97 protein-coding genes, 4 tRNA genes and 2 pseudogenes (1 of these 103 running past the window's edge) are annotated in these 115,343 nt (G+C 48.9%); 44 read left to right on the plus strand and 59 right to left on the minus strand.

What is annotated here, in order from left to right:
• Window positions 1-96: pseudogene (locus tag H6F88_RS23155) on the plus strand (IS5/IS1182 family transposase); the annotation flags it as partial.
• Window positions 97-253: 157 nt separating this feature from the next.
• Window positions 254-1,432 (plus strand): IscS subfamily cysteine desulfurase, encoded by a 1,179-nt coding sequence (locus tag H6F88_RS23160; RefSeq protein ID WP_190645278.1) that lies wholly within the window; start codon window positions 254-256, stop codon window positions 1,430-1,432.
• Window positions 1,433-1,491: 59 nt separating this feature from the next.
• On the opposite strand, the gene H6F88_RS23165 is transcribed toward H6F88_RS23160, so the two are convergent.
• Both H6F88_RS23165 and H6F88_RS23170 read right to left on the minus strand, forming a co-directional pair.
• Window positions 1,492-3,171, minus strand: coding sequence for an ABC transporter permease (locus H6F88_RS23165; protein WP_190645102.1), 1,680 nt, complete (start codon window positions 3,169-3,171; stop codon window positions 1,492-1,494).
• Window positions 3,172-3,275: 104 nt separating this feature from the next.
• On the minus strand, window positions 3,276-4,226 hold the full coding sequence (locus tag H6F88_RS23170) for an ABC transporter ATP-binding protein (RefSeq protein ID WP_190645103.1): 951 nt from the start codon (window positions 4,224-4,226) through the stop codon (window positions 3,276-3,278).
• Window positions 4,227-4,568: 342 nt separating this feature from the next.
• On the opposite strand from H6F88_RS23170, the gene gatB reads away from it, so the two are divergent.
• Together gatB and H6F88_RS23180 are read left to right on the plus strand one after the other, a co-directional pair.
• Entirely contained in the window at window positions 4,569-6,053 is a 1,485-nt protein-coding gene (gatB, locus tag H6F88_RS23175) for an Asp-tRNA(Asn)/Glu-tRNA(Gln) amidotransferase subunit GatB (protein WP_190645104.1), read from the plus strand.
• Between the two features lie 430 nt (window positions 6,054-6,483).
• Window positions 6,484-6,565, plus strand: a tRNA-Leu gene (locus H6F88_RS23180).
• 10 nt (window positions 6,566-6,575) lie between these two features.
• On the opposite strand, the pseudogene lipB reads toward H6F88_RS23180, so the two are convergent.
• Window positions 6,576-7,247 (minus strand): annotated as a pseudogene (lipB, locus tag H6F88_RS23185) (lipoyl(octanoyl) transferase LipB); the annotation flags it as partial.
• Window positions 7,248-7,406: 159 nt separating this feature from the next.
• On the opposite strand from lipB, the gene raiA reads away from it, so the two are divergent.
• Window positions 7,407-8,054: a ribosome-associated translation inhibitor RaiA gene (raiA, locus tag H6F88_RS23190; RefSeq protein ID WP_190645105.1), complete on the plus strand. Its 648-nt coding sequence runs from the start codon at window positions 7,407-7,409 to the stop codon at window positions 8,052-8,054.
• A gap of 235 nt (window positions 8,055-8,289) precedes the next feature.
• Here raiA and H6F88_RS23195 read toward each other — a convergent pair whose 3' ends face one another.
• Window positions 8,290-9,216, minus strand: coding sequence for a 2-hydroxyacid dehydrogenase (locus tag H6F88_RS23195; protein WP_190645106.1), 927 nt, complete (start codon window positions 9,214-9,216; stop codon window positions 8,290-8,292).
• A complete protein-coding gene (locus H6F88_RS23200) occupies window positions 9,217-11,073 on the minus strand; it encodes a M48 family metallopeptidase (protein ID WP_190645107.1) in 1,857 nt (618 codons plus the stop codon).
• A 239-nt stretch (window positions 11,074-11,312) separates the two neighbouring features.
• On the opposite strand from H6F88_RS23200, the gene H6F88_RS23205 reads away from it, so the two are divergent.
• Window positions 11,313-11,804, plus strand: a complete 492-nt coding sequence (locus H6F88_RS23205) for an NINE protein (RefSeq protein ID WP_190645108.1) — start codon at window positions 11,313-11,315, stop codon at window positions 11,802-11,804.
• A gap of 97 nt (window positions 11,805-11,901) precedes the next feature.
• Here H6F88_RS23205 and H6F88_RS23210 read toward each other — a convergent pair whose 3' ends face one another.
• On the minus strand, window positions 11,902-12,738 hold the full coding sequence (locus tag H6F88_RS23210) for a DUF2996 domain-containing protein (protein ID WP_190645109.1): 837 nt from the start codon (window positions 12,736-12,738) through the stop codon (window positions 11,902-11,904).
• A 235-nt stretch (window positions 12,739-12,973) separates the two neighbouring features.
• Between H6F88_RS23210 and H6F88_RS23215 the strand changes: the two genes are divergently transcribed.
• A tRNA-Ser gene (locus tag H6F88_RS23215) sits at window positions 12,974-13,058 on the plus strand.
• Between the two features lie 230 nt (window positions 13,059-13,288).
• On the plus strand, window positions 13,289-14,161 hold the full coding sequence (locus H6F88_RS23220; RefSeq protein ID WP_190645110.1) for a phosphatidate cytidylyltransferase: 873 nt from the start codon (window positions 13,289-13,291) through the stop codon (window positions 14,159-14,161).
• Between the two features lie 26 nt (window positions 14,162-14,187).
• Here the strand turns inward: H6F88_RS23220 and H6F88_RS23225 are convergent, their stop codons facing one another.
• Window positions 14,188-14,898: a DUF2993 domain-containing protein gene (locus H6F88_RS23225; protein WP_199333764.1), complete on the minus strand. Its 711-nt coding sequence runs from the start codon at window positions 14,896-14,898 to the stop codon at window positions 14,188-14,190.
• A gap of 501 nt (window positions 14,899-15,399) precedes the next feature.
• On the opposite strand from H6F88_RS23225, the gene H6F88_RS23230 reads away from it, so the two are divergent.
• The 3 genes from H6F88_RS23230 to H6F88_RS23240 all read left to right on the plus strand — a co-directional run bounded on the left by H6F88_RS23230 (window position 15,400) and on the right by H6F88_RS23240 (window position 18,169).
• Entirely contained in the window at window positions 15,400-16,647 is a 1,248-nt protein-coding gene (locus H6F88_RS23230; RefSeq protein WP_190645112.1) for a DUF4912 domain-containing protein, read from the plus strand.
• 255 nt (window positions 16,648-16,902) lie between these two features.
• Entirely contained in the window at window positions 16,903-17,466 is a 564-nt protein-coding gene (locus H6F88_RS23235; protein ID WP_190645113.1) for a hypothetical protein, read from the plus strand.
• Between the two features lie 295 nt (window positions 17,467-17,761).
• The gene (locus H6F88_RS23240) at window positions 17,762-18,169 is read left to right on the plus strand and encodes a response regulator (protein WP_190645114.1); all 408 of its coding nucleotides are present in this window, start codon (window positions 17,762-17,764) and stop codon (window positions 18,167-18,169) included.
• A gap of 435 nt (window positions 18,170-18,604) precedes the next feature.
• Here H6F88_RS23240 and H6F88_RS23245 read toward each other — a convergent pair whose 3' ends face one another.
• Window positions 18,605-19,420 carry a TlyA family RNA methyltransferase gene (locus H6F88_RS23245; RefSeq protein WP_190645115.1) on the minus strand — a complete coding sequence of 272 codons (816 nt, stop codon included), beginning with the start codon at window positions 19,418-19,420 and terminating at the stop codon, window positions 18,605-18,607.
• A gap of 60 nt (window positions 19,421-19,480) precedes the next feature.
• Window positions 19,481-19,554 (minus strand) — tRNA-Arg (locus H6F88_RS23250).
• Between the two features lie 201 nt (window positions 19,555-19,755).
• Here H6F88_RS23250 and H6F88_RS34155 point away from each other — a divergent pair.
• From H6F88_RS34155 to H6F88_RS23275, 6 genes are all read left to right on the plus strand, one after another.
• Window positions 19,756-19,878, plus strand: coding sequence for a hypothetical protein (locus H6F88_RS34155; protein ID WP_277881968.1), 123 nt, complete (start codon window positions 19,756-19,758; stop codon window positions 19,876-19,878).
• 53 nt (window positions 19,879-19,931) lie between these two features.
• Window positions 19,932-20,600: an Npun_F0813 family protein gene (locus H6F88_RS23255; RefSeq protein WP_190645116.1), complete on the plus strand. Its 669-nt coding sequence runs from the start codon at window positions 19,932-19,934 to the stop codon at window positions 20,598-20,600.
• A 134-nt stretch (window positions 20,601-20,734) separates the two neighbouring features.
• Window positions 20,735-21,232 (plus strand): DUF393 domain-containing protein, encoded by a 498-nt coding sequence (locus tag H6F88_RS23260; protein ID WP_190645117.1) that lies wholly within the window; start codon window positions 20,735-20,737, stop codon window positions 21,230-21,232.
• Between the two features lie 152 nt (window positions 21,233-21,384).
• Window positions 21,385-22,761: a glycoside hydrolase 100 family protein gene (locus H6F88_RS23265; RefSeq protein WP_190645118.1), complete on the plus strand. Its 1,377-nt coding sequence runs from the start codon at window positions 21,385-21,387 to the stop codon at window positions 22,759-22,761.
• A 32-nt stretch (window positions 22,762-22,793) separates the two neighbouring features.
• Window positions 22,794-22,982, plus strand: coding sequence for a CPXCG motif-containing cysteine-rich protein (locus H6F88_RS23270; protein ID WP_190645119.1), 189 nt, complete (start codon window positions 22,794-22,796; stop codon window positions 22,980-22,982).
• A gap of 347 nt (window positions 22,983-23,329) precedes the next feature.
• On the plus strand, window positions 23,330-26,467 hold the full coding sequence (locus H6F88_RS23275) for a response regulator (RefSeq protein WP_190645120.1): 3,138 nt from the start codon (window positions 23,330-23,332) through the stop codon (window positions 26,465-26,467).
• A gap of 22 nt (window positions 26,468-26,489) precedes the next feature.
• Here the strand turns inward: H6F88_RS23275 and H6F88_RS23280 are convergent, their stop codons facing one another.
• Window positions 26,490-26,921: an anti-sigma regulatory factor gene (locus H6F88_RS23280; RefSeq protein ID WP_190645121.1), complete on the minus strand. Its 432-nt coding sequence runs from the start codon at window positions 26,919-26,921 to the stop codon at window positions 26,490-26,492.
• A gap of 210 nt (window positions 26,922-27,131) precedes the next feature.
• Here H6F88_RS23280 and H6F88_RS23285 point away from each other — a divergent pair, with 210 nt between their 5' ends.
• Window positions 27,132-28,262, plus strand: coding sequence for a SpoIIE family protein phosphatase (locus tag H6F88_RS23285; protein ID WP_190645122.1), 1,131 nt, complete (start codon window positions 27,132-27,134; stop codon window positions 28,260-28,262).
• A gap of 5 nt (window positions 28,263-28,267) precedes the next feature.
• On the opposite strand, the gene H6F88_RS23290 is transcribed toward H6F88_RS23285, so the two are convergent.
• Complete coding sequence (locus tag H6F88_RS23290; RefSeq protein ID WP_190645123.1) at window positions 28,268-28,603, minus strand: STAS domain-containing protein; 336 nt, start codon at window positions 28,601-28,603, stop codon at window positions 28,268-28,270.
• Window positions 28,604-29,097: 494 nt separating this feature from the next.
• Here H6F88_RS23290 and mrdA point away from each other — a divergent pair, with 494 nt between their 5' ends.
• The 3 genes from mrdA (at window position 29,098) to H6F88_RS23305 (ending at window position 32,504) form a co-directional block, all read left to right on the plus strand.
• Window positions 29,098-30,873 carry a penicillin-binding protein 2 gene (gene mrdA / locus H6F88_RS23295; RefSeq protein ID WP_190645124.1) on the plus strand — a complete coding sequence of 592 codons (1,776 nt, stop codon included), beginning with the start codon at window positions 29,098-29,100 and terminating at the stop codon, window positions 30,871-30,873.
• A 148-nt stretch (window positions 30,874-31,021) separates the two neighbouring features.
• Window positions 31,022-31,447 carry a hypothetical protein gene (locus H6F88_RS23300; protein WP_190645125.1) on the plus strand — a complete coding sequence of 142 codons (426 nt, stop codon included), beginning with the start codon at window positions 31,022-31,024 and terminating at the stop codon, window positions 31,445-31,447.
• A 289-nt stretch (window positions 31,448-31,736) separates the two neighbouring features.
• Entirely contained in the window at window positions 31,737-32,504 is a 768-nt protein-coding gene (locus H6F88_RS23305; RefSeq protein ID WP_190645126.1) for a MinD/ParA family protein, read from the plus strand.
• 69 nt (window positions 32,505-32,573) lie between these two features.
• Here the strand turns inward: H6F88_RS23305 and H6F88_RS23310 are convergent, their stop codons facing one another.
• Window positions 32,574-34,127 (minus strand): adenylate/guanylate cyclase domain-containing protein, encoded by a 1,554-nt coding sequence (locus H6F88_RS23310; RefSeq protein ID WP_190645127.1) that lies wholly within the window; start codon window positions 34,125-34,127, stop codon window positions 32,574-32,576.
• Window positions 34,128-34,406: 279 nt separating this feature from the next.
• Complete coding sequence (locus H6F88_RS23315; protein WP_190645128.1) at window positions 34,407-34,745, minus strand: P-II family nitrogen regulator; 339 nt, start codon at window positions 34,743-34,745, stop codon at window positions 34,407-34,409.
• 253 nt (window positions 34,746-34,998) lie between these two features.
• On the opposite strand from H6F88_RS23315, the gene H6F88_RS23320 reads away from it, so the two are divergent.
• Complete coding sequence (locus H6F88_RS23320) at window positions 34,999-35,637, plus strand: hypothetical protein (RefSeq protein ID WP_190645129.1); 639 nt, start codon at window positions 34,999-35,001, stop codon at window positions 35,635-35,637.
• A gap of 128 nt (window positions 35,638-35,765) precedes the next feature.
• On the opposite strand, the gene H6F88_RS23325 is transcribed toward H6F88_RS23320, so the two are convergent.
• Complete coding sequence (locus H6F88_RS23325) at window positions 35,766-36,896, minus strand: geranylgeranyl reductase family protein (RefSeq protein WP_190645130.1); 1,131 nt, start codon at window positions 36,894-36,896, stop codon at window positions 35,766-35,768.
• Between the two features lie 505 nt (window positions 36,897-37,401).
• Between H6F88_RS23325 and H6F88_RS23330 the strand changes: the two genes are divergently transcribed.
• Complete coding sequence (locus H6F88_RS23330) at window positions 37,402-37,566, plus strand: family 2 glycosyl transferase (RefSeq protein WP_190645131.1); 165 nt, start codon at window positions 37,402-37,404, stop codon at window positions 37,564-37,566.
• Window positions 37,567-37,578: 12 nt separating this feature from the next.
• Here H6F88_RS23330 and frr read toward each other — a convergent pair whose 3' ends face one another.
• The 5 genes from frr to H6F88_RS23355 form a co-directional block, all read right to left on the minus strand.
• Entirely contained in the window at window positions 37,579-38,127 is a 549-nt protein-coding gene (frr, locus tag H6F88_RS23335; RefSeq protein WP_190645132.1) for a ribosome recycling factor, read from the minus strand.
• On the minus strand, window positions 38,114-38,842 hold the full coding sequence (gene pyrH, locus H6F88_RS23340) for a UMP kinase (protein WP_190645133.1): 729 nt from the start codon (window positions 38,840-38,842) through the stop codon (window positions 38,114-38,116). Before pyrH ends, frr begins: the two co-directional genes overlap by 14 nt.
• 80 nt (window positions 38,843-38,922) lie before the next feature.
• Window positions 38,923-39,468, minus strand: coding sequence for a thioredoxin family protein (locus H6F88_RS23345; protein ID WP_190645134.1), 546 nt, complete (start codon window positions 39,466-39,468; stop codon window positions 38,923-38,925).
• Window positions 39,469-39,651: 183 nt separating this feature from the next.
• Window positions 39,652-42,315 carry a response regulator gene (locus H6F88_RS23350; protein WP_190645135.1) on the minus strand — a complete coding sequence of 888 codons (2,664 nt, stop codon included), beginning with the start codon at window positions 42,313-42,315 and terminating at the stop codon, window positions 39,652-39,654.
• A 23-nt stretch (window positions 42,316-42,338) separates the two neighbouring features.
• Window positions 42,339-42,707: a response regulator gene (locus H6F88_RS23355; protein WP_190645136.1), complete on the minus strand. Its 369-nt coding sequence runs from the start codon at window positions 42,705-42,707 to the stop codon at window positions 42,339-42,341.
• Between the two features lie 545 nt (window positions 42,708-43,252).
• On the opposite strand from H6F88_RS23355, the gene selD reads away from it, so the two are divergent.
• Entirely contained in the window at window positions 43,253-45,547 is a 2,295-nt protein-coding gene (gene selD, locus H6F88_RS23360) for a selenide, water dikinase SelD (protein ID WP_347277736.1), read from the plus strand.
• A gap of 97 nt (window positions 45,548-45,644) precedes the next feature.
• Window positions 45,645-46,676 carry a tRNA 2-selenouridine(34) synthase MnmH gene (mnmH, locus tag H6F88_RS23365; protein WP_190645137.1) on the plus strand — a complete coding sequence of 344 codons (1,032 nt, stop codon included), beginning with the start codon at window positions 45,645-45,647 and terminating at the stop codon, window positions 46,674-46,676.
• Here mnmH and H6F88_RS23370 read toward each other — a convergent pair.
• The 6 genes from H6F88_RS23370 to H6F88_RS23395 all read right to left on the minus strand — a co-directional run bounded on the left by H6F88_RS23370 (window position 46,673) and on the right by H6F88_RS23395 (window position 52,586).
• Window positions 46,673-47,422, minus strand: coding sequence for a hypothetical protein (locus H6F88_RS23370; protein ID WP_190645138.1), 750 nt, complete (start codon window positions 47,420-47,422; stop codon window positions 46,673-46,675). The genes mnmH and H6F88_RS23370 overlap by 4 nt on opposite strands.
• A 3-nt stretch (window positions 47,423-47,425) precedes the next feature.
• Complete coding sequence (locus tag H6F88_RS23375; RefSeq protein WP_190645139.1) at window positions 47,426-48,898, minus strand: DUF697 domain-containing protein; 1,473 nt, start codon at window positions 48,896-48,898, stop codon at window positions 47,426-47,428.
• A gap of 152 nt (window positions 48,899-49,050) precedes the next feature.
• A tRNA-Met gene (locus H6F88_RS23380) sits at window positions 49,051-49,127 on the minus strand.
• Window positions 49,128-49,191: 64 nt separating this feature from the next.
• Window positions 49,192-50,145 (minus strand): asparaginase, encoded by a 954-nt coding sequence (locus H6F88_RS23385; protein WP_190645140.1) that lies wholly within the window; start codon window positions 50,143-50,145, stop codon window positions 49,192-49,194.
• Window positions 50,146-50,289: 144 nt separating this feature from the next.
• Window positions 50,290-52,080: an ATP-binding protein gene (locus tag H6F88_RS23390; RefSeq protein ID WP_199314053.1), complete on the minus strand. Its 1,791-nt coding sequence runs from the start codon at window positions 52,078-52,080 to the stop codon at window positions 50,290-50,292.
• A 275-nt stretch (window positions 52,081-52,355) separates the two neighbouring features.
• Entirely contained in the window at window positions 52,356-52,586 is a 231-nt protein-coding gene (locus H6F88_RS23395) for a hypothetical protein (RefSeq protein ID WP_190645142.1), read from the minus strand.
• A gap of 434 nt (window positions 52,587-53,020) precedes the next feature.
• Between H6F88_RS23395 and lepA the strand changes: the two genes are divergently transcribed.
• From lepA to nfi, 4 genes are all read left to right on the plus strand, one after another.
• The gene (gene lepA / locus H6F88_RS23400; protein ID WP_190645143.1) at window positions 53,021-54,823 is read left to right on the plus strand and encodes a translation elongation factor 4; all 1,803 of its coding nucleotides are present in this window, start codon (window positions 53,021-53,023) and stop codon (window positions 54,821-54,823) included.
• A gap of 412 nt (window positions 54,824-55,235) precedes the next feature.
• Window positions 55,236-56,189: a UDP-glucuronic acid decarboxylase family protein gene (locus tag H6F88_RS23405; protein WP_190645144.1), complete on the plus strand. Its 954-nt coding sequence runs from the start codon at window positions 55,236-55,238 to the stop codon at window positions 56,187-56,189.
• Between the two features lie 139 nt (window positions 56,190-56,328).
• On the plus strand, window positions 56,329-57,720 hold the full coding sequence (locus H6F88_RS23410) for a UDP-glucose/GDP-mannose dehydrogenase family protein (protein WP_190645145.1): 1,392 nt from the start codon (window positions 56,329-56,331) through the stop codon (window positions 57,718-57,720).
• 187 nt (window positions 57,721-57,907) lie between these two features.
• Window positions 57,908-58,567: a deoxyribonuclease V gene (nfi, locus tag H6F88_RS23415; protein WP_190645146.1), complete on the plus strand. Its 660-nt coding sequence runs from the start codon at window positions 57,908-57,910 to the stop codon at window positions 58,565-58,567.
• On the opposite strand, the gene H6F88_RS23420 is transcribed toward nfi, so the two are convergent.
• Window positions 58,564-59,685: an iron-containing redox enzyme family protein gene (locus H6F88_RS23420; protein ID WP_190645147.1), complete on the minus strand. Its 1,122-nt coding sequence runs from the start codon at window positions 59,683-59,685 to the stop codon at window positions 58,564-58,566. The genes nfi and H6F88_RS23420 overlap by 4 nt on opposite strands.
• A gap of 330 nt (window positions 59,686-60,015) precedes the next feature.
• On the opposite strand from H6F88_RS23420, the gene H6F88_RS23425 reads away from it, so the two are divergent.
• Window positions 60,016-61,731 (plus strand): BamA/TamA family outer membrane protein, encoded by a 1,716-nt coding sequence (locus H6F88_RS23425; RefSeq protein WP_242050682.1) that lies wholly within the window; start codon window positions 60,016-60,018, stop codon window positions 61,729-61,731.
• Window positions 61,732-61,926: 195 nt separating this feature from the next.
• Here the strand turns inward: H6F88_RS23425 and H6F88_RS23430 are convergent, their stop codons facing one another.
• The 3 genes from H6F88_RS23430 to H6F88_RS23440 form a co-directional block, all read right to left on the minus strand.
• Window positions 61,927-63,816, minus strand: coding sequence for a tetratricopeptide repeat protein (locus H6F88_RS23430; protein ID WP_190645148.1), 1,890 nt, complete (start codon window positions 63,814-63,816; stop codon window positions 61,927-61,929).
• Window positions 63,817-64,024: 208 nt separating this feature from the next.
• Window positions 64,025-64,267, minus strand: a complete 243-nt coding sequence (locus H6F88_RS23435; protein ID WP_190645149.1) for a hypothetical protein — start codon at window positions 64,265-64,267, stop codon at window positions 64,025-64,027.
• Window positions 64,268-64,278: 11 nt separating this feature from the next.
• Window positions 64,279-67,410: an S-layer homology domain-containing protein gene (locus H6F88_RS23440; protein ID WP_190645150.1), complete on the minus strand. Its 3,132-nt coding sequence runs from the start codon at window positions 67,408-67,410 to the stop codon at window positions 64,279-64,281.
• 231 nt (window positions 67,411-67,641) lie between these two features.
• On the opposite strand from H6F88_RS23440, the gene H6F88_RS23445 reads away from it, so the two are divergent.
• From H6F88_RS23445 to H6F88_RS23470, 6 genes are all read left to right on the plus strand, one after another.
• Window positions 67,642-68,394: a methyltransferase domain-containing protein gene (locus H6F88_RS23445; RefSeq protein WP_190645151.1), complete on the plus strand. Its 753-nt coding sequence runs from the start codon at window positions 67,642-67,644 to the stop codon at window positions 68,392-68,394.
• Window positions 68,395-68,396: 2 nt separating this feature from the next.
• On the plus strand, window positions 68,397-68,729 hold the full coding sequence (locus H6F88_RS23450; RefSeq protein WP_190645152.1) for a hypothetical protein: 333 nt from the start codon (window positions 68,397-68,399) through the stop codon (window positions 68,727-68,729).
• Between the two features lie 151 nt (window positions 68,730-68,880).
• Window positions 68,881-69,240: a YtxH domain-containing protein gene (locus H6F88_RS23455; protein WP_190645153.1), complete on the plus strand. Its 360-nt coding sequence runs from the start codon at window positions 68,881-68,883 to the stop codon at window positions 69,238-69,240.
• A gap of 10 nt (window positions 69,241-69,250) precedes the next feature.
• Window positions 69,251-69,856 (plus strand): DUF948 domain-containing protein, encoded by a 606-nt coding sequence (locus tag H6F88_RS33575; RefSeq protein ID WP_347277357.1) that lies wholly within the window; start codon window positions 69,251-69,253, stop codon window positions 69,854-69,856.
• 282 nt (window positions 69,857-70,138) lie between these two features.
• On the plus strand, window positions 70,139-70,954 hold the full coding sequence (locus tag H6F88_RS23465; protein WP_190645154.1) for a TPM domain-containing protein: 816 nt from the start codon (window positions 70,139-70,141) through the stop codon (window positions 70,952-70,954).
• Between the two features lie 76 nt (window positions 70,955-71,030).
• Window positions 71,031-71,660: a precorrin-8X methylmutase gene (locus H6F88_RS23470; protein WP_190645155.1), complete on the plus strand. Its 630-nt coding sequence runs from the start codon at window positions 71,031-71,033 to the stop codon at window positions 71,658-71,660.
• A 210-nt stretch (window positions 71,661-71,870) separates the two neighbouring features.
• On the opposite strand, the gene H6F88_RS23475 is transcribed toward H6F88_RS23470, so the two are convergent.
• Entirely contained in the window at window positions 71,871-72,608 is a 738-nt protein-coding gene (locus H6F88_RS23475) for a phosphate ABC transporter permease (RefSeq protein WP_242050683.1), read from the minus strand.
• 311 nt (window positions 72,609-72,919) lie between these two features.
• Window positions 72,920-73,744 (minus strand): 4-hydroxy-tetrahydrodipicolinate reductase, encoded by an 825-nt coding sequence (gene dapB, locus H6F88_RS23480; protein WP_190645156.1) that lies wholly within the window; start codon window positions 73,742-73,744, stop codon window positions 72,920-72,922.
• 331 nt (window positions 73,745-74,075) lie between these two features.
• On the opposite strand from dapB, the gene H6F88_RS23485 reads away from it, so the two are divergent.
• The 3 genes from H6F88_RS23485 (at window position 74,076) to H6F88_RS23495 (ending at window position 76,458) form a co-directional block, all read left to right on the plus strand.
• A complete protein-coding gene (locus tag H6F88_RS23485) occupies window positions 74,076-74,606 on the plus strand; it encodes a hypothetical protein (RefSeq protein WP_190645157.1) in 531 nt (176 codons plus the stop codon).
• A gap of 459 nt (window positions 74,607-75,065) precedes the next feature.
• Window positions 75,066-75,311 (plus strand): hypothetical protein, encoded by a 246-nt coding sequence (locus H6F88_RS23490; RefSeq protein WP_190645158.1) that lies wholly within the window; start codon window positions 75,066-75,068, stop codon window positions 75,309-75,311.
• A 256-nt stretch (window positions 75,312-75,567) separates the two neighbouring features.
• The gene (locus H6F88_RS23495) at window positions 75,568-76,458 is read left to right on the plus strand and encodes a S1 RNA-binding domain-containing protein (protein ID WP_199314052.1); all 891 of its coding nucleotides are present in this window, start codon (window positions 75,568-75,570) and stop codon (window positions 76,456-76,458) included.
• On the opposite strand, the gene H6F88_RS23500 is transcribed toward H6F88_RS23495, so the two are convergent.
• The 5 genes from H6F88_RS23500 to glnA form a co-directional block, all read right to left on the minus strand.
• Entirely contained in the window at window positions 76,455-78,086 is a 1,632-nt protein-coding gene (locus H6F88_RS23500) for an ATP-binding protein (RefSeq protein ID WP_190645159.1), read from the minus strand. The two genes, H6F88_RS23495 and H6F88_RS23500, sit on opposite strands and share 4 nt — an antisense overlap.
• On the minus strand, window positions 78,083-81,487 hold the full coding sequence (locus tag H6F88_RS23505; RefSeq protein ID WP_199333765.1) for a response regulator: 3,405 nt from the start codon (window positions 81,485-81,487) through the stop codon (window positions 78,083-78,085). Before H6F88_RS23505 ends, H6F88_RS23500 begins: the two co-directional genes overlap by 4 nt.
• Window positions 81,472-82,272 (minus strand): alpha/beta hydrolase, encoded by an 801-nt coding sequence (locus H6F88_RS23510; protein ID WP_190645160.1) that lies wholly within the window; start codon window positions 82,270-82,272, stop codon window positions 81,472-81,474. Before H6F88_RS23510 ends, H6F88_RS23505 begins: the two co-directional genes overlap by 16 nt.
• 2 nt (window positions 82,273-82,274) lie before the next feature.
• Window positions 82,275-82,448 carry a hypothetical protein gene (locus tag H6F88_RS23515; RefSeq protein WP_190645161.1) on the minus strand — a complete coding sequence of 58 codons (174 nt, stop codon included), beginning with the start codon at window positions 82,446-82,448 and terminating at the stop codon, window positions 82,275-82,277.
• Window positions 82,449-82,645: 197 nt separating this feature from the next.
• Window positions 82,646-84,067, minus strand: a complete 1,422-nt coding sequence (gene glnA / locus H6F88_RS23520) for a type I glutamate--ammonia ligase (RefSeq protein ID WP_190645162.1) — start codon at window positions 84,065-84,067, stop codon at window positions 82,646-82,648.
• Window positions 84,068-84,717: 650 nt separating this feature from the next.
• On the opposite strand from glnA, the gene apcB reads away from it, so the two are divergent.
• Window positions 84,718-85,227, plus strand: coding sequence for an allophycocyanin subunit beta (gene apcB, locus H6F88_RS23525; protein ID WP_190645163.1), 510 nt, complete (start codon window positions 84,718-84,720; stop codon window positions 85,225-85,227).
• A 116-nt stretch (window positions 85,228-85,343) separates the two neighbouring features.
• Here the strand turns inward: apcB and H6F88_RS32790 are convergent, their stop codons facing one another.
• The 11 genes from H6F88_RS32790 to H6F88_RS23580 all read right to left on the minus strand — a co-directional run bounded on the left by H6F88_RS32790 (window position 85,344) and on the right by H6F88_RS23580 (window position 98,460).
• A complete protein-coding gene (locus tag H6F88_RS32790) occupies window positions 85,344-85,850 on the minus strand; it encodes a hypothetical protein (RefSeq protein WP_199333766.1) in 507 nt (168 codons plus the stop codon).
• Between the two features lie 384 nt (window positions 85,851-86,234).
• Window positions 86,235-88,424, minus strand: a complete 2,190-nt coding sequence (locus tag H6F88_RS23535) for a tyrosine-protein kinase domain-containing protein (protein WP_190645164.1) — start codon at window positions 88,422-88,424, stop codon at window positions 86,235-86,237.
• A 75-nt stretch (window positions 88,425-88,499) separates the two neighbouring features.
• Entirely contained in the window at window positions 88,500-89,768 is a 1,269-nt protein-coding gene (locus H6F88_RS23540) for a polysaccharide biosynthesis/export family protein (protein WP_190645165.1), read from the minus strand.
• Between the two features lie 138 nt (window positions 89,769-89,906).
• Window positions 89,907-90,662, minus strand: coding sequence for a cyanoexosortase B system-associated protein (locus H6F88_RS23545; protein WP_190645166.1), 756 nt, complete (start codon window positions 90,660-90,662; stop codon window positions 89,907-89,909).
• A 57-nt stretch (window positions 90,663-90,719) separates the two neighbouring features.
• Window positions 90,720-91,613 carry a cyanoexosortase B gene (crtB, locus tag H6F88_RS23550; protein ID WP_190645167.1) on the minus strand — a complete coding sequence of 298 codons (894 nt, stop codon included), beginning with the start codon at window positions 91,611-91,613 and terminating at the stop codon, window positions 90,720-90,722.
• A gap of 3 nt (window positions 91,614-91,616) precedes the next feature.
• Window positions 91,617-92,816 carry a DegT/DnrJ/EryC1/StrS family aminotransferase gene (locus H6F88_RS23555; RefSeq protein ID WP_190645284.1) on the minus strand — a complete coding sequence of 400 codons (1,200 nt, stop codon included), beginning with the start codon at window positions 92,814-92,816 and terminating at the stop codon, window positions 91,617-91,619.
• A 487-nt stretch (window positions 92,817-93,303) separates the two neighbouring features.
• Complete coding sequence (locus H6F88_RS23560) at window positions 93,304-94,353, minus strand: hypothetical protein (RefSeq protein WP_190645168.1); 1,050 nt, start codon at window positions 94,351-94,353, stop codon at window positions 93,304-93,306.
• Between the two features lie 129 nt (window positions 94,354-94,482).
• Complete coding sequence (locus H6F88_RS23565; RefSeq protein WP_190645169.1) at window positions 94,483-95,520, minus strand: alcohol dehydrogenase catalytic domain-containing protein; 1,038 nt, start codon at window positions 95,518-95,520, stop codon at window positions 94,483-94,485.
• Window positions 95,521-95,953: 433 nt separating this feature from the next.
• Window positions 95,954-97,126 (minus strand): molybdopterin-synthase adenylyltransferase MoeB, encoded by a 1,173-nt coding sequence (moeB, locus tag H6F88_RS23570; protein ID WP_190645170.1) that lies wholly within the window; start codon window positions 97,124-97,126, stop codon window positions 95,954-95,956.
• Window positions 97,127-97,200: 74 nt separating this feature from the next.
• A complete protein-coding gene (locus H6F88_RS23575) occupies window positions 97,201-97,719 on the minus strand; it encodes a M67 family metallopeptidase (RefSeq protein WP_190645171.1) in 519 nt (172 codons plus the stop codon).
• 9 nt (window positions 97,720-97,728) lie between these two features.
• Window positions 97,729-98,460, minus strand: a complete 732-nt coding sequence (locus H6F88_RS23580; protein ID WP_190645172.1) for an ABC transporter ATP-binding protein — start codon at window positions 98,458-98,460, stop codon at window positions 97,729-97,731.
• A 169-nt stretch (window positions 98,461-98,629) separates the two neighbouring features.
• Here H6F88_RS23580 and H6F88_RS23585 point away from each other — a divergent pair, with 169 nt between their 5' ends.
• Both H6F88_RS23585 and H6F88_RS23590 read left to right on the plus strand, forming a co-directional pair.
• On the plus strand, window positions 98,630-100,138 hold the full coding sequence (locus H6F88_RS23585) for a UbiD family decarboxylase (protein ID WP_190645285.1): 1,509 nt from the start codon (window positions 98,630-98,632) through the stop codon (window positions 100,136-100,138).
• 83 nt (window positions 100,139-100,221) lie between these two features.
• Window positions 100,222-100,857, plus strand: a complete 636-nt coding sequence (locus H6F88_RS23590) for a CHRD domain-containing protein (RefSeq protein WP_190645173.1) — start codon at window positions 100,222-100,224, stop codon at window positions 100,855-100,857.
• Window positions 100,858-100,967: 110 nt separating this feature from the next.
• Here H6F88_RS23590 and H6F88_RS23595 read toward each other — a convergent pair whose 3' ends face one another.
• The 10 genes from H6F88_RS23595 to H6F88_RS23640 form a co-directional block, all read right to left on the minus strand.
• Window positions 100,968-101,948: a glycosyltransferase gene (locus tag H6F88_RS23595; RefSeq protein ID WP_190645174.1), complete on the minus strand. Its 981-nt coding sequence runs from the start codon at window positions 101,946-101,948 to the stop codon at window positions 100,968-100,970.
• 33 nt (window positions 101,949-101,981) lie between these two features.
• Window positions 101,982-102,974, minus strand: a complete 993-nt coding sequence (locus H6F88_RS23600) for a glycosyltransferase (protein ID WP_190645175.1) — start codon at window positions 102,972-102,974, stop codon at window positions 101,982-101,984.
• Window positions 102,975-102,983: 9 nt separating this feature from the next.
• Entirely contained in the window at window positions 102,984-103,931 is a 948-nt protein-coding gene (gene hpsE, locus H6F88_RS23605; protein WP_190645176.1) for a hormogonium polysaccharide biosynthesis glycosyltransferase HpsE, read from the minus strand.
• Window positions 103,932-104,007: 76 nt separating this feature from the next.
• Window positions 104,008-104,961 carry a hormogonium polysaccharide biosynthesis glycosyltransferase HpsE gene (gene hpsE, locus H6F88_RS23610; RefSeq protein ID WP_190645177.1) on the minus strand — a complete coding sequence of 318 codons (954 nt, stop codon included), beginning with the start codon at window positions 104,959-104,961 and terminating at the stop codon, window positions 104,008-104,010.
• Between the two features lie 74 nt (window positions 104,962-105,035).
• Window positions 105,036-107,033 (minus strand): excinuclease ABC subunit UvrB, encoded by a 1,998-nt coding sequence (gene uvrB, locus H6F88_RS23615; protein ID WP_190645178.1) that lies wholly within the window; start codon window positions 107,031-107,033, stop codon window positions 105,036-105,038.
• Between the two features lie 186 nt (window positions 107,034-107,219).
• Window positions 107,220-107,648, minus strand: a complete 429-nt coding sequence (locus H6F88_RS23620; protein WP_190645179.1) for a DUF3887 domain-containing protein — start codon at window positions 107,646-107,648, stop codon at window positions 107,220-107,222.
• 370 nt (window positions 107,649-108,018) lie between these two features.
• Window positions 108,019-109,443 carry a DUF3747 domain-containing protein gene (locus H6F88_RS23625; protein WP_190645180.1) on the minus strand — a complete coding sequence of 475 codons (1,425 nt, stop codon included), beginning with the start codon at window positions 109,441-109,443 and terminating at the stop codon, window positions 108,019-108,021.
• Between the two features lie 425 nt (window positions 109,444-109,868).
• Complete coding sequence (locus tag H6F88_RS23630) at window positions 109,869-110,465, minus strand: DUF924 family protein (protein ID WP_190645181.1); 597 nt, start codon at window positions 110,463-110,465, stop codon at window positions 109,869-109,871.
• 65 nt (window positions 110,466-110,530) lie between these two features.
• Window positions 110,531-110,908: a hypothetical protein gene (locus tag H6F88_RS23635; RefSeq protein WP_190645182.1), complete on the minus strand. Its 378-nt coding sequence runs from the start codon at window positions 110,906-110,908 to the stop codon at window positions 110,531-110,533.
• Window positions 110,909-111,036: 128 nt separating this feature from the next.
• A complete protein-coding gene (locus H6F88_RS23640; protein WP_190645183.1) occupies window positions 111,037-111,942 on the minus strand; it encodes an ABC transporter permease in 906 nt (301 codons plus the stop codon).
• Window positions 111,943-112,170: 228 nt separating this feature from the next.
• Between H6F88_RS23640 and H6F88_RS23645 the strand changes: the two genes are divergently transcribed.
• Both H6F88_RS23645 and H6F88_RS23650 read left to right on the plus strand, forming a co-directional pair.
• The gene (locus H6F88_RS23645) at window positions 112,171-113,163 is read left to right on the plus strand and encodes a metallophosphoesterase (RefSeq protein ID WP_190645184.1); all 993 of its coding nucleotides are present in this window, start codon (window positions 112,171-112,173) and stop codon (window positions 113,161-113,163) included.
• Between the two features lie 292 nt (window positions 113,164-113,455).
• A complete protein-coding gene (locus H6F88_RS23650) occupies window positions 113,456-114,211 on the plus strand; it encodes a hypothetical protein (protein ID WP_190645185.1) in 756 nt (251 codons plus the stop codon).
• A 16-nt stretch (window positions 114,212-114,227) separates the two neighbouring features.
• On the opposite strand, the gene H6F88_RS23655 is transcribed toward H6F88_RS23650, so the two are convergent.
• A complete protein-coding gene (locus tag H6F88_RS23655; RefSeq protein WP_190645186.1) occupies window positions 114,228-114,419 on the minus strand; it encodes a hypothetical protein in 192 nt (63 codons plus the stop codon).
• A 37-nt stretch (window positions 114,420-114,456) separates the two neighbouring features.
• On the minus strand, window positions 114,457-115,343 hold the 3' portion of the coding sequence (locus tag H6F88_RS23660; RefSeq protein WP_190645187.1) for a pentapeptide repeat-containing protein. Its footprint extends 49 nt past the window's final position; the window shows 887 of its 936 coding nt (coding positions 50-936); its start codon lies beyond the right edge, outside the window; its stop codon occupies window positions 114,457-114,459.

The raw sequence follows: 115,343 nt of genomic DNA on the forward strand, positions 1-115,343 counted from the left end.
TTTGCAGGACGTTATCGCAACCGCAGAAAACGGTTTGGCTTGCGCTTGAACCTGATTGCTGGCTTACTCAACTATGAATTGGCACATGCCTCTTGATTCATGCAGGAAGTCTATTAGGCAACTGGTGTTTGTCATATCGAATTGCGATCCGGACAAATCGTCGATCGGACGTTTCGTGAAATACCCTGCTTGTCATCAATTGCCCTGAAATTTGTTTAGATCGGTATTAGATGACAAACCGATCGCAGGAATTATTGTGCAACGCCCCATCTACTTAGACTGTCACGCTACCACGCCGGTTGATCCACGAGTGCTAGAGGCAATGTTGCCTTACTTTACAGAGCATTTTGGTAACCCTGGTAGCACCACTCATCTGTATGGCTGGGCAGCAGAGGCAGCGGTTAAGCAGTCACGAGAAATTTTGGCTGAGGCGATCGCCACTACCCCCGAAGAAATCATCTTCACCAGCGGTGCAACAGAAGCCAACAACTTGGCAATCAAGGGCGTAGCAGAAGCTTACTTTTCGCAGGGACGGCACCTCATTACCGTACAGACTGAACACAGCGCGGTTCTAGACCCCTGTCGCTATTTGCAGTCACTTGGCTTTGAGGTGACGTTTCTACCTGTTCAGCCGGATGGTTTGGTTGACCTGAAAGAACTGGAGCAAGCTTTTCGACCGGACACCATTTTAGTGTCAGTAATGGCAGCAAATAACGAAATTGGAGTGTTGCAGCCTTTGGCAGAAATTGGGGCGATGTGCCGGAGTCGAGGCGTATTGTTTCATACGGATGCAGCTCAGGCGATCGCCAAAATTCCCCTCGACGTAGAGACAATGCAGATTGACCTGATGTCTCTGACTGCACACAAAGTCTACGGACCGAAGGGAATTGGGGCGCTATATGTGCGTCGCCGTCAACCGAGAGTGCAACTGGCAGCACAGCTGCACGGCGGTGGGCAAGAGCGAGGAATGCGATCGGGAACGCTGTACCCACCACAAATTGTCGGTTTTGCCAAAGCAGTAGAGTTGGCATTAGCAGAATTGGAGACAGAATCCCAACGGCAAATTCAACTGCGCGATCGCCTCTGGCAGCGCCTGAGTGAGCTTCCGGGCATTTACCTCAACGGACATCCCACCCAACGTTTACCCGGAAACCTAAATATCAGCGTCGCGGGTGTAGATGGACAAGCGCTGCTGTTGGGTTTGCAGTCCACCATTGCCGTCTCTTCAGGGTCTGCTTGCTCTGCCGTCAAGCTCGAACCTTCTCATGTGCTATCCGCGTTAGGACGCTCCGAGGAATTAGCCTTTGCCTCGATTCGATTTGGCATTGGTAGATTCAATACAGAAGCGGAAATTGAGCGAGCGGCAGAGGTGGCGATCGCCACCATCCAATCCCTACGCCAAACCTCAGCAAAAATATTGATTGAGCCATAAAAACTTGGGGGTCAGAGTGCAAGCCTCTAACCCCCAATCCAGTAGTTTTAGAATGTGGACTACTTGACTCCAGCCAGCAGCGGTTTGGACTCTGACGCACCTACCCGCTTCAGATTCTTGGCAAGCTGAGCATTGAGCAAGACGATCGCCCCCCACTGCCCCACAATCGCCAGTAGCGGCATAAAGGCAGGCGCACCTTGAGCCAGGCAAACCCAGTGCATAGGTGAGAACAACAGTAGGGCAGTTGCCGTACCTGAACCGAACTCGGCGTAGAGGATCACACCTGCAAGGAGGGGTAGTCCGATCGCCAGTGCAACTGCACTCATTGCATACCAACCACGCCGTTGATTTTTCATCATCAGGGTCAGTTGGGCGATCGATGCATAGATAGCAATCAGGTTCAGGCTGATGACCAACCCAAGCACAACCGTCCATTTCTCCACGCCCTCTGGGTGGAAGATGATCCAGGGCAGCAGAATTGCCGCCGTGATCAGCATGTTGATGGCGATCGCCACCACAGCCGGACTCTTTTCACCCCAGACCAGGTCTTGCCACATCGACGAACGTTGCCGAGTGGAACCTGTCGTGGTTTGTGCTGACCCGATTTGCAGGCTGCTTCGCTCAAAGTGACGATAACGTGCCCAATCTAGCAATGTTTGACGGTGAGCTGACAGCATGGCAATCAACACCAAAAACAGCACCAGATTGGCACTAGAAACTACGGCAACCTGAGCAATGAAAAACCCAGAATCATCGTAAGCATATTGCCCCCAATCGCGTACAAAGAATCCCAGCATCAACACCTGAAAGCTGATCATCAGCCCATAGCTTTGTCGCTTGCTCAGCAAGGTTGCCCCAGGGCTATGAAAACAGCGGTCTAGCGCTTGCCAAATCCAGTAACTTCCAATGCCCAGGGCAAACAGAGTAAACCCGTGCGAAAGGATCAAACTCTGCTCCAGCGGAATGTAAAACCACTGCACTGAGCTTGTTCCCGTGCTGCCAATAACATATTGAGAAAAGCCACTCCAGACGGTTAACACATTCCAGAGAAGGTAGTTTGGGATGAATAAAAAGGCGGTCAGAAATACGCCCAGAAAAGCCGTTCCAGTCGTAATCTGAATTCCACCAATTCCGCCTTGCAGTTTACCCATAAAGCCACCCAGCAGGGCAGCGCTATACAGGAAATAACAACCTGCAAACAGCATCAGGTAATAGCTCGCCGTAAAAACGGTCGGTACATCCGCTTGCATTCCCACAAATAGATGCAGTGGCACAATTGCGCCGACTGCCAGGTAAAGCAACACCGGAACTCCTAACAGTTTGCCTGTCAGCAGGCTACGGCTCCGCTGCGGACTGAGACGAATAAAATTCAGCGTTCCGCGCCGTTCTTCCTGGTCGAGGTCATTGATTAGCAGATAGACCCCAGCCAGCATTAACACCAGGATGATGCCCCAGTTTAAGGCGATGAAGATGTCTCTCCACCACATCATCCAATCAATTAAATAGTCCCCGCCTTGTTTGAGACATCCATAGCTGGCGGGGTCATACTCAGTGCAGTATTTGCTGTAAGTCCTACTGAGATTAGGAAGCTGATTGTTGAAAAAGTTGAGTAAAAGAAACTGAGCCATCAGCGACAGCCCGATCGCAATCAAAACATTGCGAGACTTGAGCCGACCCTTAAGTTCTCGAAATAGCTGAGGATTCCAGTCGCCGATTTGGTCTAGCAGATTAAGACGCATAGGTTAAGGATGAGAGATGAAGGATAAGGGATAGACACTTGAGCTGGTTGTTAAATCGTCGTTAAGTCATGGGTGAATGCAGAAAATTCTCGTCGCTTATGATGTCACGATGCTTGTTGATGCCCCAGCTTGAGGAAGATAGTTTCTAAATCTTCGCGAACACAGTGAAAGTCATTGATTGGAATGCCTGCGCCGACGAGCAATCGCAGCAACAGCGCAGATTCCTTTGGCTCTCCCGAAAATTGCACTCTGACGGTTTGGGTTCCAGGCAAAACTTCTACGTTCTCCACCTGGGGATGGCTTCTCAAGTTTTGCCGGAGTGCATCCAGCTTGCCGAGCGTTGAAATGAGAATTTGCTGACGGCTCAAGCGACGGTAGAGTTCTTGCAGGGGCGCACTTTCTACCAGATAGCCTAACTCCATAATCCCGATCGAGGTACAAAGTTCTGCCAGGTCGCTCAGCACGTGGGACGAAATCAAGATTGTCATCCCCGCCTCTTGCAGCACTTTGATGATTTCGCGAAACTGCATCCGGGCGATCGGGTCAAGCCCCGAAACTGGCTCATCCAGCAAGAGCAAAATCGGTTCGTGGATAATTGTGCGGGCCAGGCTAAGGCGCTGTTTCATGCCTCGTGACAGGGTTGCAATCAGGCTATTTCGCTTTGGTGCAAGCTGCACCAGGTTTAGCACTTCATGCAAACGACGATTGCGGTGGGGCTGCCGCAGCTTATACATTCGCGCAAAATAGTCTAGATAATCCCAAACGGTCAGGTCATCATAAAGCGGGAAGTCATCTGGCAGGTAACCAATCCGTTGCTTGATGTGAGCGTTGGTTTTATCGCGCAGGAGGCGATCGCCATTAATCAAAATCTCTCCTGTCGTTGGCTCCTCTGCCGTTGCCAACATCCGAATCAGAGTCGTTTTCCCTGCGCCATTCGGTCCGATTAGTCCATAAACTTCTCCAGCCTCAATTTCTAAATCGATGTCATTTACGGCAACCTGACGGTCAAACTGTTTGGTCAGCCCACGGGTACGAATTGCCAGTTCTTTCGCCATAAGATCACGGAATGTAAAGGGCAGGACAAGCGGTTAATCGATAGCCTAACTGTCCCTACAAGATCTGTCGGTAAATTTTCAGAAATTGAAACTAAGTTAGGGACTAGGGGCTAGGGTTGTGGGATGGACATCTTGCCCGTTCAAATCCAAGCAGGCAAGATGCCTGCTCCACAAGAAACTAGAGCTTCCAGGAATTTAGTTGCACATCGCATCATTTCTCCTTCCTTTTCAGTCACTTGCCTTCTCTTTCCCTAGCCCCTAGCCCCCAGTCCCTCTTTAGCCCCTCCCTCTTCCCCTTACGGGCTAAAATAGACCCAATCACTGCCTAGCTAAAAAGTAATCATGACAACTGCTGCTCCGGTTAAGACCCAATATGAAGCAGTTATTGGGTTAGAAACCCACTGTCAACTCAAAACTGACACGAAAATTTTCTGCAACTGTTCTACCGAATTTGGCACGCCTCCTAACACCAATGTTTGTCCGATTTGTATGGGAATGCCTGGGGTGCTGCCTGTGCTCAATCAAAGGGTGTTGGAATATGCCGTCAAAGCGGGTTTGGCGTTGAACTGCCAGATCGCGCCCTACAGCAAATTTGACCGAAAGCAGTACTTCTACCCTGATCTGCCCAAAAACTACCAAATTTCGCAGTATGACCTGCCGATTGCCGAACATGGTTGGTTAGAGGTTGATGTTGAAGATAAAGATGGCACTCTAGTTCGCAAGCGCATCGGCATCACGCGCCTGCACATGGAAGAAGACGCAGGCAAACTGGTGCATGGCGGCAGCGATCGCCTCTCTGGTTCTACCCATTCCCTCGTAGACTACAACCGCACGGGCGTACCGCTAGTCGAAATCGTCTCCGAGCCGGATATGCGCTCTGGGCAAGAGGCGGCTGAGTATGCTCAAGAACTGCGGCGAATTTTGCGCTACCTAGGTGTGAGCGATGGCAACATGCAGGAGGGCTCGTTGCGTTGCGACGTGAATATTTCTGTGCGTCCCGTGGGGCAGGAAGAATTTGGCACCAAGGTCGAAATCAAGAACATGAACTCGTTCAACGCGATTGAACGGGCGATCAACTACGAGATCGAGCGGCAAATCGAGGCGATCGAATCTGGCGAACGGATTTTGCAAGAAACGCGGCTGTGGGAAGAAGGCTCCCAACGCACGATCAGCATGAGGATTAAGGAAGGATCAAGCGACTACCGCTATTTCCCTGAGCCAGATTTAGGGCCGATTGAGGTGACCGCTGAGCAGTTGGAAGAATGGCGATCGCAACTTCCTGAATTGCCTGCCAAAAAACGGGAGCGCTATCAGAGCGAGTTAGGATTATCTGCCTATGATGCGCGAGTGCTGACGGATGATCGGGCGATCGCCGAATACTTTGAAGCTGCCACTGCTGCCAAAGCTAATCCCAAGCTCGCTGCTAATTGGATCATGGGCGACATCAGCGCCTACCTGAATGAAAAGCGGCTCAGCATTAGCGAAATTCCCCTCCAGCCCGAAACCTTGGCAGAACTGGTTGAACTGATCGAAAGCAACACAATCAGCAACAAAATTGGCAAAGACATTCTGCCTGAACTGTTGGTGAATGGCGGCTCCGCTAAGAAGCTGGTAGAAAGCAAAGGGCTAACCCAAATCTCTGACACAGGTGCCCTTGAAGCAGCCATTGATGCTGTGATCGCTGCCAATCCTGACGAACTGGCTAAATATCGGGGCGGTAAGACTAAGCTGCTGGGCTTCTTTGTCGGTCAGGTGATGAAACAAACGGGTGGAAGAGCTGATCCAAAGCTGACCAACCAGCTTCTCACCCAGAAATTAAACGGTTAGATTGTTCAAACTCAAGTAAACTCAAGATTTAGTGAAATTCCAGGGAAACTACCACCATCCCTGGAATTTTTTCGGCAAAATCTAAAATGAGGGGTCAAACCCCTCACCCCATGCAGGGGTTTTTCTGATCTTTACAAAACTTTTCCTGAAAAACTCGTTTTAGGGGGTGACACCCCCCACCCCTTTAGTGCCATAATACGCTAAGTAGATGCACCCTGATGGTAGGGAGAGTCGTTTTAACGGCTCTCCCTTTTTTAGTAGCTTTCCAAAGAAAGTAATTCTGCCCTCCCTGTCTTCCTAATCTAGATACTGCCCAGAATTCCAATCTGAGCATGGAAGTAAAGAAGTAAAACTGTTGCCATACCCAAATTCACCTTTTAGGTTCAGCAACGTTGGCTTTCTTTTGCTAAGATATCTAAGCTAGATTCATGCGGATGTGGCGGAATTGGTAGACGCGCTAGATTTAGGTTCTAGTTTCGCAAGAAGTGAAGGTTCAAGTCCTTTCATCCGCATTTCCTGAAACTGAACGTTGAATACCTCTGCAAAGGAGGTAGCAACCTGCTGGTGAACCTGATCGAGGTCAACAGTAGGAAGAAACTGTGCCAAGCTGCCAACGGGTTTATCGGCAATACCGCAGGGGACAATTTGATTAAACCCTTGCAAGTTTGGACACACATTCAGCGCAAAGCCGTGCATTGTAATCCAACGGCTTACTTTAATGCCGATCGCCCCAACCTTACATCCTTCCAACCATACTCCGGTCAACCCTGGCACTCGTTCACCCTGTAGACCATAAGCTGCCAGTACCCGAATCAACACTTCCTCTAGCTGGCGTAGATACCAGTGCAAGTCTTGCTGGTAGTAGCGCAGGTTCAAAACTGGATAGCCAACGATTTGACCGGGGCAATGGTAAGTCACTTCACCACCACGCTCGACCCGACAAACTTCTATATCTGATGTGTCTGGGTCAAACTTCAAAAAATCTAGAGTAGCGCCTTGACCCAGCGTGTAGACAGGCGGATGTTCTAGCAGTAGCAGTACGTCATCTAGGTCAGGTTGGTTACGTCGCTCTGCTACAAGCGATCGCTGCCATGACAAAGCCGTTGAGTAGGGTACAAGTCCCGGTTTGTAGAGCAAACACCGACGGGAACGAGTATCAGTTAATGAAGCGATCGCAAGTGTACCCAAGTCCATTTTTGAAATCAAGGGTGAATTGACACAAATTCAACTAAAAATGACGCTGATTCAATCAAGAATTATCAACGGATGCAAAACATTTTAAACGACACTGTTCTCCAGAATACAAAGTGCTAGGGTGAAAACATAACCTAAACACTTAGGGGAGGCGACTCCATGAAGCTTGTTATCCAGGGCAAAAACATCGAAATCACCGATTCGATTCATGAGTATGTACATCAGAAGATTGAAAAGGCAGTCAATCATTTTCAAAGTTTAACCACTGAAGTTGATGTGCATTTATCGGTAGCCCGCAACCCTCGGATAAACCCCAAACAAACCGCTGAAGTCACGATTTACGCAAACGGTACAGTCGTTCGAGCCGAAGAAAGCAGCGAAAACCTTTACGCCAGCATTGATCTGGTTGCAAACAAAATTGCTCGGCAACTGCGGAAATATAAGGAGAAACGGCAAGCAAAAGTTCACGCTCCCGTGAAGACAGCAGACGTAGTGAGCGAGCAACCTGTTGAAGCCGATTTAATCAAAGATCGCACTCCTGAGCTTCCGGGTGAAGTGGTTCGCACCAAATACTTTGCAATGCCTCCAATGACGCTTGATGAAGCGTTGGAGCAATTAGAACTGGTAGACCACGATTTTTACATGTTCCGCAACTTAGAAACAGGCGAGATTAATGTGATCTATGAGCGGAATCATGGAGGATATGGAGTAATTCAGCCGCGAAATAACAACGGTCATGTAAATGGCAAGTTTGCTCAAATCGCTCACGAAAAAAGGATTGAAACAGCAAATCACGCCCAGTCGTAGAGTATTGAAGTAAGGTTAGGACGTGTAATATCTCGTAGGGGCGTGGCATTCGGCAGCTATATTTGTGGTTTTCAACCCAATCTTTGCTCGAATGCTACGCCCTCTCAGAATTGCATCATCTTCGTCATTGCGTAGGTTGGGTGGAGCGAATGCGGAACCCAACACAATTTAGGCAAGCACAGTTGTTGGGTTCCGCTATGCTTCACCCAACCTACAAATTTAGAGTTAGGCGATATTAATTCACCACATTAATCGGCTTGCCTTCGATGCAAGCCTGAATATTTGCAATTAATTCTGCTCCCAATCTTGCTGCCATTTCTTCACTGTTGTAAGCAATGTGAGGCGTGGCAACAACATTACCGAGTCTGATGAGCTCTAGCATTTCTCTAGTTGGCAGTCCTGAAACTGGCTCATCTTCAAACACGTCGAGGGCAGCTCCAGCGATGCGCTTTTGATTCAAGATTTTAATTAATGCTTGCTGATCGACGATCGCCCCTCTAGCGGTGTTGATCAAATAGGCTGATGGCTTCAATAAATTGAGCCGCCTTTCGTCAATCAAATGTTTGGACTGTTCCGTTAACGGCAGATGCAGGCTGAGAATGTCAGAGGTTGCAATTAGCTGGTCGAGATCGCCTGAAGAAGTTTTGGAGGTGGCGTGCTCAACTTCCATGCCAAGGGCGATCGCCAGCTTTTCCACTTCTCGACCGCTGTTTCCATAGCCGATCAGCCCTAGTTTTTTGCCCCGCAACTCTACCCCACGAAATCGCTGCTGACTCCAGCTTCCTTCTCGCAAAAATAAATTTGCTTCCAGGATTCTACGCGTCACAGTAAAGATTAGCCCAATCGTATATTCTGCGACTGCTAGAGCATTGTGAGTTGGACAGTTGATGACTTTAATATTTGCTGCGCTCGCGGCTTGAAGATCAATCTGGTCATAGCCAACTGCTAAAACCACGATGTACTTTAAGTTGGGATTGCTCTTGATGATATTTTCGGTGATGTCAATCCAGCTCAGGGCAATCAATTCTGCACCGTCGATTCTTTGAATCACCTCTTCTTCGGTTGCAGGCATCTCTTCGTAGAAGGTGACTTCTCCTAAGCTTTTCAGTTTAGTTTTGTCGGTTTCTAATAAATCTGAAGGGTCGGGCAAGACAAATTTCATTTATTTAGCCTCATCGGGTGCTAGGAGCAGTTGTTCAACCCGTCGCTGCATTGCCTGATGCCGCTCCACGCCCTCATAGGTGTAGCGGTTGTAGCCGTTGAGTTCAATCTGCGTTTCGATATTTTCAATTCGTTCGTCGGCATCAGGGTGAGAAGAGAGCCAGACAAACGGCAGGCTTGCTTCTTCTGCTTCTTCCAGTGTGATCATCAGGTTGCGTAATCCGTCAGCCGCATAGCCCGAAGTCGCCAGGATGCGAGTGCCAAGGGCATCGGCTTGACGCTCCATGTCGCGGCTGTAGCTCAGTACTGCCAAGTTTGCGGCATAGCCGCCATAGGGAATGAATTGCAGCAGATTGGCGGTCAGGTTACCGCTGGTGACAAGCTGAAAGCCGTGTGAAAGAACGGCGTGAGACAGTTCATGAGCCAGCAAACCAGCTAGTTCTGCTTCAGAATTGGCTTCTAAAATGGCTCCAGCATTGACGAAAACTTTGCCACCAGGAAGCGCAAAAGCGTTTAGCGTTTCGTCTCGAACGACGTAAAATTCATACTCAAAGTCATCTCGACCGCTGACCTCTGCTAGCCGTTGTCCCAGTTCATTTACGTAAGCAACGATGGCTTCGTCTTCGACTAGCTCTAGCTGACGTGTGGCTTGATTAGCGATGCTTTCACCTACCGCAGACTCGCCGCGCAGCATCAAAACGGTTGTTTCAATTGCCGATAGAGGTCCAAATAGATTGCCGGTGAGAACGAAGCTGGCTGCCCCCGTGACGAAGTTGGCGATCGCATTTCCCCTCAACCGACTCCGTGTCCGATCCTGAAACTCTTCTAAATGCTGATTGGCTAATGTTTGAAACTCAGCTACGTCTGGACGATCGGGATTTAGCAGCGCAAATTGTCGGGCGGCGATCGACGCTTCCAGCCAACGCTCGTTTTCTGCCAGCGCTTCAACTCGTGCTTGAATCAACGCTGGCTCATTTGGATAAAGCGTTGTTGCTCGTTCCAGGACTGCCAGAGACTCTTCGGGCTTGTCTTGATCAGCTAAGACTTCGGCGTGGAGCAGATGACCGGGAATAAACTCGGGGTATTCCTCCACCAAAAGCTCTAGGGGAACCATCAATCGGGTGTATAGCTCTGCTTCTCGTCCGGCGTTAGCTTCTCGCCAATAGACCTGACCCGCAGGAGACAACAGCGCCGGATCGGAAATTGCAGCGGGGCGATCGCGCGCTGCCTCGGCGATAAACGGCTCTTTTGCTTTGCGATAAAGAAATTCTGCCTGTTCGTACTGCCCTTGCAGATAGAGTCGATCGGCTTCGATCAAAAGCTGTTGCCGATCTTCGTTAGCTAGAGTAGTTGCAGGTTCTGCCTCGGTGGGTGAATTCGGAGCATCAGTAGAGGAATCAGGGGCGATCGCATCCTCGTCTTCACCTGTAGGTGAAGGAGCTTCACCATTCTCTAAATCGGGCTTTGGCTCAGCCTCAACAGATTCAACTTCCTCTAGCTCTGGCTCCTCTAATTCAGGAACTTCTGCCTCTGAGTCGGTTGCTACGGCATCTTCGTTAGTTGGAATCTCAGGATTGCTTGCTGGGGATGGGCGATCGCTTATTCCCGACTCGCGCTCACTGATTACAGGTTGTTTTACAGGTTGTTCAACCGGATGAACTTCTACGACTTGAGCCTCAGTTGAAGGTAGCGCAGATTCGGCGATCGGTTCTAGCTCAATGGGATCGATGAGTTGCGTGACGGTCGCGCCGGCAGATTGGTGCTCAACCAGAAGCTTCTCAGGAAGGGCTGCCTGCACTGTAGGGCACAGCAGGGCTGCGCCACTACAGGCAATTAGAAAACTCCAGATTGGTTTCATCGCTCTCCAGCCCAGGTAGAATTTCCAGTAATTTCGCAAAGAATTTAGGACAGCTATAGCAATTCTAAATGAGTGGTGAGCACACCTCGGAGGGGTGTGCTCACCACCTGCTCGTCTTACAACTGATTTAGGACCGCTATATTCAGTTTGTAACTCTAAAGCAAGGAATTAGGCACAAAATATTGGGTTGTTTCTATCATTAAAACTGAAGGAACTGATAACCTATCTGGGCTGAAAGCATGAATGACAAGGGCACCAGTTATATGCTGTGGCTGATCTGGCTATTTGGACTAGCAGGAATCCATCGGCTCTATAACAAAAAGATCTTCACAGGCGTTCTGTGGATGTGTACGTGGGGTTTATTTGGCGTGGGGCAACTCGTGGATCTTTTTCTGATTCCCAATATGGTTGACGAGCACAACACCAAAGCCAGAATCAAGTTGGGTTTGTCGCCAATGGGGGTGCCTTACCAGCCAACAATTGAAACGTTGGTTCAATCGGCACCTGATTCCAAACCTTTGCTGTTGACCCAAGATCAGCTAATGCTCAAATTGCTGAAAGCGGCTGAGGCAAGAGGGGGCAAACTGTCGGTGACCCAAGCTGTACTAGATACCGAATGCAACTTTGCCGACGTGGAGAACACGCTGCGGGCAATGGCGAAAACTGGCTATGTGGCGATCGAAAACGACCCTACTACGGGAGTTGTGCTTTACGACTTTGTTGAACTTTAGATGGGTACGTGGGGCGATCGCCACTCCGATAAATACAGACCCCAACTTTCAATGGAGCTGGGGTCTTTACTTAATCCACCGGATCTAGTCCTAAGATTTAATTTCCGACTAGCCACTTCTGAGCGTTGAGTCGCTGCACTGTATACAGCACCAACAAGTCCAAATTAACTCTTCGCTCGTCAATCATAAAGGATTCTAGCGTACTGGCCTTGCCGCCATTATCGGAATAGGTAAATACCTTAGAACCCTGAATATCTTCCTTCAAAAAGCCAACATTGAACTGGCGCTTGCCACTCTGTAAGCGTCCAATTACCTGCCAGCACTCAGGATTTTCATCTAGCCCAGGAACGGGTATCTTCTGTTTCTCAAACTTCAGGTCTAGGTCTTGAACCCCTTGCTTGGTCAGATTCTCTTTTAGGGTCGGCAAAAAGTGCTGATTAATAAACTCAGCAAAAGGTTTGTCTTCTAAGGCAGGCGGCTTTTCTTTCTTTGCCTTAGCAGGTTTTGCGTCCCCATCTCCGTCTGCGGCTTTTTCTTTAGCTGCCTTTGCTGCTGCTGCTTTGGCTTTTCTCTCTTCAGGTGAGGGTTTATCCCCAGCCGCTTTAGCAGCAGGTTCACCGGCAGGTGTCTCTTTCGCATCCTCTGGGGTCGGCTTGCGCTCTGGACCAGTTGGGTCGTCGTCGGGCTTGTTTGCAGAAGGAAGCGAAGTTGCCTCTGGCTCATCTGAGCTGGGTGCGTTGTCTTCTGCCACTTCAGGAGTGTGAGCATTGCCCGCAGCAGGGTTTGCAACTTCTTCTCGCTGAGCCGTTTCAGACACCGCTGGCTTTTCGGCTGCGTCGGTCAAAGCTGCTTCAGACTTCCCATCGGCGGGAAGTTCAGTGGTTTTTGCTTCGGAATTGTTTTCTCCAGCGTTTGATTTAGCTTCTTCTGCCATTGTGAAGTGAGTCCTTACGTGAATCTCGACGGCTTAGCTTCTGAATGCCCTTATGCTGTCATCCGTTCTCATCTTAATGAATAGTGGCTTTGATGCTCAACTTGCTGCAGATGGAAATTCTGATAACAGCTATAGCGATCGCCATACTTGCCAAAACTACAGAATCGATTGTGACGAGAATACGATAGACCGGATAATATAGTTAAGGCTTGGACAACAAAATAACCATGCACCTGGAGAGGTGGCAGAGCGGTTGAATGCGGCAGACTCGAAATCTGTTTAAGGGAAACCTTACGGGGGTTCGAATCCCCCCCTCTCCGTTTAAGAGTTAGAAGTGAGAAATCGGTTAAGGATTGCCAAAAGCAGTTTAATCTAGGCTTAATAAGAAGGAATAATTTGCCTTGTAGAACTTGGATTCAGATGTGAGTTACAACACAAATCCGAGTTTTCTCAGGCTTAACTTGAATCTGTTTTGAATTTCTCTTCATCATGGTTGTTAGGTTAAGTCTTATCAGGCTAGACCTTAAACTGTCTTAATTAGAAAACCCTTATGCCGCTGTCTCGTGTCCTCAGTGCTATTGTTGCGATCGCCCTCGCTCTGGGGATGATTGTTTTGGGGGGATGGTACTTTACCCTCGGTTTTGGCATCATCATCTACCTGGGGCAGCTGGAATATTTTCAACTCGTCCGGGCTAAGGGGATCGCTCCAGCCGCAAAGACGACTTTGGCAGTCAGTCAGGCACTCTTGATTATTTCGACGTTCTATCCCACAACGCTGGCTGATGCGGTTTTGCCCGTTGCTGGAACTTTCATTTGTTTCTATCTACTGTTTCAGCCCAAGTTTGCCACGATCGCCGATATCTCTGCTTCAATTTTGGGATTGTTCTATGGCGGCTATTTGCCTAGCTACTGGGTTAGGTTGCGATCGCTAGGTAACGCTGAAGTCAGCAATTTACCTCTAGGTGGCTACTTTCCCACCTCACTCGAAAGCCTAAACGATCTTCCCATTGGGCTAACCACGACCCTGTTGGCCTTTGGCTGCATCTGGGCAGCAGACATCGGAGCCTATGTCTTTGGCAAGCTGTTTGGAAAAACTCGGCTTTCCGACATCAGCCCTAAAAAGACAGTTGAAGGAGCCGTGTTTGGGGTGGCGGGCAGTGTTGGTGTCGCGGTTGTAGGAGCATGGTATTTGGGTTGGACGGGATGGCCGCTCTCGGGCATGGCGCTCGGCTTACTGATTGGTATTGCCAGTTTGTTGGGCGACTTAACCGAATCGATGATGAAGCGAGATGCCGGTGTGAAGGACTCAGGTCAGTTGATCCCCGGTCATGGTGGCATTCTTGACCGAGCAGACAGCTATGTTTTTACGGCTCCACTGGTCTACTATTTCGTGACTTTGCTGCTGCCTCTGCTGCCCAATTGAGAATGAACTGTGGGGTAGATGTCTCGCTAAGGAATAACGTTGATTTTGCCCTGACAAAAAATTTGTCCCGACTCTAAAGTTAGCGTTTCAATATCCACTTCTGATCCCAGGTCAATTAGGAAGCCATGCAAATCGTTTAAGGGCAATCCTCGCTTTGCTTGCAAGTGAGGTAGCCATTGAGGATGAGTAAGCTGTAACTCGTGTCCGCTGACTTGCTCCAATCCGGTACGAATTACCAGAAGCGTTGTTTCACCGCTAACAGAAATTAAGTCTGCGCTTAACGTTAGCTGGTTTGCGCCAATTAAAATACTGAGATTTTGCAGATTCAGAGATTGCTCTTCGCCGCCCTCCGCTAAACCGGCCGCATCACTGGATCGCAGCAAATTCACCAAAAATTCGGTTACTGCATTTGCTAGGAGTGGAGCTTTCAAGGAGGCATTTAGCTCTGCTTCTCGCATCAACAGTTCCCCCCAAACGGGCACAACTTCCAGAAGCCGTAGCGGTTTTCCTTTGATGACTTGACCCAAATTGACTCGGATGCCTGTTCCCGTCAAATCAATGCAGCTAAGGTGCAACCCTTGATAAATTACGCCTTGAGCCGAAATTGAGACTTGAGGAATGTGCCCGGTGAGCAGTTGGCGATCGCCCCCCTCAATTTCAACCTCTAGCTGGTCTACCTGCTCGACTTGCGATCGCAACCACAAGCGCACCGCCGGGGACAAAACGCTACTAATCATGCGATGCCTAGGTGGAGCCGAGTTCTTACCTTGCTGTGCCTTCTCACTCAAAGATTCAGATGTTGATTGATGTGCTTTAGAGCAGCTTACAGCAGGGAATGGTTCTCTGCACAACTTCTGCATCAGCAGTGATCCCCTTGCTATTGGAGGAGCTTTACAGCAAAAGTCAATTTCTTATGACATTTTTTGATCCCGTCTACGAGCCCCCGTTTGAGTAAATGTTATGAAATTCTGACATTTTGATCCCGTGCAGGCTGATAAAACCGTGGATCAAGCCAGAATCAGGCGATCGCCCCCCCTTGATCTCCTGATTATTTTTCTGCAAGATAAACCTAACGGCTGATCCCCTGATCCCGAAGAAAATCCTGTCTTATCCTATTGAGACTTAAAGTCCTGACATCCGGTTGTCTATGAATTCATAAGGCTACGAGGTGGTTCACCGCCAGAACGGATAACTCAGGGTCAAATCAACCCGATATAGAAACTACCGGAGATCGAATCATGGCAAATGAACGCCTACCACTAGAGGAAATGACGCTAAGGCAACTTCGCAAGATTGCTAGCGAATATGGCATATCTCGCTACAGTCGAATGCGTAAAGAGCAGTTGTTGACCTCAATTCAAGAAGCGCAAAAAGCTAAATATCCCCCAAGTTCACCCCGCATTTTGGAGGCACAAGAAGAAGTGGAAGCAGCAAAGTTTGACGTAGGGCAGACCGATCGCACAGGTGGTTCGCTGGCAGTCGTAGATGAAGGACTTGCTGATCTTCCAGAGGGTTATGGCGAAAGCCGGATTGTGCTGATGCCTCGTGATCCCCAGTGGGCTTACACCTATTGGGATGTGCCCAGTAGCCACAAAGAGGAGCTACGTCGGCAGGGTGGATATCGGTTGGCATTACGCTTTTATGACGTAACCGATGTCAACCTGGACTACCAGAGACCCCACAGCCTGCAGCAGTACGAGTGTGATGAACTGGCACGGGAGTGGTATTTGCCCATCCCTGTAAGCGATCGCGACTACGTTGCTGAGATTGGCTACATTGCAGGTGACGGCCGTTGGCTCATTCTGGCTCGTTCTGCACCCGTGCGAATTCCTCCCGTTTATCCCTCCGACTGGATTGACGACCAGTTCATCAGCGTATCCTGGGAAGAGGAACTGCGCGGCAAACAATTCGTCGAGCTTGCTCCTCCCAGCAAGCAGGCAGCAACAGCAGCAGCAGCAGCAGCAGGGATAATGACTAATGGCAACGCAATTTACGATGAGATTTTTGGCATGGCTGAGTCTGCCGAAGCTCAACGAGTTGCCGGATCGCTATTTGGCTCAATGCAGCAGGTGCCTGAGCAGGCGATTAGCTCTTACGTCTTCCCGTCGGGTGTTGGCATGTGGGCTGTTCCGACTACATCAGGGTTGAATATGTCTGGCGTGGGTATGTCCGGTGTAGGCTTCTCTGCTTCGGCTCCTCCAATTCGCCCACGCCAGTTCTGGTTGGTTGCTGATGCGGAGCTTATCGTCTACGGTGCAACGGAGCCTGATGCAACCGTTACCATTGGTGGTCGCCCCATGAAGCTCAACCCCGATGGCACTTTCCGTTTCCAAATGTCTTTCCAGGATGGGCTGATTGACTACCCAATTATGGCAGTCGCTGCTGACGGTGAGCAGACCCGCTCAGTTCACATGAAGTTTACTCGTGAGACTCCAGAGCGCAACACGAACACCAAAGCGGAAGCCGTTCAGGAATGGCTGGTATAGGTTTATTTAGCCATATATGACAACAGAGGGTGGGAGGGATTACCTCTCACCCTTTGCTTTTTGTTTGGGCTCCTGCATTCATGCTCCTGCATGAATGCAGTTTTGGAACTGTGCAACGATTCACGCAGCAGACCATTTTGACCACTATGGTTGAGGCTAATCCAGGGGAGCAGGGATCAAGTCCTCCTTCTGGCGGTTTAACCCGTCTACCCGTGCTCTTTATAAGATGAAAGTGCAGGATAAAAATTAAGATAAATGACTTCTCAAGAAATCACCGATACTCTAAAAGCGCTATTTGGTCATGCAGTTGAAATCTCTGAACCTGAATCTTGGCAGGTACAGTTAGACAATGTCCGCCTGCTGGTTTTACTGTCCGAGGATCAATCCTGGCTGCGATCGCTTGTCTCGATTGCCCCGGCTCAAGAAGCGCTTCCCTACCTGGAGCAATTGCTCGAAGCCAACTTTGACGAAACTCAGGAGACGCGTTACGCCCTTCACCAGAACGTACTTTGGGGAGTATTTCAACACAGTCGAGCGAGCTTAACGTCAGAAGATTTTAAGGCTGCGATCGCCCGCTTGTTGACACTGCAACAACAAGGACTATCAGCCAGTTTTAATCGACTTGCCGAAACGCAAATTCGTCAGATTGTTCAAGCAGCCAAACTTCAAGGGCAATCCTTGGAGACGACCTTGCAAACGCTAGATCGGTTTTATCAGGAAGGCGTAATGGGAGAAATTGACCAAAGTGCAACCCAACGAGAACAAATATTAGCAGCCTGGCAATATCAATTAGAGCGACTTTGGAACGAAGAGATTTAGAAAACCAGAGCTATTAATACCGTTTCTACATGAAGATGCATATCTTGGAACGTATCCTGCATACGCGGGGCACGTTTCAAGATATGCGTCCTCAAAGAATTGGTATAAGTTCATTACGATCAGATTTGATCGCTTTAGTTTGATAAATTAAGAATGTGTTTCTCTTTTGATCGTCGGAATTGTTTAAAGTATTCGGCAATACATCAGCCTGATCACTTAATTACATCAGTCAACTTGCCCATTTATTTGTTTCACCTGTAAATTAGGGTGAAGGCATAGCACTTGAGATCGGGTTATGGAGAAACGCATTCTTTTTATTGAAGATAACGATGATCATCGTTTCTTGACTCAAGATATGCTTGAGCATTACGGATACACCGTATTTAGCTCTCCTAATGGGGCAAACTTTCTACAATCAATTGCAAGTTTTAGACCCCACGTTATTTTGCTCGATCTCAAGCTGCCTGACAAAGATGGATTTGCGTTACTGGAAGAGTTGCTCCATTCGGGATGGAACAACGTTCCAGTAATTGTGGTTTCTGCATTCACGTTCCGCAGAGAAAAGCTGAGAGCCTTGCACTTAGGCGCACGCCGATATTTGACTAAACCAATCAATCTAAACACGTTGACCCAAGCAATTGATGCTGAAATTGCTAGCTCTAAGCCTGACCTCCATCTTGTTGCTGGCTCTCTTGGCGACTAATAAATTCATCAACTACTTCGTTCATCCTTGAGTAGTCTGCGGAAATAAGCGAAATTAATTCTTCAAACTGCGAGGTTAAATCTGTGAGAGTTTGGAGATGATTGCCCAGATCGTTTTGCGATTCTAAATAGGCTTCTCTGAATTCTTGTGGAGTCATTGCTGAATGTCTGAGTAATCCGTTACATCTATAATTCTCTGTACAATTGTTCTAAAACTAATCGGCTGAATCGCTTAACTCCCACTAACAAAATTGTGTAGAGCATGAATTGGGTTCTCTACATTTTAAAAAGTTCGTGTAAAGTTGCGATCGCCTCCTAGTCTAGCGCTACGTTTGCCCTTTTAAGAAAATACAGCATTCTGAATTTTGTGATTGCTTCTTTATTACTTGCTATTGCCACATAAGATCATTCGCCACTTCTTAAGTATCTTCTCGCCCTACTTTCTCAACTCTTGCTGAGCGATTTTAGTGACCTGCTCAATTTCTGCTAGCGTAGGTGCTACTGCTGAACTTTCCATGTGCAACCACAACAGATATTCAATATTGCCGGCTGGTCCTAACAGCGGTGACCAGGTTAACCCACGATACTGCCAACCCAAATCTTGAGCTGAATCTAGGACTTGGGCGATCGCCCCTGCCTGATCCTGCAAGTCTCGCACAACGCCTTTTTTCCCAACCTTTTCTCGCCCAACCTCAAATTGAGGTTTGACCAGCAGCACCACTTCTCGTGGAGTCTGAAGCAGGTGCCACAGTGCAGGCAAAATTTTAGTTAAAGAAATAAACGAAACATCTGCAACGCCCAGATCAGGATAGGGCTGCTCGGCAATATAAAGCTCTTCGGGTTTCAGGTTTCGCAGATTTGTCCGCTCTCGCAGCACCACACGTTGATCCTGACGCAGGCTCCAAGCGACTTGTCCATAGCCGACGTCTACACCATATACCTGCTTTGCCCCAGCTTGGAGCAGACAATCTGTAAAGCCTCCTGTAGAAATTCCTGCATCCAGGCAAATTCGCTCTGCAATTGGAATCTGGAAAACCTGGAGTGCCCTTGCGAGTTTTTCACCGCCTCTAGAGACAAAAGGCGATCGCTGCTTCACCTGAATCTGAGCCGCAACCTCCACTTCAGTTCCGGGTTTGTCAACAAGTTGCTGATTTACCATCACCTCCCCTGCCCGAATCAGCCGCTGGGCCTGCTGGCGGGAGTCTGCGAGATTCAGTTCCACTAAAAGAGTATCGAGTCGCTGTTTAGCCAAATTTGGGAATGAGGTAAGGAAAATTGGGGTAAAGGAATTACCCTTCACGCCCAAATCTAACGCCCCAGGCTGGACTCGAACCAGCGACCAACTGCTTAGAAGGCAGTTGCTCTATCCACCTGAGCTACTGGAGCATGTATTGAAGCGAATCAGGCTAAGAAGGCTCACTGGTGCCAAGGTGCTGCAATGGCTGCCCTGAACACATTGGGAAACCAAACTTCTCTGTACTAACCTTTTCGCGAACCAATATATAGTATCAAAACAAACGTTATATTGGTTCAGCTAATATCTCAGCTTCTAACACAGGAGTTAGTTGCAGAATAGTTCAACAACAGATGTACACTGAAAACCAACTCAAATCAGTTTTAGATGGGATAGTAAAGTTAACTGAGGCGATCGCTGTTCACGATCAGCTCAATTTAGACGGCACTTTCCATCTGGAGGGCTTGCCTGAATGAGTTTTGCGTCTACCCCGTATCCCTAGTCTTGACAGGAGTAAATTGGCAGCGTCATGTTTATCCTAAAGAGGCAGGATGTTGAAATCTCAAGCGTTCAGCATCCAAAAAGGGATCAGCAAATTCCAATTCTGCAATATCAGGGGCAAACTTTTCGTCTGATTAGCGTCTTTAACGCTTCCCAGGAAGAGGAAGCCAAAGCTTTTTGGCGAGATCTAACCGACAATCGGGGCAAAGCCTGCGTCCTATTAGAAGAACCTGAACGCTATAGCGTGTGGGGCAAAGTGCGTCTGGAGCAGCTTGGGGTTGATCCTGATGCTCAATCCGATGATGAAACTACACCGCATTTCATCCAGGCGTGTTTGTTATTGTTGCAGGCGATGTACATCGACATCGAAGATTTGCTGGGAGCCAGACAAGTCGGCTTATTTCAGAAAGAGATCACAGCAGTCTTTCAACAGGGGCGCTTCCCTCAAACTGAATCGCCTGCCGCAATTAACCAGCTATTGACAATTGACCCACTAGCATCGCTACAAATTCCCTCCTGGCAAGAACACCATCTGAACACGCTGCTGCGAGAACTGCACCGAATCGGGAAAGAGCATTTTGGTAATGCAACCTTCACAGAACGAGTCATGGATGCCTTGCAAGACATGTCAGCAAAAGATCGAACGCAATTCTTAGGTTGGTTGAAGCAGTCTCCATACGGTAAGGAGTGGTTGTAAGTTCGCGATCGCAAATTCGCGAACGATCGCTGTTATGAACAGCACTGCTTAGAGCTAAATGTTAAGTTTTGTGAGGTTAGACTATAGAAAGATACTTATCTTCCTGATTGAAACAGTTAGCTCCAAGTTTGCTTATGTCTCCGTCAAACTCTCGAAAATCAACAGTGACCACAGCAACTCCTGCATCCTCTGGTCCGACGTGGCAGATTAAGCTGCTGTATGACGGTGAGTGTCCGCTGTGCTTACGAGAAGTGAACTTTTTACAAAAGCGAGATGCGGGTCGCGGTCGAGTCGCGTTTGTTGACATTGCTGCTGATGATTATGCTCCTGAAGCCAATGGCGGTGTTGACTTTGAAACCGCAATGGGACGTATTCACGCTGTGCTGCCCGACGGCACGGTGATCAAAAACGTTGAGGTGTTTCGTCGAGTCTACGAAGTTCTGGGGATCGGATGGATTTATGCGGTCACCAAGTTGCCTATTGTTGGTCATTTGGTTGACTGGCTGTATGAAATCTGGGCAGATAAACGGTTGACTTTGACTGGACGAGCGGACTTAGCTACCCTTGTTGCCGATCGCCAAAAGCGGCTTGAATGCAATACTCAAGAGCGCTGTCGCCTGCCTGACAAATAGCAGGTTTGGTTTGTAGCAATTTAAACCGGGTCTGTAACGATTTGAGTGGGCGATCGCCTTACCATAAACCTATGAGCTTCTTAGTTTGTCGTATATCTGTAGAGTAGGCATTGCCTGCACTTTTTGGTGTGTAGCTTAGAGAGGACTAACGCTTGAGCGATCGTTTAATCGTAGAACAAGCCTGGGACGCGCTTGAACATTCAATTATTTATTACCAGGGTCGTCCTGTTGGCACGATCGCCGCTTGCGATCCAGACATCTCAGCATTGAACTACGACCAGTGCTTTATTCGAGATTTTGTTTCCTCGGCGCTAGTCTTTCTAATCAAAGGAAGAACCGACATCGTTCGCAATTTCTTAGAAGAAACTCTGAAATTGCAGCCCAAAACAGGACAGCTGGACTGCTCAAAGCCCAGTCGCGGGCTAATGCCAGCCAGCTTCAAAATTGCTTCCCAAGGCGGCAAAGAATACGTAAAAGCAGACTTTGGTAACCATGCGATCGGTCGAGTTGCACCGGCAGATTCTTGTCTGTGGTGGATTGTCCTGCTCCGAGCCTATGTCATTGCTAGTCAAGACACCGACCTAGCCCATCAAGCCGATTTTCAAGAAGGAATTCGCCTCAGCCTAGAGCTTTGCCTTGTCACTCGGTTTGATATGTATCCGATGGTGCTAGTACCCGATGGTGCAGGCATGATCGATCGCCGTATGGGGCTTTACGGACATCCTCTAGATATTCAAGCGCTGTTTTATGCAGCCTTGCAAGCCAGCCTAGAGCTTTTGGTTCCTAGCCCGGAAAACCAATTTATGATTCAGGCGATCCAAAGTCGTCTGGTACCTTTGCTCAGACAAATTCGAGAAAATTATTGGCTCGACTCCGATCGCCTCAACGTTATCTACCGCTTTCAGGTAGAGGAATATGGCGAAGAAGCACTCAACCAGTTCAACATTTACTCCGACTCCATTCCGTTTTATCGGCTGGCAAACTGGCTACCGGAAGCAGGTGGCTATCTGGCAGGTAACCTGGGTCCGTCTCAACTCGACTGCCGCTTTTTCTCGTTGGGAAATCTACTAGCCGTGATCACTTCGTTAGTGGATGAACAGCAATCTCACAGAATTTTGAATTTGATTGAGTTGCGCTGGAGTGATTTGGTCAGCCACATGCCGATGAAGCTCTGCTACCCAGCGTTAGAAGACACAGATTGGAAAATAGTTACGGGTGCTGATCCTAAAAATCGCCCCTGGTCCTACCACAATGGCGGAAGTTGGCCCGTGCTGCTCTGGATGCTGACGGCGGCAGCTAAAAAGATGGACAGAGGTGAGTTGGCTCACCATGCGATCGCCATTGCAGAACGTCGACTCGTGTTAGACCAATGGCCCGAATACTACGACGGACCAGATGGACGGCTAATCGGCAAAGAGGCACGAAAATATCAAACCTGGACGATTGCTGGTTACCTACTTGCCAAAGAACTAATTGCGAACCCTGATCATCTGAAACTAGTTACTTTTGATCCCGTTCTTCCCGGGTAATTGATTCTTCTGGGTAAATCAAATCATTCCTTATGCAGAATACAGCAGAGTATGGATGCGCCTACTGTGGTGAGACTAACCTCACTTTCATTGATTTAAGTGCAGGTAGCCAACAGTCCTATGTCGAAGACTGTCAGGTGTGTTGTCGCCCCAATATTCTTTATGTTCGGATCGATGAAGACACCCTAGAGATTGAAATTGACACTGAATACGAAGGCTAAACCTGTATGTCTCTAATCATGCTCGCTTTTAGCTTGTTCTTGGGATTACTGATATTAGATGTAATAGCTTATTTACCACTAAATTTGCTAACTTTGTTTCAGCCTCCTAGGTGGCTCATTTGGAGTGTTGTCTTTGTTGTTGCTGCATGGTGCATGGGTGAATCAGAGTAGTGATTTAAAGGTGAAGTTTTGGTTTGGATAGACCCGTTATATTGCAATTCATCTGTATCTAAATCTCCTAATCACTGATGTAAGCAGCAGCAAAACCACGCTCGTACCCGTTCGAAAAAAGCTTATCGGTATAGAAGGGTTGCTTTTGCCTACTTTGCTAATTGTTTGCTAATCGCATGACGCAGCACCAACAGGCAGAACTAGAAATGAGGCGATGGAGTCAACTGCTTCAGGGCGTTGCGCGAGCCACTAACCAGCTTCTAACCAGCACAAACTATAGCCTGGCGCTCGACGAAGCCTTGCAGATTCTTGGACAAGCTGCTGAGGTTGACCGGATTTGCATTTTTGAAAACCACCTGGTACCGGGTAAATCATCGCTACATACCAGCCTTCGCCATGAATGGACGCAAGATCCTAGCTTGGCTCAGTTAGGCAACCCGGCTCTACAAAATTTGCCCTACAAAGAGTCCTGCTATTGGTACAACACACTGCACCGAGGCGAGACGATCGCCACTCTGGTTAGAGATTTACCATTCCCTGAACAGTCCCTACTGAAAGCACAGGGCGTTTTGTCTATTCTAGTGGTGCCCATTCTAGTCAACGGCAATTTCAATGGGTTTATTGGCTTAGACGATTGCCATTCTGAGCGTCAATGGTCTGAAGCCGAAGAATCTACTCTGCTAGCGTTGGCAGGAGGAATTGGCGGCGTTTTAGAGCGACGACGAGCAGAAGCAGAACTGCAGCGTCAGAATCAGCGATCGCAGCTCCTCGCAGACATCGCCCTCCGTATTCGTCAATCGCTTAACCTGGAAAAGATTTTGACCACTACTGTAGCCGAGGTCAGACGCTTCCTTCGGGCTGACCGGGTACTGATGTATCGCTTTGAGCCTGATTGGATGGGCAGGGTCGTGGTTGAATCAGTAGAACCGCCGTGGACAGCTGCGCTAGGCGAATTGATTGAAGATACCTGCTTTAAAGAGGGGCAGGGCGAGCAATACCATCAAGGGCGAATTTGGGCTGCTGACGACATCCAGCAGGCAAACCTGACCCCTTGCCACTTCGCCTTGCTAGACCGCTTTCAGGTACGGGCAAACCTAGTGGTGCCAATTCTTGCTAGTCATCAGCTTTGGGGCTTGCTGATTGCTCATCAGTGTGGACAACCTCGCCAATGGCAGAGCTTTGAAGTGGAATTTTTAGGACAGCTTGCTAACCATGTAGGCATCGCAATTGTTCAGGCACGGTTGCTGGCTCAAGAGGTGCAGCAGCGGCAGCAGCTTGCACAACAAAACCTGGCGCTAGAGCAAGCTCGCAAAGAAGCAGAGCAAGCCTCTCAAATGAAAAGTGCGTTTCTGGCGATCGTCAGTCATGAAATTCGTACACCCATGAATGCTGTTCTAGGCATGACCGGTTTGTTGCTAGATTCTCAGCTCAACCCTGAACAGCAAGATTTCGTAGAAACGATTCAAATGAGCGGTGACAGTCTGCTGATGTTAATTAATCAAATTCTAGATTTCTCCAAATTAGAAGCTGGAGAAATGGAGTTAGAAGTTTTAGATTTTGATTTAAAGAACTGTGTTGAAGAAGTTGCTGAACTTTTGGCAACCAAGGCACACGAAAAAGGAGTTGAAGTTGCAACTTTAATTTATCGCAATGTGCCAACTTATCTACGCGGTGATGCCAACCGCCTGCGGCAGATTTTGACCAATTTGGTTAACAATGCAATCAAATTTACAGATGTTGGAGAGGTCGTTATTCAAGCGGCATTAGTAACAGAAACACCGTCTTCGGCAACTGTCATGTTTTCCGTCTTTGATAGTGGCATTGGCATTGCGCCAGAATCTCAGGCAAGGCTGTTTCAGCCCTTTTCTCAAGTCGATGCTTCAACGACTCGCAAATATGGAGGAACGGGGCTGGGATTAGCAATCTCCAGACAGCTTGTGGAATTGATGGGTGGACAAATTGGGCTGGAAAGTACCTTAGGGCAAGGGTCAAAGTTTTGGGTTTCACTTACGTTTGATAAGCAGATTATTCCCCCTGTTCCGCCTGTCGCTAAAGAAACGATTCAAGTGTTGAGTGGGTTAAGGCTGCTGATTGTTGATGACAATGCAACCTATCGCAAAATTTTGCGCTATCAAGCAATGGTTTGGGGAATGCAAGTGACTGAGGCTGAGAGTGCGGCGATCGCTCTGCAACAGTTGCGTCAAGGTGCTCTGTCTGATGCTCCCTACAATCTGGCGCTCTTAGACATTCAGATGCCAGAAATAGATGCAAAATCACTAGCGCAACAAATTAAAGCTGACGCTACTTTGGCAGATACCCACTTGGTTATGATGATGACCTCCGTTGATTTGGCATCCGGTGTTCATCGGGCATTAGAACTCGATTTTTCTGCCTATCTAGTAAAACCCGTGAGACAATCACGGCTTTTGGAATGTTTTCTATCTCTTGCCTCTGACAGTCTTGCCAGCACCGAAAATCCACAGGAAGTTACCCAGGAGGTCCCGCCAGAGCGTCCAGCCGCCGTATTGCCTGCTGAATCTAACCTCAAAATTTTGTTAGTCGAAGACAATGTTGTTAATCAGAAGGTAACGTTAAAACAACTCAACAGTTTGGGATTTAAGGCAGATTTAGCTGCTAATGGTCAAACAGCTATAGAGGCGATCGCTCAGATCGATTACGATATCGTTTTGATGGATTGCCAAATGCCCATACTGGATGGATACGAAGCAACTCGCCTGATTCGTAAAATGGAGCAGGAAAGGCTAACTCAACGTCAAACTGTGATTATTGCAGTTACTGCTAATGCGCTTCAAGAAGACCAGGAGAGAGCGATCGCCGCTGGGATGGACGATTACTTGAGCAAACCTGTACGTAAGGATGTATTAGCCGCCATGTTAGATCGTTGGGGAAAAGCCATTCTGACAGATTCAGCTGCCCTGCAAGATCAGTCAACGACGCCCGATGCGGCGCGTGATGCCCTTAACACTCAACTCAACTGGAAGCATCTGCATCAAATCTCTGACGGCAACCGCGAATTTGAACTGGAGCTACTACAAATTTTTGTTGAAGACAGCCAAATTCACCTTGAAACATTGAAAGGGGCGATCGCTAATCAAGACCTGTGGCAAGCTGAACAGGCTGCCCATCACATTAAGGGAGCCAGTGCTAACGTGGGTGCCAAAATCATGCAGGCTGCTGCGGAGCATCTAGAGCAGCAGGCTCGCCAAAAACAGCTTCAAACCCCTGAGCGTTTTCTAGCAGAAATTGAACTGTCTCTTGACAAAATTCGAGCCTTCGTCGAAGCCAAAATCTGAACTGGAGTTGGGTTCTTAACCCTTAAGCAGAGGCGCTAAAATTCTTCGCAATAAGCAAACAGTTTCGGCGATCGCCAGTTTGGGTATAGGTAAGTGAATCTGATAGTTGTTGCATCAACTTTAAGCCTCGTCCTCCTTCTGCATCAGAATCGACTTCTAGCGGCATCTGGTTTAATTGTTGGTTTAAATCAAACCCTGATCCAACATCCCAGATGCGAATCTCCAGTAGCTGGTCAAACAAGGTAATTTCTATATCGATCGGTGTCTCTTGAGGAGAGTTTTTATGGGCATGGCGCACTGCATTTGTAAAACCTTCTGCTAGAGCTAACTGGCACTGTAGCCAGATCGAGGGTGGAATAATAGCGCTGTTAAACTGATCAAACCAAGACAGAATATGAGTCAGCGCACCAAGATCTGTATTAACTTGAAGATGTGCTTGTTTAACGACTTCCAACTGAAAACATCCTGATATAAAAAAATGTCTAATGCTGACAACGTGGCATTTCGTAATGTGTATAGTCTTGCAAAATCAAACCTTAAACATCGACTCGGAGCGCTATACGTTAATGATCTATAGCAATCCTAAATGGATTGTGAGAGGCACACCTCTGAGAAACGCGCTTCTCACAAATCACTTATCTCACACTTGATTTAGGACTGCTATATGGCACAAATATTAGTCATTGATGACGATCCTATTATTAGATTAATTTTAAGAAAATCACTCCAAGGTCAAGGGCATACTGTTATAACAGTGGACAATGGTGAAGCTGGGTTAGAGCAGGCACAAAACCTTCACCCAGCATTAATTATTTGTGACTGGATGATGCCCGGAATTGATGGACTGGAAGTTTGTCGGCAGGTCAAGTCCAACTTAGAGCTTTCCACAACATTTTTTATCCTACTAACCGCCCGCGGTGCAACAGCTGACCGTGTTCAAGGTTTGGATACAGGTGCGGATGATTTTCTCGCTAAACCAATTGAGCTGACCGAGCTACAGGCAAGAGTGCGGGCTGGACTGCGATTACATCAGCTTACCCGTGACCTGCAAACCCAAAAACAGCTTCTAGAGGCAGAATTAGCAGAGGCAGCCGAATACGTGCGATCGCTGCTCCCTGCTCCCTTGGTCGGCAAGATTTCTATCGATGCCCGGTTCATCCCCTCTCGCCAGCTGGGGGGAGATTGTTTTGACTATTTTTGGCTCGACCCAGACTATCTAGTCATTTATCTACTCGATGTTTCAGGACATGGATTAGGAGCAGCTTTACCGTCAATCGCAGTATTAAATTTGTTGCGATCGCAGTCCTTACCCGATGTCAACTTCTACCAACCCCATGATGTTCTTCGAGGGTTAAACGAAACCTTTCAAATGAATAGCCAGAACGAGAAATATTTCACGATTTGGTACGGCGTTTATAATCAGGCTAAACGTCAGATGACCTACGCGAGTGCTGGACATCCACCCGCAGTTTTGGCATCTAACACTGAAAATGGAGCGTTAGAAGTTCAGTTGCTCAAAACTCCAGCGCTACCGGTCGGCATGTTAACGGACGTTTCCTTTACAAGTAGCCGTTGCGAGATTCCAGTAGGCGGTAATCTATATGTGTTTAGTGACGGCGTTTATGAAATACGTCAAACCAATGAAGAAATTTGGGGACTAGAGCCGTTCATTGATTTACTAACCAAGCAGGGAAATACTTCTAACCTGGATGAACTGTTAGAAACAGTTCATTTGCTCAGCAACGAAGCAGCCTTTAATGACGATTTATCCCTACTTAGAGTTCGTTTTGATTAATCTGCCTAAATTGAATTAGTACAAGTCGTTAAGACTTGCTGGTTAAACTCTGCTCGATCTGTAAATACCTCAAACACTCGATCCATACTGGTGAGTTCAAATAGCATTTTCACCTGATCATTGATTGAGCAGATGTAGAGCTTGCCGCCTGCTGCTCGAACTGTTTTGAGTGCGACAACTAGCGCGCCTAAGCCTGAACTATCAACAAACGTCACGTCTTTCAAGTCGATCAATACAATTCCTGCGTTTTGTTCCACTACATCAGCAACCTCGCGTCGAATTTCGGTTGCTTTTGTGCTGTCTAGGATGCCAGCAGGTTGTATCACTTTGATAGTTTTCATGGCTTATGTCCAAGTGCGGCGTTGGATGAGGGCTACTACCTCTTCATACTGCCCACATTGCCTCTAGCTCTAACGTGTGAGAACGCGATAGCCATGCATGAAAAACTGAAACAGAAACTGCAAAACAGGTGACGTTGGGGTAAAACACCTGCTATGAATTGGGAAACAACAGTAGTCCTGTCACCTTGAAGTTAGTGCTTTCCTATCCTAAAAATTGCTGGGTGCTGTTTTTATTGGTGCAAGCTCAGCTCAAGCTGACAAAGATAAAAGTTTTAGCGAAGTTTTAATCTTCGTCTTGTACTCTACTTGCAACCCCCATCAGTGTCTTAACCGCTAAAAATCCGGATTTGGATCACTCATTGAGGGATGGTAACAAAGCAAGGGGCTTAAAAATTTCTATATAAGTGCCCGAGGGAACTGCAAATTTAACCGCAAACCGAGAAATTTGTGAAATCCCAAGACACCGTACACTAAATTTTGCGGACGCAGTGCAGATGGCTAGTGGAATTTCTTATGCATCCGATAGACGCTCTGCCAAAACTTCCCTGCTGCGATCAGCCAGCCGGGACAAGTTGGTATGGCGTGGAGTATTTTTAATGCTTTTTACGACTGCAATCATGAGCGCATTTGTGGTGCGTCTCACTCATTTGCAGTTGGTTCAGGGCGAGTTTAACCAGCGCCTTGCAGAACAAAATCGGGTTCGACTGATCCCGATTCCTTCTGATCGAGGCAATATTACTGATCGCGACGGGAAACTGTTTGCAGCCAACCGGTTGGCTCGTTCTGTATATCTTTGGCCGCGTCAACAGTCACCCGAACAGTGGCAGGTGACGGCTTCTCGCCTCAGCCCGTTATTAAATACGCCAGCCGCAGAAATCATTGAGCAACTGGAGAAGGCGGGCTACAACTCACCGATGCCTGTCCGAATTACTCAGCAACTCAATCAAAGTGCGTTTGTCGCTTTGGCTGAGCAGTCGGCTCAGTTTCCTGGTGTAGAAACGATCGCCGAGTCGAGTCGCTATTATCCTCATGGCGATTTGGCAGCTCACGTGCTGGGCTACATTGGCGAGGCGACTGAGGAAGACTTGAAGGAGAACCCGGATTATCCATATGGCATGATCGTGGGGCAAATGGGGATCGAGCGGTTAGCCAACGCTGAGCTAGACGGTCGCTGGGGCAGCCGTAAGGTTGAGGTGAATGCACGAGGGCAAGAATTACGCTGGATGGGTACGGACCCTGCTGTGGCAGGTAATCAGGTGCGGTTAACACTGGATTTGGATTTACAGCAGACGGCTGAGCGAGCGCTTGCTCAACGCCGAGGGGCAGTGGTGGTAATGGATGTAAAAACGGGGGCAGTGCTGGCGATCGCCAGCGGTCCTAGCTTTGATCCCAACATCTTTACCCGTCGCGTTACAGAGTCAGAGTGGCAACAACTCAACGGAGACACCCAGCCGTTCCTAAATCGGGCTTTGCAGGGCTATCCTCCTGGCAGCACATTCAAAATTATCACAGCCGTAGCGGGCTTGCAGTCGGGTAAGTTTTCTCCCAGCTCTATCGTGAATACCTACGCTTCGATTAATGTTGGTGGCACAGTTTTCAATGAGCATAGCGGTGGCTACGGTCCGATTGGGTTTCGCAAGGCGATGGCGGTCAGCAGCAATACCTTTTTCTATCAAGTTGGCATTGCCGTTGGGCCAGAGCAAATCGCGCATTGGTCAGAAGCACTGGGCATTGGGATCACTGATTTGGGGTTAGATGGAGGCAGCCGGGGATCTGTGCCTACCCCAGCTCAAAAAGAAGAACTGTATGGCGAACCCTGGTATACGGGTGACACGGTGAGTATGTCAATTGGGCAGGGTTTGGTTCAGGTTACACCATTGGAGATGGCTGTTTTGACAGCGGCGATCGCTAATGGTGGCTGGCGCGTCAAACCCCACTTGCTCACAAGTCAAACTGAAACCCTGTCCGCAGAAAGAGTCGCAACTGGCATAACTCCAGAAAACCTTGAAGCCGTTAAGTCTGGATTGGTTGCAGCTGTGCAGGAAGGAACTGCTCGTCGGCTAAATGATGGTTCTATTCCTTTGACGGCTGGCAAAACGGGTACTGCAGAAGTACCGGGTCAAAAAGATAACGCGGTATTCGTGGGTTATGGACCGGTGGATGATCCTCAGATTGCGATTGCAGTAGTTGTTGAAGGTGGCGGGTTCGGCGGAGTAACTGCTGTCCCAATTGCCCATGAAATCTACAAAACCTACTTTGGACAGCGCTGATCGGCAGCTTGGTTAGGGAGGAATTTTAGAGGTAGAAGGATTGTTTTACCTCTAAAATTCCTCCCTAAAGCAAGGGCTCTAAGGTTTAGGGTGTAGATGTAAGTCGTTGGCTTACATTTTGTACCTTAGCTAAAGGGAAAGGTTTCCCATGCGCCAGATTATTTTTGTCTGCTTAACGCTCGTGCTGTTGATACTGGTAAGTGCTTGTAGTCCAGCACTGAATTCGGACGCGGTTAACCTGGAGACAGCCCCATTGGAAGCAGATAGCCCATCTCCAACGGCAACAACCACATCTCCTAACCCAGTAACGGTTTTGCCTGCTGCATTAACAGAGCGCCTAAAATCATTTTTGGTAGCGGAGACGGCGATCACCAGTGAGGCGATCGCCCTACAACAGTTTGAACCAGTAGATTGGAATAACGCTTGCATAGGAGTTCCCAGTCCAGAAGAGTTCTGTGCTGAGATGATCACACCCGGATACCGCATCGTGTTCAACACTCCTAATGGAGCTTATGTTGTGCACACAGATCACTCAGGGCAAACAATTCGCCTGGCTGAAAGTCCTTCTGATTAACGTCCTTAAAGGTAGAAAAGGGCAGGGGTAACGTCTACCAATTTGCATTACATTGGCGTTATGATGCTACACGCAACCAAGGTAGAGACTTGCAGAAAAATTTTCTGAATTGGGAATACCTACTCTCAAAATGATTTTCTGGGAATCAAACCAGATTAGGCTGAATCAGGGTGAACTGACTTGAATGTTGAGGTTGAGCTAGCAGCAGATCCAAATTGAAGATAGGTTGTTTTAGCCACAGTAAGATGCATTCGGTTGTCTCCAACTTCCTTCGGCTAGAGGTAAACCCATGTCTATGATCGTTTCGATCCATTCCTACCGTGGCGGAACAGGTAAGTCCAATTCAACCGCTAATCTGGCTGCAACGATTGCCCGTCATGGCTATCGGGTTGGTGTGGTCGATACTGATATTCAATCTCCTGGAATTCATGTTCTCTTTGGTTTTGATGAAGACCAGATTGACCGCTCGCTCAATGACTATCTTTGGGGTCGCCGTACTATCCAGGAGGTTGCCTATGATGTCACCTCAGTTTTAGAGGGAAAAGGCACTGAACGCAGCAAGCTCTTCTTAGTACCTTCTAGTGCCAAAGCTGGAGAAATTGCCAAGGTGCTGCGAGAAGGCTATGACGTAGGATTGCTCAATGATGGCTTTCAAGACCTGGTTAAAGCGTTGAGGTTGGACTACCTGCTAATTGATACGCATCCGGGACTCAATGAGGAAACGTTGCTGTCGATCACCATTTCTGATGTGCTGGTGCTAATTTTGAGACCCGATCAGCAGGACTATCAAGGAACGGCCGTTACGGTGGATGTGGCTCGTAAGCTAGAAGTTCCTAAGCTGTTAATGGTGGTTAACAAAGCGCCCACCGTCTTTGATTTTGATTTACTCAAGCAAAAGGTTGAGGAGGCTTATAGTGCTGTAGTCGCTGGAGTTTTGCCTCACTCTGATGAAATGATGGTGCTGGCTAGCGCAGGCATATTTTCGGTGAAATATCCTCAGCATCCCTTGAGTCGAATTGTGGAAGCGATCGCTCAGCAAATTATGAGCAAACGCTGATCCTCGACTGTCACTCTAGACGTGATTTTAGAGCAGAAGGCGCACTCCTTCTCGTCTTTTTCGGTACTTCTATAGCTGGCTTTGCAAGGCAAAGATAGCGGTTGGTAAAACTTTGCCCTTAAGGGCGATCTTCCCTAATGGCCCACCGCTGAACTGGGGGGCGATCGCTCCATAAACCTGCTCCGTCACCAAAATCTGATTGGGGGTTGCCTGCATGGCCAATCGCGCTGCCGTATTCACGGGATCACCGAGAATATTAAATTCTCGCCTGCCTCTGGGTTCACCAATCTCGGCAGCAAATACAAAGCCAGACGCAATTCCAATCCGGCAGGTGACTTCTGCAGGTTGACCTTCAACCATCAGCGTAGACAGTTTCATCACGATTTCCTGTATTGCTGTAGCTGCTCTAGCTGCCCGCACAGCGTCATCCGTGTGAGCATCCAAAACGCCAAAATAGATTAAAACGTCTGACCCAACCAGATGATAGGTGACTTTTTGTAGAATGCCGCCATGCGATCGCACTGCCGCATGAACTAAGGCAAACGTGCGCGAAAAGCTGCCGACTACATCCTTAACCTCATCTGAGGTCGCTTTATCTATCGACTCCGGAAAGCCAACCAAATTAACAAAAACGACGGTAGCTTCTGGAAAATTTGGTGAAATTTGGCGTTTTGCAGCACTTTCAACTAACAAATTGAGGATTGGCGTGGACAAATAGCTGGCAAGCGGCTCAATTCGCTTTACTGCTTCTTGAATTTCAGCAATCAATCCTTGTGGGCTGCGATCGAGTAAGAGGGAGCTGGAAAGGCGGCGACGACTGGGTGTGATGTCATATTCCCCTAGCTGCTCCAGCATGAGGTCATCCTTGACCAAGACATGATCTGCATTGAGATCTGCATTCAGAGACTCAAGCCGAAATTTGCTCCGAAGGCGATCGCCCACCTTATCCGTCAGACAAACTCTGCCTACCTCACCTGCCCCCTCCGCATATTTTGCTTGCTGTACCGTACTACCCAATAGCACATGCGCCATTCTCATCGGTGTGCCGATGTCTGCTGTAAGAAAGCGTCCGGTATGAATCCCCACCCGCATTTCAAGACAAAATTTGCCTTGAGGCGTTTCTATATCCTTAAAATGAGCCATTGCCCGCTGCATTCGCAAGCCTGCTCGCACTGCCTGAGCAGCATCACTCTCATATGAGTCAGCTAGAAACTGTACCAGTATTGCATCCCCTGTGAACTCAAGCAGATCGCCACCTGATTTGCTTACGATCTCGACCATCTCGGAGAAATAGCGATTGAGTATGTCCAGCAGCAGCAGCGCGCCTTGCTGACCGTGGGCTGCGTTTGCCTCCATTAGAGGGGTAAAACCTGCTAGGTCAGTGAATAACAGCGTGCCCTCTTGCCAGGAATAACGCACCTCACCTGGACAGGGCGGCAATTCTAGAACCTGCCGGGGCATATAGCCGTGTAAAACATGTTGAAGCGTTCGCAAATGCTCAAACACCCGCATTAAGCTATTGGGCAACGGCTCAACCCAAATTTCTGCATATAAGCTAGCAGGCAAAAGCTGCCGCAATCGTAACTCAATTGCTGCCAAATCAGGAGCAGAGTCAAACAGCATCAAGTTCTACCAATGGAATATGAACTGAACTATAGCAATTCTCCATTTGTAGAAATTGTTTTAAAGGCTAATCGCCTTGCCTGTTCAAGTTCAGTTGGTAGGGCAGAACCTTCAAGTCAAATTTCGATTCGGGTACACAAAATTTCTGCCTGAAAGCCTCGCTCCAAAAAATCAGGCACAACTTTCCCTCTTGTCGAGATGTGATAACTCGCTGTCTCGGCAAGAGGGAATAGAGTATGCCCTGGAAGGGCAGTGTGTTGTTTAAAGGGCTTTTAGTGTTTAGATGGCTTCTAAGTTTTTCTCGCCTGTACGAATGCGGATGATTTCGTCCACGGGCGTGATGAAAATTTTGCCATCGCCAATTTCGCCAGTGCGGGCAGCGACGATAATTTTTTCGACGACCATGTCAACCTGATCATTCTCTACAACGATCTCGACTTTCAGTTTTTGTAAAAATTCAACTGTATACTCTGAACCGCGATAGCGCTCGGTCTGTCCTTTTTGCCGTCCAAATCCTCGAACTTCAGAAACGGTCATGCCGACAATGCCTGCATTTACCAGTGCAATCTTGACTTCATCTAGCTTAAAAGGGCGAATAATTGCTTCAACCTTTTTCATGTATCCCTTCACTCCTTACTCGGTTCACTAATGCGCTTACTAGCATGAATGTTTCTACCACCGCTAGGAAGTGATATTTTGTAACATTCAATACATTTTACGGTAGAGCTATCAATCCTCATCTTGCCACTACCGTCTTTCAAAATCGGGTTTTGTTTAACTTGCAATCTTTAAGGAATACGAAGTAGACAAATTCCAGATTGAGCGGATTGGGCACTACTTAGCATAATGGCAGTAGGGAGGTTGGGGAATTATGGAGCAGGGCATTAATTTGGTGACAAAGGTCAAAAGTCAGGTCACAGATCGGCTGACAGCAATGTTTGGAGAAGCTCAGAACGCTGCTGCTAGTTTTTCTGAGCAGGCAACCCAGACGATTGCCCAGCCTATTCATCAAACTAAAGCAACCCTAACTGAAACGGCAGCAAGTGCTAGGACCTCCCTGGATGGAATGATTGGTGGAACAATGCAGCGCGGTGGACGTATGGGAAATGCTTTTGGAGAAGGAATGCAGAACGTTGTCTTAGGTTCCTTTCAAGACTGGCTGACAACTCACCCGATGTTGGCGTGGCTGATTACGCACCCGCTCTATGCTTTGGTGATCGGGCTGTTGCTGTTGGTGCTGCTGTGGGGACTGATTGGGGCGATCGCTAACCTGGTGCAGCAAGCCTGGGTTGCTTTACTTCACGCCCCGCTGAGGCTGATTCACTGGGTCTGGTGCAGCATCATTAGTTTGTTTACGGTTGCTACCTTGCCTAAGTCCGCTCCTGAACCAGACAAAAACCAGCGGCTAGCCGACCTGCTGAACCAACTAGAAGCAATTCGCCTGCAACAAGATCAACTGCTTGAAGAAGTGAAAGCGATTCTGGCACTAGAAGCCTCTAAGCAACCTTGAAAGGTTTGAAATTTAAGCTTCGCTTGGGGGCGTAGCATTCGGGCAGAAATCCTCGGTCTGGTTCAGAGTTTATCTGCTGAATGCTACGCCCTTAAGGACTGCGGTAGTGGAAGGGTAACTGTAGCAACCTATCCCATACCCGGGATCAGCCCCGCACCTAGCCGCTTCATCGCTCGATTAGCAACGTCTGCATAACGCAGCTCGCCACACAAGATTTTGACCATCCGCTCAGTTGCGGAAGGGCGCTTGACTCCTACCCGGTAGCCAATGCCAGGTGCCCGGTAAAAGATCCCAGCGAGGCGTTGGGCCCAGACCATGTCAGCGCCCCATTCATCGCTAATGACTTGGGTATAACGTTCCAGGGCATTTTTGTCCCCAGCGATCGCCCCATCAATTGCCTCTGCTGCTTTTACTCCAGTAAAGATGGAAGGACGAATCCCTTCAGCAGTAAACGGATCAACAACACAGGCAGCTTCACCCGCTAGCAGCGCGTTTTGCGTATGCAGCTTTTGGTTGCCATCCCACAAGCAAAGCGGATGTCCATATTGCTGCGTGGTCTTTAAGTCAATGCCAAACAAGGTAGCGTATTCGGTCAAGATTGCTTTGAAATCTTGCTGCTCACCGCCCCGGAAGGTGCCTACGCCAATCGAGTAGCCATCTGCCTTAGGAAAGTTCCAGATATAGCCGTTCTTGACCATACCAAACTCAAAATGAGCAGATTCGGGGTCTTTCACATTTGCTGCTGCTTCGGCTTCTAGCGCTCCCGCAAAACGGCGTTTGCGGTCTTTGAAACCAAGCCATTTTGCCATTGACCCTTTAGCTCCATCCGCTGCAATCACGTAGCGTCCGGTGACGGGCCCATTTGCAGTATTAACTTGCCAGTGGTCACTCTTAAACTCAATTCCTGTAACTTCGGTATTGTCACGGAGTTCTGCGCCTTGCTTCTGCGCCTGCTGCACGAGGAAATGGTCAAATACATCCCGCCGCACCATCCAAATGGGTTCTGAGTCCTTTAGCTTTGCTTCGACTGGATCGCCCATTTTCCAGGTATAGCGAATCGCATTGACCTTGATTGAAATCGCAGGGCTAAAGTCGAAGTCAAACCACTCAGCTACTTGTGGCGATACGCCACCGCCACAAGGCTTATAGCGGGGCAGGGAAGCTTTTTCTAGCACTAAAACTGAGCGTCCGCGCTTTGCCAGATGATATGCCGCAGTGCCACCGGCTGGCCCTGCGCCCACAATAATGCAATCAAACATAAGCTTTGAATCTAGCTCCTAGTACACCAAATTGATCTGGTAGTTACACTGGGCATTCTGCTACTCAACCCCAAAACTACGTAGTTCACAGTCTAGAATCCAGGCTGGCTGTGATCACGTTTTTAGCGAAAAGTTTTCTGAAACTTCCATGAAGGAGAGTTGAAGAATCAGCTTTGATGCTTCAACTCTGAGGAAGTTGATGCAGTTCTTTATCTTCAATGCGTTTTGTTTACCCAAAAATCCGGACAGTGCTAAGCAATGCCGGACAGTGAATCCTTGTATGTGACGGAACAGGCATTGTGCTTGTGATTTAGATCAAATTGGACATTTGCACGGAGTACAAAGTCCTGATGAAGCTCATAGGATTGTGTATGAAAGATTGATGAAGTCACCTTGAGTCAAAAGGGTACTTCCAGGATTAGACCTTCTTCATGCTGTGGGCTGTGGCGAAACCATCGCCCACAGCATTTATTCCAAGCTTGTTGTGATTCACGAGGATAGGACTATGATTTGGCAACTTTGCATTCAATACGCCAACGGCAGAGAGCGGGTTCTGCGCTCCTACAAAAATCGTGACGCTGCGCTCAAATGCGTAGATGCAATTTATGCACATGGCTATCCTCTGCATGTCGCTTACGTGGTGCGTCATGCACAGGTGCAAGTTGCATAAAGATTTGAGTCGTTAAACCTTCAGGATATCGGCTTCTTTTTCAGCCAGAAGGGTGTCTACTTTGGCAACGTACTTATCGGTCAGTTTCTGGATATTGTCCTGGATATCACGAGCCTCGTCTTCCGAAATTTCGCTACTTTTTTCTTGCTTGCGAACTGCGTCGATCGCATCTCGGCGAATGTTCCGGATCGCGACTTTGCCTTCTTCTGCAAACTTAGCAGCAACTTTGACTAATTCTTTACGGCGATCGCTAGTCAATGGTGGAATGTTTAACCGAATGGTGGAGCCATCATTATTCGGCGTTAATCCAATATCTGACAGCGAAATGGCCTTCTCAATCAGATTCAAAGCACCCCGGTCGTAAGGTTGAATCGTAATCGTGCTAGCGTCAGGGGTGTTGATGCCAGCCAGAGATTTGAGCGGCGTGGGGCTGCCGTAATATTCCACCATCACCCGATCTAAAATCGCTGCGTTTGCTCGCCCAGTACGAATCGTGTTGAAGGAGCGCTGAGTCGCTTCAATCGATTTCTGCATCTGGCTTTCAATTTCAGCTAATTTCACAAGAACCTCTCACAATTGTTCCAATCGGCTCTCCCATCACGGCTCGGCGAATATTCCCCGAAACGGAAAGGTCGAACACGATGATAGGTATATCGTTATCTTTGCACAGAGCGATCGCCGTGCCATCCATCACGCGGAGGTCTTGGGTTAACACATGCCCGTAGGTCAGGGTTTGAAAGCGGCGAGCATTTGGATTTTTTCTCGGATCAGAATCATAGACTCCATCGACCTTAGTTGCCTTAAAGACAACCTCGGCGTTGATCTCAGCCGCTCTCAGTGCCGCTGTCGTATCTGTGGTGAAGAATGGGTTGCCCGACCCTGCTCCAAAGATTACGACCCTGCCCTTTTCCAAGTGGCGAATTGCCCGACGGCGAATGTAGGGTTCAGCTACTTCCTGCATCTCAATCGCCGTTTGGACGCGTGTCGGAACGCCAATTTGCTCTAGTGCATCTTGTAGCGTCATTGCGTTCATCACCGTGGCAATCATGCCGATATAGTCAGCCGTTGCCCGATCCATTCCGGCTGCCGCGCCCTTGACTCCACGAAAGATGTTGCCGCCACCGACGACGATTGCGACTTGCACTCCGTTTGCGACGACGGCTGCGACCTCTTGAGCGATGTCTTGCACAACTTTTGGGTCGATCCCATAGGAAAGGTCGCCCATCAGTGCTTCACCGCTCAGCTTCAACAAAACCCGCTGGTAAGTTATCCCCATGCAGTGACAATTTTTAACTCAGGTTGCTCCACCTAAGATAACAGCACAGGTGTAATTCCGTGAAATTTAGGTAGCCACTTTTACTGCCGCCATTTCACAGAGCAGCCGACCGAATTGGTGGAAGGTACTGTGACTGAGCCGTGAGCCAAGAGTTGGGCAATCGCATCCCGTAAATAACTCACCCGAACTGCATCTGGATCTTGAGGGCTGTCATCAATCAGCCCACTGTAGCGGAGAATACCTGAGCGATCGATCAAAAAGGCTTCTGGTGTTTTCTCTGCTCCAAAAGTTTTGGCAACATCCTGAGTGATGTCACGTAAGTAAGGAAAATTAAGCTGCTGTGCTGCTGCAAACTGTTTCATATTCTCGAAACTGTCATCGGGATAGCGCTTATCGTCATTGGCATTGATCCCAATCAACGTAAATCCCTGGCTCTGAAAATCGGTCTGAATCTGCTTTAAACGGCTCAGATATAGCTGCACATAGGGGCAGTGGTTACACATAAAAATCACGCCCACTGCTGGAGCTTTCTCCAGGTAGCGAGCTAGATGATGCACCATGCCGTCGATTCCCGGCAGTTCAAAATCAGGAGCGTAGCTGCCGATGGGGGTTCCTGTTTTTTCCATGAGAGCTTGCGTTGCCTGACTAAAGGGGTCATTGGTTATTCGTCATTGGTCATCGGTCCTTGGTCCTTGGCAGACGCAAACAAGCGACGAGCGACAAATGACAAACCAGCTAGAATTCCTGTTGCTCAAACAAGATATCCATAATCTATAGACTAATTGACTAGCTGTAAACTCAGTTGACCCTCACCCGCGCGCTCTCCCCACAACGCTTAGTGTTTGCTCAACAATTTGAATCAAGGCTTCTGTGCCGACCGCCTGTTTGCTAACCAGGGTTGCCAACCCTTGTTTGAGGTAGGCTTTTTCGGCTGAAGTCAGGTCAGCCCCAGTCATAACTAACACTGGAAGCGTGAGTGTATTTCGGTCTGAACGCAGGAACTGCAACACTTCAAACCCGTTGATCTGTGGCATCAGCAAATCGAGAATCAGCAGGTCAGGTAACTGCTGCTGAATGTACTCAAGCGCCTGTTTGCCGTTTTCAGCTTCGATAAAGTGTACGTCTGCCGTCTCATCGAGAGAATCGATCACCTGCTGGCGGAAGTTTGGATCATCATCCACAACTAACAGAACTTTGCTGGAGGACTGCGGTAAGTAATGTTCGACTGCCTGCTGCAACAGTTCAGGAGCAGCCGTTTTAGGCAAATATTCAGCACCCTTAAAGACAAGTCCTTTAGTGTTTGGTTCTGTCATGGTAATCACCATGACGGGTAGTGATGCAAGTTGGCGATCGCCCTTAATGGCAACGAGAAAGTCCCATCCGTCCATTTCTCCAGCCAACAAAATGTCGAGAAATATCAGACGGGGTAAATGTTGCTGAATCAGTTCTAAAGCTTGTTCTGCAAATGCGGTGGAAACGATGTGTAAACCTGTGTGGCTAAATTCTTCTCGCAAAAGTTCGGTAAAGGCGGTATCGTCTTCGACTAGCAAAATGTCGATCGCCCCCGAGGAATGGTTTCCATTTGTAATGGCTTTGGCTCCCTGAATGGCTTGGGGCAAGGTGAAGAAGAAGGTGCTGCCTTGTCCCAGTTCGCTCTCTACCCAGACTTGTCCGTCATGAGCTTCGATAATCTCTTTGACCAGCGCTAACCCCAATCCCGTTCCACCAATCTTGCGGGTGTTGGCGTTGTCTACTCGGTAGAATTTGGTGAAAAGGCGTGCCATTGCTTCGGGTGCCATGCCCATTCCCCGGTCGGTGATGCTGATTTGGACGAGGGCATCTTGTTGAACCGCAGAAATTACGACTTCTCCGCCATCTGGTGAATATTTAATGGCGTTTGAGACTAAGTTGGAAAGTACCTGACGGATGCGATCGCTATCTGCTTTTACGTCTGGCAAACTATCTGGAGCTTCAACTCGAATTACGTGTAGTTTATCTGTTCCAGCAAATAGGTCTACTGTCTCATGTAGCAGAGGTACCACGTCAATTGGGGCAAAGTCGTAGTTTTGTTTGCCTGATTCAATCCGCTGAAGGTCGAGAAAGTCATTAATCAGATTGGTCAAACGCTTGCTTTCGTTTTGGATGATGGTGAGATACTGCCGCTGCTTTTCAGGAGAGCAAGCCTTACGCAACAGGATTTCACTAAAGCCGCGCAAACTGGTCAGCGGAGTCCGCAGCTCATGGCTGACTGTAGAGACAAATTCATTTTTCAGTCGCTCGACTTCTTTACGCTCTGTGTTGTTGCGAGCGACGCAAAATAGCAGTTGTTCAGTGGTAGACCAGCTGGCAGACCAAACAATGTCTATCCAAGAGCCGTCTTTGCGAACGTAGCGATTTTCAAAACCTGAGATGGATTTACCTGCAAGAGCTTCGGTGGCGATCGCCCGCGTTTTTTCCAGATCGTCAGGCACCACAAACTCTTCGTAAAACCGACCAATTAGCTCATGGGGGAGATAGCCCCAAGTCTTAAGAGAAGCTGGACTGACTTCTACAAAGCGGCCTTCCCCATCGATTGAACAAATCACATCTAGCGAATTATCGAGCAATGCTTTTTCTTTTCGAGCTGCTTCAGCAATTTGACGGTTGGCAGCTTGCAGCCGATCCTGTTTCTGGGAAATTTGATCGGCTGTAGCATAAAGTGCCTGATCCAACTGGCTAATTTCGTCCTCTCCTGGGATCGGTTCAGCTAAAGCCTCTCCGGCTGCGACCGCAAGGGCATTGTGCTGGAGTCGGTGAATTCGGCGAACAACACTAACGGTATAGAGATAATTGGCTCCCAAGCCCCCCACGATGCCAATGATTCCAGCTAGCCAAAGTGCTGCTCTGCTCAGTTCTCTTTCTTGTTCTAAAATCTGTTGTCGTTCTGCTAGCCGGTTTTCTTCGACAGCAATAAATTCCCCTAGCTTCTTACGCAGCATGTCCATTGCAGACTTTCCTCGAATCAACGTCTGCAAGCGTTCTCCCTCGGCTGCCAGCACGGCAGTACCCCTAGAGGGACTGAGCAGCGCTATATTACGCTGAAGCGAGACGAGCCTTTGATCAACGAGTTTAGAGATTACCTCTACTCGGTTCAACTGGTTGGGGTTTTGTTGGCTGAGCGACTCTAGTTGTTCAACAGCATCTAGCAGCTTGTCTTGAGCATTGGAGTAAGGTTCGAGAAACTCTGAGTTTCCAGTTAGCAAATAGCCCCGCACCCCTGTTTCTGCGTCTACCAGGAGCCGCAGGATTTGTTCGGAGTGTAGCTGCACTTCTTGAGTGTGCTTAACTTCCTGTTCGGCTAGTTCTACTCGTCGGCTGAGCAAGCTGGAGATTACTATGGCGATCGCTAGGCACAGGATGGGGAGAGCAATTACGACTGTGCCTTTGCTACGGATTGACAGCCTAGACCAGAACCTAAAAAGTTGCTCAATCATGGGCATTAATTGGGTATCGCTTATCAAGCAAGAATTTCTTCGATCAATGTCAGAAGCTCCAGTGGGCTGAAGGGTTTAGTGAAATAGTGACTGACTCCCGCAGCTTTACCGATGGCAATGTCTTGCTGCTGTGATTTGGCAGTCAGCATGATGATTGGGCGATCTCGAAAGGTTGGGTTTTCGCGAAGCGCTTTACACACCGAAATCCCATCCAACACGGGCATCATGTTGTCCAGCAGAAATAGGTCGGGGCTAATCTGAGCTGCAATTTCCAAGGCTTGTTGTCCATCTTCAGCTTCATAGATGTCGTAATCTTCGTCCTCAAGTGTTGTTCGTACCAAGAGCCTCAGTTGAGGTTCATCATCTGCGATCAAAATGATTTTTTTGTCCATCAGAACCTAATTGTAAGAAATGTCCAAAATGGATCTTTGGGCGCAGTTATCGATTATGTTGACCGTTCGACCTAGTAAATTGAGCCGAGTAGTCCAGATATTTTAAAACTGTAGAGTAAGTATCAATTCCCATAGCTATGTAATGGCCTCTTTTCGATAAAAAATCTGTCCTAAATACTACTCCTAAACTCGTATAAGAGCTTGAAAGCTCTGCCTTTTATGAATCGTGTGATCACTTCGAGTTAGTTTGGCATGTCTTTGTTGAGTTTATTGCATCTAGCTATAAATTGTTCAAACGATGACATGAGTTTTGATTATACCTAATAACAAATACTAAGAAAGTTTTATCTTTCAAAAAATATTTTCATTGTTTTGCTGCCGATTAAAATTCATTTCTACTCACAAAAACTCGTACTTATACGGAAGAAAAGTACTAAGATTAAAGCTATTTGAAGAAAATTTATGAAAACGACGCGTGAAACTACTGAAACCTTGAAAAGGTTTTATTACTCAGTAACTTTTTAACTCCAATGAGGTAGTGTTTGGTGGAAGCAGGAAAGCAGCGATCGCAGCCAATCGTTCGAGATTTAGTATTGGTTGGAGGCGGGCACAGTCATGCGATCGCCCTCAAAAAATTTGGCATGAAGCCGCTGCTCGGTGTGCGGTTGACGCTGATCACCGATGTTGCCCACACACCCTATTCAGGAATGTTGCCTGGCTATGTAGCAGGGCTTTACAGTTTTGATGATTGCCATATTGATCTGCGCCCTCTGAGCCAATTTGCTCAGGCGCAAATGGTCATTGATCGAGCGATCGGTTTAGATCTAGAGCAAAATCGAGTGCTGTGTGCCAACCGTCCGCCGATCGCCTTTGACCTGCTCTCCATCGATATTGGCAGCACGCCAACTGCATCACCCGTTCCAGGAGCCTTGGAACATGCCACCCCAGTTAAACCCATTTCCCAATTTCTGCATTACTGGGAACAACTGGTAGAAGCGGTCACCCAAACTCCCCATCAACCTCTCAGGCTAGGCATCGTCGGAGGGGGAGCAGGCGGGGTAGAACTGGCACTGTCAGTGCAGGCGCATCTACAGCGGATTTATCAGGCTGCTGGACAGCCTTTGACCAACTTGGAATTGCACCTGTTTCATCGGGGTAGTCGCCTGTTGCCCGATCGCAATCCCTGGGTGGGTCAACAGCTAGGCAAGATTTTGAGCGATCGCGGTCTAGAGCTGCACCTGCAAGAGAGCGTTTCTGAGGTTAAGCCAGGGTTGGTCAGGTGCGAATCAGGGCTAAACGTAGAGTGCGATCGCGTTTTCTGGGTGACACAAGCTGCCGCCGCTCCCTGGCTGAGTAAGTCAGGCTTAGCAACCAATGCCCAAGGATTCATTCAGGTCAACGACGCGCTGCAATCTGTCTCTCATTCTCAGGTTTTTGCCGCTGGAGATGTCGCCACAATGGTAAGCCACCCACGCCCCAAGGCAGGTGTGTTTGCTGTCCGTCAGGGCAAACCGCTATTTCAAAATCTCCGCAATGCGCTGCTCAACAAACCGCTCAAGCCATTTATTCCGCAAAAGAAGTACTTGATTTTAGTAGGAACGGGCGATCGCGCCGCTCTCGCTTCCCGTGATCCCTTCGCTGTTGGGCCCTCTCCCCTTCTCTGGCGCTGGAAAGACCGTATCGATCGCAAATTCATGCGCCAGTTCACTCACCTCAAGCCAATGGGAGAGCCAGCCCCTAACCCTCAACTCCCAATCTCTAATCCCTACTCCCCAATCTCCAACCCCCCGTCCTCCATGCCCTGTGCAGGCTGTGGTTCCAAAGTTGGCAGTTCAACCTTAGAGAAGTCTCTAAAGCGCGTTCAGCAAGAGCAAGCCTGGATAAGTCGAAAAGATGTGTTGATTGGACTAGATGCTGCTGAGGATGCCGCTGTTCTACAGGTGCCAGCAGGACAGGCAATGGTGCAAACGGTGGACTATTTTCGCGCCCTGATCGACGATCCTTTCCTATTTGGGCAGATCAGCACCAATCATTGCTTGAGTGACCTTTTTGCAATGGGGGCTGAGCCACAGAGTGCGCTGGCGATCGCCACCCTTCCCTACGCCACCCCAGCCAAACTCGAAGAAACTTTATATCAACTGCTTTCAGGTGCAGTAAAAACACTCAATCAAGCTCAGGCTGTCCTGGTTGGTGGACACACCAGCGAAGGCCCAGATTTAGCATTCGGACTGTCATGTAATGGGCTGGCTCACCCCGATCGCCTGTTGAGAAAGAGCGGTATGAAGCCTGGACATGTCCTGATTCTGACCAAAGCGCTGGGCACTGGGACGCTGTTTGCCGCTGATATGCAACTGAAGGCGAAAGGACGCTGGATCGAAGCTGCAATTCAGTCTATGTTGCTTTCTAATCAAGCCGCGTCAGCCTGTTTACGGGAATGTGGGGCGATCGCCTGCACTGATATCACTGGTTTTGGGCTCATAGGACACCTGGCAGAAATGCTCCGCTCCTCTCAAGCTTCTGTCGAATTAAACCTGGAAGCGATCCCAGTTATGGATGGTGCAGAAAATACGCTCCAGCAAGGTATTGTCAGTTCTCTCTATGCTCAAAACCTTCAAGCCTCCCGTCAAATTCAGAATCTTGACCAGGTAAGTAGTCATCCCCTATTTCCTCTGCTGTTTGATCCCCAAACATCGGGTGGGTTGCTGGCTGCCGTTCCTGGTGATCGCGCTAGCGACTGTCTCGCCTGCCTGCAATCTGCGGGATACCCTCATAGCCACATTATCGGGAATGTCCTTCCCTCCGCTCAGAGCAAACTCCCCATTACGATAGTCAATAGATAGGGTAATTTCTGAAGTTCTCCTAACGTAGAACTAGCGAGCGGGCAAGATGCCGTTCTACAGAATCCCTAGCTCCTAGTCCCCAGTCCCTAGCCCCTCCATGCCCCACTCCCTCCCTATCTCCGATTTCCTGAACGCACAGGGCATCATCCTGGACGTGCGAAGTCCTAGCGAGTATGCTCAGGGGCACATTCCCATGGCTGAAAGCTTTCCCCTGTTTACGGATGAAGAACGGGCGCAGGTGGGGACTTGCTATAAGCAGCAGGGAAGGGAGCAGGCAGTGGAGTTGGGGTTTGCGATCGCGGGTCCAAAATTCGTTAACTTCATCACCCAGGCAAAAGCCTTGGCACCCGACAAACAGGTTCGGATTCACTGCTGGCGTGGCGGAATGCGGAGCGGAGCCGTCGCTTGGGTGCTGGAGATGGCTGGATTCCAAGTTTCTACGCTAAAAGGTGGCTATAAAACTTTTCGCAATTGGGCGCTGAACGCCTGCCAAACGCCTAAGCCAATCATTACCTTGGGCGGCATGACGGGAACTGGCAAAACTAACATTCTCACCGCCTTGGCAGCTCAGGGTGCACAAACCCTGGATTTGGAGCAACTAGCAAGTCATCGAGGCAGCAGTTTTGGTAGTTTGGGTCTGCCGCCGCAGCCTTCGAATGAGCATTTTGAGAATCGAGTGGCGATCGCTTGGTCTAACTTTGACCCAGCCCAACCCGTTTGGATTGAAGCCGAAAGCTGTCGAATCGGCATGTGCCGTGTGCCTGATCCGCTATTCCAGCAGATGCTGCAAGCTCCGATTATTCAGGTGGTTCGCCCGCGTGCTGAGCGATTAGCGCTGTTAGTGGAGGTGTACGGCTCAGCAGATACCGAGGAGTTGATTAGTGCAACGGAACGAATTCGCAAGCGTTTAGGTGGATTGCGGACTCAGCAGGCGATCGCCCTACTCAGACAGCGTCAGCTTACTGAAGCATTTGACCTGATTTTGGAGTACTACGACAAAACCTATCAATACGATTTAGAAAAGCGGAAAGTGCCGATTTATAGTGTTGATGTCACGGGTTTGTCAGACGCAGAAAGTGCAGCACTTTTGCTGGAAAAAGCAAGGTTTTACTGTCAAGAACTCTATTAAACGACTTTCCCCAGTTCTAGGCGCTTTCCAACAAACTGAAGACAAGCGTAAAGGATCAAATTCTCGCCAATCAATTCTGATAATTCTTCGTAGGCAATTCTCAAGTTTTCGACTGGTAATCCCCAAAATGTTTCGTGTTCAATGCTCTGATAAGAGCCAGCATCAAGCAGAAAATCTTTAAGAATTTCAGACCCATATCCACCCAGGACAAAAATCGCAATGCCCAGCAGGACCAGGTAAGTTTCTCTTTGAGAGTGCCGCCAAAGTTGAATGAAACTCCGACAGTGCCATACCATGATGCCTGCAAACAGACCGAGATAAAGCCATTTCCAGTTCTGACCTGCTAGCAGTCGATGAAGCTGCAAATGAATTTTGAAAACTTCATCAATTGCGGCATAAAAAACTAATACTGCAAAGGTAATGAGGAAAGCTAGAGAAGGAATTTGAGCAGGCGATTTTTGGGAGCGGCTAAATAGTTTCCCTGGAGCAAAACCGTTTGATCTTTGAAGAGAAACTCGGTGAAAATATCGCTGTCCTAATATCCATAGGATGATTAGAGCGATCGCCAAAAAATGCAGCGCTTGCAGCAAAGATGGCACCGTAGCCTGACCATTAAAATCAAATGGCGGATAAGCCGTGCCCGTCGCCCGAATGCTGCTTAGATAAACCAGCAAAATTAGCGCTTCAACGAGCAGCAGGCTAATCAACAATCGCTGACTAGCCTGCCGTACTTTATGAAATGCCATCAGTTACTTAGCTGCACTGCCAGGAAGCACTGGCGTTGGCGCTGGGGCAAGACGGCTAATTCCCTGCTGCACCAAAGCCTGGAGGAAAGCTGTTCGTTGGTTGTCCTGAAATACGGCTTTCAGTTTTTGAGTCAAACGATCAACCTGGAAAGGGGCTGCATTGGGGTCAAGGACGTAGCTTTGCTCCTGGAAATACTCAATCAAGCTAAGCCCTGCTAAGCGAGTCAGATAGGCAGCGCTCAGTCCCTCCATCAAACCACCCGCTACAAAGGTGACGGCATGGCTCTTGAGCAAAGGACTGATCGCTTGAGCAGATAGCTCGACCAAGCCCAGCTTAACCATCAGGTCAGCTAGCGTACCTGTAGCTGTTTTTGCCTGCTGCAAGGAGAACTTTTGCTGATAAATCTCGCCCAAGTCAACAATCAGTTGAGTATTGACTGCAGCAGTCGCCAGCAAATCTAAACTTGGGACAGGGTTGGCAAAGGCAGCAGCAGCAGCAATCCACTGAGACTGCTCAATTAGAGGTAGGGCGCGATCGCGTCTCACCTGATTCAACGCATTCTGAACATCGAGTTTGAGCAAATTGACCTGACGCAGCACGGTAGATAAGACCAATCGCTGACCTTCTTCTGCCAAAACTTGAGTCAGGCGATCGCTCAACCCAGCTACATCAGCGGCAGGCTGCTCCAGTCGCTCTTGAACGCTTCCAGACTGGTATTGCCGCACTTTAACCGGTGCAGGAGCAGTGGCGATCGCCATCACGTCTTCTGCAGCCAGTTGTCCTTGTACCCGTGCCCGAATCTGTTGCAGCACCAACGGACGCTCATCAGGCAAATACTGATCCTGTTTATTGAACAGCAGCAAAACTCGCTGCTGTCGCGTTAGCAACTGCTGGATCGTCTGATACTCTGGGCTGGTCAAATCGCTAGCCGTGATGAACAGCACTAAATCGGCTGAATCAACTTCTGGTGCGAGCGTTTCCCCAGCTTCTCCAGGTTCAGCAAAAAGTCCAACGGTGTCACTGATAGAAATCTTTTGGAGTTGAGGTACCCAGTTCTCAGTCAAATATTGAGTTAGAGCTGTCTTACCAACAGATTGACCGCCTGCGATCGCCAAACGAACTTCATTGCGTTCTAGTTCGGCGGTTAGTTGGGTCAGTTTTTCCTGAAAGCTGGTGAGAGCGGCAGTCTGAGTTCCTGTGTTAGTTTCTGCTGCCAGTTGTTTCACTAAGGTTTCAACTGCGGACAGTGCTTTTTCTACAGCAGTCCGATCAACAGGTATCGCTGGAACCGTCAGATCGAGCGGTTTGATCGATCGCTTACGCAGCCACCAAAAGCCAGAACTGAGGGCAAATGCCCCCCAAATGGCCGTGCCGCTAAAGTCAGTGATTCCTGGGTGAATACCATGCAATAACCAAACTCCAGCCGTCAACCCCAATCCCCCCACCAAGATGGGTTTCCGCAGCTTAAAATCCATTTAACCTTTGCCTCTCAATCCTGCGTTTGCCTTCGCTAGTACTTTCATTCTACTGAGTCCTAGCCCTGCTTCTGGAGGAATGGTCAAAATCGCTAATGATTTCTCATACACAAAAGCCCTGCAACTTCTTAGGCACAGGGCTTTCGTTTATTTGGTGGCGGGGAGCGGATTTGAACCACTGACCTTCGGGTTATGAGCCCGACGAGCTACCAGGCTGCTCTACCCCGCATCGCCTTTCTAAATATAGCAGGTTATTTGCAAATGTGGTGTTCTTTTTTTGTTTTTTTTGCAGGTCAGAGCAAAGAAAGCTCGCCAACGACATCTAACCGCTTAAAGTTACCCTGGGTCATGTAGGTTTCTGATAGGGTTTCAGCGATCGTCGGACTGATCCAGCCCATCTGTTTCAAAATGTGAATTGCTACTGCGTATTTGGCTCGCTTTGCCCCGTCCAGCACCTTGATCGCCAGCCCCAACCCTTCGCCCAATCTGGCAATACACTGAATTCCTTCAGAACCGGACTTGCTTACCAGTTCCCCTTCTGACAAACGCATCAACTCCGTGTCAAATTCGCCATCCCCTGCCACCATCGTTGGGTGATGGGTCATTGCTCGGACAATGCGTTCCATATCCAGGTTGTCTCTTGAAGCCAGCAGAGCATACAAAGTTGCCATTTGCCCTAGCTGCATAAAGTAGGTGGGTGCGCCACAGTCATCGTGAGCACTGATAAATTCCTCTGCAGGCATTCGCAGCAACTCAGCAACTTTGCCCAGAATCAATCGCTGAACTGGGTGGTTGCGCTGAAGATAACTATTAAACGACCAACTGCGTTGCTGACAAACTGCTAACATCCCAGCGTGTTTTCCAGAGCAGTTGTATTGCAAAGGGCTATGCTTTCCTTCAGGAATCGGGCATTGCAGCATTGACGGATCGATGTCAGCACGCCAAAGAATGTTAAAAACCTGCCTGACCTGCTCAATCGTGCCCTTATGAGAGCTACAGATAATTGCTAAGTCGCGATCGCTCAGGTTATAGCGCTCCATCGTGCCCGTCGTCGTCACCGCCAGGGCTTGAAAAGGCTTCAACGCCGAACGAACAAAAGCAGCCGTCTCCGAGTTCCCTGCCACTGACAAAACCCGCCCCCGGTCATCACACACAACCGCATGAACGTGATGCCTTGATTCAATAATTCCTTCTCGCAACAGACGGACTTCTAGCTCTGCCGCTTGTGTTCGCTTTCCCATAGTCATGGCTAAAACTCTGACACACTCTGAACTTCCGTGCAATCCCTCACTATAGCGCTTTGGCTGAGTGGATAACCTAAACCAAAGATAAATCTGAGCGCGAAGGTATTGCTCCAGCCCTCAAATCCACACCCAAAATTCAATAATTTACTAGAGCAATAAATCAGCTGCATTGCCAATCTGGGCAGAGGTCATCACAGGATCTTGATAGAGCGGCACCGTAAACGTGACCGTAGAACCCAACCCTTCGCCCATGCTGTAGAAGTTCACCACCCCGCTCATCGCTTCTACAAGTTTCTGCGAAATGGCTAACCCTAAACCTGTGCCGCCATATTGGCGTGTGCGAGAGCCGTCTAGTTGGCTAAAAGATTGAAACAGTTTGTCCTGCTTTTCCAGAGAAACGCCAATGCCTGTATCGGCAACGCTAATCTTGACCATGCCAGGTTTCTCCTGGTTTTGGACAACAACTTTTTTGTGGATTACTTCAGCGCTAATCGTTACACCGCCTTGATGAGTAAACTTGATAGCATTGCCAACCAGGTTAAGCATCACTTGCAACAACCGCTGATAGTTGCCCATCAAAATCACTTCATCGCGGGTTGCCGGAGTGCGAATCTCAAAGCTCAAGTTTTTCTGTTGAGCTTGGGTTCGAGTAAAGTTCTCTACGTCACTGAGCAGATCGTCTAGCTTGACCGGATTCAGGTCTAGCTCCATCTTGCCTGCTTCAATCTTGGCGATATCAAGAATGTCGTTGATGATGCTGAGCAAGTGAACGGCTGAATGGTAAGCCTCCTGAATAAATTCGCTTTGCTCGGCTGGGTCGTCTGCCATGCCGTCCATAATCAGCTTCAAAAAGCCGATCATGCCGTTCAGGGGAGTTCGCAGTTCATGAGAGGTGTTGGCCAAGAACTCGCTTTTCAGCCGAGAGGCTTCTTCTGCCTGATGGCGGGCTTCTTCCAGTTCTCGATGCTTTTGCAACAGTCTGGCATTTGCCTCTTGCAACTCAACGGCAAGCGTTTGGCTTTCTGCAAACAGGGTCGCGTGGGCAATATCTGTGCCAACCTGATCGGCAAGCTCCTGCACCAGCCTGATTTCTACTTCGCTTAAAGCCTGGTTTTGGTCAAACTGGTGCAGAATGATTAACCCGTTAGGCTGGTCTTTGTAGCAGGTTGCAACTGTTAAGACTGAGTAGTTTTGATTGATTGACTGATCGGTACAGGTCAAAAAAACTGGCTTTAGCGTTGCCAAGGCTTGACCGAGATGAAGTTCTTCGGTTAGCTGTAGCCTTGCACCTAGCATTGACTCAACGTCGGATTGGCAATATTCAGCAACGACTTCTACTTCGGTATCGAGCGGTTGATAGGAGCAGACCAGACAGCGGCTCACGGCAAGGGCTTCACCCAGACCGCTTACAGTCTGCTGCCAGATGAGTTGTAGGTCGAGGGTGCGGCGAACGTTCCAGGCAACTTGGGTCAGCAGTTTTTGATATCGTTCCGGGTTCGCAATAGCAACGGGATGAACTAAAGAATCAATTAGCTCTAGTGCCTGATTTTCTGGGCAAGTGTAGAGTAAACGCCCAGTCACGATGATACTAGTTGCTGTGCCGTGAGGCATCAAAATTGGGCTGATGGTCAGGTCAAACACCAGATGTTGATCAGCGCAGCGGAAGGGATAGTTAAATTTTTCAGGGGTCAGGTGTTCTAGGACGTGCCGCACTCGATTGAGATAAGGTGCGATCGCCACTGGGCTAAACGCTTCTCCAATTCGGTGCCCAACTACTTGGCTTAAATCCAAATGGTAGTGAGATGCGTCTCGCCAATAAAACGACAAATATTGACCTGTAACATCCTGAGTAAAAACCAGGTCAATGCCAGGAGTATTTAAGCAGCCGTCATGCTTTTTGCCAGCTATCAAGTCTGTAGACTCAGTCAGGGGAAGCATAGAATCACTGTGCGGAGTCATCAGCGCAGAACTGGAAACTACAAGATGTAAGGATTAAGCATTTGCCTAAATTAGCTGAAGATAGATGCAACCAGCAGATACCTGTACCCAAATCAAGACTTTGAAACGGGATTTAGATTTTTACCCTCACCCAATTTACCCGCATTTGGAGAAGTGTCACCCACTTTGTTAACCAAGTTCTAGTCACTTCTAGTCACTAATCTAGCTAACTTTCCTACAAACACAGGTTGGTTTGAGTTGAGTTTACATAGCTTTTAGTCATTCCACTCACCCCGTGGCGGAACAGGTGGATTACGCTGTAGTGTCCGAGTCAGGTCGTCATCTCGCCGCGCCCCACCACGCAACCATTGCCTGACAGCGACCTCAATCACCTTACTGGGGTCGTTAGTCAGATGGCTGATCTGGTCAAGGAGTTCAGCATCCATTTGGATTGAGAGCTTTACTTTGTCCGATAACTGCTCAGAATTGGCAGCAGGTTCATTCATAAAATAAAGAAGTCCTCTTTTTGACGCGGGACACTTCAAGTTCCACTAATTTCGTTATTCTACGCTGCACTCTTCGGCAAGACTACAAATTAGGATGGAATCACGGGTTCTAATTAAGCTGCCTTAGTCGGCCCTGATCACAATCTTACCCTTGTTAGAGAGAAGTATTTAGATGAGAAGCTTACTCTGCATGTTCTCCCTTAGCTAAAAATCTTGATAAAAAGCTAAAACATGCTTGATTGATAGGGAAGCATTACAATACTTTAAGTAACTTTGGTATTTAGGCGAGGTCAGTACAGGCTTTGCAGGCAGATATTAGGGGCAAGCTACCTCATCTGTGTTGCAAGATTAAAAGGCAGACACTTGTCCCAAAGTTTTTAAGTGGCAGCCTGCTTTATCTACTACTCTTATTTTTTGCTCGTTTGCTGAGGTCTATGACTGACGTACCCGTCTCTCGTATCCGTAATTTTTCTATCATTGCCCACATTGATCACGGCAAGTCTACTCTGGCAGATCGTTTGCTCCAGGTAACTGGTACTGTGAGCGATCGCGAGATGAAGCAGCAGTTTCTCGACAACATGGAGTTGGAGCGAGAACGGGGCATCACCATCAAGTTGCAAGCTGCTCGGATGAACTACACCGCCAGAGATGGGCAGCAATACGTTCTAAATCTGATTGATACCCCTGGTCACGTTGACTTTTCCTATGAGGTGTCGCGATCGCTTGCCGCTTGCGAAGGGGCCTTGCTCGTGGTTGATGCATCCCAAGGGGTAGAAGCGCAAACCTTGGCAAACGTCTACCTGGCGCTAGAACATAATCTGGAAATTATTCCAGTTTTAAACAAAATCGACTTGCCTGGTGCTGACCCCGAGCGAGTCAAATCAGAAATTGAAGAGATTATTGGACTTGATTGCAGCGGCGCAATTCTCGCCTCCGCCAAAGAAGGAATCGGAATTAACGAAATTCTGGAGTCAATTGTCTACCTGGTGCCGCCACCCCAAGATACGGTAGAGGAACCGCTCCGTGCCTTGATTTTTGACAGCTATTACGACAGCTATCGGGGTGTGATTGTCTATTTCCGGGTAATGGATGGAACGGTGAGGAAAGGCGATCGCATCCGGCTCATGGCATCCAAGAAAGAGTACGAAATTGACGAATTGGGCGTGCTTTCCCCAACCCAAATTCAGGTCGAAGAGCTGCACGCTGGCGAAGTGGGCTACATTGCCGCTGCCATCAAATCGGTTGAAGATGCCCGTGTCGGTGATACTATCACCCAGGCAAAAAATCCTGCCTCGGCTATGCTGCCCGGCTATACCGAAGCAAAGCCAATGGTATTTTGTGGGCTGTTTCCCACTGATGCAGACCAGTTTGAAGATCTACGCGAAGCTCTCGAAAAGCTGCGTCTCAGCGATGCCGCTTTGCAGTATGAGCCGGAAACCTCCAGCGCAATGGGCTTTGGCTTTCGCTGTGGCTTCCTGGGTCTGCTACACATGGAAATCGTCCAGGAACGCTTGGAGCGCGAATATGGGCTGGATCTGATCACAACAGCGCCATCTGTGATCTATCAGGTCACTAAACTTGATGGTGAAGTTGTCATGATCGACAACCCCAGTCTTCTGCCTGATCCTCAACAGCGTGAAAAAATTGAGGAACCCTACGTCAAAGTCGATATGATCACGCCGGAGGAGTTCGTTGGAGCTCTGATGGAGCTTAGCCAGAATCGGCGCGGCGACTTTAAAGACATGAAATATCTGGCTCAGGGACGTACTACCCTAACCTACGAATTGCCTCTGGCAGAAGTCGTGACTGACTTTTTTGACCAGATGAAGTCGCGATCGCGAGGCTACGCCAGCATGGAATATCATCTGATTGGCTACCGAGAAAACCCCTTAGCCAAGCTGGACATTCTAATCAATGGTGATCCAGTTGATCCCTTAGCGACCATCGTTCACCGCGACAAGGCTTATTACGTCGGCAAAGCATTGGTCGAGAAGCTCAAAGAACTGATCCCGCGTCATCAGTTTAAAATTCCGATTCAAGCCTCTATCGGCAGTCGAGTTATTGCCAGTGAAAGCATTCCGGCTTTACGTAAAGATGTACTAGCCAAATGTTATGGCGGTGATATCAGTCGTAAGAAAAAACTATTGCAAAAGCAGGCGAAGGGTAAGAAACGCTTGAAATCAATTGGGACAGTAGACGTACCTCAAGAAGCATTTATGGCAGTGCTAAAACTCTAGTGGTTTATTCCCTTCCTGCTTTAGATGCCTTGAGATATGTAGCTATAGCTACGAAGGTTAATGAAAAAAATGGAGGATAGTCTTGCCTATCCTCCATTTTTGTTTTCGATTTCAAAATCAGCCTTTCGACACTTGCATATTTGTAACGGACATGGGGAACTTGAGTTTGTAAAATTCTTCAACAACGATTAATAGAGCGTTGAAGATTTGGTGAACCATACACCCTATGTCCTCATCAGACCTTAAATCTCTGTTAAGTTGCTTACAAAGCGCTAACAACATTGTCAGGACTGGACGATACTTTGATTCCAGGTTAGCTTGAAGCTTAAATCCTGGCTGGCGAGGGTGCAGGTCTAGCGACCATTTTGAACAATTCAGCCCTCCTACTTCAAATAACTGTAGCTGCAAAATTATGCGAATCCTAGTCACGGGTGGTGCGGGTTTTATTGGCTCCCACCTCATCGATCGCCTGCTCGAAGATGAGCATGAAGTAATCTGTTTAGACAATTTCTACACAGGTCACAAGCGGAACTTGCTCCGCTGGTTGAATCATCCCTACTTCGAGTTGATTCGTCACGACATCACTGAGCCGATTCGGTTAGAAGCGGATCAGATTTATCATCTGGCTTGCCCAGCTTCTCCGGTACATTATCAGTACAACCCAGTTAAAACCATCAAAACGAATGTGATGGGAACGCTGAATATGCTGGGACTAGCAAAACGAGTCAAGGCTAGATTTTTATTAGCGTCCACTTCTGAAGTCTATGGTGATCCAGAGGTTCATCCGCAGACAGAAGAGTATCGTGGCAACGTTAATCCCATCGGTATTCGCAGTTGCTACGACGAGGGCAAGCGAGTTGCGGAAACCTTGGCATTCGACTACCACCGCCAGAATGACGTAGAAATTCGCGTTGCTCGAATTTTCAACACCTATGGACCCAGAATGCTAGAAAACGATGGTCGTGTCGTTAGCAATTTTGTGGTGCAAGCATTAAGAAATCAACCTTTGACGGTCTATGGAGAAGGTTCGCAAACCCGCAGCTTCTGCTACGTCTCCGACTTGGTGGAAGGGTTGATGCGGTTGATGAATGGTGACCATACGGGTCCAGTTAACTTGGGCAACCCGGATGAGTACACGATTTTACAGTTGGCTCAAGCAGTGCAGCAAATGGTCAATCCTGATGTAGAGATTAAATTTGAAACTCTGCCACAGGATGATCCCCGTCGCCGCAAGCCAGACATTACCAGAGCCAAAACCTGGTTAGGCTGGCAGCCTACAGTTCCCTTGAAGGAGGGTTTGCAATTAACTGTAGAAGACTTTAGGACTCGAATTGGCGATCGCAGTCCTCAGCCAATTTCAAAGTAATCCCTTTGAGGAATTGTCAGTAAACCTGACAATTCCTTACCTTCAGACATAACAATTTCTATCTTTAGGTAGGGATTAGTTACCGCTCTTTCCACACTCATTGTTTCACTAATCTGCTCTTTCGCGAGGATGCACCCCTATGCGTGTTTGTGTCATTGGTACAGGATATGTTGGCTTGGTCACCGGAGTTTGTTTAGCGCACATCGGGCACGAGGTAATTTGCGTTGACAACAATGAAGAGAAAGTCAAACTGATGCAGTCAGGGCAATCCCCTATTTTTGAACCTGGCTTATCAGAACTGATGCAGAGTGCAATTCAGGATCAGCGCATTTTGTTTACTAGCGATTTGGCTGCTGGTGTATCTCATGGCGAGGTTTTATTTATTGCAGTTGGCACCCCTCCTTTGCCTACTGGAGAGAGCGACACCCGTTATGTAGAGGCGGTTGCCCGTGGAATTGGCTCTAACCTGAATGGCGGCTATAAAGTAATTGTAAACAAGTCAACTGTACCCATTGGTTCTGGTGACTGGGTGCGAATGATTGTACTAGATGGCATTGCTGAGCGGCAAAAGTCTCTGGTTCCTGCTGGCGGGATTGTAGAAGAATTGCCTCCATCTGAGGTTGAAGCTGACTTTGATGTGGTGAGCAACCCAGAATTTCTGCGGGAAGGTTCAGCGGTATTCGATACCTTCAACCCTGACCGGATTGTTTTGGGCAGCAACAGTCAGAAGGCGGTCGCCATGATGAAAGAGCTGTATGCTCCGATTGTGTCTCGTCAGTTCGCCGCAGACCAATCTCTTCCAACGGTACCTGTAGTTGTCACCGACATCAGCTCAGCTGAAATGGTGAAGTATGCCTCAAATGCTTTCCTGGCGACCAAGATTAGCTTCATCAACGAAGTCGCAAATATTTGCGATCGCGTAGGTGCGGATGTCACTCAAGTTGCTAAAGGCATCGGTTTGGATTCCCGCATTGGCAGCAAGTTTTTGCAAGCAGGCATTGGCTGGGGTGGATCTTGTTTCCCCAAAGATGTCTCAGCGCTAATTCATACGGCAGATGACTACGGCTACGAGGCACAGCTGCTTAAGGCGGCTGTCAGTGTCAACCAGCGCCAACGACTGATCACGATTGAGAAGCTTCAGCAAGTCCTGAAAATTCTCAAAGGCAAGACCGTAGGACTGTTAGGCTTGACCTTTAAGCCTGATACTGACGACATGCGAGACGCTCCCGCACTTGACCTGATTGAAAACTTGTCCCGTTTGGGCACCAAAGTTAAAGCTTTTGACCCGCTAGTTTCACAAACAGGAATGCGTCACGGGCTGTCGAACGTGATTGTGGAAACTGATCCAGAGCGTTTGGCTGATGGTTGTGATGCACTAGTTCTCGTAACGGACTGGGCACAATTCCGTACGCTTGACTACGCCAAAATGTCTAAGCTGATGAACAACCCGGTGATGATTGACGGTCGTAACTTCCTGGATCAAGAAACACTGGAAGCGGTTGGTTTCCGCTATGTAGGGGTCGGTCGCTAAGCCAATACGGAGGTTGTCTGTCGCGAAACAAGAGGCTTAAGCCCCTTATCGTCCGCTGCTTACTCAATATTGCTTTTGGCCGAGTTCTGACAAATTAGGATAACGTTTGGTAGGGGTTAAGTGCAGTCGCTTGCCCCTATTTTTTATGTGCCTGAATGAGGGCAAGGCTACGAGAAGGGTGGTCGCCATGAAGATTAACCAAGAATATGATTGGGCAGAAACGGCTGAGGAGGCGATCGCCCTTCAACAATCCCTGAAAGAGCAGGTGATCACTACCGACTGTCTCGGTATTGTGGACTTTGTCGCAGGAGTTGATGTGGGGTTTGAGGATAATGGAGACACTACTCGTGCTGCGGTAGCAGTTTTGAGTTTTCCTGAATTGGAGTTGAAAGAGCAGGCAATTGCCCGCCGTCCCACTTCGTTTCCCTATATTCCTGGGTTGTTGTCTTTCCGAGAAGTGCCTGCCGTTTTGGATGCCTTGGAGCAGCTCACAATCACACCAGACTTGCTGCTCTGTGACGGACAGGGAATTGCCCATCCGCGTCGATTGGGCATTGCCTCTCACATAGGGCTGTTGGTAGACTTGCCTACTGTCGGAGTGGCAAAGTCCCGGCTGTTTGGTAAACATGGCGAGGTGCCAGATCAAAAAGGAAGTTGGGTAGCCCTGCTACACAAAGGCGAAACAATTGGAGCGGTCTTGCGGACGCGTCCCAACACAAAACCGCTTTACATTTCGCCCGGACACCGAATTAGTCTGGAAACATCGATTGAATATGTGCTTGCCTGTACTCCAAAATATCGGCTGCCTGAAACAACTCGCTTTGCTCACAAGCTGGCTTCAGGTTAGGTGAACCGTTTAGAAGCATTTTGGTCAGCTTCACGGCAGAGTGCGGCAACTGCTGCTCCAGCGCGATCGCCCATTAGCTTTTGCTGGTCATAGCCAAACACCAGTTCCCAAGCATCATTGGGGTACTGGTTAATTAGTGGCAAAGCAACCTCGTCGAGCATCCAGCGTCCATGCAATTTATCGACTTTGATGTGCAAATCCCAGTAGCCCGTAGCGTTTTCTGAGAGCCCCAACCGCTGGGCGGCGTTGCTATAAACGCTGAAGGCAGCAGGGACCGAGATTTCTGTGTGTAGCAATCCACCTACGTAGCGCAAAAAGTACCGCTTGCGCTCAGATAGCAAGAAACTGTGGTTAATTGTTGCCAAAACTTCCCAGGGTACCAGACCAAAGTAGGCTTCTGGCTCGGTTTCCATGTCCAATTCCTCTAGCATTCGGGTGAAGTAGGAGGAATGTTTGCGGTTAAGCCGACCTGCTCCGTATTCTTCTACCAGTAAGCGAGTTAGAACAGATTGAATCTCGTTGCTAACGCCGCCCAAGGTGCGGGATAGTTGACTGGCTTCTACCAAGCCGTCAAGAGAGGCGATCGCCAGCAACCGACGATACCCTGCTTCTTGCATTTCCTCTTGAAAATATCTGCCATTTTCTGATAGCTCTGGCTCCAGATCCTCAGCGGCTCGGTCGGTTAGTGCTTGGGTAACATCCAGATTTTGCAACGTTTCCAGCGATAGCTGTGAGGCTTCCCACTGCTGCCAGGACAGTTCAATCTGATCCCGCACGTCTTGTAGATAAACGGAGCGTTCGTTGCAGTAATTTCGCAGATCATCAAACCAAAACAGCTTTAGGCGATTGATCCGATACAAAATTCGCTGTGTAAATAGACGGGCCAAGTTAGAGCAGTTTGCTGACTGGTAGGCTGCGGAAATCGCTAAATCTAAGACTTGCTCAAAAGCATTAACGCGCTCGACATGGCGGTCTAGATTTTGATCCAAATCTTCTACTTCTAATAAATGAGTAAAGTGTTGCTCCGCCTGAGCGTAATCCGCTTTAGTTAGCTGGGCGGTTGTTCTCCAGCTTGCCTCTAGGTCAGGGTTTGGAAGTGTAACCTGATTACCGTGCATGGAATTTATCTATGTAATATTCACTACCATCTTCCGAAACCCCTTGGCTAGATCCATCTGTATTCAGTCGTAGATATATTCCATGAAATATTGAACCTTGTACCTATTTCAATAGACATCAGACTTTTATCCCTCTAAGGTATGAGGCGTGGAGCAAGGATTGTAAAGTTTAGAGGAGAGTTCAACACTTTGCCCAGTTTTGCAGCAGGCAGGAGATTTATTACATCTGCGTATCGGTGCAAGTGATGGCGCTTAATGTCTAACTTGCCAGGTTTCGTAATTTGATGGGTTCGTTGGTTCGCAGTCGTTGTGTGAGTCGATGAGGAGTTTATGGAAAGAAACAGAGTGCAGTGCTGCCGGTTATTGGATCTAAAGTTTCTTGGGCTTGTGGCGGGAGGAGTCGTATTTGCGAATCTATTGTTTATTGAAATGAGTCAGGCACAAACGGTTGGTGAGCTGGAAGGTGAATCAAGTCAACCACTTCTGCAACCCGCTGCTGCTGGAGCAGAGGATTTGTTGATGCGGCGATTGCCCATTCCCCCTTCTCCCTCAACCTTACTAACTCAATCAATCGATACTCTTCCTCCAGAAGAACCACTGTCGCCGCAAACAGAACCAGAGCCAGCCGAAGAATTGCCACCTGAAGGTGAAACAGTTGCGCCACCGGTTGAAGGAGCCACCATTGCGGATATTCAAGTGCAATTTGTAGATGAGGACGGACAGCCAACTGAAGGAACGACGCGACCTTTCATCATCACGCGAGAGTTTAACTTGCAGCCAGGAGACGCTTACAGCCAAGACTTAGCGCAACAAGGGCTGGAGCGGGTCACCGGGCTGAGTATTGTGCGACAGGCAACGCTGGAGTTAGAACCTGCCGAAGATGGACAGGTGATCATGGTTGTGAATGTGCTGGAAAGCGATCGCTTCTTTGTCGTGCCGGGGTTAACGCTGGCAGCGCCGACTGCGCTTCAGGGCCCTGCCCGTCCTGTCACCGTTTTGCCTTTGTCGAATCGGGCAGGTGGGACGGCAGGTGGCGTGCGGTTTGGGTTGCGAAACATTGGGGGTAATAATCAGACGCTGTCGCTAGGGGTTGAAGCGGGTGAAAACACCTTGGGGTTTGACTTGGACTTTAGAGATCCCTGGATTGCGGGCAGTTCATCCCGCACGGGTTATGCCATAAATCTGTTTAATCAGCGGGGAATCGAACCGGAATTTGATGAGGGCGATCGCGAGGTTGATTTGCCCAATGGCGAAGATCCGTGGGTGCATCGGCTGGGCGGCGGAGTTGAATTTTTCCGTCCGCTTGCGCCAGATTTTGTGGCGGCGCTAGGAGTGTCTTACCAGCGGATTTCGGTGCGGGATGAGGCGTTCAGCTCTGACATTGCTCCTGAAGATGAGTTGGGCAATCGGCTTACCTTTAACGAAGATGGACAGGATGATTTGCTAACGCTTAACTTTTCGGCGGTGCGCGACCGCCGGGACGATCGCCTCTATCCTACTCAGGGCGACCGATTACGGGTTGGCGTTGACCAATCGATTCCGATTGGCGAGGGCAATATCTTATTCAACCGTCTGGCTGCTAGCTACACCCGATTCATTCCCTTGTCGCTGTTTGGCTTCACCGAAGGTCCGCGCACATTAGTGCTGAACGTACAGGGAGGTACATTTATCGGCGACTTGCCGCCCTATGAAGCATTTAGTCTGGGCGGGGCTGGCTCGGTGCGGGGTTATGGTGGCGGTGAAATTGGCACGGGTCGCAGTTTCCTTCAGGGAACGGCTGAATATCGTTTTCCGATCTTTGGATTCACTGCCTTTGACGAAGATATTGATGTCGGTGGCACGCTGTTTGTGGACTACGCAACTGATTTAGGGACGGGGGACAACGTACCGGGTGAACCCGCAGAAGTTCGAGACAAGCCGGGAGACGGTTTGGGTTATGGAGTAGGTTTACGCGCCCGAACGCCCTTTGGACCAGTGCGGCTGGAGTTTGGACTGAATGATCAGGGGGATAGTGAAGTGATCTTTAATGTTGGCGATCGCTTCTAGCTGGAGTTTAGCGGCATAGGTTGGGTGGAGCGTAGCGAAACCCCAACACTCACAGATCACAACATGCTCTGTTGGGTTTCGTGCCTCAACCCAACCTACGAATTCCTTAACCCCTTGTGGGGGCGATTCGCCAATCGCCCCTACGAGAATTTCCTGGTGAAATCCTGAATCTGTATCTTTGCATCTGTAAAAGAACTACTCGGTTTTGTAGCGCTCCAGCAAGGTGGGGAGGTGATCGTACCCATCTACGCCAATGACGCTGATGATGGCGGGTCGCTGCTGTTGGAGGTTAGTTTGAAAGGCTTCGTCTCCCAGTTGTCCTCGAATCACGGTGAGCAAGCCTGCGGGTTGTCGCCAAGTGTTGGAGGCAATTTGCTCTAACAGGTACATTCCTAAGCATCCGGTGTGGATGGCTTGAGCCGGATTTTGCAGCCGATGGTAAGCTTCTGCCAGATAAGCCAGGTTGATACCTTGCAGATACAGGTCGCCAGAAAATTGGGCTGCCTGGATGCCGCCTTCCAGGTAGGCGATCGCTGCCTGAGCCTGATCTAGCGCCACTTGGACAATTCCTAAACTGCTGAGGCAAAGGGCTTGACTCTGGCGATCGCCCAATTTCTCAGAGAGTTGCAGCCCTTGCTGGAGACGATCGATCGCGGATTCGTAAACCTCCGGCTCGGCTTGTTCAAGCTGCTGTGCCTGAAATACTTCGCTGTAACCCAGATTTGCCAGTGCGTTTGCTTCTCCCAGGCGATCGCCTGCCTGCCGACTGAGAATGACTGCTCGCTGGCTGTAGTTAATCGCTTCGGCGTAGCTGGTTTGGGCTATACAGGTGCGACTGAGGTGGTTGAGGTTAGCAACTTCACAGGGGTGATCGCCTGCTTCACGAGCCACTTCGAGCGCTTGTTGGTGAAAAGCAATGGACTGCTCGACCCGTCCTTGAGCGCGGAAGGAATAGCCTAACAGCGTCAAAATTCTCGCCTTTTCCTGGGTTCCTTCGGCTCGGCGCAGCGGCTCATCTAGATAGTCCAACGCATTTCGCAGATACTCACCCGAAAATGAAGCAAAAATGCCGCCATAGAGCGGGAAATAGTCTCGCTGAGCAAAGGTTCGCAAAATCTGAAGCGTGAGCTGCGAACAGCCATCGCCCAAACTGGTCTGAGAAATAGCGATCGCAGCTTGACGAATGCCAGTTGCAAGCTGCGACCAGATCACCGCAAATGCTAGGAATGTTGAAATTGAAAGCTTTGCCCCAACTTTAGAGTCATAAACTAGCTTGTCAAACCAGTTAACTAAGCCTTGCTGAAGGCACCGCAAGACGACGACTAGCTCAACCAGCGCACTTAAATCTAGATTAGTGGACTGGGACGCGGCCCACTCCACGACCGATTTTTCCAGAGACAGGGCTTGAAACAGAGATTGAGGCATCGGGCTATTCACTTGCTTTGCCCAAAGCGCCCAAGGTCCACGCTGTCCGGGAACTCCTTCAAAACCAAGCTGTCCCCGTCCCTGCTCATAAATCCAACTAACCAGGTGGTCTTCCAATCGCTGCCACGAGGTTAAACCCTGGGTCAAACCCTGGGAAAGCTGCTGTAATTCTTGCTGAGCGTTGGCATCTGTTGTGGCTTCGGGTTGTGCGCTCTGCTGCTGTAGTGTTTTTGCGAGTCGCTGAAGTTGTGACAGAGTAAGCGCCTGAGCGCGATTGGGGTCAGTCAGCTTAAGGAACGTGTGCAGGCGATCGCCTGTCTCAGCGGTGACAATCTGCTGAATTGCCCGGGTTAGTGCTTCCGTTGCCTGGTTTTGTTCTTGCCAACGCTCCCATTCTCCCCGAATGGTCTGCAACGCTCGTAAGCTACGAACCGCTTTTGCCTGCTTAAATTCATCCCCCTGCGTTTCAGTTTGGCGCTGAGTCGTAGCAATGCGATCGCCCAAACATCGCTCAAAAATCTCGCCCGTTCCTGGACTCACGCCCTCAACTAGCATTTTGTAAACCTGCTCTTTGGAGCGAATTTGCCCCTTGAGCGTAGCTTGAACAATCTTATCAATCAGTTCTAAATAGCGATCGCGCAGAGATAAGGAATCGGACATGAGCTAGAGAAAAATGGGTAGGCATTGGCAGCTTTTCGCTTCAGGTAAAGGCAACGCCAAAGGAAAAGATTTATTTACACTTCCTTCTAGAGTAGTCGGAATCCTCCTAGATCTGCATTTGCTGCGATCGAGGAAAAATTAACAGAGCTCTGAAAGAGGTTTTTCTGTCATGGATACGACCGACCATTCTTCTCTAACGGCACCGTGCTTAAAAATCGTCTTGGTTTCTAGCGAAAACACTCTCAGGCATTGCCGAATCGTTCCCGACTGTCACTGAACTGTTCCCGCCCGTTGCCGAATCGTTCCTGCCCGTTGCTGAATCATTCCCGACCATCGCTGAATCATTGCTGACTATCGCTGAATTATTCCCGACCATAATGGAATCGCTCTTAACCACTTCGGGATCATTTGCGATCGCCCCAAAATCATTCCCGATCTGCTCCAGGCTCACCCACGACCTAATCAAGTGCTTGTCAAAGTTGGCTGAATGTACTGGCGAATGTATTGCAGAGCGCCGCTGGCGATCGCCCTTGCTAATTGACTGCGATGATCAGGGTCAGCCAGTTTTGCGGCATCTTCTTGTCCTGTCACAAAGCCCAACTCAACCAGCGTGGCGGGCATTGAGGTATACCTCAACACATAGAAGTTGGCTTGTCGCACTCCCCGGTCTTTGACCGTGATGCTTTCCAAGATGCTGCTGTGAATTGCTGAAGCGAGGCGGGAACCGCTCGTAGAACCGGGGTAGTGATAAGTTTCTAACCCGTTCACCTCCGGTCGGCCAAGGCTAATCGCGTTGGCATGAATGCTGAGAAATAGATTTGCCCTGGCTTGTTCGGCGATGTTAACTCTGGGCGCTAGTTCTATCGTGCGATCGTCAGGGCGAGTCATAACAACCCTGATGCCTTGCTGCTGCAACAATTCAGCAATTTGTTGAGCAACCGACAGGTTGATGTCTTTTTCGCGCAAACCGTCAATTCCGATCGCTCCTGGATCGTTGCCGCCATGCCCCGGATCGACCACCACGAGGGGTGCTGCTGCGGTTGGGGTCGGAGCGGGAACTGGAGAGACAGGAGGCGTCGGAGTAACAGGTGACGGAACCGGAATGGGAATCGGTGCAGGCGTTGGACTTGGCGTAGCAACAGGTGGCGCGGGAGTTGGGCTAGGCGCAGCGACGGGCGGCGTAGGGACGACAGGCAGTGGAACGGGAATGGGAATAGGCGCAGGAGAAGGGGTGGGGGTGGGTCTTGGTGTAGCGACGGGAACGGGCGCAGGAGAAGGGGTGGGGGTGGGTCGTACGGAAACTACGGGTAATGGCGTGGGTGCTGGAGTGGGTGCTGGCGTCGGAGAAGCAGCCGGAGGGGTGGGTGAAACGATAGGGACTTGCTCTCCCGCAGGGGCGTTGGAATTGGGGTCGACGATGTAGGACGAGGCGATCGCGGGCGATCGCGCTGCCTGCACCATTGCCTGATAAACCATGGCTGCGACTTCCCCGCGAGTGGCTTCGCGGTTGGGGTTGAGCCGATTTACCTGGGGATAGTTCACCACAAGCTGAGCCTGGGTAGCGCTGGCGATCGCCCCCTGCATCTGAGCCGGAATTGCTGCGGCATCTTCATAGCGATTCAACAACTCTGTGTTTCCGGCAGGCAGTCCTAAGGCATTGGTCAAAGCCAGCAACACCTGAATTCGCGTGACATTTTGGCTGGGTAGGAAGGTGCCGTTTTGGAAGCCAGCCATCAGCCCCCCCCGGTAAACGCGCTGAATGGACTCAGCCGCCCAAAAGTCAGCAGACACATCACTAAAACCGGCTGCTGCTCGCTTGGCAATGGGATTAAAGGTGTTGTCTAAAAGCGCTGCATACTGAGCGCGATTCATGGTTGTGTCAGGTTTGAAGGTGCCATCGGCAAAGCCCGTGATCACACCCTGACTAGCTAACCCCCGGACAAAGTCGGATGACCAGTGCGGCTGAATGTCAGCAAAAGAAGGCACCGAGATATCAGGATTGACAATGAACGGAGAATCGATCGCCCTTGCCTGCCCTGCCGAGACGAGCGTTTGGTAAATCAGCGCTGCAACTTCAGCCCTGGTGATATCAACCATTGGCTCTAGCTGACTAACCTGGGGATGGTTAACCACAATTCGCTTTTGAGTGGCGGTAGCGACTGCGTTTGTGGCATAGCTGGGAATTTGGGCGCGATCGCGATACACGCCCAGCGAGTTAGGATTGCCGCCCGTCAGCTCCAGCCCGTTAATCAGCGAAACGATCGCCTGAATCCGCGTCAGGTTTTGGTTGGGACGAAAGGTGCGATCGGGAAAGCCTGCCAAAAAGCCCATCTGGTAAGCTTTGGCGATCGCACCTGCTGCCCAAAAGTTAGCTGCCACATCGACAAATGCTTGGTTTGTCCGTTTGATAGGCACGTTGAAGGCTTTGGCGATCGCCGCCGCATACTGAGCGCGAGTAATATTCAACTCCGGCTTAAAGGTGCCGTCTGGGAAGCCGCTAATGATGTCTCGCTCAACTAACCCCCGAATAAAGGCTTCTGCCCAATATCCCCGGATATCTGGCAGGTTCACCGCCCCAGTTACGGGCGTGGGTGTAGGTGTCGGCGTAGATCGAGGGGTAGGCGTAGGTGAAGGTGACGGAGTAGATGTAGTTGGTCGAGGCGGAACGGGCGTGGGTGAAGGTGCCGGTAATGGCGCTGGAGCAATAACTTGACTTGCCACAAAATCTACAGCCCCGTTTACCCGAATTGGATTGAGCTGATTGCCCACGGAGGTTAGCTTGACTAAAGTTGCATTACGTAGGTCAAACTCACCGTTACTGCGGAGAATATTGCCGCCCGGATCTTGCCCTTTGCCCAGGTCAGGTAGCGCTGTGTTAGCCACTGCTAATCCGTCACTTGTATTCCTCTCGACCAGGTTGTTTCGCAGCACCGGGCGAGAGTTGCCCGTGAGAACGATGCCAGAACGGTTTTCAAACACCTGATTGTCTACAATCAATGGCGCTGCGTTGTCGCTGATGGCGATGCCGTAGCCTGTCTTCTGAAAAACATTGCGGCGAATTTCACCTTTCGCATTCCGAACAACGGAGATGCCGCTAGCCGCATTTTGCTGAAAAACATTGTCGCTGACTTCTGGAGTGGCATTGCCCGTAGCAAATACACCCTCCCGTCCGCAGTTAATAAAGGTGTTGTTGGCAATTATCGGGGAGGTTGCTTCGATCCATACGCCTGTTCCCCGCTGTGCCCGATTGGTCACAACCACGCCTCTAAGCTGCGCTCCATTTTCCGGGCGAATCATTACATTTTGCCGGGCAAAGGTGGGGCTGTTAAATTCACCGCTACCATCCAGCACAATGCCCCGTCCCTTTTGCGCTTCGTTGCCCACGACGGTCACGCCAGCGGGAATCACCAGGGGGAATTGCTCACCACTAGCAGCATTGTAGGTTCCTGTTGTTAGTTGAATTCTCGTGCCAGATGTAGCTCGCTGGAGGGCACGGGTAATCGTCTTATAAGGAGCAGCTTGACTGCCTGCCGCGTTGTCATTGCCACTGGCAGGGTTCACGTAGAGCGTTGTAGGGGATGATGACTGAACCATCAAGCTTCCTCCCGATAAACTTTAGATCCTAAGTTTGAGCGGTTCTTGACCACTTCACCCTCTGGCATGATTGCATACCCAATTCCCGTTTTGTTGAATAGACCTGTGCCTTTAGAAAGAATCTGCAATTTGTTCAACCTGCTGTAATTTAAGTTCTAGTAGAATCGACCCAATCGCTGTGGGGAAAGGTGCGATCGCCAATCATTCAAACTATCTTGCCAAAACGAACTTGTGGAATGGTACAGGAAAGACCTTGCATACATTCATGATGTTGGGCACAACGACTATGCCCTGAAATCTGCCCCTGGCATACTCAGTATCCTGGCAAAACACAATATCCATGACGGACTAATCGTGGACTTGGGCTGTGGTAGTGGGCTTTCAGCTTTAGAATTCACAGCAGCTCGTTATCGGGTCCTTGGAATCGACATTTCCGAGTCGATGGTTGCTTTGGCTCGTACTCGGGTTCCAAATGCTGAATTTCGAGTTGAGTCGCTGTTTGAGGCAGACATTCCTGATTGCCATGCTGTTGTCTCTATCGGCGAATGTTTGAATTACTTATTTGATCCAAACAACACTCGCACAAAGCTGATTCAACTTTTTCAACGGGTTTACAACGCGCTGGCTCCAGCAGGTGTATTTATTTTTGATGTTGCAGAGCCAGGACAGGTTGCACAAGGAACCATCACCAAAAGTTTCACTGAAGGAGAGGATTGGATCGTTCTAGTTGAAAAGCAGGAGGAGCAAACAGTCCTAACCCGACGAATCATCACCCTGCGTAAGCTGAAAGAACATCAGGAAGAACACTACAGAAGGGATGATGAGGTTCATCGTTTGCGGTTATATGAGGCGACAGAAGTGGCTGAACAACTTCGTCAAGTTGGTTTTCAGGTTCAAGTTATGCGTTGCTACGGCAACTATGACTTGCCCAAAGCTCATGCTGCCTTTGTTGCCTGCAAACTACCCAACGACGAGAGGATTTAGAAATGGTGATGGTCGTTGTAACGCTTAATTGCCTGATTGCTTCGTGTTGTCTCTTTGCAGCCTGGAGAATTTGGCGGCTAAGACGATTTTTGGCAAAGGTGACATCTACGCTGACGGCGGCTGAACGCAGCACGTATGCAGTTTTGTATGGTGCACCTCAGGGGATTGGCAGTGGGCAAACGGGAATTTATCAGTTGCGACGCAGCTACCAACAGCTACAGCCTCAGCTTCGGCAGCTTCAGCAGATTTTGGGATGGGTGAGGTTAGGGCAAAAGGCATGGCTGGGGCGATCGCGCTTTCTTTCCTCTCGGCGATCGCCCTACTTGCGCCGTTAATCCAATCTGGCAAGCTTAGCAAATCAGCAAATTAGCTCTGTATTGCTGCAATCAGCCGATTTCTGTGCTCAACTTCTATGATGTTGCAATAGGGCCAGTAATATAGTGAAATTCGCGAATCTACGATCAATTTTGAAATAGGAACGAAACGATGTCAGATAATCGCTCTGGATCATCGGGGTCATTTTGGGGAGGCGTACTGTTAGGGGCTGCGGTCGGCGCAGTGACAGGGTTACTTATGGCTCCGCGAACGGGTCGAGAAACGCGGCAATTGCTGAAAAAATCTGCGGATGCCCTACCAGAATTAGCAGAAGACCTTTCGACCAGTGTGCAGCTTCAGGCAGACCGACTCTCAGAAACCGCATTGCGAAACTGGGATGGCACCTTGACTCGACTGCGAGAGGCGATTGCCGCTGGAGTAGAAGCCAGTCAGCGCGAACGCCAGGAAATCGGTCCAGCCGAAGATCGGGTCGTCGAACCTCAACCCACCGCTCACGACAGCTTGATGTAGGCAAAGACTTGTGGTTGATCCCCTATTTTGGTTAGGGCTATCTATTCTGCTTGTAGCAGTTAGCCTCACTGCGGTGCTCATCGTGGCACTGCCAGCTTTGCGTGAGTTGGCACGGGCAGCCCGCAGTGCCGAAAAATTATTTGATACCCTTAGTCGTGAACTGCCGCCGACTCTAGAAGCAATTCGGCTAACAGGGCTGGAAATCAGTGATTTAACGGACGAGGTCAGTGAAGGAGTCCAGAATGCAGGACAAGTCGTCCAGCAGGTTAATCAAAGCATTAGTGGCGTTCGGCAAGGCGCTCGACAGGCGCAAGTAACCACACGCGGCGTTTTTGCGGGCGTTAAAGCTGCCTGGAAGGTGTTTCAGCGCCCTTCCCGTCGTCCGGAGCGACTGTCTGCCAGTTCTAGAAGCGCTTTAGAGCTAGACAACAGCTATCGCCAGGACTATGCTCAGCGTGAGGATGTCTACAGTGCGGAACCAGAGGAGAACTGGAACGATCAGCAGGACTTTGATCTCCCGCCTGAGAGCCAAAGCGAACTAGAGGAAATTCAACGAATTAGCAGAAACTCTGCTTATCTGCGAAAGCAAAGTTCCACAACCCAGCCTGAAGATTAGATTTCCTGCCTAAATTACTTTGTGAAGCGTGAATAGTAGCGGCGCAGCCCCGCTACTATTCAGGCAGAGATTTGCAGAGATCTACCGATTAGCGTCTTTGCCAGGGTGTTCGATTAGCTTGCAGGAGATGAATCGCAGATGAGATTTATGGCGATCGCTTTGCATCCTGGACGACATTGGTATTAGATTAAGTAAATAAGTGTAAAGAATTTCTCATCGAATCCTGAAATTCAGGGTCACTTATTAACATTTCTCTTTATTAGGGTTGAGCCAGAACCGTCGATGCTAAATTTCTATCTGCCCAAACCTGCCGCTAAATTTCTCACCTGTGTCAGTGCGTTTTTGCTGATCCTTTCGAGTTGGGCGATCGCCCCTGCTGCGCTGGCTTACGACAATCCTGAACTGTTGCCCGATACCTCCACCAACATCATCGACCTGGCAAACTCCCTCACCAGCATCCAGGAAGAGCAACTCGATGCAGAGTTAAACAGCTTTGAGGCAGAGACAGGCTGGAAGCTACGCGTGCTGACCCAGTTCGATCGCACTCCCGGTCGTGCCGTCAAAGATTTTTGGCAGTTAGATGATAGAAGCGTTTTGCTGGTCGCAGACGCTCGCGGCGGCAACCTGCTTAACTTTAGCGTTGGCGATGACCTCTACGATTTGTTGCCCCGCACCTTCTGGATTGAGTTGCAAACCCGCTACGGCAACCAATTCTTTGTCCGGGAAAACGGGGAAGACAGTTCCATTCTCGATGCTCTCGGTTCGATCGAAACCTGTCTGCGTCAGAATGGCTGTCGGGTGGTGCCAGGTTTGCCTAGAGAACAGTGGATTCTGACCCTGATTACTTCCGTCGTTGGTGGAGTCGTTTTTGGTTTCGCGGCTCAATCTCGTCAGCCTAATCAGGTTTTTGCGTGGCAATGGGCGCTCATCTTTTCTCCGCTCTGGGGCATCCTCTTCATCGCCTTTGGACTCGGACCAGTAATCACCCGCACTACTGACTGGTTGCCGATTGTCCGTAATATCGCAGGCTTTGCTTTGGGAGCGCTTGTTGCTTACCTTTCTCCTATCATTAACGCTTCCTCTGCCTCTGAAACTTGAGATGATTGGCAAAGTGAGCGAATGTTTGCCAGCTTACTAGTAAGCTAAGTTATGACCAGCGTAATCCAGGATAGCGATGGAATGGCACGCCACCGATGCTCAAAGCCTGCAAATTATTGACCGCGAAATAGGAGATCACGTCTTCTCGCCGTCAGAATATGAAATTGTGCGGCGAGTGATTTACACGACGGCTGACTTTGAGTACAAATCTTTAATTCGGTTCTCCGAGCAGGCGCTTCAGGCAGGAGCGGCGGCTCTAGCTGCCCGCAGCACCATTGTGGTGGATGTGCCGATGGTGCAGGTAGGCATAACTCCCAACATTCAAAACACCTTTGCAAATCCTGTTTATTGCAGCATGGAGACGCTGACTCGCCCTCAGCGTGACAAAACTCGTGTTGCCTGGGGCATCGAAACTTTGGCAAGGCGATACCCCGAAGCCATCTTTGTCATTGGTCAGGCCCAAACTGCTCTTACCGCTCTAGTGAATTTGATTGAGGCAGAAGAAATCAAACCTGCTCTGGTGATTGGTACTCCCGCAGGCTTCGTAGGCGTAGATGTAGCAGAAGAGCGGCTTAAGGATTCCTTGATTCCTCACATTCGGATTGAGGGACGCAAAGGCAGCGCGGTAGTGGCAGCGGCAATCATGAATGGGCTAGTTGATCTGGCATGGCAGGCTTACGGCAAGGAAGGAGACGGGCTAGGTTAACTCACACCCTAATCTCGTAGGTTGGGTGAGCTTTGCGAAACCCAACAAGCCAAACAGAAGTTGAGTTTTACGCTGTTCCAACAACCTACTAGCACGCCAAAGCTTAAGAAGTTGGGTTGTGCTTTGCTTCACCCAACCTACAAAAAAGCTAGAGGAGGCAGATCCTCTGTATGGCATTTCCAGGCAAAGCCTGGAAACGAGGCATCCTCCCTAATAGCCGTAGGCTCCTTTTTGACGGCGCAGTTTGCGGCTAACTTCTATGAAAGAATCTCGACGTAGGTAAGGGTAATCGCTCACCCAGAGTTCGTAGTCAGGGAAGTAGAGATCTGAAACTTTGGAAATGCGGCTGAGGTCAGGGCGGTTGGAAAACACCATCATTTCAGCAATGTCACCCGACCGAATCACGCGATGGCTGCGCTGAAGCGGCACCTGGAGCTTTGTGACAAAGCCACTTTCATCCCCCACTGCCAGGTTGAGGCGGCGCTCCCGGTTCTCGACAATGACCAGGTCACCTCGGTTGTTGACCGTTTCCTCCTCGCCAATCAAATCTTCTGTAATGAACACATCCATTACTTCAGCCTGCAAGAAGCCGCTGTACTGATAGCGGCGGCACTCGATATTGCGGCGGCTAGCCCAATAAACTGGACTCCATAGCCAATAAAAGCCAGCCGTTACACCTGCAATAAATAGGACAATGCCAAACCCTGCTCCCAAAAGAACGTCGAGAGTCACTACAGCCACTATTGCTGCGACTGAAATCAGCAACCGTCTGAGAAAATCTGGAGCTTTGCCCCAGCAATAACGATATTGCTCCGTCGTCGCAACCATGGGAATTAACTCTTCAAATTTTTTGCGGGTCAGAGGAATCAGCATGGAAGGTTGAAGATGCTCAATCGAATCAAGAGAAGTATGACACTGAATCGAGCCTAACATTTGCGTGATGCTCATAGCGTTGATTTCACTATCAGCTCTCCTTTGAGGGGGTGTGGGAAGCTTTTATGGGAAATTTGTAAAAGTCAAGGTAAATGTACGGAATTTTCGACCCTAATCTTCAAGTTCATTGGGGCAAAATTTCCGTAGTTGCTGGGACGCTCTTTGCGCTCGAAAAGCTGAGAATTAGATTACTTCTGAAGAACGCATTCGGAAAGGCTGAGCAACTTAGGGGGCAATCAAGTTGTTTTGGTTTTTCTGGTTAGGAAAGCGTCCTTACAGGTGGAATGCCCGACCCTGGGGGCTTATGGGGTCGGGCATTTTTTTATTTAAAGCAACTTTTCTAATCCGTAGACTAAAGATTTAAGCTGAATCACTTTGCGAATCGACAGCAGAACTCCGGGCATATAGCAGGCGCGATCGCTCGTATCATGGCGCAGCGTATAAATTTGTCCCGGCGCACCAAAAATCACTTCTTGATGAGCAATTAAACCAGGCAGACGAATACTGTGAATCCGAATGCCGTCTTCGGTGACGCTACCTCTAGCACCTGGCAGTTTTTCCGTTTCCTTGACGCTGGGTGGGTTGTAGGGCTTGCCAAACTCTGACAGCAGTTGGGCCGTTTGGATTGCCGTCCCACTGGGGGCATCCGCTTTTTGATTATGGTGCAGTTCAATAATCTCAACGTGATCGAAATACTGGGAGGCTTGCATTGCTGCCTGCTGGAGCAGCACCATACCAATCGAAAAGTTGGGAATAATCGCACAGCCCATGCTGGACTTGTCGGCAAATTCTGCCAGTTCGTTGAGTTGCTCAGCGCTTAGACCTGTGGTGCCGACGACAGGACGAATCCCATAGGCGATCGCCGACCGAATATTGTCATACACCACGCTGGGATGTGTGAAATCAACCATCACCCCTGGCTGCTGTTCCTGGGCGACAAACGCCAGCATCGACTGCAAATCTGGCATCACGGGCACTTCTAATTCGCCACAGCCGATGATCTCTCCGACATCCTGACCCGCATATTGGGGGTTGCGAGAGATTGCGCCTAGTAGCACCATGTCGTCGGATTGGGCGATCGCCTTCACGGTTTCACGCCCCATCTTCCCCAGTGCCCCATTCACTATGACTGGAATTGCAGCCTGTGCCATAACCTAAATGTCCTTCCTGTATCCTTACTAAAAACATTCTCACCGAGTGAGCAATACTTTGTTCATCACAGTACTGAAATTGCAAGAACGCAGAAAGATGTTGTCTATTTACTTGATTGGAGAATGTGTGGAAACTATGTCGCTTGATTACCCACGTGGAGGTCTTTCTTATGCAGCAATTTTCAGTTCAATGTAGTAGTCCATAATGTGTTGCATTGAGGGTTAGGATCTACATTCGCTGACTTACCGTTCAATAAAGTATCAAGTGCATTGCTTACTGGAGGATATGCCAAGGTTATCCTCGTATTTGCCCCCCCAAGGAGGACAGTTGATGTTGTCCGGACACCTCCCACTGCTAAACAAAAGCTCGAGGCACTCCAAAATTGCTGGTGAGTTTTTTGAACATCTTGTCCTATATTGGCTATCCAAGTATGGGTTAGAATGTGCCCGAATTGATCATGTAGGAATTGACCTTCTTGCAAAGCATCCTGATCGGGAGGAGCGCTTAGGCATATCAGTAAAGGGGCGCACACGGAACATTGGCAAGGAAACGGAACATCTCAATATTCCAAACGATAATTTTGATAAAGCTGAAGCTGCATGCAAGGCGTTTGGTTGCACACCTTACTTTGCTATCGTGATTGACAGTGGACAAAATATTTCTGCCTTTATCCTACCAATGGCAGAATTGTTAAGGCTTTTTCCACGAGGTGAACGCGTTAGTGTTTGGAAGATGACTCCACGCTACTTGGCACAATACAGCCAGAATCCTAAAATTGTCCAATTTTCCTTTTCGCATAATATTCACCAATGGTTTGATCATCAAATATCATCCGAAAACATAGGTGAACCGTACATCTAGTGCGATCGCTGTCGTTGTAGAGTGTTGCTATTAAGCAAACCCATTGCCTCATTGAACGTCTGCCAGGACGATCGCCTCCACTTCTCCAATAACAAACTCATTACTTAGAGCTTTAATGAGGGTGCGATCGCCTCTCCCATCTCCTTAAAAATTCCACAAGTTACTACCTTGACGAGAAGCCACCATCCCAGATATGCTTTCACGCTAAGGTTGTCTTTTTACACGCAAACAACCTCACTACACCCAAGAATCTAGCGCCGCTCAAAGCTGTTAGCGCAGCGATGAGCGACTGACCCCCAAACTGAGTAAGCAGTCTGGCGGCTAACGGAGAATTTTAACACTCCCCTAGCCACCCCGACTTGTGATGTCAAAAAAGCGTTGCTAATTCTCATCGGCAGCGCGTGCGGGGTGGCTAGGTTTTTGGGGTTTCCTTGCAAACCCTAAACGGAGTCAAAACTTATGCCTGAATGTTTTCTAGATCTCAACTCACTCCATGTTGAGAAGGATTCGTCTTACGCTCAATTTCCCGAACGCGAACGCTTGCGGATTCTCATTATCGGCTCTCGCGATGGCGTAATTGAAACCATTCACGATCTATACGGACGCGGCTTTGCCGAAGTGGGGGCGTGGAGTCCTCTGCTACCTGCTCCCGGTTCCGGGGAGGTGATGAGCATTTTGACCCGCGATCGCAAACGAGGAGGATAAGAATTAAGAGGGGCGATCGCGCTACTAAAGTGACAGTCTTGCCCTTGTCACTGACAAGATTGTCAAGATGAATTAATAGGGCTGGCATAAGCCAGAGAAATATGGGGTGCGATCGCCCCACTTTTTGCGTAAAGACTCCCTGCCGAATCCGTCAAGAATTGATTATATTGAAAAGACTCAATTGCTTGTGGTGACTCACACTCAGTGAATGCTCCTCTAGCAAATTTAATGACTGATCGGTTTCCAGGAGGCTGACTTGTCCTTTTCCTCTGACGACTTTGCCAAAGCCCTCGAACAGCACGACTACCAGTTCCAATCAGGACAGGTGGTGCGTGGTAAAGCTTATAGCTACGAGAGCGATGGCGTTTATGTTGACATTGGCGGCAAATCCGCAGCATTTTTGCCCTTAGAAGAAGTTTCTATCAGACGGGTTACTGACCTGGCTGAAACGCTGCCGCTGCATGAAGAGCGGGAGTTCATGATTATTAAGGAGCAAAATGCTGAGGGGCAGGTAACGCTCTCGATTCGGCAGATGCAGATTAAGCAGCTCTGGCAGCAGTTTGCCGAGATGCAAGAGAGCGGCAAGACCGTGCAGGCGCGGGTAAATGGGCTGAATAAAGGCGGCGTAACGGTGGATGTGCTGGGGCTACGCGGATTCATTCCGCGATCGCACTTGATTGAACGAGACAATCTGGAATCTTTAGTCGGCAAAGCACTGACCGTTGCCTTTCTGGAAATTGACCCTAGCCGCAAAAAGCTAGTGGTTTCTCAGCGACAGGCTGCCCAAGCGGCAAGTCTGGGTCAGCTTGCAATTGGTGAGCTTGTAGAGGGCAAAATTGTTGGCATCAAGCCGTTTGGTTTGTTTGTAGACTTTGACGGCATGACGGGTTTGATTCACATCAACCAGGTGAGCAAGAACTATGTTGCCTCACTCAATGCTGGGTTTGAAGTAGGTCAGCCGATCAAAGCGGTGATTATTGACCTGGATGATGTAAAGCGGCGAATTTCTCTCTCCACCAAAGTTCTGGAAAACTATCCAGGAGAAATGCTGGAGAATATGCCGGAAGTCATGGCAGAAGCCGCAACCCGTGCTGAAAAAGCTAGAAAAACGATTGAGCAACGCGGTGTTGAAGGGGTTGAGGGTTAAACGGTCGCCTGATCGCCCACGGGAATGGTGAAGTAAAAGGTGGTGCCCTCTCCAGGCATAGACTCTACCCAAATTTGCCCTCCGTGACGCTCTACGATCTTTTTGCTGATGGCAAGTCCAATCCCGGAGCCGGGATATTTGGTGCGGCTGTGCAACCGCTGGAAGATGGCAAAGATGCGATCGCCATATTTGGTTTCCATACCAATCCCATTGTCCTGCACGGAGAATAGCCATGACTCCTCCTTTTGAACAGCGCCAATGTGAATGACTGGGGGGCGATCGCTGCGAAATTTAAGTGCATTACCTAATAGATTCTGAAAGAGCTGGCTGAGCTGAATCGAGTCTGCCATCAGTTCAGGCAGCGGATCATGGGTGATCACAGCTTCGGTTTCGGCGATCGCCAGCCTCAGATTTTCTAAGGCCCGATCAAGGGCACTGTTGCAGTCAGTGAGGCGAAACTCCTTGCCGCGTGTGCCAATGCGAGAATAGCTAAGCAGTGCTTGAATCAACTCCTGCATCCGAACTGTACCATCCACCGCATAAGCAATAAAGTCGCGGGCATTCTGGTCAAGCTGATCTTGATATCGTCGCTCCAAAAGCTGAACATAGCTAGCCACCATTCGCAGCGGCTCTTGCAAGTCGTGGGAAGCAACATAGGCAAACTGCTCTAGCTCGGCATTCGAGCGGGCTAGCTCCTGACGCTGGTGTCTTTCTTGCTCTAGCAGTCGCACCTGTGTCAAGGCAATTCCCACCTGGTTTGCCAACTGCTGCAGTAGCTCAATTTCAAAGCTGCTCCAGACTCTGAGGCTGCTACAGTGATGCACAACCAGGAGTCCCCATAGTTCATCTTTCAAGAGGATTGGCACTACTAATTTCGCTTTGACCTGAAACTGGTGCAACCAGTCAATCAAGTCAGGGGGTACGTCGCCTGTCTCAACATCATCAATTGCCCAAAATTTCCCCTGCTGATAGTGTTTCTGAAAGTCCGCAGATAGCGGTCTGGGGTAGAGTGTTTTAGCTAAAACAGACTCACACCCGGACCCCAAAGCTTCCGTGATGCCTCTGCTACTCTGGCGTTCCAGCTTGTAGATCAGCACCCGATCCGCTTGCAGAATTTTTTGTACCTCCGTCACGGTAGTCTGCAAAATTTCGCTGAGACGAAGTGATTGGCGAATCTTGACGGTGATGTCAGCAAAGAGCTGCGATCGCAAATTCTGTCGCTTTAATTCCTGGGTGTTTTGGTGAGCCCTAATTAACCGTCGCACTCGCTGTCGCAGCACTGCCCAGTGGATGGGTTTAGTGATGTAATCCGTCGCGCCAACCTCAAAGGCATAGTCTACTGATTCTTGATTTTCTAGGCTGGTAATCATCAAGATAGGAATATCCTCAGTCTCCATTTCCCGAAGCTGGCGGCAGCAATCAAAGCCATCTAACACAGGCATCAATGCATCAAGCAGCACAATTGCCGGACGAGTTTGCTCAAAAACGGCTAAACCCTCTTTGCCGTCCGTTGCTTCGGCAACTCGATACCCAGCTTGAGTCATTGCCAAACGTAGTTCTAGCCGAGTCAGCTTGTCGTCGTCTATGACCAGCACTAGGGGTGGTTCAGACGTTGCTGTCACAGTCATGTTGCCTGCTCCTGGTGGCGTTCGAGCTGTAAGGCGGATTTGACTTGTTCATAGTCTATCTTTAGCCGAGTAGCCTGGTCGCCACCCTGTGCTAAACAGTCGTTCACATTAAAATTTGAGCCGTTTTCAGAATGCCCTTTGGAGCGATTGTCAGGACTACAGTTGCGTCCTAATAGTTCTAATTCTTTACAGGCGTTGGAGAAGGCGATCGCTCCCAAGGTTGCACTGTTAGCTTTTAGCGTATGGGCAGCACGGCGCAAAGTGATCGCATCAGAGTGGGCGATCGCCGCATCAATTTCTTCTATGAGTTTTGGGGCTTCCTCTAAATAGCAATCAATCAGTTCCGTCAAAATTGCTGCACTTTGCTCCCCTGCCATTGCTCGAAAAGATTGCAGTACCTTCGTGTCAATCGTAGGCTCAGAGACAGGCAGAACAGCAGGTAGAACATGAGTTGAACTCTGCTGTTGAGTTAATACCCTGAGCAGGTCTTGCATCTGAATCGGCTTGCTGATGTAGTCATCCATACCGGACTGTAAACATTCTTCGCGATCGCCCCGCATTGCGTTTGCCGTCATTGCCACAATTCGAGGGCATCGTTCTAGTAAATAGTTCTGACGAATAGAGCGCGTCGCCTCCAATCCATCCATCTCTGGCATTTGCACATCCATTAGCACCAGATCGTACTTCTGATCTTGCAATGCTTTTAACGCTTCTAAGCCATTACTCACCACGTCTGCCTTATATCCCAACCGTTGCAGCATGAGTAAGGCCACTTTTTGGTTTACCAAATTATCTTCAGCCAGCAAAATCTTCAGCGGATACTGCTCTGCTAAGTGCGGGTCAATCTCCAACGTCCCCTGAGATGGCTTAATCACGATAGGTTGTGTCCCCAAAACGCGGAGCAAAGTATTGTAAAGCTGCGACTGTTTCACGGGTTTGGTCAAGCAAGCAGCAAACTCAACCGATGCCGCTGCCATGTTGTCCGGCTTACCCATCGAAGTCAGTAGCACCAGTGGCAAATGCTGATACGGGGTCTGCTGCCGAATCATCTCACCCAATGTCAAACCATCCATTTGAGGCATTTGCATATCCAAGATTGCCAAATCAAAAGGCTGTTTTGCTCCCAGAAGGGACAATGCCTCTCTAGCGGACGCAACGGCATGAACAACCATTCCCCAAGACTGGGCTTGTAGAGTTAGGATTTGGCGATTGATGGGGCTATCATCCACCACTAAAACCTGTTTGCCTGTAAGCTCCGGCTGAAGCTGAGCAATATCAGTATCAGACGTAGGAGACGAGTTAGAATCGGCGGCGGCAGTAATGGTGAAATAAAAAGTTGAACCCTGTTCCGCTAGCAGTGGAGACTCTAAGTGTTGTTGCTGCAAAGGCTGTTCTTTCCACGGCGGGTTCCATTGGAGCGGTGGATTTCCTGCCAGCTTGCCACCACTCTCTACCCACATCTGCCCTCCCATCATTTCGCTAAGCTGGTTGCTAATCGCTAGCCCCAGCCCCGTGCCGCCATACTGACGAGTAATTGAAGCATCAACCTGACTAAAGGATTTAAATAAGTGGTGCATTCGATCGGCAGGAATGCCAATTCCAGTATCTTTTACGGTAAACAGGATTTTGTGGAGAGGTTGCGGATTGGAGGTTTGGGGGTGAGGATCAGGGAAAGGGGTGACGGAGACGACTATTTCTCCGGTCTTGGTAAATTTGACGGCATTACTGAGCAGGTTGACGAGAATTTGCTGGAGTCGCGTAGTGTCTCCTAGAAGACGATTTGGGGCTTGGGGATGAACCCAGTAGGCTAACTCCAATCCTTGTTCTGCCGCTTTGGACGCTAACAAATCAAGAGAGGATTCGACGCACATCCGCAAGTCAAAAGGCTGATGTTCTAGCTCCAGTTTGCCAGACTCCATTTTGGAGAAGTCCAGAATGTCGTTAATGATAGTGAGTAGCGTGTTGCTGCTCTGGTAAATCGTCTCTAAAAACTCTCGTTGACGGGGAATCAGTCGTGTATCGAGCAACAGTTCGGTCATACCGATGATGGCGTTCATCGGTGTACGAATTTCGTGGCTCATGTTGGCTAGAAATAAGCTCTTGGCACGGGTGGCTGCCTCAGCCTCGACTTTGGCAAGCTCTAGTTTGGTATTGGTTTGAGAAAGTTCTTGAGTTCGCTCTAATAGTTCTTTTTGAGCTAGATATTGCTCGGTGATATCGTCAAACAGCCACAGACGACCCGGTACATCGCGCACCCGCGTTGGTGTGCTGGAAACACTCAGGACTTTGGGCTGGGGGTAGTCGAAGATCCAGTTCCAGTTGCGAATTGTTGCTTGGGGTTGGCTAAACAGCTTCGCTCCCTGAGCGGTAATTTCGGCGGTATTGCTTGCTTGGGTTCGCAAGGTTGCCATTGCTTGAGCAATCATGGGTGGATCGATCGCCCCGGGCGGTAACCCTAACTGTTCAGCCGCCGCCTGATTAAGCCAACTTTGTTCACCGCTTTCGTCCATAAACACCACCCCTTGGTGAATGGTTTCTAGCATGGCTCCAAATCGCGCTTGCAGTTTGTCGAGGCGCAGGGTGGTGTCACAAAACTGAAGCAGCGTTCGCAGTTCGCTCAGAAGGGATGCAGTAAATTGTTGCAGATCGTCTGAGAGGTTGGTCTGACGATGCCAGATTAGCAGAATCGCTCCTCGTAAATTGTCGGAACCCTGTAGGGGCAAAATTGCTAGCGATCGCACCCCCTGAGCCAGCAGCACATGCGAAGCACCCTCAACTGCTGGATAGTTTGAATGGAACAGGCTGCGGTTTTGCTCTAGAGCAGCCGTAAATAGAGCAGGGTTAGTCAGTTGGTTGGGCAGAGCAGTCCGAGGTAAGCAAACTAGTGCCTCGGCCGTAACTAAATCAAGTTGACGCAGGGCGATCGCCGCATCAGCTCCAGTAAAGTCTTGCAACAAAGATACTGCTGTACCGATTAACGTTTCAGCCGTTCCATTTTCTTTAGGCTGAGTCAGGGATTCTAAAATTTGCTGAGAGGCTAGTTTCCACTCAACCCTGCGAAGAAACTGCCCAACAATGGTGCCAAACACTGCAACGCTGATCGGCTCAAGTAAATGGCGAGTGAGCAGTCCGTTGCTGCTTATCAACGCTGTACCAACCAGGGCGATCGCCACCCCTGCAATCACGATCAACCCTGACAGGGGTAACATGGCACAAACAAGCAGCAGCACCAGCGACAGCAAGCGTACCGTTCCCCAGCCCTCCAACATGCCTAATCCTACAAGTAGCGAACACAACGCCGCCAGAAAGGGTCGAAAAGTGGGTAGCCAGTCAGGATGATGTAGCCGCAGCCGAGACAGCAGCCACTGGAAATGTAGGTTTGGGTTCAGCTTGACAAACATGTGGCGATCGCCTTAGAAACCGTATCAGGCGCACTGAGATGCGGCAAATGCCCAGTCGCATCAATAGGAATATACTGACTTTTAGGAATATTTGCTGCCATATACTGCCCGACTTGCATGGGCACAGCAACATCATCGCTAGATTGCAAGATGAAAGTCGGTACCTTTAGCTTTGGCAAATCTGCTCGATGATCCGACTGAAAAATCATCCGTGCTACAGCTTGGGCGATGTCTGGACGAATTGCAGCTAGCGTATTGGCAAATTCAGTGGCTAGCTCTGGTTTATCTGAGTTACCCATGGCGATCGGTGCAAACCCACTCGCCCAAGCATAGTAATTAGAAGACATAGCTGCATAAAGTGCATCCAGGTCAGACTGCTCAAATCCACCCACATATCCCACATCATTCAAGTAGCGTGGAGACGCACTAATAAAAATCAACTTGCTAAATCGATCCGGCTCGACCAGTGCAGCCAACAAACTCACCATCCCGCTAGCAGAATGCCCTACCAAACTACATTGGTTCAGCTTGAGTGCAGCGCACAGATCTAACAAATCCTCCGCATAGCCATAGAGACTGCTGTAGCGACGTGGACTGTAAGCATTGAAATCAGACTTACCAGCCCCCACATGGTCAAATAAAACAATTCGGTAACGAGTCTGGAGCTCTGGAATCTGATATCGCCACGCCGTCTGGTCAGAGCCAAACCCATGAGCAAGAATTAGAGTTTCTTCCCCATCTCCCAAAACTTTGACATTGTTGCGTTGAAGAATACTGAGTGCCATTTCTATAAACCTGAATCAATCCCTGATGCCCTCAACTGGGTAACCAATTTTTCTGCCTGTTGCTGTTCTACTTGAAGCTTCTGAAAATTTTTCACAAACGCGCCATCCGACTCAGGTAGGTGGGTAAGGTCAGGCAAAACGGTACCAGCCGTTGGTAGATCAGCAAAAGAAGCCATTCAAGTTATCTCTGCAGCCCTTTATCTTTATTCTAAAGAGCTTGTAGAGAGCAATCTCAAAACTTCAAAGGGGTCACTTAACCTAAATTACGTAATATTGCTTCACCCTCACAAACAAAAAACGGGAAAGCTTTCTTTTGGAAAACTTTCCCGTTTCTCCGCGTACCAAATCGAGCTAATTTATTTGACTACTCTACTTAGCAATCGTAATAGAGCGCAAATTCATAAGGATGAGGACGTAGGCGCATGGGGTTCACCTCATTGTCCAACTTATACTCAATCCAGTTCGTGATGAAGTCTTCTGTAAAGGCACCGCTGGCCAGTAAGAAGTCGTGGTCTGCTTCCAGCGCCTTGAGCGCATCCAGCAAAGAACCAGGGGTAGAAGGAATCTTCGCCAATTCTTCTGGGCTGAGGTCGTAGATGTCCACATCCAGAGAAGCACCGGGGTCAATCTGGTTCTTGATGCCGTCAATTCCTGCACAAAGCATTGCCGCAAACGCCAGGTAGGGGTTAGACGTTGCATCGGGGCAACGGAATTCCAAACGCTTTGCTTTAGGATTGGTTCCTGATAGAGGAATCCGAACGGAAGCTGAGCGGTTTCCTTGGGAATAAGCCAGGTTCACCGGAGCCTCAAAACCAGGCACCAATCGCTTGTAAGAGTTGGTTGTAGGATTCGTAAATGCTAGCAGTGCGGGAGCATGCTTGAGGATGCCGCCAATGTAATGAAGCGCCATCTGGCTCAAGCCTGCATAGCCATCACCCGCAAAGAGAGGCTGCCCACCTTTCCAAATTGACTGGTGAGTGTGCATTCCAGAACCGTTATCGTTAAATAGCGGCTTAGGCATGAAGGTCACGGTTTTGCCGTACTTCCGAGCGACGTTCTTGATACAGTACTTATAGATCATCAAGTTATCAGCAGAGTTGACCAGGGTATCAAACTTGATGCCCAGCTCACATTGTCCGCCGGTCGCGACTTCGTGGTGCTGCTTCTCAACGGGTACGCCACACTTTGCCATCGTCAGCAACATTTCCGTCCGCAAATCTTGAGACGTATCGGTGGGAGGAACTGGGAAATAGCCTTCTTTGTAGCGGGGTTTGTAGGCAAGGTTCCCGCCCTCTTCTATACGACCAGTATTCCAACGTCCTTCGATCGAATCGACGTAGTAGTAGCTGGAGTGTTCGTTTTGGTCAAAGCGAACATCATCAAAGATGAAGAATTCTGCTTCAGGACCAAAAAAGGCCGTATCGCCAATGCCTGTGGCTTGCAAGTAATCTACTGCTTTCTGAGCAATCACGCGAGGGCAGCGTGAGTAAGGTTCTCCAGTTCTGGGTTCCTTGATGCTACAGATGACGCTCAGGGTTGGCTCCTTCATGAAGGGATCAATCCAGGCAGTTTTGGGGTCAAGCACCATCGTCATGTCTGACTCGTTAATTGCCTTCCAACCCCGGATGCTGGAGCCATCAAAAGGCACACCATCGGTAAAACTGCTTTCGTCGATTTGGTCATGGTAAACCGTCAGGTGTTGCCAGATTCCTGGCATGTCAATAAACTTCAGGTCAACCATTTTAATGTCTTGGTCTTTAATCCAACTCAAGACGTCTTGCGGGGTCTGTGCCATGAATTACTCCTTGTTTCTGGGCTATCTCAATGGGGAGAGAAGATGGTCTGGCAAAAATACAGTGTGAGACGAGTACCAGGTAAGCAAAGCTATCTGTGCAGGGGAACCTAGTTTAGGGCTGAAGATGAAAGCTTTGCAGCACTGGGTTGACTCAAAAATTAAGGTCAGTATCTCCTTAAACAGCGCTGAAATCCGTATCAGAGCTAGCTTTGCTGAAGACGATGTGCCCTGTATCAATTGAGCTTTGTTACACCTGAATCATCCTAGAAACACGATTAGCCACATTTTGTATCGAAAGCTACAAAATGTGGCTCGTTGCCAAAACAAGTGCTAAGTTTTTGGACTGATTTAACTAAAAGGGAAGCAAAAGATGTAAATCGACTGGGAATCTGAAGTTTTGGGAGGCAATGGGCTGATACGGCTGCATTTCTGCCTGAAAAGTTTCGGCTTTACGTCTAATTCGTAATTTTTAGTTGCAGGATTAAGTTGAGAAGGGATGGCGATCGCCCGCTACAAAATTTAACAATCGGAACCTGCTCAATCCTAGATTCAGCCTCGGTTACGCCAAACTCAGCGTGATACACTTTATCCTGAACCTTGGAATATATAAACCTGCGTTTAAGTATAAGAATCATTGGGAGACTGAGTTCATGCGTGATGCAGTGACGAGCCTGATTGAAAACTATGACATTACAGGTCGCTATCTAGACCGTAATGCGCTTGATACCCTAAAGTCTTATTTTGATACAGGCATGGCACGGGTTCAGGCGGCTGCGGTCATCAACTCTAACGCTGCTGCTATTGTCAAGCAGGCAGGGTCACGGCTGTTTGAAGAAATTCCTGAGCTAATTCGTCCGGGTGGAAATGCTTACACCACTCGTCGCTATGCAGCATGTCTGCGCGATATGGACTACTACCTGCGCTATGCTAGCTACGCGCTGGTTGCAGGCAGCATGGACGTGCTAGATGAGCGTGTTTTGCAAGGGCTGCGAGAAACTTATAACTCCTTAGGAGTACCGATTGGCCCAACTGTGAACGGCATTCAAATTATGAAGGAGATTGTCAAGGAGCAGATTGCTGCTACTGGTGTCGAAGATACAGGATTTCTGGATCAGCCCTTCGATTACATGACTCGTGAGTTGGGCGAAAAAGACCTTTAATCCAAATTCAGTAATTTATAAAGAATGGGGTGAAGCCTATCTTCACCCCATTCTTTGTTTTTGATGCCCTTTAGAGAGGACAAGCCATCGATTCAAGCTACCGATTAGAGTCTTCGTTAATCAACATAACCTTCAGGTTCCAGAACCCAAAGCCCATAACCTTTCACAGATTTTGTAATTACGGTTGCATCTCCACGGTGGCTCAGGCGAATGATCAGCTGCTTAGCTTGTTGAACATCTTCAACTACCTTAAACAGGCTGTAGTAGTCGCCGTTAAAGGCGATCGCTGCAAGGGGTTTGTCTAGGTCGGGCACCCGAATGTGACAAGGGCGATACTGGCTGCGAGAGGTCAAAATATTGTAGGACTGCTTTTGTTGGAGCGATCGCTGTGGCTGTCTTGGTCTGCTGTGCACAGCTTGTAAAAGCTGGGATGGCTTAGCTTCTGGCTCCAAAATCCAAATCGCATAACCCTTTGGAGTTTGAGTAATTACACTCGTATCGCCTCGATGATTCAGCCTGTTAGCAACTTGACTGGCTCGGTTTTGGTCTTTCTCAAATTTAAAAAAACTGTAATAAGCCTGGTCGAAGAAGATCGCAGCCAAATAACGCTCTGAGTCGGGCACGTGGATGTGACAAGAATGGTATTGATTACGAAACTTGAGAAATTGTATAGAAGAAGAAATAGGGCTTTGAGCGTTTAAGGCAGAGGAAAACTGCATAAATTAAGTCGAGGCTGCTTTAAATATCTTTAGATTTATTCTTGTTTTTTCTAGACAAGTTGCCATCCGGTAAAGTACGGGATGCTAATACCAATCCCCAAAATTAGAGCTATAGATGGAAGGGCACCCCACTTAGCGGGGTGCCCTTCCATCTATAGCCTCTTCTTAGTTTGATTGTGATGAATTGGTAGTGCTATGCACAAACGCTCAAGAGACTGAGCAAAACAAAACCGTGTAGCAGCCAAGCGACACGGTTTTGCATATCTATCAAGTTAATTCAGCAGTATTTCAAAGCTCTCTGGAACGACTGCCTACTCTCTCAAAGTCTTCCTGATTCTCCATATCCTCTACCACAAACTGTCCATCTAGGTCAGATGGGGTTTGAGGCATCTGCACAGGAATATCCGCTCCGTTAATGATCGCGCCCAAGAAGCGTACATCATCAGAATCCATAAACTGTTCGATTGCCTCAGCCAAGACTCCGTCTTCGGTGTAACCTGGGCGAGTCACGAGAACCATGCCATCAGCGTAAGGCTCTAGCAGCAAAGCATCATTGTATCGGCTCAACGCGGGCGTATCTAGAATAACCAGATCAAATCGACCTCGGACATCTTCTAGCACCCGTCGCATTTCAGTTGACTCTAGAATAGCCGCTGCCTGGCTTTGGGCACCCGGACTAGGCAGGATGTAAAGATTCTCGATCTCTGGCACCAGTCGAATGCAATCGCTCAAGTGACCGTAGTAGCGTAGCGGTTCGACCACACTTTCTGGGTCTGGTACTACTTTCAAAGACTTAGCCTGGGAAGGCGATCGCAAATCTGCTTCGATTAAGAGGGTTCGTTTGCCTGCTCTTGCAGAGGCGATCGCCAAATTGTAAGCGCTGACTGTCTTACCTTCACCATTCAGCGTACTGGTCAGTAAAACCATCTTCAGGGCTCTTCCACCAGCAGCTCGTCGGAGATTTCCACGGAATCGTTCGTAAGGTTCAATATAGGGAGAGTTAGCATTAACGACCAACGGCAACCCATCTCCCTCATCAGGGATAGCAGGCAGCAAGCCCAAAATCGGCACTTCTTGCTGCCGCAAAGATGCCTGCAAATCTTGAAGCGTATGGAACGTTGCGTCCAGGGAGTCCAGCAGCAGCACCAAACCACCACCAACCAGGAGACCTACAAAGGCTCCTACCGCCAAAATTACTACACTATTGCGTCCTTGATCCTCAACCAGTCCAGGTTGTGCAGGTTGAGCAATGACTAAGTTACCAACTGTTTCTTTCTCAGCAATCGTAGCGTCTTCTAACCTAGCTTGAATTTGGTCATAGAACGATTTGGTCAGAGCCACTTCTTGCTGAAGTCGTGCTTGCTCAAGCTGTTTGTTAGGAATGCTAGTGTACTCCTGCCTCAACTCTTGTTCTGAAGCAGTCACAGCAGCAAGCTGTTGCTGCAACGTATCTCGCTGCGTCTGTAACCCTACTAAAGTGTTTGCTAACTGTTGTCTTGCTGGGTCAAGGCTGCTGTCCTGCCTGATTTGGCTGGTCGGTAGAGGGGCTGCAATGTTATTGCCACCAATCACCTCTGCAACCCGCTGTCTAAGTAACTGATCATAGGCCTGCTGCTGATTTCGCAACGCCACCATATCTGGGTGTTCAGCCCGAAGGCGCTGACTCAAAATCGACATCTGAGTCTCATTTTGGTATATTAGCGTCCGCAAGTTGGCAATAATCGGGTCAGCACTGAGAGCAGAAGAAGCATACGCCTGATCAGGAGAGAGTCCTAATCTGCCTTGCAAACTCCGAATTTGGGCATCAATGCCTTGCAACGTCAAGCGAATCTGGCGCTGCTGTTGCTGGCTACCTGTAATTCCGCCAATTAAAGCTCCGTCCTGAGCTGCTTGAATCGCCGGACCTTCTTCGCGAACATATCTCTCCAAGTTCTGCTCAGCGGTTCTCAGGTCTCCACTAACCTCTCCCAACAGCTGATTCAGGTTATCAATGACGTTACTGAGCTGCTGTGTATTAAATAGACGGCTTTGCTCAACCATTGCCTCCATCAGGAGGTTGGCAGTTTGCTCTGCCAATTCCTTGTCAGAAGACTGGTAAGACACCAATACCTGGAATACAGCGTCTTCCCCTTCCTCCTCAGGATTGACCTGGACGATAGCATTCTGCCGAATCTCCTCACGAGAAAGCTCCACCTGCTGTGCAGTTAATTGCTCTTCTGCATAACCGACTACGTAATCAGACAGTAGCATTCTCCCCGTCAGAGCTTGCCCCTGCTGCTGTAGGGCTGTACCCGTTGTAGAGAAAGTGACAGGGGGAGAACTATAGGTTAGAACACCCTCGGCTACATGGCTAACAGGAGGTTCTGGCTGGAGAGCAGCGACACCCGATAAGCCAAGGACGACAAGAAAGCCTGCAAGTCCAGCCCATTTGTGCCGATCCAGAGCTACGAGATAACGTTTGACGAGGGGAGGGGTCATGGCAGTAGGAAAGAATCGAAACGGTTAAACAAGCTTTGGGTCATTAAACTCTAGCATCAGGAATAGAAGATGGCTCTAGTTGTCATCATCGTCGCCAGGACCGAATAGGTCGTTCGCTCCATCAGCTAGTGAATCAAAAAATAGTAGGAATCCTAGAACATCTCGGAAAGGTTGCGTGACAGTATTAAGCGCATAGGTAATACGACTCACAAAGTTTCGACCTACGACAATAACGTCGTTGTTTTCAAGGGGGGGATCTTGGGATGCATTTCCTAATAGAGCTTCTTTCGCATCCAACTCTTGGCTGATCGCTCTGCCTTGTTCAGGGTCAAATCGAACTAGGGCAACTTCACCCAGGTCTGCAGTGCTTGGACTGACGCCAATAGTAGTTAGAGCATCCAGGAAGTGACTGCTGCTGGGTAGAGTAATGCTACTGATGGCTCCGGGTACTGCCCTTCCTCCGGCCGAGTAATTTAGAACACGGACGACGATTTGCTGTTGAGAGATCGTGGAACGGGCGATGAGGTTCCGATCGTAATCGGCGATCGCATCCGATGTCAGGGTTGGAATAATAATTGAATCGCCATCCGCTAACCTTACATCCGGAACACCATTAGCTTCTCGTAAGGGGGTGTAGAGATCAATATTCTGTTCAACTACCGATCCATCTGTCAAGGTACGTCGAACTCTGACCGTTCTCAAATCAGCTAGTCGAGTTGTGCCTCCAGCCGAGAGCAGAGCCGTTGTAAGTTGGGGCGCTGCTAAAGGATAAACCCCTGGTCTAACGACTTCGCCGGTGATGGTAACTTCAACAGGACGTTGGGTCGTTAAAATCAAATCAACCTGAGGGTTGATGACGTAGCGATTTAAAGCTGTTTGAATTCTATCTGTAGCTTGTTGAAGAGTTAACCCTTTCAAGGAAAGTACGCCCGCCAAAGGGACGATAACGTTACCTTCTAGGTCAAGCGTTACTTGAAAGTTAAGCTCTGGATAGAAGGGTAAAGTTGCAGCAACTGCATCTCCTGGTCCAAGACGGTAGGCATCAAATTCGGGGGAGAGTTGATTGAGCGGGACGCCTGAATCAGTTTCAGGATCCGGATTTAGAATTTCTCCACGGTCTATGAGCCGCTCTCTTGCTTCCTCTAAAAGTTCTTCAGCATCCGGATCAGCACTGGTAGACGGCTGCTCAGATTGAGTTTGACCGAGTGCGACAAGGGAGGAAGTGCTAGAGTCAATGACCCAGAACAAAACAGCGCTTGAAAGAACTGAGGCTAAAGAGTATAAGCCAACAAACGCCAGGGCAGTAAAACGACGAATAGGTTGATAAGGTAAGACTTGAGGCATGGGTCTTAACAGGATTAGGCTCCAGCTATGAGCTTGTAGGTTTATAAACTAGAAAGATTTAGAGTGTTGCATCAAAAGACTGGTTCGCATGGTCTTGGTTCCTGAGTTGTCAGACTTCAACAACCACAGTTGCCTGAATCATGATTCCGCACTCAAAGCGTTCTGCATAAGCGCTGACTGCACAGTTTGACCTAAAGTGATTGCCAAGGTTCTAACTTGCTCAATATCCCCTAAAGGCTGAATCGGAATCAGAATGCTGACTGCAACCCAGGGCATTCGATGGCGATTACGCCATTGAGAGCGTTGATCAGCCCAAAACCAGTGGCTAGGAGCCGGATTACCACCATCTGACCAGGCGTACCATTGCAAAACTGCATAGGTTTGTCTCTGGTTCCAGCCTCTCAAAAAGCGAGCCTCAACTTGAGCAGATTTTATTGAACTGCTATCAGAGAGCTGTCCTGACGGTATTTGCGCTTCAAATTTGATCTGACGCTTTGAATCCGCAGTCCACCGTTGCACCCCATTAATATCCATCCACTCTACCTGCGGTTGGTCGCGCTGCCAAGTCTGAGGGCGCAGCATGAGAAATATAGGTGCTTGAGAGCTAGTTTCAGTAACAACTTGATTGGTAGGAGCGATCGCCTGGACTGACCAATCTTGTCCGCCAATCTCAACGGTTTCCTGGTTAAGAGTTTGCCATTCAGGTAAAACAAGCCCTTCCTGCTCAATTGCTCTAAGCTGCTCTAATCTTGGAACTTCGGGTAAACCTTTCCAAACCCAACTCCCTGTGAAGTAAGTGGAAATGGCAGGAATAGCGGCGATCGCCAAAATAAACAGAATTACTAGCATTCTGAGAAGCTGCGATCGCGGGGAAGTCTTGGAAAGGGACAACATAGCTCAAAATTAACCCAATAAATTCATATTCCGGCATATTCGGTCAAATCGGGAAGCTTAAGATTCTGCAGCATCGACGATATCAGAATCATCAGGAATCCAGGCTTCAATCCCTCTCAACAGAAAAACTAACAGTCCCAGCATTGCAGCCGAGTAAAGATCACCTCCCCACCCTTCATGCAGCCATGCGAAAGCCTGTTCCCTACCAGTGCCATGAAAGAAGGTCAGCAACGTATTGCGAAAAATATTGGCACTAACGCTAACAAAAATGATGCCTGCAAAGAACCAGAATGTCTTGGCACGGGAAGCTAAAGCGCCTGTCCAATGAAGCAGAAGCAAACCTACATAGAGGCTTGTGAACAGCATCTTTAACCCAGCACAATAAGGAGCAACTTCAACGATGCGATTGTTGACGAAGAGATAAATTTGGTCAACCCTAACATCCATACCAATCTGTTGCAGAATAAAGCCTGCTGTCCCAGCTATGAAGCTTTGCAGCGGTAGAGTATAAGGCGCTAATAGGTAAGGAATTTCGGTCGGAGTTGCTAGAAATACGAGCAGTAGGGGAAATGCTTGGAGTCGTAATCCTGGCATTCCCTTCAGCCAGAGACAGAGCCCCATCAAAATGATAGGTAAGGAAAGATTGATTAAGTCAGTCAGGTTGCTCCGATAACAGGCAACTCCTAGCAGCAACAGAACGATTCCAGCTAAATGGGGCGTGTCAGATAATTGCTGCCAGCGGTTGCGGTTGCTCCAAGCCAGATAGGCTGCAAATGGTAGACCGATCAAGCCGTGACTAAAATATTCATGCTCAATGCTGATACTTTTGTTGAGCCACCCATCAACCCAGTGGAGTAGCAGGGGGACATACATGAGCAGCAGTAACCCCAGTACAGCTCCACTGAGGGCATAGCGTCCGATCGGTAGGGGAAGTTGATGCCTGATTTGCATAGCTTATCCTGGAACCAGTGAACTATGAGGTTGAACGGGGGGATGAAAGACTAACGGCGCAGGAGTTTTGATTAACTCCTCAATTGCGTTAATGACTTGATTCACTTGGCTACTGCTAAGACCGGGGTACATAGGCAGCGAGAGAATTTGCTCACATAGCCCCTCGGCATGAGGAAAGTCACCCAATTTATAACCTAAATATTGGAAAGCGGGTTGAAGATGACAGGGCAGAGGGTAGTGAATTCCAGTTTGAATGCCTCGTGCTGCAAGCTCTGTTTGAAGAGTAGAACGATCGATAGGGCAATCTTCAGTGATGCGCACCACGTAAAGATGGTAGACGTGTCCACCGTCGCTTAAATTCTTGATGGGGACGATACCTTGCGATCGCAATGGGCTGAGTAGCGCATCGTAATGTTGTCCAATTTGGTTGCGATCGCCATTCCACAGCGGCAGATGGGGCAGCTTAACGTTCAACACAGCTGCTTGCAGAGTATCTAGACGACTGTTGGTGCCGTAGTCAGTGTGGTAGTACTTGCGCGGCGCGCCGTAATTGCGCAAAGACTGCATGGTTTGAGCGACCAATTGTTCTTGGGTGACTAGCATTCCCCCATCTCCCATCGCTCCCAAGTTTTTGCTGGGATAAAAGCTAAATGCAGCCGCAATCCCTACAGACCCCGCCCGATATCCTTCACGCTCAGCTAAGTGTGCCTGTGCCGCATCTTCAAAAATTAGCAAGTCATAACTGCTAGCTAAGTCCAACAATTGGCTTGGGGAAACCATCTGACCATATAGGTGAACTGGAACAATGGCTCGTGTCTTCGGTGTAATCGCTTTCTCGGCTGCTATCAGGTCAAGTAGAGCTGTCTCTGGATCGCAATCTACTAAAATGGGCGTTGCGCCGCTGCGTAGAACTCCAATTAGGGTAGCGACAAATGTATTGGCAGGTAAGATCACTTCGTCTCCCTGCCCAATGCCACAAGCCTGTAGACCTAAAGCGATCGCATCCGTGCCGCAGGCGACCCCAACGCCGTACTTAGCTCCACAAGCAGTCGCAAAATTAGATTCAAATTCCGTCACGGCTTTGCCCATGACGTAATCGCCCCGTCGTGCAACGTTCAAGATCGCATCTTCTAGTTGAGGTTGAATTGGCTGATGCTGAAGTGTCAGGTCAACAAACGGAATCTCTGCGATCGAATTACTCATGTTGAGCGAAGGGGATGAGGTAAGAGTGGGAGTTTGCACAGTAGCGATGGGGTGTAGATACAAAAAGGCTCTAATTCAGTTTTGGTCGATTTTTGCCGACTTGAACACCGTAGAAGCTTGAAGAGTGTGTGAAGGGAAGCTTGAAAATGGAGGCTTTGATGCCAACTCAGGAATTAAATTCTGTCCAAAGTGCTTAACTACAAGGAGGCTGTGCAAGCAAAAAATTTATAAAGATAGCATTCCCACTTCGCTGTTACACAAGTGGAGGAGTGCAGGTGAAATTCAGGCTGTCAGTGACAAAATTGTGCTCATAGCAGAAAGTAGCTGTACTTTTACAGTCAGCTTTTACCAGAATTGTTTGGGCATTCAAATCGTTGCTTTGAAGATGAACTTGGAGCAAACAGAATCTTTAAACTTTGAATCACCTCTAACAGCTGCAAAGACTTTTGAATTTAGGGCAGTGGATTAAAGACAGGTTAAAGGTGAATTAGGGGCGATCGCCCGATCGTTCAGGTAAAAATGACAGAAAGCGCTGTAGGGCAGGTTGTCTAGAAATTTCTTCTTTCAACTTTGTTTCTTGAGGAGAAAGTACCTCTCGACTTCTTTCACGCTCCAGGAGATTTAGATAAGTCTCAAGGTCTTTGAAATTCCAATATGGCTCAAGCTTCTTACTAAAGTAATCAATTGAGCTGCTCATTTGTTCTGAGTCATTGCCGTTAATTTCTGCTAATAACGTTGCAACACGAGTAGGAGTTTCAAAATCTTCGCTGGAAGCTATTCCTTCATCAAGCGATAAAACGGCGTATGCTAAATCTTTTTCTACCTTATCAGGTTCGCTTTTTAGCTGGAGCTTGTACCGATCTAATTCGTATTGACTTCCATCGATTGCTTTATTGACAAGGGTATATTTTCCGTAGCGCAAAGGACCCTCTTCACTATTCGTGTTAGCAGTGATTCTGCCTGATGCATATAGGCAAACGTCTTCTTCTAAGACTCCTGAATAAGGCTTTTGATTAGGTTTGCCAAACAGTTGCCAAAGTCCTCCGGCGACCTTAGCACCAACCTTGACGTACGGAAAAATGACTGGAAAAACCTGACTAGCTTTAGTGATTGCAGTTTCTTGAAAAAAGCCTTTTAGCTTGCTGCGCTGGTCACTGTCTAGATCGTCGATCTCTAGAATTTCTATTCCGAAGAGGAGGGTTCCTTCCTGATAGCTATTGCAGGAAAAGACAACTTCAGATGGAAAATCATCCAAAACTTTGCCACGCTCTACATTGTTTTCGTAGTAGTGGATGCGCTGAATTTTAGGTTGTCCTTCTAAATGGGTGTTGGAAAGGATAAGTAGGTCATTATCTTTACCATCACCAAGGGATAATTCCTCATCATAATTCTTCGTTACCCTGGCGGTTTTCAGCTTGATGTTGAACTGCTTCCCGACAGTAATTTGATTGTCTAAGTAGCCTGTAGCTTGAGATTTATCATAGGTGTGAAACAGTTCCTTTGAGCTGTGAGGCGTAAACCACTCTGTTTCAGCCACTGTTTTGCTCCTAAAAATTGAGCTTGGATAAATTTCAGTACTATCACTCCAATCGAATCTAACTTTTATACCTTAGAAACAAGCAGCTACTTATTAAATTGAAATAAAGATTCTCCTGCGGAAGAAAACTTATGCTTCGGTAGCGCCCGGTTCAATCGCAACTTTGATCACTCTGCGGTCTTTCATGTCCTGAAAAACTTTTTCTAGCTGTTGAAGTGGCTGACTTTCACTGACAAGTAGATCAAAAGGAACCTGACTAGATAGAAAAGCTAGGGCGGCTCGGACGTATTCGGGCGTGTTGTGAAAAACACCTTTTAGGGTAAGTTCGCTGTAGTGAAGCTGCTCCGTGTTAACGCTAATAGTCGTGTCACGAGGGCAACCGCCGAAGAGGTTGACTGTGGCACCAGGACGGGCGCAGGCGATCGCCATTTCCCAAACGCTAGGTACTCCAGTTGCTTCAATCACGACATCAGCTCCCCACCCGTCGGTCAAGTCATGTACTACAGCAGGTACATCTGGGATTGAGCGATAGTTGAAGGTTTGAACGGCACCAAATTTTGCGCCAACCTTAAGCCGCTGGTCGTTACCACCAAACAAAAACACTTTGGCAGACTGCTGCATCAGGGCTGCGACAAACATTAAGCCGATCGCCCCATCACCTAAAACTACGACCCGATCGCCAGGTTTCACATTGGAACGAGCAACCCCGTGCAGGACACAGGCAAGCGGTTCGGTCATGGCAGCTAGTTTGTCAGACATGCCTTCCGGGATAGGCAGAAGGTTATGCTGTACGATCGCCGCTGGAATTTTTAAGTACTCCGCAAAGGTGCCATTGTTGAAGGTGAGATTGGCGCAAAGGGAATATTCTCGACGCTGACAGAAAAAGCAGGTCATGCAAGGGGCGGAGTTGTTGGCAACGACGCGATCGCCCACTTTCCAACCCGTTACGCCTTCTCCCAAAGCCACAATCCGTCCGGCTGCTTCATGCCCAAACAGCGTTGGGGGTTTCAGCATTTTGGCGTGTCCGCCTCTGCGCCAAACTTTTAGATCAGTGCCACAGGTGGTTGCTGCTGTCACCTGAATCACGACCTCACCCGCTGTCGGAGTTGGGTCAGCTACCTGCTCTAGCCGTAAATCTTCCTGACCATAAAGTAAAGCTGCTAGCATTGCTGCCCTATGAATTTGGAGAAACTTGATTCTACCCCACTGTTGATTCCTAACTTAAGCAACCTACTTCTTTCCTACTAAAAGATTCAGGGATGCCCCCTCGCTTAACGAGGGGGCATCCCTGAATCTTTTAGTACCTAATCTTTAACCAGGAAGGGAGTAATTAAACCGGTGGTTCTTATGGTTTCACCAACTGATGGATTTGAGGTCTGCTGATAAATACACGGAAGGTAGCAGCAAGGAAAGCGATCTCCACCCCGACTACAATCACTGGGAACTGAGTTCCAACCCAGTGCTGTACTTAGTTAGAAAGTCTACCCATTAGCGGTTTGAGGGCGATCGCCAGCCCATTATCAACAATCAGCAGCTTCCAAAAAGCTGGAGGCTGAGACTGGGCGATCGCCATACTCAAGGTGAGCCTTTGGAGATTTGCTTAATACTGTGGAACGGAAGGATCAACTTCCTGACTCCAAGCAGTGATGCCTCCTACGACATTGGTTCCTTCAATTCCAGATTCCTTCAGAATCGCTAGCGCCTTGGCAGAACGACCGCCCATCTTGCAATGAGCGATCAGCCGATGACCGTTGAGCAATTCTTTGACTTTGGTGACTCCGTCACCATTTTCGATCTCCGGTAAGGGAACCAGGACTGAACCAGGAATTTTGGCAATCTCGTATTCGTGGGGATTACGAACATCCAGTAGCACAAAGTCGTCTGCATCGCTGTCGAGCAGTTGCTTCAACTCCGTAACGCTCATTTCTGACATACCTGCTTTTTCCTCCGCTTCTGCTGCTTGTGCTTGGGGGATACCGCAAAATTCTTCGTAGTCAATTAGTTTTTCGATCACAGGGCGCACAGGATTGGGACGCAGCTTTAGCTCCCGGAAGGTCATATCCAGTGAGTTGTACAGCAACAGCCGTCCGCTCAGGGTTTTACCCTGTCCTAGAATGATTTTGACCGTCTCAGTTGCCTGAATTACGCCGATAATTCCCGGCAAAATTCCTAACACGCCGCCCTCAGCGCAAGAGGGCACCAGTCCGGGTGGGGGTGGTTCGGGATAGAGGTCGCGGTAGTTGGGTCCGCCCTCATAGTTAAACACCGTTGCCTGACCCTCAAAGCGGAAGATCGAGCCGTAGACGTTGGGCTTGTTAAGCAAAACGCAGGCATCGTTGACCAGGTAGCGAGTGGGGAAGTTGTCGGTGCCATCTACCACAATGTCGTAGGGCGCAACGATATCCAGCGCATTTTCAGAAGAGAGGCGAACTTCGTGAAGATCGACCTGGCAAGCGGGGTTAATTTCTAAAATTCGCGCTTTGGCGGACTCAATCTTGGGCTTGCCGACCCAGGACGTGCCGTGAATCACCTGACGCTGTAGGTTGGAGTGATCGACTACATCAAAATCGACGATGCCGATGCGTCCAATCCCGGCGGCGGCAAGGTACAGCAGCAGTGGTGAGCCTAAACCGCCTGTGCCGATGCACAGTACGCTGGCAGCTTTTAACCGCTTTTGTCCCTCTAATCCTACTTCCGGCAGGATCAGGTGACGGGAATAGCGTTCATATTCGTCTCGGTCGAGCTGGATTTGCTCCAGATTGGGATTTAGCATGGCAATGGCAGAAGACAGTAGTGGTCAGTAAAAGGGCGAACTGTTAGAACTAGCGAACTGTAGAGAATGGAATTTTACGGGCTTGCGGGGGCGACCGTCAAAATTTCTTCGGATTGAAACTGTCGTTTCTCGTCCAATCTCCAGGATAGAACGTCTTGGGCATTGCCTTGCTGGACGGAAACAATCAGATACGAGTAGTGTGGCCAGGCGCAGAGGCGATCGCACTCTGAAGGCACTGCTGCGTGGTCTGTATGAGAATGATAGATTCCCACAATATCTAAATTCTTGCTGCGGGCGTAGCGCTGCGCCTCTAGCATTTCTTTGGGATCAATCCAGTAGCGACGGTCTTTGGTGAGGGGATGAGTAGCGGTTTCAGAGGCAATCGCCCGCATTTCAGCTTCCGCCTCAGCATTCCAGGTGTTCTCAGTCGCCCAAACTTCCACCAGCCTATGAGTTTCAGTTTGACTCGCCGAAGCTTGAGGCTCAACCTGACCCAACAGCAACCCACAGCACTCTTCAGGGTAAGTGCGTTCGGCATGAGCAAAGATAGTTTGCAAGTGGTCAGGGTTGATCTGAAGCACGGTACGCGACATTAATGGAATTTAATGAGCAGTCGTTGCGCCCAGGTAGAGTTCACCGACTTTTGGATCATTGAGCAGGTCAGGACCAGGTCCTTCAAAGCGATCGCGCCCTGTATCCAGAACATAACCCCGATCTGCCATTGCCAAAGCTTTTCGAGCGTTCTGCTCAACTAGCACGATCGCCGTTCCTGTCTGGTTAATCTGCTGAATTCGCTCAAACACGCTGTTGACCAGCAGTGGAGAAAGAGCCGCAGACGGTTCATCTAGCAATAGTAGATCCGGTTGCAGCATCAATGCCCGCCCCATTGCAAGCTGCTGCCGTTCGCCGCCAGAAAGGGTGCCCGCCCGCTGTCGCCGCCGCTCAGCCAAAATTGGAAACGTGTCAAAAATTTGCTGTTTCAACGGTTTTAGCGACGTGCTACGGGTGAATGCCCCCATTTCCAGGTTTTCTTCAACCGTCAGCGAGGGGAACACATTGGCGATCTGGGGCACGTAGCACATGCCGCGTTGCACAATTTGGTTAGACTTCAAACCCGCAATGTTTTCGCTTTTGAAGTTGATCTTGCCTCGGTGCGGAGTCAGTAAGCCAAAAATCGTTTTCGCCAGCGTAGACTTTCCTGCCCCGTTGGGTCCAATCACCGCGACCAATTCACCTGGATAAATTTTGAAATTCACACCCTGAAGGATGTCGAGATCCTGAATGTATCCGGCGTAGACATCCTCAACCTGAAGCAGGGGTTCGGCACTCGTCATACTGGCTAGGGGTTAGAGAAATAGTTGGGCTAATCTTTCAAGATTACTGTTTGACAGCCAGCTTTTAAGGTTTATAGCTTACAGCTTTGCCGTTCTATTTTAAGAAGTCTCACCGCCCTCTGGTGCTAGAAGCCTCATAATGGGAGCAGATGCTTTACATTGCTTCATCATGGCGAGAGACTTACGAGAATTCCTCAAACAGATTGAACAGCGGGGGCAACTGCGCCGGATCAAGGCGTCAGTCGATCCTGATTTAGAAATTGCTGAAATTGCCAACCGCATGTTGCAGCGGGGCGGACCAGCACTGCTGTTTGAGAATGTGAAAGGCTCTCCCTACTCCGTCGCGGTGAATGTGATGGGCACGGTCGAGCGCATCTGCTGGGCTATGAAGATGGAGCGTCCTGAAGAATTGGAGGATTTAGGCAAAAAGCTGGGTATGTTGCAGCAGCCTAAGCCACCCAAGAAAATTTCTCAGGCGATCGAGTTTGGCAAAGTTCTATTTGACGTGGTGAAAGCTAAGCCAGGGCGAGATTTTCTGCCCCCCTGCCACCAGGTTGTGGTCAAGGGTGAAGAGTTGGATTTGAATCAGATTCCAATGATTCGTCCCTATTCTGGCGATGCGGGAAAGATCATCACGCTAGGACTGGTGATTACAAAAGACTGCGAGACGGGAATTCCTAATGTCGGTGTGTATCGACTTCAGCTTCAGTCTAAAAATACGATGACCGTCCACTGGCTATCGGTGCGGGGTGGGGCGAGGCATCTGCGAAAGGCAGCGGAACGGGGTAAAAAACTGGAAGTGGCGATCGCCCTCGGTGTTGATCCCCTGATTATCATGGCAGCCGCTACCCCGATTCCAGTAGACCTGTCGGAGTGGCTATTTGCTGGACTCTATGGCGGCTCTGGCGTAAATCTGGCGAAATGTAAAACCGTTGATTTGGAAGTGCCAGCCGATTCAGAGTTTGTTTTGGAAGGCACGATTACACCTGGCGAAATGCTGCCAGATGGTCCGTTTGGTGACCACATGGGCTACTACGGTGGCGTTGAAGATTCGCCTCTGGTGCGGTTTCACTGCGTCACCCACCGCAAAGATCCGATTTATCTGACGACGTTTAGTGGTCGTCCGCCTAAGGAAGAAGCAATGATGGCGATCGCCCTCAACCGCATCTACACACCTATCTTGCGGCAGCAAGTCTCCGAAATCGTAGATTTCTTCCTACCAATGGAAGCATTGAGCTACAAAGCAGCAATCATCTCCATTGACAAAGCCTATCCGGGGCAGGCTCGTCGCGCTGCACTCGCCTTCTGGAGCGCTTTGCCCCAATTCACTTACACCAAATTCGTGATCGTGGTGGATAAAGACATCAATATCCGCGATCCCCGACAGGTGGTATGGGCAATTACCTCAAAAGTCGATCCGGTGCGAGACGTATTCATTTTGCCTGAAACGCCCTTTGATACTCTAGACTTTGCCAGCGAAAAAATTGGACTGGGCGGACGCATGGGCATTGATGCAACAACCAAAATTCCGCCAGAAACCGATCATGCATGGGGTGCTCCACTGGAATCTGACGCTGACACAGCGGCAATGGTTGAGCGGCGTTGGGCAGAATATGGACTGGCGGACTTGAAGTTAGGCGATGTTGATCCCAATCTGTTTGGCTATGACATGCACTAATGAAGCCCTAAATCTCCATGCATCCATCTCGTCTTTAAGTTCGTATTACTAGCTGAATCCATCACTTCTCAGCTAGGCAAACAATGAACAGGAAAAGACAGATTCTATTCAACTTTCTCCTTGGTGTAGTCGCTTGCGTATTGCTCATCAACCTTTCCTCAACGCCATCTTTTAGCAATTCTGCTATTAGCACGCCTCAAGCATTCCAGGCTTCAAATCTTGATTTGATCAATCAGCAGCTAGTGGCAAATCTGCGTGAAACCGACGATATCCTTATGGCTCAAAATACAACCGCTGGCCCAATTATGCGCTACGTTGCTGTTTTGAATAAAAACAATGTGATTGCGCCAACAGCTCCATCTTCTTCGGCTTTTGGTGCAGCAGGGGCAGTTTTGGTAGGTGATCGCCTAATCGTAAAAGGAGACTTTAGCAACCTGTCCAGCGCTTTAAGGGATTATGCAACAGATCCCCTCGATCCACCCAATCCAAACATCACTTCTGGAGTCCACATTCACCAGGGCGAATCTACTACCAACGGAGCATTTCAGTACGCTCTAGATGTTACTCCTGATGCGAGTCAGCTAAAGGGTAGATTCTCCGGTGAATATACGCTCACTCAGGAACAACTACAGGCTTTATCAAGCGGCAACTTATACGTAGACCTCCACACTCAGATGAACCGGGCAGGTGAATTGCGCGGAGTCTTCCAGGCGTATTAAAGCTTATACCCGTTCTCTTTAAGGCTGCGCAATTTGAAGTATGTCTCGTGTAAGCGAGACATACTTCAAATTGCGCAGCTTCATGTGGAAACCAGCACCAAACAGTAGAATCAAGCAGGCGCTTGATTTTGGCGTAAGGCTCTAATAGCTGTTAACAGCCTTCTGGTTTGGTATTGAGGCAGCAGGGTAGCTACCATGATTTTGAATAGAATAATTGCCATTAGTTTGGGTCTTTTTAACCAGGTAGGATCGTTGGCGATCGCCATCCCAAAAAATCTCACCGAAGCTAACCCTTTGCGTCGCTCTAAGTTGCCTTCTAAAGCTTTCAAAGTCAAGTATTGATAGCGACTCCCTAAAACTTTTCGCTTTAAGGCAGTTGAAGAATCCAGTTCTGAAGATTGGCTAGCTTCAGCAAAAGCTTTTTCAATCACTCGCAAACTCGATTTCTCCATTTTCCACACATTTGTAGACATGGAATTTGCAGAAATTCGATACAGAATTTGAGGAGACGGGACTGCGACGAACTCATAACGTGCAGCCAAACGAAGCCACATATCCCAATCTTCAACGCCAGGAACGGAGCCATCAAACCCGCCTACCGTGTCTAAAGCGTGCTTACGAATTAATGGATTGGAGCCGCTTTCAACAAAGTCTCTAATTAATAATTTTGTATAAACCTGACCGCTTGCCAGAATGTGTCCGCCCGATCGCAGAAATTGATTTGATTCATCAATCCAGTTTGTCCAGCTATAGGCAACACTCGCTTGAGGATTTGCTTGTAGTGCCTTGAGTTGAGCCTCTAGCTTGTCTGCTGTCCAGAGATCGTCTGCATCAATAAAAGAAATATATTCACCAGAAGCCTGTTCAATGCCACGATTTCTACTAGCCGCTAACCCAGCATTGGAATAGGAGAAAACTTTGAGACGTGAATCTGAAATATTGGAAAGAATTTCTAAGGTTAAATCTTGAGAGCCGTCATTAATGACAATTAGTTCAAAGTCTGAGAAGGTCTGATTTAAAACCGACTCTACGGTTTCTTTAATCGTTTTCTCGCCGTTGTAGACTGGAATCACTACGGATATAAGCGGCATCTGATGCTAACTCCTCAGACATTTTTCCCTGATTTAAGACGGATCTAATCGCAAATACCCGTGCAGCGCTTTCACATCAGAAAGGTTGCCTAATTTATTGAACAAAGCTTGTGCTTGGCGATCGGACAGTACTCCTACTAAGGCAGTTTTCAAAACGACTTTAGCTAAAACTCTTGCACGAAGTAAAGACGGATCATTCTTTAGAGCAATCCAAAGAAATCTAGCGGTTGTCAGAGCACGTTTTCTGCCCGCGGGTCGTTCTAAAGCATCCACAATCAGACATTTGTAGCGATTAGAAATGATGTCTTTCTGATAGCGCTTTACCGAATCAGGAGCTTCGGAAAGCGCTTTCTCGATAACTCGCTTGAAACCGATTTCTTGTCTCTCTACGTTGTTGGACCATGAGTTGGAGTTGGGATATTTACGATACAAAATTTGAGGCGCTGAGACAACGGTGAAAGGAAATTTAGCTGATAGACGCAGCCACATGTCCCAGTCTTGCCCCCCAACAAGAGCTTCATCGAAACTACCAACTGCATCTAAAGCAGGGCGGCGAATGAGAGGATTGGAACCACTTTCTACAAAGTCAATGAGCAGTAATTTAGCAAATACATCGCCTGTAGCACTGATATGAGTGCCTCGACGGAGGAAGCGATCGCTCTCATCTATCCAGTCTGTCCAGCTATAGGCAACAGCCGCTTCGAGGTTAGCCTGAAGTGCGTTGAATTGAGACTCAAGCTTATCGGGTGTCCATAGGTCATCCGCATCCAGGAAGGAAATATATTCACCAGTGGCTTCCTTGATGCCGCGATTACGACTGATTTGGGGACCAGAATTTGAATGAGAAAAAACTTTAAGGCGAGAATCTTTAATATTAGAAAGAATATCAAGCGTTGAGTCTTTAGACCCATCGTTAATCACAATCAGCTCAAGATCTGAGAAGCTCTGATCTAGAACTGATTCAACGGTGCTTTTAATGGTTTTCTCAGCGTTATAGGCTGGAATAACAACGGATATTAAAGGCATGTCATATAGCTATTTATTTTGAGGTTTTCTGAAAGAGAAGAACGTACTTTCTAAACTGCCTCGGTAGAATGCCATTTCAAATGCTGGAATGAGCTCAGTTTTAAGTTTCCCCCGATATTTAAGCAGGTGCATGAGCATTCGCCGCAGATTTCCAATCAAAGTTTTGGTGAAAATTAGCGGTGCCTGCTGGGGCGTAGCATTGATCATTCGCAATTGATAAGTAGCCAAACCGCAGCCACGAGCCAGCATCAGCAGATAGCTTCTTTCGAGGCGCTGACGCGGGATTTGGTGATAGGTGTGCATGTCGGGGTTATACCAAATCTCCCAGCCAGCTTTGTGTATGTAAAGCAACGGCTCATAATCGTCACCCTGGATAAATAAGCCAGGTAGCTTACCTGTTAAGTTTGGGCGGGGTGGAACGTCGTTCCAGGCTTGCTTACGGACGACTAACGAGGCCGCCGGAGGGAGTTGAAGTTTATCGGGATCAAAACGGCTAGGGTTCGGACCATGCTCTCGAATTGCCAGAAAAGCCTGAATCTGGTTGAAATCTGCGGGTGGCTCCACTTCAAATTCACCGTGAATTTGACCACCGTAGGCTCCTGCTTTCGGGTATTTTCGGCTAAAAGAATAGGAGGCTGAAAGCCAATTGGAATCAGGTAAATTGTCGTCATCCAGGAAGCCAATTAGGTCTGCTTTTGCTTCGCGTACAGCGCGGTGTCTGGCAAAAGCGGCTCCCTGCTCCGGTTCAAAGGAATATCTGAGGGGGAAATTTTGGTTCCAGTTTGATTGATAGTTTTGAATAATTTGCGCGGTTTCGTCGGTGCTGTTGTTGTCAACGATCAGGATTTCCCAGTGGATTGGGTCGGGGTTGATTTGCGATCGCAGTCGTTCCAACAAGATAGGCAACCGCTTTGCGCCATTGTAGGTTGGTATAGCCACCGTAAAATCGACTTGCATCCCCATCCCCGCCTACCTTCGTAGTTATATTAACTTAGTAACTCTCGTAATACAAACCGCCTATTCTTGCTAAATTTTATGTTTTCTTAGAGCTTAAATAGCCTTTTCTCCACAAATAAAGAGGACTGATTAAGCTGCTAGTAAATAGCTCTAATTCGCAGGCTGCAACGAGGTCAGTTTTGACTTTCGTGCGGTGTTTGAGCAGATGTAAGGTGATTTTGCGAATATCGTTGAGTGTGTAGGCAATCAGGGCGGGCGATCGCTGCCAGGGTTTAACGCTGAGCATTCGAGTAACGTAGCGGCTCAAGCCAATGCCGCGAAAGAATGGAATTAAGTATTCCCGCTCTAGTCGCTGCTTAGGAATTTTGTGGCGCACCTGCATTGCTGGGTTGTACCAAATTTCCCAGCCCGATCGCTGGATGTAGGAAAGCATCTCCAAATCTTCGGCAGTCAGCATGTTGCCATCAACTCTACCGTTTAGGATCAGGCGATCGGGCACGTTTTCTATCCATGCCTGTTTGCGGATAACTAGCCCAGCCGAGGGGGGCAGCACTTTTTTGGCAGGTTCATAAATTAGCGGATCAGGTCCGCGTTCGGTTAGCGCCAAGAAGGACAAAAGGCGGTTGAACTCTTCGGGTGGTTCGACCTCAAACTCTCCTTGAATTCGACTGGCGATCGCTCCTGCGGTTGGATGTTCTTGAGCGAAAGCGTAGGCGGCAGCAATCCAGTTTGCCTGGGGAATATTATCGTCATCCAGGAAGCCGATTAGTTCACTTTGAGCTTCCTGGATGGCGCGTTTGCGGGCGAAGCCAGCCCCCTGCATGGCTTCAAGACAGTAGCGGACTGGGTAAGGGCTGTCTTGTTGATAGACTTTGACGACTTCGGCTGTTGTGTCGCGACTGTTGTTGTCAACGACGAGGACTTCCCAGGTAAAAGCTTCAGTGCCCGTTTGGGATTTCAGTGCTTCTAGTACATCTGGCAAACGCTGGGCACCGTTGTAGGTGGGAATGGCTACTGTCAAATCGACCATGCTTTTAGACCTGGCAAGCACCACGTAGAAAATATCAACCTCGAACAAGATATCAATTTCAGTCGGGAGTGGCTTCAGTGTTTGCCTAAGAGTTTATCGCGCAGGTGCTTGATGCGATCGCGCAACTTAGCTGCTTCTTCAAACTCCAGCCGCTTGGCTGCATCTTTCATCTGACTTTCAAGCTGGGTAATCAGTTCCGGAATGTTTTCTAGCGGCAGATCGTCAGCATGTTCGTAGGCAACCTCTAGCTCTTGAGCATTCAGCCGTCGGGAGACTTCTAGGAAAGAGAGGATCGAATTTCGCTGCCTTTTGACGATGGGCTGCGGCGTGATGTTGTGCTTGATGTTGTACTCTATCTGGATTTCGCGGCGACGTTCTGTCGTGCTAATTGCCTTGGCCATGCTGTCTGTAAGATTGTCAGCGTAAAGAATAGCCTGCCCTTGAACGTGACGAGCGGCGCGACCGATGGTTTGAATAAGCGATCGCTCTGCCCGCAAAAATCCTTCCTTATCAGCATCAAGGATCGCTACCAGCGACACCTCCGGTAAGTCCAGACCTTCCCGCAGCAGGTTCACTCCGATGAGCACGTCAAAGACTCCCTCGCGCAAGTCTTGCAGAATCTCGATGCGCTCAATCGAGTTGATTTCAGAATGCAGATAGCGAACTCGAATGCCCCGTTCCTGGAGGTATTCGGTTAGGTCTTCCGCCATTCGCTTAGTCAAAGTCGTCACCAGGGTGCGCTCTGAGCGGCTGATGCGCGTCTGGATTTCACCCAGCAGATCGTCGATTTGTCCTTCGCTAGGGCGTACAAAGATTTCGGGATCGACTACTCCAGTTGGGCGAATCACCTGCTCGATCACGCTATCTTCAGAGATTTCTACTTCCCAATCGCCAGGAGTCGCGGAAACGAATACGCACTGCTTGACCTTGTCCCAGAATTCCTCAGCTTTGAGCGGACGGTTGTCGGCAGCACTAGGCAGGCGAAATCCGTGTTCAATCAGGACGAGCTTACGAGCGCGATCGCCATTGTACATCGCTCGAATTTGCGGAATTGAGACGTGAGACTCGTCGATCACCAGCAACCAATCATCAGGAAAATAGTCGAGCAAACACTCTGGCGGTGAGCCTGGAATGCGTCCTGCCAAATGACGAGCGTAGTTCTCAACGCCGTTGCAGTAGCCGACCTCGCGCAGCATCTCCAGGTCGTAGCGAGTGCGCTGTTCGAGCCGCTGTGCTTCTAGCAACTTGTTGTCTTTTTCTAGTTCTTCCAGGCGATCGCGCAATTCCTGCTGAATCGCGTCACAGGCCACTTCCAGCCGCTCATCCGGCGTGACAAAGTGACGAGCTGGATAGACGTTCAGCGCTTCCATGCTTTGCAACGTTTCGCCCGTGATGGGGTCGATGTAGCGAATTGCGTCAATTTCGTCGCCAAAAAACTCAATTCGAATCAGGCGATCTTCATAAGCTGGGCCAATTTCTAGCACATCGCCCTTGACCCGAAACTTGCCGCGTCCGACGTCCAGGTCATTTCGCTCGTACTGCACTGATGCCAGATCGCGCAAAACCTGCCGCTGATCAACCTCCATGCCCACTCGAAACGGAATCGAGGCCTTGAGGTATTCCGAGGGAATTCCCAAACCGTAAATGCAGCTAATCGAAGCGACGACGATCACGTCTTGCCGTTCAAACAGCGATCGCGTTGCCGAGTGCCGCAGCATGTCAATCTCGTCGTTGATTGAAGCAGTCTTGGCAATGTAGGTGTCAGTAACGGGAATGTAGGCTTCGGGCTGATAGTAGTCGTAATAGCTAATGAAGTACTCAACTGCGTTGTCTGGGAAAAACTCGCGCAACTCATTACAGAGCTGCGCTGCCAGCGTTTTGTTGTGCGCCAACACGAGCGTCGGGCGACCCACTTTTTCAATCACCCTTGCCATCGTATGGGTTTTGCCTGTTCCGGTTGCGCCACGCAGGGTTTGGAAACGGTGCCCTGCATTGATGCTTGATACGAGTTGGGCGATCGCTGTGGGTTGGTCGCCTGTCGGTTCAAACGGAGCCTTAATTTGAAATTCCATAAAGAGTTTCAGCAGCCATTCCTAAAGAAACACCAGCCAACTGAGAAATTATTGAGTTCTTGCGAATATCTACTGATGGCATCCTAACGAATTTTGATTAAAGCAGCTATTAAAACGGGGTGCTGGAATCCGTAAAGGTCATTCCAACACCCCGTTTTAGATAGATTCTGGCTCGTCTAGAACGCTCTATTCAGCCACTGGGAAAATGCTAACAATCTGATTTTGGCCCGTGAAGTTTACGAGAAAATCAACCGTGCCGTTCTCAAATTCGGTCGTGACGATCGCAATGTAAGAACCGTCTGCGGACTCTTCTAGTGCCTGGGTTTCAACACCAACAACGCGCTGGAATGCTCCATTTGCAGCAATGGCTTCTTCCCAACCCTGACGCAGAGTGTCGGTGGTGATGCTCGTTCTCACAGCAGGGTCATACATCTGAAGCGCAGCGTTGTAGTCACCTGCTACCAGGTTATCGACAAAATCCTGCGCAGTCGTTGTCAAATCTTGCGATTGTTCAACAGACAGAGGTGCAGCAGGTACAGCATCCTGAGCCTGAGCAGGAAGAGCACCAGCCGCAAGGGCGACACCGAGCAATAGAACTGGGATGCACTTTTTCATTTAAGTTTCCTTGGTTGTTTTAATTTAGGTGAATTGAGTGAGGGGAGAACCAAAGCCCGATCTATCAGAATGACGACATCCAGGTAGATTTTGTGCCTTTGCTAAGCAGAAGGTTGAGGGACATCGTCTGGATGCTGAGAACCAATGCAGATTAGGAGACAGGACTTACACAAGTAAAAGTTAAGCGATCGCCATACTAACAAGAGTTTTAAGCCCTTGTTCTATGGAGGATTGCGTAAGTTTTAAGAGAATCAGAGGGGCAAAGCATTTTGCCCCTAATTTTTCCTTTTCCTGGACTCGACTCTGCCATCCGGAGCAATTTGAACTCTGCAAGGTAGCATTTAGAGGACGCTACCTAACGCCAGCTCACTTACTGTCGGGTTCCGCCTGGGGTCGGCGTCGGCTGGGTTTGCTGTCCAGTACCACCTGGGGTCGGCTGTGGCTGGGTTTGCTGTCCAGTTCCGCCTTGAGGTGGCTGTGTTTGAGGCTGCTGTCCAGAGAGACAGTTGTACATCCGCAAGGTGGCAGCAGCAGCGTAGTTACGCAGTGCTTGACTATTGGGACTAAAGGCAGTTCCCGTCTCATTCACTGGAGAGGCAACGCCGCAGTAACCCGACATCTGGCTGATCACTTGAGCAGCCCAGTGTCCAGAAGTATCAGAGAAGGTTCTGGGTTGCTGCGATTGGAGCTGAGTACCGCGTCCTTGCAGGTTTTGACCGTATTGAGCGGCTCTGCTCAGTACTGCAATCATTTCAGCCCGTGTAACAGGTTGGGTAGGACGGAAAGTACCGTCTTCGTAGCCGCTGATGATGTTGTTAGCACGAGCAAACTGAATCTTAGCGGCACTCCAACGAGACGCATCTACATCTGGATAAGGTCTGCTGCTGGTTTGGGTAGGAATGGTCAGATTAAGATTAGGTACTCGATCCAGCGATTCTAGAACCAGTGAGACAAGCTGCTCACGGGTCAGAGGAGAACGTGGCCGGAAGGTGTTGTCTTCAGAGAAACCTGAGATGAAACCAACGTTGACAGCTCGCTGAATTTCGTTCGCATAGGTGTCGCCCGCAACATCACGGAAGGTTGTACCTGTGCCAGGAGTGCCTGTGCCTGGGGTACCTGTACCAGGAGTACCTGTGCCGGGAGTGCCCGTGCCAGGAGTGCCTGTGCCTGGGGTACCTGTACCAGGAGTGCCTGTGCCAGGAGTGCCTGTACCCGGAGTAGTCAGCTGAGCAAGTGGGGTATCTGTGGCAATGTAGATGTGTCCTGTGCCTCTTCCCTGGAACGAGCGCTCAGCAAAGCGCCAGCCTGGGTTGAGGTTAAGCTTGGCAAAGCCAGTAGTTGTGCCGTTTGCTTTAGCGATTTCGATTTGCTGTCCACCTGGGCGGTTGGGTGCAGCGACCAAGGTCAGATCACCGCTTCGGTTGACGACGCGAAGGCTGTACTGCAAGCCCAAATCTTCACCTGCGGCACGAAGAGAGTAGCCGTTGCTATCTAGGCTACGACCGCAGATTCCGGTGAAGTCAAAGTTAAGCCAGAGTGGGTCAACAATTGTTGGGTTTGAGCCTGACACACCCCAGCAGGGACGGGCATTGCTTCTCTGCCGCATGACGACGAGGTAGTGGGAAGTGCCAGCAGAAGTGCGGGGGGCGGCGACTGCAAGGAATTCTGTTTGGTTAACTTCTTGCTGCTCAAAGGTGACGGCGATCGCTGGGCTAGAGGGAATCGCGATGCTACCCATTGCAGTAGATGCAGCAATGGCAAGGGCAGCAATAGAACGGCGGATAGAGGATTTCATGAATTACCTACGAGGATTCTGATTAGCTTGGAATCTCCAGAGAGACTGTGCAAACTCCCTGTTGGGTATAAAACTATTATTCTTCGGAAACCTCAGTTCTGAGGAGAAGGTGGTTGAAGTTCTGTGATTGTGCCAGTGAGCTTTATCCCACCTGATTCTAATAGATAGACCGGAGATCGGGTGATAACAATCATTTCAGCGTTTTGGAGAACTGGAAGAATAGCTTAATCAAATGGCTAAGTGTGGGACAGTTTGAGATGTGTCCTGTGGGAAGAGCGAATCGCATTTAGCGACATTTATTACCGTCTCACTGAATGCTCTCTTTGCCCTCCTCCATACGGGTTAGCGAGATTGTGTGGTACAACACACCAAAACCGACGCGCTTGCGTATGAAGTAGAAGAAGTCAGGATTTAGTGCCGTTAGCTCAGAAAGAAGAACCAGGTTCTTTCAGAAACTCTGCTTCTTCGGGTGTGGTTTCTCGTCCCAAAATTTCGTTGCGGTGGGGAAACCGTCCGAAGCGTTTGACTATTGCCTGATGCCGGACTGCGTAAGAATAGGTGTCTTCAAACTCTTTGCCCAACTCTGGATGGTCTGTGACGAGTTTGTGAAACAGAGCAACGCACCGGTTTTGGGGATCTAAGTTTTCGCTATGTTCTAGCGGCAGGTAGAGAAAAAGCTGTTGAAGCGGTTTTAGCTGCTGGTGAAATTCTCTGGCGATCGCCCTTTGCGTTGTCTCCACAGCTTTTGAATCAGTCGCAAAAGCCCTGGGATCGCGGCGAAACATATTTCGGGGAAACTGATCTAGCACCAGGATTAATGCTAGACAGCCAGGGGGGGAATCTTGCCAGTGGTCAAGTTGATCTACTGCTGCTTGTTCGTAGGTGGTGAGGAAGCGATCGCGCACCTGCTGATCAAACGCCGCATTCTTAATAAACCAGACCTTGCGCCATTGATCATAGTTAGCCAGTCCCGTTTGAGGGTCGGCAAACCAAAAGTTCAGCACGTCGTCTATCTGTGCCATAGAAGGGGAGATGCAAGGGTGGAAGGTGGGAGACGGCGACAGTAAGTGTATAGGAGCGTTGAGCCCTAGTTGCTTTCCGCTGGAGTCTCGCTAGATTCTTGGGTTCCAGGCTGATTTTGGTTTTGCTGGCGCAAAAGTTCTAGTTGTCGAGTGCGAAAGTCTGTAGCTGCAGTCCCCAGGTTTTCTTGCTGCGTCGAGTTGTATTCAGACGGAGTGCGATCATTCCCTAGGGTGACCCGGTGGATCAGGTCAAGCAGACTACCAGACTGGTTGCCCCTGCCTGAGAAAGGATCAGAACTGTCGCCATCTCCACTCAGAGAGTTGTCTAACTGGTCAACCGTTTGAGCCACACTCGGTTGGAGGGATGCTGTAGCCAAAACTCCCACAGCCATCAGCACAGCAGAAGTAGAACGCAGGAGTGTTATCAGAAATGCAGTCTTCATAGAACTAAGCTCAAATACCAAATTGTTTGGTCAACACTATTCAAGACGGAAATTGATGAGAACTTGCTCCCAATTGGATAATTCACTCTGGCAACTTGCCCAAATTCGATCGCCCAATTTGAGGAAAATCAAGCAAAGGAACGGCGAAGCAGGGAACGGATGCTGAGGAGGGCGATCGCATCAAAACCCAGCAGCACAATCAGCGCCATTCCCAAGGTCACCTCTGCAAATGGAGCATGAAGAATGATGCTATTTAACGACCAATCGCTGTGAACATAGATATAGCGGATTGGTTCAATCGCGTAAGTGAGTGGATTTAGGCTAGCCACCGTCTGTAACCAACCTGGCATAAACTCTATCGGTGCTAAAGCAGTACTGACAAACAGTAGCGGCAAGTTCGTGACAAAAATCACGGCAATTAGCTCAATGTGCCCCGGTAGCGCAAACGCCAGCCCTAAGCTCAATGCCGTTACACCCAGCACCAGCATCAGCACGATCGCCACTACCAGTCCTAGACCCAGCGGATTTGGCAAGCCTGCACCGAGAAATGCGCTAAGGGCAACGATCGAAACCGTCTGCACCATGCTTAGCGTCGCAATAAAGATTGCCGATGCCAAAACGATGGAAAAACGCGAAGCCAAGGGAGCAACCAGCAGCCGATTAAGGAAACCAAACTCGCGGTCGAACATGACTGGCAGTCCGGCGTTTAGCGCTCCACCAAAGGCGGTAAAGACAATGATTCCTGCGCCCAAGAACTGCCCATAATTGGCACTTTCACCAAATAATCCCTGAGGAACGTTTTGGAACAGTGCGCCAAATAGCACCAGCCACATCAAAGGTTGAATGATTCCGGCAATCAGGGTGCTGGGTCGTCGCTGAAGTTGAATGAATAGCCGCCGCGTGAGTGCCAGCGTTTCCTGCACAAACTCGCCAGAGAAAAAACCAGGAGGAGGGGCGATTGCCACTTTCGCACTCGATGGGCGAAGCTCAGGATTACTCAGTTCTGTGGGAGGTGGGGTAATCGTCTGACTCATGGGACTCCTCTATATCGTTCAAGGCTTTTTATCTATGATTCAAAGCTTCTAATTTGAGGCTCTGTTTTTACACTAGCGCATCTGACGTTGGGTTTTGCGTTGGCTAAGTCTCTCAAGGTTTAAGTCCCTCAAGTTCTGCATCCGCAATTTATTACTCTTTCCCTAAAGTTCTTTGGCTATGACTAAATAGGAATTCATGCAGCTTGTCATATGGCTTTAGGAGGTTAAATGCGCCCACAGGCTTTTCTAATTGCTTTTTTGTCTACTTTGGTGATCAGTTTGGGGCTGTGGGCAGTTGCTCACCCATCGTTTAGCCAGAAAGGTGAGGGATTTTCTTTTGCGTTGATTGGCGATTTGCCTTATGACAATGACCAGATTGAGAAATTTGGCAATTTGACTGACCAGATTAACCAATCAGATTCCAGATTTGTGGTGCATGATGGTGACTTCAAGAGCGGTACTGATTTGTGCAGTGATGAAGTATTTGCCCAACGTAAGCAACTATTTGATCGGTTTGAACTGCCTTTGATTTACGTCCCTGGTGACAACGAGTGGACGGACTGCTACCGCGAAAGCAATGGCAGCTATGACCCACTTGAGCGACTGGAAAAATTTCGCGACCTGTTTACCCAAGGCAACCAGAGTTTGGGCAAACGAACGCTGTCTCTGAGCCGACAAAGCGAAAACTCCCGATTTGCAAAGTTCCGAGAAAATGTGCGCTGGAGCTATGGTGACGTGCTGTTTGTCGGGCTGAATGTGACAGGAAGCAACAACGGCTTTGGACGCACACCCGAGGGCGATGCTGAATATCGGGAACGGAACATAGCCAATTTAGCCTGGATGCAGGAGGCTTTTACGTTGGCCAAGCAAAATGGCGATCGCGGCATTATGTTAATCATCCAGGCAAACCCAAACTTTGAGCTAGAGCCAGCCGAACGCACCGGCTTCAACGATTTCCTTGGCGCTTTAGAAACTGAAACCTTTAACTTTCGGGGGCAAGTGGTTCTAGTTCACGGAGACAGCCACTACTTTCGGATTGACAAACCGCTGCTGCACTTCACCCACGAAGGAATTCCGCCATTGGAAAACTTCACCCGCGTCGAAACCTTCGGCTCCCCAAACGTTCACTGGCTACGCGCCACCGTAAACGCCTCCAACCCCAACCTATTCGAGTTTGAGCAAATGATCGTTGACGCAAATCGAAGCCGTTCCTCAATTTAGAGGTTACTATTCTTCTGCTTCAACAATGTTAGGCGCATCAGGGGTTGGGAACCATAAGCTTACGTTTTTGATTTGTCATGGGTTTTCTCTCTAGACCTGGCAGCAATGTCAGGTTTTTTTGTGGGCGATCGCTGTGAGTTAGCCTTGCAGTCTGGGAACCATAAACTCACGTTTTCGATGTGTCATTGGAAATTCCTTGCAAGAACTACACTCTCGACCTGGCAGCGATGCTAGGTCTTTTTGTTGTCAAAGAATATGATCAGGGCAATTCAGTTACCTGCCGCCCAAACTCATGAACATTGACCCCAATTTCTGGATTGGTTGCGTTGGGGCAGCCGCTCCAGAAGCTTTGAGGCTCTATAATCTGCGATCGCAGCCCGTATTTCGCTGGTCGTGGGGCTATCTAATCTTTTCCATCCCTTTTCTGATCGTGGGTGGATTCATCGCCTGGGTGCTGGAGCCATCGACTCGATGGGCTGCCTTCTACTCTGGGTTAACTGCCCTGGTGCTGCTCACCACCGTCTTGAAGGACACCGCCAAGGCGCAAAAGGAATTGGAGGAAGTCGAGAAGGAACGCGATCAAATTCAGCGGGAGCGAGAAGAACTTCAGGCTAGTAATCAGGAGTTCAAGCAAACTATAGAGGAGCTGAAACAGAAGTTGGAGCGATCGCAGCAAGAGACGACTTTACCATCAGAACGCATTCCTCCAGTTCCTTTGCCACCATCAGTTAGTCCTTCGATTCCACCACTCCCCAGTCAAATACCTACTGAGCCTGTTCCATTAATATCTCCCCAAGCACCCCAGCGATCGCCCCGAAAACCATCGGCTTCATTCTCGTTTGCGGTTTCGATTCTGATTGGATTCCTCTCTGTTTTGTTTATCAGACCTTTTATCCTAAACGAGCAGAACAGCAGTTACTCCACCGCTGAGCAACCCCAACCTGACTGGCAACCCATTATTTTGATTGTTGTTTTGGGAGCGGCGATCGCTCTATTCCTCTACCTCCGACGAAATCGCTGGTTCAAGGAATTCCTCAAAGGGATATAAGGGCTAATGGCTTTCTTCAATCTGAGCCAGTTGCCTTCACAGCGATCGTATCCTTCTGTTGGAATTGAGGTTCAACCTGTTCGATGGGAAGAGGAATACCTAGTTTGTCTGAGAGTTCCTGTACTTGCGTTGCAAACTCATTGGCTCCGGCAACTGCACTACTAATGGCTGTGGCAATCCCGATAAGTGCCAGTAGCGTAGCTTTCATTCGGCTCTGTTTGCGCTTCTCTGAGGATTGCTCCAGGTCAGCTTCTAGGTCCTCCAGATGATCTAATTGCGTCAGTCCGTTGCGCTTCTGGGAAGGACTCTGCCTTGCCTCGGAGGGAGTGAATCAGAGCAGTGATCTCGTTCAGGTTCGCACCGATGTATTGGTTAGTTTGCTGCGATGCTTGGTCTTGCATTTTGTTGGCAAGATTTCCAACGTTGCCATGTACGGTCGTATTGTAGGTTGCTGAACTCGAATGGTTCTCTGCCACAGCTTTTGCCTCAACTGTGATAGGTCTACTTGCCCCTAGCTTAACCAATTCAAAAAGGTTTGCATTTTGCTGCTTATAGATCTCAATTTCACGATCCTTCGCTTGCAGTTGAACACGGTATTGTGTTTCAGCAATTTGACAAGCGGTTTCATATAGCTCTTTAAACCCTCGCTCAAATAAACCTTTATCCGTGTCAGAGGGTACTTCCAGTCGCACTACAAGTGAGCTACCTAACTTTTTCTCAATGCTCTGAATATTGAGATCATCCCCATATTTTGCTTTTGCGTTTTCCAGTGAAGCAAGAAAAGCCTTCCAGTCAATGCCGTCGTTGAAGAACAGCTCTACTGACTCCAGAACGATTTGATAGCGTTTGGTGAATTCGCCTGGAGCAAATATTTGGTTGAGGTCGTGGGGACGGCGATCGGTAAACTGAAATTGCTCATCATCATGCTTAGTAAAAACGTACTTACAAGTAACCTCTTGCAAGTTGGTTTGAGAGTTAATATTCCAGTTTTCGGTACAAATTCCTGTTAGTGTAGCAGTATGGAAATTCGTGCCTAAAGCTTTGACAGCGCTGAGATTGGCATCACTGAGATTAACACCGATGAGGTTAGCACCGGTGAGGTTGGCATCACTGAGATTAGCCTTGTGGAGGT

The sequence above is a fragment of the Oculatella sp. FACHB-28 genome, assembly GCF_014696015.1.
GTDB lineage: Bacteria > Cyanobacteriota > Cyanobacteriia > Elainellales > Elainellaceae > JAAUTN01.

Coding starts and splice junctions, on each gene's coding strand:
- H6F88_RS23650 (WP_190645185.1), top strand. CDS start 113,456: ATGAACATTGACCCCAATTTCTGGATTGGTTGCGTTGGGGCAGCCGCT.
- H6F88_RS23655 (WP_190645186.1), bottom strand. CDS start 114,419: ATGAAAGCTACGCTACTGGCACTTATCGGGATTGCCACAGCCATTAGT.
- H6F88_RS23195 (WP_190645106.1), bottom strand. CDS start 9,216: ATGAAATTTGTCTTGCCCGACCCTTCAGATTTATTAGAAACCGACAAA.
- H6F88_RS23330 (WP_190645131.1), top strand. CDS start 37,402: ATGATTTGGCAACTTTGCATTCAATACGCCAACGGCAGAGAGCGGGTT.
- H6F88_RS23425 (WP_242050682.1), top strand. CDS start 60,016: ATGGAAAGAAACAGAGTGCAGTGCTGCCGGTTATTGGATCTAAAGTTT.
- gatB (WP_190645104.1), top strand. CDS start 4,569: ATGACAACTGCTGCTCCGGTTAAGACCCAATATGAAGCAGTTATTGGG.
- H6F88_RS23220 (WP_190645110.1), top strand. CDS start 13,289: ATGCCGCTGTCTCGTGTCCTCAGTGCTATTGTTGCGATCGCCCTCGCT.
- H6F88_RS23390 (WP_199314053.1), bottom strand. CDS start 52,080: ATGCTTCCCCTGACTGAGTCTACAGACTTGATAGCTGGCAAAAAGCAT.
- H6F88_RS23625 (WP_190645180.1), bottom strand. CDS start 109,443: ATGAAATCCTCTATCCGCCGTTCTATTGCTGCCCTTGCCATTGCTGCA.
- H6F88_RS23300 (WP_190645125.1), top strand. CDS start 31,022: ATGCGCCAGATTATTTTTGTCTGCTTAACGCTCGTGCTGTTGATACTG.
- H6F88_RS23205 (WP_190645108.1), top strand. CDS start 11,313: ATGAATGACAAGGGCACCAGTTATATGCTGTGGCTGATCTGGCTATTT.
- H6F88_RS23375 (WP_190645139.1), bottom strand. CDS start 48,898: ATGGATTTTAAGCTGCGGAAACCCATCTTGGTGGGGGGATTGGGGTTG.
- H6F88_RS23310 (WP_190645127.1), bottom strand. CDS start 34,127: ATGCTGTTTGACTCTGCTCCTGATTTGGCAGCAATTGAGTTACGATTG.
- H6F88_RS23255 (WP_190645116.1), top strand. CDS start 19,932: ATGTTTATCCTAAAGAGGCAGGATGTTGAAATCTCAAGCGTTCAGCAT.
- H6F88_RS23485 (WP_190645157.1), top strand. CDS start 74,076: ATGTTGTCCGGACACCTCCCACTGCTAAACAAAAGCTCGAGGCACTCC.
- H6F88_RS23210 (WP_190645109.1), bottom strand. CDS start 12,738: ATGGCAGAAGAAGCTAAATCAAACGCTGGAGAAAACAATTCCGAAGCA.
- H6F88_RS23240 (WP_190645114.1), top strand. CDS start 17,762: ATGGAGAAACGCATTCTTTTTATTGAAGATAACGATGATCATCGTTTC.
- apcB (WP_190645163.1), top strand. CDS start 84,718: ATGCGTGATGCAGTGACGAGCCTGATTGAAAACTATGACATTACAGGT.
- H6F88_RS23635 (WP_190645182.1), bottom strand. CDS start 110,908: ATGAAGACTGCATTTCTGATAACACTCCTGCGTTCTACTTCTGCTGTG.
- H6F88_RS23165 (WP_190645102.1), bottom strand. CDS start 3,171: ATGCGTCTTAATCTGCTAGACCAAATCGGCGACTGGAATCCTCAGCTA.
- H6F88_RS23450 (WP_190645152.1), top strand. CDS start 68,397: ATGGTGATGGTCGTTGTAACGCTTAATTGCCTGATTGCTTCGTGTTGT.
- H6F88_RS23515 (WP_190645161.1), bottom strand. CDS start 82,448: ATGGCTTCTTTTGCTGATCTACCAACGGCTGGTACCGTTTTGCCTGAC.
- H6F88_RS23410 (WP_190645145.1), top strand. CDS start 56,329: ATGCGTGTTTGTGTCATTGGTACAGGATATGTTGGCTTGGTCACCGGA.
- H6F88_RS23580 (WP_190645172.1), bottom strand. CDS start 98,460: ATGACGAGTGCCGAACCCCTGCTTCAGGTTGAGGATGTCTACGCCGGA.
- H6F88_RS23555 (WP_190645284.1), bottom strand. CDS start 92,816: ATGAGTAATTCGATCGCAGAGATTCCGTTTGTTGACCTGACACTTCAG.
- nfi (WP_190645146.1), top strand. CDS start 57,908: ATGAAGATTAACCAAGAATATGATTGGGCAGAAACGGCTGAGGAGGCG.
- H6F88_RS23475 (WP_242050683.1), bottom strand. CDS start 72,608: ATGAGCATCACGCAAATGTTAGGCTCGATTCAGTGTCATACTTCTCTT.
- H6F88_RS23620 (WP_190645179.1), bottom strand. CDS start 107,648: ATGAAAAAGTGCATCCCAGTTCTATTGCTCGGTGTCGCCCTTGCGGCT.
- H6F88_RS23275 (WP_190645120.1), top strand. CDS start 23,330: ATGACGCAGCACCAACAGGCAGAACTAGAAATGAGGCGATGGAGTCAA.
- H6F88_RS23585 (WP_190645285.1), top strand. CDS start 98,630: ATGGCGAGAGACTTACGAGAATTCCTCAAACAGATTGAACAGCGGGGG.
- H6F88_RS23500 (WP_190645159.1), bottom strand. CDS start 78,086: ATGACTGTGACAGCAACGTCTGAACCACCCCTAGTGCTGGTCATAGAC.
- H6F88_RS23600 (WP_190645175.1), bottom strand. CDS start 102,974: ATGCCTTTAATATCCGTTGTTATTCCAGCCTATAACGCTGAGAAAACC.
- H6F88_RS23235 (WP_190645113.1), top strand. CDS start 16,903: ATGACTTCTCAAGAAATCACCGATACTCTAAAAGCGCTATTTGGTCAT.
- mrdA (WP_190645124.1), top strand. CDS start 29,098: ATGGCTAGTGGAATTTCTTATGCATCCGATAGACGCTCTGCCAAAACT.
- H6F88_RS23455 (WP_190645153.1), top strand. CDS start 68,881: ATGTCAGATAATCGCTCTGGATCATCGGGGTCATTTTGGGGAGGCGTA.
- H6F88_RS23225 (WP_199333764.1), bottom strand. CDS start 14,898: ATGATTAGTAGCGTTTTGTCCCCGGCGGTGCGCTTGTGGTTGCGATCG.
- H6F88_RS23320 (WP_190645129.1), top strand. CDS start 34,999: ATGGAGCAGGGCATTAATTTGGTGACAAAGGTCAAAAGTCAGGTCACA.
- H6F88_RS23535 (WP_190645164.1), bottom strand. CDS start 88,424: ATGACCCCTCCCCTCGTCAAACGTTATCTCGTAGCTCTGGATCGGCAC.
- moeB (WP_190645170.1), bottom strand. CDS start 97,126: ATGCTAAATCCCAATCTGGAGCAAATCCAGCTCGACCGAGACGAATAT.
- pyrH (WP_190645133.1), bottom strand. CDS start 38,842: ATGGGGATAACTTACCAGCGGGTTTTGTTGAAGCTGAGCGGTGAAGCA.
- H6F88_RS23630 (WP_190645181.1), bottom strand. CDS start 110,465: ATGGCACAGATAGACGACGTGCTGAACTTTTGGTTTGCCGACCCTCAA.
- H6F88_RS23645 (WP_190645184.1), top strand. CDS start 112,171: ATGCGCCCACAGGCTTTTCTAATTGCTTTTTTGTCTACTTTGGTGATC.
- crtB (WP_190645167.1), bottom strand. CDS start 91,613: ATGCAAATCAGGCATCAACTTCCCCTACCGATCGGACGCTATGCCCTC.
- H6F88_RS23315 (WP_190645128.1), bottom strand. CDS start 34,745: ATGAAAAAGGTTGAAGCAATTATTCGCCCTTTTAAGCTAGATGAAGTC.
- H6F88_RS23385 (WP_190645140.1), bottom strand. CDS start 50,145: ATGACTATGGGAAAGCGAACACAAGCGGCAGAGCTAGAAGTCCGTCTG.
- H6F88_RS23465 (WP_190645154.1), top strand. CDS start 70,139: ATGCTAAATTTCTATCTGCCCAAACCTGCCGCTAAATTTCTCACCTGT.
- H6F88_RS23430 (WP_190645148.1), bottom strand. CDS start 63,816: ATGTCCGATTCCTTATCTCTGCGCGATCGCTATTTAGAACTGATTGAT.
- H6F88_RS23230 (WP_190645112.1), top strand. CDS start 15,400: ATGGCAAATGAACGCCTACCACTAGAGGAAATGACGCTAAGGCAACTT.
- H6F88_RS23510 (WP_190645160.1), bottom strand. CDS start 82,272: ATGGCACTCAGTATTCTTCAACGCAACAATGTCAAAGTTTTGGGAGAT.
- raiA (WP_190645105.1), top strand. CDS start 7,407: ATGAAGCTTGTTATCCAGGGCAAAAACATCGAAATCACCGATTCGATT.
- hpsE (WP_190645176.1), bottom strand. CDS start 103,931: ATGCAAGTCGATTTTACGGTGGCTATACCAACCTACAATGGCGCAAAG.
- lepA (WP_190645143.1), top strand. CDS start 53,021: ATGACTGACGTACCCGTCTCTCGTATCCGTAATTTTTCTATCATTGCC.
- uvrB (WP_190645178.1), bottom strand. CDS start 107,033: ATGGAATTTCAAATTAAGGCTCCGTTTGAACCGACAGGCGACCAACCC.
- H6F88_RS23575 (WP_190645171.1), bottom strand. CDS start 97,719: ATGTCGCGTACCGTGCTTCAGATCAACCCTGACCACTTGCAAACTATC.
- H6F88_RS23540 (WP_190645165.1), bottom strand. CDS start 89,768: ATGCCTCAAGTCTTACCTTATCAACCTATTCGTCGTTTTACTGCCCTG.
- H6F88_RS23285 (WP_190645122.1), top strand. CDS start 27,132: ATGGCACAAATATTAGTCATTGATGACGATCCTATTATTAGATTAATT.
- H6F88_RS23345 (WP_190645134.1), bottom strand. CDS start 39,468: ATGGAAAAAACAGGAACCCCCATCGGCAGCTACGCTCCTGATTTTGAA.
- H6F88_RS23595 (WP_190645174.1), bottom strand. CDS start 101,948: ATGCCGCTTATATCCGTAGTGATTCCAGTCTACAACGGCGAGAAAACG.
- H6F88_RS23355 (WP_190645136.1), bottom strand. CDS start 42,707: ATGGACAAAAAAATCATTTTGATCGCAGATGATGAACCTCAACTGAGG.
- H6F88_RS23505 (WP_199333765.1), bottom strand. CDS start 81,487: ATGTTTGTCAAGCTGAACCCAAACCTACATTTCCAGTGGCTGCTGTCT.
- H6F88_RS23260 (WP_190645117.1), top strand. CDS start 20,735: ATGTCTCCGTCAAACTCTCGAAAATCAACAGTGACCACAGCAACTCCT.
- H6F88_RS23405 (WP_190645144.1), top strand. CDS start 55,236: ATGCGAATCCTAGTCACGGGTGGTGCGGGTTTTATTGGCTCCCACCTC.
- H6F88_RS23325 (WP_190645130.1), bottom strand. CDS start 36,896: ATGTTTGATTGCATTATTGTGGGCGCAGGGCCAGCCGGTGGCACTGCG.
- H6F88_RS23420 (WP_190645147.1), bottom strand. CDS start 59,685: ATGCACGGTAATCAGGTTACACTTCCAAACCCTGACCTAGAGGCAAGC.
- H6F88_RS23200 (WP_190645107.1), bottom strand. CDS start 11,073: ATGAAACCAATCTGGAGTTTTCTAATTGCCTGTAGTGGCGCAGCCCTG.
- glnA (WP_190645162.1), bottom strand. CDS start 84,067: ATGGCACAGACCCCGCAAGACGTCTTGAGTTGGATTAAAGACCAAGAC.
- H6F88_RS23305 (WP_190645126.1), top strand. CDS start 31,737: ATGTCTATGATCGTTTCGATCCATTCCTACCGTGGCGGAACAGGTAAG.
- H6F88_RS23350 (WP_190645135.1), bottom strand. CDS start 42,315: ATGATTGAGCAACTTTTTAGGTTCTGGTCTAGGCTGTCAATCCGTAGC.
- hpsE (WP_190645177.1), bottom strand. CDS start 104,961: ATGGTCGATTTGACAGTAGCCATTCCCACCTACAACGGTGCCCAGCGT.
- H6F88_RS23290 (WP_190645123.1), bottom strand. CDS start 28,603: ATGAAAACTATCAAAGTGATACAACCTGCTGGCATCCTAGACAGCACA.
- mnmH (WP_190645137.1), top strand. CDS start 45,645: ATGCCCCACTCCCTCCCTATCTCCGATTTCCTGAACGCACAGGGCATC.
- H6F88_RS23170 (WP_190645103.1), bottom strand. CDS start 4,226: ATGGCGAAAGAACTGGCAATTCGTACCCGTGGGCTGACCAAACAGTTT.
- H6F88_RS23470 (WP_190645155.1), top strand. CDS start 71,031: ATGGAATGGCACGCCACCGATGCTCAAAGCCTGCAAATTATTGACCGC.
- H6F88_RS23590 (WP_190645173.1), top strand. CDS start 100,222: ATGAACAGGAAAAGACAGATTCTATTCAACTTTCTCCTTGGTGTAGTC.
- H6F88_RS23565 (WP_190645169.1), bottom strand. CDS start 95,520: ATGCTAGCAGCTTTACTTTATGGTCAGGAAGATTTACGGCTAGAGCAG.
- H6F88_RS23395 (WP_190645142.1), bottom strand. CDS start 52,586: ATGAATGAACCTGCTGCCAATTCTGAGCAGTTATCGGACAAAGTAAAG.
- H6F88_RS23370 (WP_190645138.1), bottom strand. CDS start 47,422: ATGGCATTTCATAAAGTACGGCAGGCTAGTCAGCGATTGTTGATTAGC.
- dapB (WP_190645156.1), bottom strand. CDS start 73,744: ATGGCACAGGCTGCAATTCCAGTCATAGTGAATGGGGCACTGGGGAAG.
- H6F88_RS34155 (WP_277881968.1), top strand. CDS start 19,756: ATGTACACTGAAAACCAACTCAAATCAGTTTTAGATGGGATAGTAAAG.
- H6F88_RS23440 (WP_190645150.1), bottom strand. CDS start 67,410: ATGGTTCAGTCATCATCCCCTACAACGCTCTACGTGAACCCTGCCAGT.
- H6F88_RS23270 (WP_190645119.1), top strand. CDS start 22,794: ATGCAGAATACAGCAGAGTATGGATGCGCCTACTGTGGTGAGACTAAC.
- H6F88_RS23545 (WP_190645166.1), bottom strand. CDS start 90,662: ATGTTGTCCCTTTCCAAGACTTCCCCGCGATCGCAGCTTCTCAGAATG.
- H6F88_RS23640 (WP_190645183.1), bottom strand. CDS start 111,942: ATGAGTCAGACGATTACCCCACCTCCCACAGAACTGAGTAATCCTGAG.
- H6F88_RS23490 (WP_190645158.1), top strand. CDS start 75,066: ATGCCTGAATGTTTTCTAGATCTCAACTCACTCCATGTTGAGAAGGAT.